Annotated in this window: 106 protein-coding genes (2 of these 106 running past the window's edge); 52 read left to right on the plus strand and 54 right to left on the minus strand. The window is 60.3% G+C overall.

Annotation, left to right across the window (positions count from 1 at the left end; translation table 11 throughout):
• Window positions 1-282, plus strand: the end of a protein-coding gene (bluB, locus tag ASG68_RS20805) for a 5,6-dimethylbenzimidazole synthase (protein WP_062580602.1). 411 nt of this gene lie to the left of the window's left edge; 282 of the gene's 693 nt are visible here — the last part of the coding sequence; its start codon lies off the left edge, out of view; it ends in the stop codon at window positions 280-282.
• Here bluB and ASG68_RS20810 read toward each other — a convergent pair whose 3' ends face one another.
• The 4 genes from ASG68_RS20810 to ASG68_RS20825 all read right to left on the minus strand — a co-directional run bounded on the left by ASG68_RS20810 (window position 283) and on the right by ASG68_RS20825 (window position 5,582).
• On the minus strand, window positions 283-1,305 hold the full coding sequence (locus tag ASG68_RS20810; protein WP_082478216.1) for a DUF2865 domain-containing protein: 1,023 nt from the start codon (window positions 1,303-1,305) through the stop codon (window positions 283-285).
• 251 nt (window positions 1,306-1,556) lie between these two features.
• The gene (locus ASG68_RS20815; protein WP_062580607.1) at window positions 1,557-2,201 is read right to left on the minus strand and encodes an acyl-homoserine-lactone synthase; all 645 of its coding nucleotides are present in this window, start codon (window positions 2,199-2,201) and stop codon (window positions 1,557-1,559) included.
• Between the two features lie 164 nt (window positions 2,202-2,365).
• Complete coding sequence (locus ASG68_RS20820) at window positions 2,366-3,103, minus strand: helix-turn-helix transcriptional regulator (protein WP_062580609.1); 738 nt, start codon at window positions 3,101-3,103, stop codon at window positions 2,366-2,368.
• A gap of 166 nt (window positions 3,104-3,269) precedes the next feature.
• Window positions 3,270-5,582 (minus strand): NADP-dependent malic enzyme, encoded by a 2,313-nt coding sequence (locus tag ASG68_RS20825; RefSeq protein WP_062580612.1) that lies wholly within the window; start codon window positions 5,580-5,582, stop codon window positions 3,270-3,272.
• A 204-nt stretch (window positions 5,583-5,786) separates the two neighbouring features.
• Here ASG68_RS20825 and ASG68_RS20830 point away from each other — a divergent pair, with 204 nt between their 5' ends.
• Both ASG68_RS20830 and ASG68_RS20835 read left to right on the plus strand, forming a co-directional pair.
• Window positions 5,787-6,626 carry a UDP-2,3-diacylglucosamine diphosphatase gene (locus ASG68_RS20830; protein WP_062580615.1) on the plus strand — a complete coding sequence of 280 codons (840 nt, stop codon included), beginning with the start codon at window positions 5,787-5,789 and terminating at the stop codon, window positions 6,624-6,626.
• Window positions 6,627-6,719: 93 nt separating this feature from the next.
• Window positions 6,720-7,940, plus strand: coding sequence for an MFS transporter (locus tag ASG68_RS20835; protein WP_062580618.1), 1,221 nt, complete (start codon window positions 6,720-6,722; stop codon window positions 7,938-7,940).
• On the opposite strand, the gene dgcA is transcribed toward ASG68_RS20835, so the two are convergent.
• The gene (gene dgcA / locus ASG68_RS20840; protein ID WP_062602570.1) at window positions 7,892-8,875 is read right to left on the minus strand and encodes an N-acetyl-D-Glu racemase DgcA; all 984 of its coding nucleotides are present in this window, start codon (window positions 8,873-8,875) and stop codon (window positions 7,892-7,894) included. The two genes, ASG68_RS20835 and dgcA, sit on opposite strands and share 49 nt — an antisense overlap.
• Before the next feature lie 140 nt (window positions 8,876-9,015).
• Between dgcA and ASG68_RS20845 the strand changes: the two genes are divergently transcribed.
• The 4 genes from ASG68_RS20845 (at window position 9,016) to ASG68_RS20860 (ending at window position 13,286) form a co-directional block, all read left to right on the plus strand.
• The gene (locus ASG68_RS20845; RefSeq protein WP_062580623.1) at window positions 9,016-10,158 is read left to right on the plus strand and encodes an ABC transporter permease; all 1,143 of its coding nucleotides are present in this window, start codon (window positions 9,016-9,018) and stop codon (window positions 10,156-10,158) included.
• Between the two features lie 17 nt (window positions 10,159-10,175).
• Window positions 10,176-11,009 (plus strand): ABC transporter ATP-binding protein, encoded by an 834-nt coding sequence (locus tag ASG68_RS20850; RefSeq protein WP_062580626.1) that lies wholly within the window; start codon window positions 10,176-10,178, stop codon window positions 11,007-11,009.
• A 92-nt stretch (window positions 11,010-11,101) separates the two neighbouring features.
• Entirely contained in the window at window positions 11,102-12,472 is a 1,371-nt protein-coding gene (locus ASG68_RS20855; protein ID WP_062580628.1) for an MlaD family protein, read from the plus strand.
• 199 nt (window positions 12,473-12,671) lie between these two features.
• Window positions 12,672-13,286, plus strand: coding sequence for an ABC-type transport auxiliary lipoprotein family protein (locus tag ASG68_RS20860; protein WP_062580630.1), 615 nt, complete (start codon window positions 12,672-12,674; stop codon window positions 13,284-13,286).
• Window positions 13,287-13,288: 2 nt separating this feature from the next.
• Here the strand turns inward: ASG68_RS20860 and ASG68_RS33085 are convergent, their stop codons facing one another.
• Window positions 13,289-13,723, minus strand: coding sequence for a BON domain-containing protein (locus ASG68_RS33085; protein ID WP_413814033.1), 435 nt, complete (start codon window positions 13,721-13,723; stop codon window positions 13,289-13,291).
• Between ASG68_RS33085 and ASG68_RS20870 the strand changes: the two genes are divergently transcribed.
• Window positions 13,710-13,979 (plus strand): hypothetical protein, encoded by a 270-nt coding sequence (locus tag ASG68_RS20870; protein WP_062602572.1) that lies wholly within the window; start codon window positions 13,710-13,712, stop codon window positions 13,977-13,979. The two genes, ASG68_RS33085 and ASG68_RS20870, sit on opposite strands and share 14 nt — an antisense overlap.
• 70 nt (window positions 13,980-14,049) lie before the next feature.
• On the opposite strand, the gene hemF is transcribed toward ASG68_RS20870, so the two are convergent.
• Window positions 14,050-14,961: an oxygen-dependent coproporphyrinogen oxidase gene (gene hemF / locus ASG68_RS20875; RefSeq protein ID WP_062580636.1), complete on the minus strand. Its 912-nt coding sequence runs from the start codon at window positions 14,959-14,961 to the stop codon at window positions 14,050-14,052.
• A gap of 209 nt (window positions 14,962-15,170) precedes the next feature.
• Here hemF and ASG68_RS20880 point away from each other — a divergent pair, with 209 nt between their 5' ends.
• Together ASG68_RS20880 and ASG68_RS20885 are read left to right on the plus strand one after the other, a co-directional pair.
• Window positions 15,171-15,431 (plus strand): hypothetical protein, encoded by a 261-nt coding sequence (locus ASG68_RS20880; protein WP_062580639.1) that lies wholly within the window; start codon window positions 15,171-15,173, stop codon window positions 15,429-15,431.
• A gap of 90 nt (window positions 15,432-15,521) precedes the next feature.
• On the plus strand, window positions 15,522-16,727 hold the full coding sequence (locus ASG68_RS20885; RefSeq protein ID WP_082478191.1) for an MFS transporter: 1,206 nt from the start codon (window positions 15,522-15,524) through the stop codon (window positions 16,725-16,727).
• Window positions 16,728-16,739: 12 nt separating this feature from the next.
• Here ASG68_RS20885 and soxR read toward each other — a convergent pair whose 3' ends face one another.
• Entirely contained in the window at window positions 16,740-17,210 is a 471-nt protein-coding gene (soxR, locus tag ASG68_RS20890; RefSeq protein WP_062580642.1) for a redox-sensitive transcriptional activator SoxR, read from the minus strand.
• Window positions 17,211-17,284: 74 nt separating this feature from the next.
• On the opposite strand from soxR, the gene ASG68_RS20895 reads away from it, so the two are divergent.
• Window positions 17,285-17,854, plus strand: a complete 570-nt coding sequence (locus ASG68_RS20895) for an NADPH-dependent FMN reductase (protein WP_062580645.1) — start codon at window positions 17,285-17,287, stop codon at window positions 17,852-17,854.
• Between the two features lie 15 nt (window positions 17,855-17,869).
• Here ASG68_RS20895 and ASG68_RS20900 read toward each other — a convergent pair whose 3' ends face one another.
• Window positions 17,870-18,328, minus strand: coding sequence for a tRNA (cytidine(34)-2'-O)-methyltransferase (locus ASG68_RS20900; RefSeq protein ID WP_112406626.1), 459 nt, complete (start codon window positions 18,326-18,328; stop codon window positions 17,870-17,872).
• 397 nt (window positions 18,329-18,725) lie between these two features.
• On the opposite strand from ASG68_RS20900, the gene ASG68_RS20905 reads away from it, so the two are divergent.
• The 6 genes from ASG68_RS20905 (at window position 18,726) to ASG68_RS20930 (ending at window position 26,681) form a co-directional block, all read left to right on the plus strand.
• On the plus strand, window positions 18,726-20,579 hold the full coding sequence (locus ASG68_RS20905; protein ID WP_062580650.1) for an ABC transporter ATP-binding protein: 1,854 nt from the start codon (window positions 18,726-18,728) through the stop codon (window positions 20,577-20,579).
• A 136-nt stretch (window positions 20,580-20,715) separates the two neighbouring features.
• A complete protein-coding gene (locus ASG68_RS20910; protein WP_062580653.1) occupies window positions 20,716-22,581 on the plus strand; it encodes an ABC transporter ATP-binding protein in 1,866 nt (621 codons plus the stop codon).
• A gap of 370 nt (window positions 22,582-22,951) precedes the next feature.
• The gene (gene petA, locus ASG68_RS20915; RefSeq protein WP_062580656.1) at window positions 22,952-23,530 is read left to right on the plus strand and encodes a ubiquinol-cytochrome c reductase iron-sulfur subunit; all 579 of its coding nucleotides are present in this window, start codon (window positions 22,952-22,954) and stop codon (window positions 23,528-23,530) included.
• A 14-nt stretch (window positions 23,531-23,544) separates the two neighbouring features.
• A complete protein-coding gene (locus ASG68_RS20920) occupies window positions 23,545-24,801 on the plus strand; it encodes a cytochrome b (protein WP_062580658.1) in 1,257 nt (418 codons plus the stop codon).
• A gap of 24 nt (window positions 24,802-24,825) precedes the next feature.
• The gene (locus ASG68_RS20925; protein WP_062580661.1) at window positions 24,826-25,707 is read left to right on the plus strand and encodes a cytochrome c1; all 882 of its coding nucleotides are present in this window, start codon (window positions 24,826-24,828) and stop codon (window positions 25,705-25,707) included.
• A 137-nt stretch (window positions 25,708-25,844) separates the two neighbouring features.
• Window positions 25,845-26,681, plus strand: a complete 837-nt coding sequence (locus tag ASG68_RS20930) for a carbon-nitrogen hydrolase family protein (protein WP_062580663.1) — start codon at window positions 25,845-25,847, stop codon at window positions 26,679-26,681.
• Between the two features lie 128 nt (window positions 26,682-26,809).
• On the opposite strand, the gene ASG68_RS20935 is transcribed toward ASG68_RS20930, so the two are convergent.
• Complete coding sequence (locus ASG68_RS20935; protein ID WP_062580665.1) at window positions 26,810-33,535, minus strand: kinesin; 6,726 nt, start codon at window positions 33,533-33,535, stop codon at window positions 26,810-26,812.
• Window positions 33,536-34,191: 656 nt separating this feature from the next.
• On the opposite strand from ASG68_RS20935, the gene ASG68_RS20940 reads away from it, so the two are divergent.
• Both ASG68_RS20940 and ASG68_RS20945 read left to right on the plus strand, forming a co-directional pair.
• On the plus strand, window positions 34,192-34,560 hold the full coding sequence (locus ASG68_RS20940; RefSeq protein WP_062580668.1) for an Hpt domain-containing protein: 369 nt from the start codon (window positions 34,192-34,194) through the stop codon (window positions 34,558-34,560).
• 203 nt (window positions 34,561-34,763) lie between these two features.
• Window positions 34,764-35,084, plus strand: coding sequence for a 2Fe-2S iron-sulfur cluster-binding protein (locus tag ASG68_RS20945; protein WP_062580938.1), 321 nt, complete (start codon window positions 34,764-34,766; stop codon window positions 35,082-35,084).
• Window positions 35,085-35,503: 419 nt separating this feature from the next.
• Here ASG68_RS20945 and ASG68_RS20950 read toward each other — a convergent pair whose 3' ends face one another.
• On the minus strand, window positions 35,504-36,121 hold the full coding sequence (locus ASG68_RS20950; protein ID WP_062580939.1) for a DUF922 domain-containing Zn-dependent protease: 618 nt from the start codon (window positions 36,119-36,121) through the stop codon (window positions 35,504-35,506).
• Between the two features lie 190 nt (window positions 36,122-36,311).
• Between ASG68_RS20950 and folP the strand changes: the two genes are divergently transcribed.
• Genes folP through folK form a run of 3 tightly spaced genes read left to right on the plus strand, consistent with a single transcriptional unit; the run spans window position 36,312 to window position 38,072 of the window.
• A complete protein-coding gene (gene folP / locus ASG68_RS20955) occupies window positions 36,312-37,160 on the plus strand; it encodes a dihydropteroate synthase (protein ID WP_062580670.1) in 849 nt (282 codons plus the stop codon).
• Between the two features lie 29 nt (window positions 37,161-37,189).
• Window positions 37,190-37,558, plus strand: coding sequence for a dihydroneopterin aldolase (gene folB / locus ASG68_RS20960; RefSeq protein WP_062580672.1), 369 nt, complete (start codon window positions 37,190-37,192; stop codon window positions 37,556-37,558).
• Between the two features lies 1 nt (window position 37,559).
• Window positions 37,560-38,072, plus strand: a complete 513-nt coding sequence (folK, locus tag ASG68_RS20965; protein ID WP_062580675.1) for a 2-amino-4-hydroxy-6-hydroxymethyldihydropteridine diphosphokinase — start codon at window positions 37,560-37,562, stop codon at window positions 38,070-38,072.
• A 64-nt stretch (window positions 38,073-38,136) separates the two neighbouring features.
• Here folK and ASG68_RS20970 read toward each other — a convergent pair whose 3' ends face one another.
• Window positions 38,137-38,691: a hypothetical protein gene (locus ASG68_RS20970; RefSeq protein ID WP_062580677.1), complete on the minus strand. Its 555-nt coding sequence runs from the start codon at window positions 38,689-38,691 to the stop codon at window positions 38,137-38,139.
• A gap of 259 nt (window positions 38,692-38,950) precedes the next feature.
• On the opposite strand from ASG68_RS20970, the gene ASG68_RS20975 reads away from it, so the two are divergent.
• Entirely contained in the window at window positions 38,951-39,814 is an 864-nt protein-coding gene (locus ASG68_RS20975) for a cytochrome b/b6 domain-containing protein (RefSeq protein WP_062580679.1), read from the plus strand.
• Complete coding sequence (locus ASG68_RS20980; protein ID WP_062580682.1) at window positions 39,811-40,602, plus strand: molybdopterin-binding protein; 792 nt, start codon at window positions 39,811-39,813, stop codon at window positions 40,600-40,602. The genes ASG68_RS20975 and ASG68_RS20980 overlap by 4 nt, the downstream gene beginning before the upstream one ends.
• Before the next feature lie 65 nt (window positions 40,603-40,667).
• Here ASG68_RS20980 and ASG68_RS20985 read toward each other — a convergent pair whose 3' ends face one another.
• The 5 genes from ASG68_RS20985 to ASG68_RS21005 all read right to left on the minus strand — a co-directional run bounded on the left by ASG68_RS20985 (window position 40,668) and on the right by ASG68_RS21005 (window position 46,392).
• Window positions 40,668-41,075 carry a GFA family protein gene (locus ASG68_RS20985; RefSeq protein ID WP_062580684.1) on the minus strand — a complete coding sequence of 136 codons (408 nt, stop codon included), beginning with the start codon at window positions 41,073-41,075 and terminating at the stop codon, window positions 40,668-40,670.
• A gap of 89 nt (window positions 41,076-41,164) precedes the next feature.
• The gene (locus ASG68_RS20990; protein WP_062580686.1) at window positions 41,165-42,247 is read right to left on the minus strand and encodes a YcjF family protein; all 1,083 of its coding nucleotides are present in this window, start codon (window positions 42,245-42,247) and stop codon (window positions 41,165-41,167) included.
• Complete coding sequence (locus tag ASG68_RS20995; RefSeq protein WP_062610073.1) at window positions 42,244-43,719, minus strand: YcjX family protein; 1,476 nt, start codon at window positions 43,717-43,719, stop codon at window positions 42,244-42,246. Before ASG68_RS20995 ends, ASG68_RS20990 begins: the two co-directional genes overlap by 4 nt.
• 111 nt (window positions 43,720-43,830) lie before the next feature.
• A complete protein-coding gene (locus ASG68_RS21000) occupies window positions 43,831-44,361 on the minus strand; it encodes a SixA phosphatase family protein (protein WP_062580690.1) in 531 nt (176 codons plus the stop codon).
• A 78-nt stretch (window positions 44,362-44,439) separates the two neighbouring features.
• Complete coding sequence (locus ASG68_RS21005) at window positions 44,440-46,392, minus strand: putative bifunctional diguanylate cyclase/phosphodiesterase (RefSeq protein WP_210173833.1); 1,953 nt, start codon at window positions 46,390-46,392, stop codon at window positions 44,440-44,442.
• Between the two features lie 452 nt (window positions 46,393-46,844).
• On the opposite strand from ASG68_RS21005, the gene dksA reads away from it, so the two are divergent.
• On the plus strand, window positions 46,845-47,264 hold the full coding sequence (gene dksA / locus ASG68_RS21010) for an RNA polymerase-binding protein DksA (RefSeq protein ID WP_018324683.1): 420 nt from the start codon (window positions 46,845-46,847) through the stop codon (window positions 47,262-47,264).
• A gap of 116 nt (window positions 47,265-47,380) precedes the next feature.
• On the opposite strand, the gene ASG68_RS21015 is transcribed toward dksA, so the two are convergent.
• Window positions 47,381-48,460: a flagellar biosynthetic protein FliO gene (locus ASG68_RS21015; RefSeq protein ID WP_062580692.1), complete on the minus strand. Its 1,080-nt coding sequence runs from the start codon at window positions 48,458-48,460 to the stop codon at window positions 47,381-47,383.
• A 345-nt stretch (window positions 48,461-48,805) separates the two neighbouring features.
• On the opposite strand from ASG68_RS21015, the gene cckA reads away from it, so the two are divergent.
• A complete protein-coding gene (cckA, locus tag ASG68_RS21020; protein WP_062580695.1) occupies window positions 48,806-51,406 on the plus strand; it encodes a cell cycle histidine kinase CckA in 2,601 nt (866 codons plus the stop codon).
• An 82-nt stretch (window positions 51,407-51,488) separates the two neighbouring features.
• Here the strand turns inward: cckA and ASG68_RS21025 are convergent, their stop codons facing one another.
• Together ASG68_RS21025 and ASG68_RS21030 are read right to left on the minus strand one after the other, a co-directional pair.
• Entirely contained in the window at window positions 51,489-52,418 is a 930-nt protein-coding gene (locus ASG68_RS21025) for a pseudouridine-5'-phosphate glycosidase (RefSeq protein WP_062580697.1), read from the minus strand.
• A gap of 28 nt (window positions 52,419-52,446) precedes the next feature.
• Window positions 52,447-53,394 carry a carbohydrate kinase family protein gene (locus ASG68_RS21030; protein WP_062580699.1) on the minus strand — a complete coding sequence of 316 codons (948 nt, stop codon included), beginning with the start codon at window positions 53,392-53,394 and terminating at the stop codon, window positions 52,447-52,449.
• Window positions 53,395-53,630: 236 nt separating this feature from the next.
• Here ASG68_RS21030 and recA point away from each other — a divergent pair, with 236 nt between their 5' ends.
• From recA to ASG68_RS21045, 3 genes are all read left to right on the plus strand, one after another.
• Window positions 53,631-54,722 (plus strand): recombinase RecA, encoded by a 1,092-nt coding sequence (gene recA, locus ASG68_RS21035; protein ID WP_062580701.1) that lies wholly within the window; start codon window positions 53,631-53,633, stop codon window positions 54,720-54,722.
• A gap of 225 nt (window positions 54,723-54,947) precedes the next feature.
• A complete protein-coding gene (gene alaS, locus ASG68_RS21040; protein ID WP_062580704.1) occupies window positions 54,948-57,611 on the plus strand; it encodes an alanine--tRNA ligase in 2,664 nt (887 codons plus the stop codon).
• Between the two features lie 161 nt (window positions 57,612-57,772).
• Window positions 57,773-58,624, plus strand: a complete 852-nt coding sequence (locus tag ASG68_RS21045) for an AraC family transcriptional regulator (RefSeq protein WP_062610075.1) — start codon at window positions 57,773-57,775, stop codon at window positions 58,622-58,624.
• Between the two features lie 95 nt (window positions 58,625-58,719).
• Here ASG68_RS21045 and ASG68_RS21050 read toward each other — a convergent pair whose 3' ends face one another.
• Complete coding sequence (locus ASG68_RS21050) at window positions 58,720-59,490, minus strand: HAD-IIB family hydrolase (RefSeq protein WP_082554036.1); 771 nt, start codon at window positions 59,488-59,490, stop codon at window positions 58,720-58,722.
• Window positions 59,460-60,797, minus strand: coding sequence for a glycosyltransferase family 4 protein (locus ASG68_RS21055; RefSeq protein WP_062580941.1), 1,338 nt, complete (start codon window positions 60,795-60,797; stop codon window positions 59,460-59,462). The genes ASG68_RS21050 and ASG68_RS21055 overlap by 31 nt, the downstream gene beginning before the upstream one ends.
• Before the next feature lie 226 nt (window positions 60,798-61,023).
• Between ASG68_RS21055 and ASG68_RS21060 the strand changes: the two genes are divergently transcribed.
• Entirely contained in the window at window positions 61,024-61,563 is a 540-nt protein-coding gene (locus ASG68_RS21060; RefSeq protein ID WP_062580710.1) for an STM3941 family protein, read from the plus strand.
• 78 nt (window positions 61,564-61,641) lie between these two features.
• Here the strand turns inward: ASG68_RS21060 and ASG68_RS21065 are convergent, their stop codons facing one another.
• From ASG68_RS21065 to ASG68_RS21075, 3 genes are all read right to left on the minus strand, one after another.
• On the minus strand, window positions 61,642-62,856 hold the full coding sequence (locus ASG68_RS21065) for an NADP-dependent isocitrate dehydrogenase (protein ID WP_062580712.1): 1,215 nt from the start codon (window positions 62,854-62,856) through the stop codon (window positions 61,642-61,644).
• A gap of 146 nt (window positions 62,857-63,002) precedes the next feature.
• Entirely contained in the window at window positions 63,003-63,395 is a 393-nt protein-coding gene (locus ASG68_RS21070) for a ribbon-helix-helix domain-containing protein (RefSeq protein ID WP_062580714.1), read from the minus strand.
• A 76-nt stretch (window positions 63,396-63,471) separates the two neighbouring features.
• Entirely contained in the window at window positions 63,472-64,077 is a 606-nt protein-coding gene (locus tag ASG68_RS21075; protein WP_062580716.1) for a DJ-1/PfpI family protein, read from the minus strand.
• A gap of 161 nt (window positions 64,078-64,238) precedes the next feature.
• Here ASG68_RS21075 and ASG68_RS21080 point away from each other — a divergent pair, with 161 nt between their 5' ends.
• From ASG68_RS21080 to ASG68_RS21120, 9 genes are all read left to right on the plus strand, one after another.
• The gene (locus tag ASG68_RS21080; RefSeq protein WP_062580718.1) at window positions 64,239-64,763 is read left to right on the plus strand and encodes a hypothetical protein; all 525 of its coding nucleotides are present in this window, start codon (window positions 64,239-64,241) and stop codon (window positions 64,761-64,763) included.
• Between the two features lie 103 nt (window positions 64,764-64,866).
• Window positions 64,867-65,385, plus strand: coding sequence for a hypothetical protein (locus ASG68_RS21085; RefSeq protein WP_156373751.1), 519 nt, complete (start codon window positions 64,867-64,869; stop codon window positions 65,383-65,385).
• A gap of 80 nt (window positions 65,386-65,465) precedes the next feature.
• Entirely contained in the window at window positions 65,466-66,311 is an 846-nt protein-coding gene (locus ASG68_RS21090; RefSeq protein WP_062580722.1) for an RNA methyltransferase, read from the plus strand.
• The gene (gene murI / locus ASG68_RS21095) at window positions 66,298-67,095 is read left to right on the plus strand and encodes a glutamate racemase (protein ID WP_062580724.1); all 798 of its coding nucleotides are present in this window, start codon (window positions 66,298-66,300) and stop codon (window positions 67,093-67,095) included. Before ASG68_RS21090 ends, murI begins: the two co-directional genes overlap by 14 nt.
• 126 nt (window positions 67,096-67,221) lie before the next feature.
• Window positions 67,222-68,736 carry an ATP-binding protein gene (locus ASG68_RS21100; RefSeq protein WP_062580943.1) on the plus strand — a complete coding sequence of 505 codons (1,515 nt, stop codon included), beginning with the start codon at window positions 67,222-67,224 and terminating at the stop codon, window positions 68,734-68,736.
• Between the two features lie 235 nt (window positions 68,737-68,971).
• Window positions 68,972-69,589 carry a 30S ribosomal protein S4 gene (gene rpsD, locus ASG68_RS21105; protein ID WP_062580726.1) on the plus strand — a complete coding sequence of 206 codons (618 nt, stop codon included), beginning with the start codon at window positions 68,972-68,974 and terminating at the stop codon, window positions 69,587-69,589.
• Between the two features lie 100 nt (window positions 69,590-69,689).
• A complete protein-coding gene (locus tag ASG68_RS21110; RefSeq protein ID WP_062580733.1) occupies window positions 69,690-70,628 on the plus strand; it encodes a glutaminase in 939 nt (312 codons plus the stop codon).
• A 134-nt stretch (window positions 70,629-70,762) separates the two neighbouring features.
• On the plus strand, window positions 70,763-71,653 hold the full coding sequence (ttcA, locus tag ASG68_RS21115; RefSeq protein ID WP_062580736.1) for a tRNA 2-thiocytidine(32) synthetase TtcA: 891 nt from the start codon (window positions 70,763-70,765) through the stop codon (window positions 71,651-71,653).
• Complete coding sequence (locus tag ASG68_RS21120) at window positions 71,650-72,474, plus strand: inositol monophosphatase family protein (protein WP_062580738.1); 825 nt, start codon at window positions 71,650-71,652, stop codon at window positions 72,472-72,474. Before ttcA ends, ASG68_RS21120 begins: the two co-directional genes overlap by 4 nt.
• An 80-nt stretch (window positions 72,475-72,554) precedes the next feature.
• Here the strand turns inward: ASG68_RS21120 and ASG68_RS21125 are convergent, their stop codons facing one another.
• The 7 genes from ASG68_RS21125 to ASG68_RS21155 all read right to left on the minus strand — a co-directional run bounded on the left by ASG68_RS21125 (window position 72,555) and on the right by ASG68_RS21155 (window position 80,283).
• Window positions 72,555-73,829 carry a multidrug effflux MFS transporter gene (locus ASG68_RS21125; RefSeq protein WP_062580740.1) on the minus strand — a complete coding sequence of 425 codons (1,275 nt, stop codon included), beginning with the start codon at window positions 73,827-73,829 and terminating at the stop codon, window positions 72,555-72,557.
• A 33-nt stretch (window positions 73,830-73,862) separates the two neighbouring features.
• Window positions 73,863-75,098: a multidrug effflux MFS transporter gene (locus ASG68_RS21130; protein ID WP_062580742.1), complete on the minus strand. Its 1,236-nt coding sequence runs from the start codon at window positions 75,096-75,098 to the stop codon at window positions 73,863-73,865.
• Window positions 75,099-75,490: 392 nt separating this feature from the next.
• Window positions 75,491-75,826, minus strand: a complete 336-nt coding sequence (grxD, locus tag ASG68_RS21135; protein ID WP_062580946.1) for a Grx4 family monothiol glutaredoxin — start codon at window positions 75,824-75,826, stop codon at window positions 75,491-75,493.
• Between the two features lie 140 nt (window positions 75,827-75,966).
• Complete coding sequence (locus ASG68_RS21140; protein ID WP_062580744.1) at window positions 75,967-76,191, minus strand: hypothetical protein; 225 nt, start codon at window positions 76,189-76,191, stop codon at window positions 75,967-75,969.
• Window positions 76,192-76,197: 6 nt separating this feature from the next.
• The gene (locus tag ASG68_RS21145; protein WP_062580747.1) at window positions 76,198-76,431 is read right to left on the minus strand and encodes a BolA/IbaG family iron-sulfur metabolism protein; all 234 of its coding nucleotides are present in this window, start codon (window positions 76,429-76,431) and stop codon (window positions 76,198-76,200) included.
• Window positions 76,432-76,448: 17 nt separating this feature from the next.
• Window positions 76,449-78,683: a phosphoribosylformylglycinamidine synthase subunit PurL gene (gene purL / locus ASG68_RS21150; protein WP_062580748.1), complete on the minus strand. Its 2,235-nt coding sequence runs from the start codon at window positions 78,681-78,683 to the stop codon at window positions 76,449-76,451.
• Window positions 78,684-78,864: 181 nt separating this feature from the next.
• Window positions 78,865-80,283 (minus strand): PLP-dependent aminotransferase family protein, encoded by a 1,419-nt coding sequence (locus ASG68_RS21155; protein WP_062580751.1) that lies wholly within the window; start codon window positions 80,281-80,283, stop codon window positions 78,865-78,867.
• 91 nt (window positions 80,284-80,374) lie between these two features.
• On the opposite strand from ASG68_RS21155, the gene ASG68_RS21160 reads away from it, so the two are divergent.
• The gene (locus ASG68_RS21160) at window positions 80,375-80,620 is read left to right on the plus strand and encodes a DUF1127 domain-containing protein (protein WP_062580753.1); all 246 of its coding nucleotides are present in this window, start codon (window positions 80,375-80,377) and stop codon (window positions 80,618-80,620) included.
• A gap of 35 nt (window positions 80,621-80,655) precedes the next feature.
• Here the strand turns inward: ASG68_RS21160 and arsC are convergent, their stop codons facing one another.
• From arsC to purC, 6 genes are all read right to left on the minus strand, one after another.
• Window positions 80,656-81,003 (minus strand): arsenate reductase (glutaredoxin), encoded by a 348-nt coding sequence (gene arsC, locus ASG68_RS21165; protein WP_062580755.1) that lies wholly within the window; start codon window positions 81,001-81,003, stop codon window positions 80,656-80,658.
• A gap of 259 nt (window positions 81,004-81,262) precedes the next feature.
• Entirely contained in the window at window positions 81,263-81,670 is a 408-nt protein-coding gene (locus ASG68_RS21170) for a hypothetical protein (RefSeq protein WP_062580756.1), read from the minus strand.
• Window positions 81,671-81,722: 52 nt separating this feature from the next.
• The gene (gene purQ, locus ASG68_RS21175) at window positions 81,723-82,394 is read right to left on the minus strand and encodes a phosphoribosylformylglycinamidine synthase subunit PurQ (RefSeq protein ID WP_062580757.1); all 672 of its coding nucleotides are present in this window, start codon (window positions 82,392-82,394) and stop codon (window positions 81,723-81,725) included.
• Entirely contained in the window at window positions 82,391-82,648 is a 258-nt protein-coding gene (locus ASG68_RS21180) for a hypothetical protein (RefSeq protein WP_062580758.1), read from the minus strand. The genes purQ and ASG68_RS21180 overlap by 4 nt, the downstream gene beginning before the upstream one ends.
• Before the next feature lie 19 nt (window positions 82,649-82,667).
• Window positions 82,668-82,910, minus strand: a complete 243-nt coding sequence (purS, locus tag ASG68_RS21185; RefSeq protein ID WP_062580759.1) for a phosphoribosylformylglycinamidine synthase subunit PurS — start codon at window positions 82,908-82,910, stop codon at window positions 82,668-82,670.
• Between the two features lie 14 nt (window positions 82,911-82,924).
• A complete protein-coding gene (gene purC / locus ASG68_RS21190) occupies window positions 82,925-83,689 on the minus strand; it encodes a phosphoribosylaminoimidazolesuccinocarboxamide synthase (RefSeq protein ID WP_062580760.1) in 765 nt (254 codons plus the stop codon).
• Window positions 83,690-83,925: 236 nt separating this feature from the next.
• On the opposite strand from purC, the gene ASG68_RS21195 reads away from it, so the two are divergent.
• Window positions 83,926-84,240: a DUF1476 domain-containing protein gene (locus tag ASG68_RS21195; protein ID WP_062580948.1), complete on the plus strand. Its 315-nt coding sequence runs from the start codon at window positions 83,926-83,928 to the stop codon at window positions 84,238-84,240.
• A gap of 88 nt (window positions 84,241-84,328) precedes the next feature.
• On the opposite strand, the gene ASG68_RS21200 is transcribed toward ASG68_RS21195, so the two are convergent.
• Together ASG68_RS21200 and ASG68_RS21205 are read right to left on the minus strand one after the other, a co-directional pair.
• Window positions 84,329-86,812, minus strand: coding sequence for a bifunctional diguanylate cyclase/phosphodiesterase (locus tag ASG68_RS21200; protein WP_062580761.1), 2,484 nt, complete (start codon window positions 86,810-86,812; stop codon window positions 84,329-84,331).
• A gap of 133 nt (window positions 86,813-86,945) precedes the next feature.
• Window positions 86,946-87,500: an RBBP9/YdeN family alpha/beta hydrolase gene (locus ASG68_RS21205; protein WP_062580762.1), complete on the minus strand. Its 555-nt coding sequence runs from the start codon at window positions 87,498-87,500 to the stop codon at window positions 86,946-86,948.
• A 228-nt stretch (window positions 87,501-87,728) separates the two neighbouring features.
• Between ASG68_RS21205 and ASG68_RS21210 the strand changes: the two genes are divergently transcribed.
• Complete coding sequence (locus ASG68_RS21210; RefSeq protein ID WP_062580764.1) at window positions 87,729-88,535, plus strand: DUF2189 domain-containing protein; 807 nt, start codon at window positions 87,729-87,731, stop codon at window positions 88,533-88,535.
• Between the two features lie 62 nt (window positions 88,536-88,597).
• Here the strand turns inward: ASG68_RS21210 and ASG68_RS21215 are convergent, their stop codons facing one another.
• The 7 genes from ASG68_RS21215 to ASG68_RS21245 form a co-directional block, all read right to left on the minus strand.
• Window positions 88,598-88,903, minus strand: coding sequence for a PilZ domain-containing protein (locus tag ASG68_RS21215; protein ID WP_062610079.1), 306 nt, complete (start codon window positions 88,901-88,903; stop codon window positions 88,598-88,600).
• A 158-nt stretch (window positions 88,904-89,061) separates the two neighbouring features.
• Entirely contained in the window at window positions 89,062-90,363 is a 1,302-nt protein-coding gene (purB, locus tag ASG68_RS21220) for an adenylosuccinate lyase (protein ID WP_062580768.1), read from the minus strand.
• Window positions 90,364-90,438: 75 nt separating this feature from the next.
• Window positions 90,439-90,993, minus strand: coding sequence for a hypothetical protein (locus ASG68_RS21225; RefSeq protein WP_062580771.1), 555 nt, complete (start codon window positions 90,991-90,993; stop codon window positions 90,439-90,441).
• Window positions 90,990-91,727, minus strand: coding sequence for a DUF2259 domain-containing protein (locus tag ASG68_RS21230; RefSeq protein WP_062610081.1), 738 nt, complete (start codon window positions 91,725-91,727; stop codon window positions 90,990-90,992). The genes ASG68_RS21225 and ASG68_RS21230 overlap by 4 nt, the downstream gene beginning before the upstream one ends.
• Window positions 91,724-92,401 (minus strand): ribulose-phosphate 3-epimerase, encoded by a 678-nt coding sequence (rpe, locus tag ASG68_RS21235; protein WP_062580950.1) that lies wholly within the window; start codon window positions 92,399-92,401, stop codon window positions 91,724-91,726. The genes ASG68_RS21230 and rpe overlap by 4 nt, the downstream gene beginning before the upstream one ends.
• Before the next feature lie 79 nt (window positions 92,402-92,480).
• The gene (locus tag ASG68_RS21240; protein ID WP_062580775.1) at window positions 92,481-93,497 is read right to left on the minus strand and encodes a P1 family peptidase; all 1,017 of its coding nucleotides are present in this window, start codon (window positions 93,495-93,497) and stop codon (window positions 92,481-92,483) included.
• On the minus strand, window positions 93,494-94,582 hold the full coding sequence (locus ASG68_RS21245; protein ID WP_062580777.1) for a branched-chain amino acid ABC transporter substrate-binding protein: 1,089 nt from the start codon (window positions 94,580-94,582) through the stop codon (window positions 93,494-93,496). Before ASG68_RS21245 ends, ASG68_RS21240 begins: the two co-directional genes overlap by 4 nt.
• Before the next feature lie 228 nt (window positions 94,583-94,810).
• On the opposite strand from ASG68_RS21245, the gene ASG68_RS21250 reads away from it, so the two are divergent.
• From ASG68_RS21250 to ASG68_RS21280, 7 genes are read left to right on the plus strand one after another with little or no spacing between them, the layout of a single operon-like run.
• The gene (locus tag ASG68_RS21250) at window positions 94,811-95,260 is read left to right on the plus strand and encodes a flavin reductase family protein (protein ID WP_244484303.1); all 450 of its coding nucleotides are present in this window, start codon (window positions 94,811-94,813) and stop codon (window positions 95,258-95,260) included.
• A gap of 25 nt (window positions 95,261-95,285) precedes the next feature.
• Window positions 95,286-96,215 (plus strand): AAA family ATPase, encoded by a 930-nt coding sequence (locus ASG68_RS21255; RefSeq protein ID WP_062580779.1) that lies wholly within the window; start codon window positions 95,286-95,288, stop codon window positions 96,213-96,215.
• A 2-nt stretch (window positions 96,216-96,217) separates the two neighbouring features.
• Window positions 96,218-97,486 (plus strand): vWA domain-containing protein, encoded by a 1,269-nt coding sequence (locus ASG68_RS21260; protein ID WP_062580781.1) that lies wholly within the window; start codon window positions 96,218-96,220, stop codon window positions 97,484-97,486.
• Window positions 97,483-97,815 carry an XdhC family protein gene (locus tag ASG68_RS21265; RefSeq protein WP_062580783.1) on the plus strand — a complete coding sequence of 111 codons (333 nt, stop codon included), beginning with the start codon at window positions 97,483-97,485 and terminating at the stop codon, window positions 97,813-97,815. Before ASG68_RS21260 ends, ASG68_RS21265 begins: the two co-directional genes overlap by 4 nt.
• A 5-nt stretch (window positions 97,816-97,820) precedes the next feature.
• Window positions 97,821-98,522, plus strand: a complete 702-nt coding sequence (locus ASG68_RS21270) for an XdhC family protein (RefSeq protein WP_062610083.1) — start codon at window positions 97,821-97,823, stop codon at window positions 98,520-98,522.
• Window positions 98,519-100,138, plus strand: a complete 1,620-nt coding sequence (locus ASG68_RS21275) for an NTP transferase domain-containing protein (RefSeq protein WP_062580787.1) — start codon at window positions 98,519-98,521, stop codon at window positions 100,136-100,138. Before ASG68_RS21270 ends, ASG68_RS21275 begins: the two co-directional genes overlap by 4 nt.
• Window positions 100,139-100,142: 4 nt before the next feature.
• Window positions 100,143-100,460 (plus strand): TfoX/Sxy family protein, encoded by a 318-nt coding sequence (locus tag ASG68_RS21280; RefSeq protein ID WP_062580789.1) that lies wholly within the window; start codon window positions 100,143-100,145, stop codon window positions 100,458-100,460.
• 2 nt (window positions 100,461-100,462) lie between these two features.
• On the opposite strand, the gene ASG68_RS21285 is transcribed toward ASG68_RS21280, so the two are convergent.
• The 5 genes from ASG68_RS21285 to ASG68_RS21305 form a co-directional block, all read right to left on the minus strand.
• Window positions 100,463-100,885 carry an NUDIX domain-containing protein gene (locus ASG68_RS21285; RefSeq protein WP_062580791.1) on the minus strand — a complete coding sequence of 141 codons (423 nt, stop codon included), beginning with the start codon at window positions 100,883-100,885 and terminating at the stop codon, window positions 100,463-100,465.
• 16 nt (window positions 100,886-100,901) lie between these two features.
• Complete coding sequence (locus tag ASG68_RS21290; RefSeq protein WP_062580793.1) at window positions 100,902-102,440, minus strand: DEAD/DEAH box helicase; 1,539 nt, start codon at window positions 102,438-102,440, stop codon at window positions 100,902-100,904.
• 214 nt (window positions 102,441-102,654) lie between these two features.
• A complete protein-coding gene (locus tag ASG68_RS21295) occupies window positions 102,655-103,953 on the minus strand; it encodes a peptidoglycan DD-metalloendopeptidase family protein (protein WP_062580796.1) in 1,299 nt (432 codons plus the stop codon).
• 80 nt (window positions 103,954-104,033) lie between these two features.
• Window positions 104,034-104,861, minus strand: a complete 828-nt coding sequence (locus tag ASG68_RS21300; protein ID WP_062580798.1) for a ferritin-like domain-containing protein — start codon at window positions 104,859-104,861, stop codon at window positions 104,034-104,036.
• The gene (locus tag ASG68_RS21305; protein WP_062580799.1) at window positions 104,858-105,346 is read right to left on the minus strand and encodes a peroxiredoxin; all 489 of its coding nucleotides are present in this window, start codon (window positions 105,344-105,346) and stop codon (window positions 104,858-104,860) included. Before ASG68_RS21305 ends, ASG68_RS21300 begins: the two co-directional genes overlap by 4 nt.
• 365 nt (window positions 105,347-105,711) lie before the next feature.
• Between ASG68_RS21305 and ASG68_RS21310 the strand changes: the two genes are divergently transcribed.
• Window positions 105,712-109,104, plus strand: a complete 3,393-nt coding sequence (locus ASG68_RS21310; protein ID WP_062580801.1) for a DUF3971 domain-containing protein — start codon at window positions 105,712-105,714, stop codon at window positions 109,102-109,104.
• 53 nt (window positions 109,105-109,157) lie between these two features.
• On the opposite strand, the gene tyrS is transcribed toward ASG68_RS21310, so the two are convergent.
• Window positions 109,158-110,411 carry a tyrosine--tRNA ligase gene (gene tyrS, locus ASG68_RS21315; RefSeq protein ID WP_062580803.1) on the minus strand — a complete coding sequence of 418 codons (1,254 nt, stop codon included), beginning with the start codon at window positions 110,409-110,411 and terminating at the stop codon, window positions 109,158-109,160.
• 114 nt (window positions 110,412-110,525) lie between these two features.
• On the opposite strand from tyrS, the gene ASG68_RS21320 reads away from it, so the two are divergent.
• Window positions 110,526-111,653 (plus strand): anhydro-N-acetylmuramic acid kinase, encoded by a 1,128-nt coding sequence (locus ASG68_RS21320; RefSeq protein ID WP_062580805.1) that lies wholly within the window; start codon window positions 110,526-110,528, stop codon window positions 111,651-111,653.
• Between the two features lie 153 nt (window positions 111,654-111,806).
• Window positions 111,807-113,000 carry a sensor domain-containing diguanylate cyclase gene (locus ASG68_RS21325; RefSeq protein ID WP_062580807.1) on the plus strand — a complete coding sequence of 398 codons (1,194 nt, stop codon included), beginning with the start codon at window positions 111,807-111,809 and terminating at the stop codon, window positions 112,998-113,000.
• 70 nt (window positions 113,001-113,070) lie between these two features.
• Here the strand turns inward: ASG68_RS21325 and ASG68_RS21330 are convergent, their stop codons facing one another.
• Window positions 113,071-113,458 carry the 3' portion of an alpha/beta hydrolase gene (locus ASG68_RS21330; RefSeq protein ID WP_062580955.1) on the minus strand. 290 nt of this gene lie beyond the right edge of the window, so only the last 388 of its 678 coding nucleotides appear in the window; its start codon lies off the right edge, out of view; it ends in the stop codon at window positions 113,071-113,073.

The following is a 113,458-nucleotide window of genomic DNA, read 5'->3' on the forward strand; positions in this document are numbered from 1 at the left end:
CCGCGCATGGACGCGTTCTCGACAGTATGCGCCGTGCAGAACCTCTGGCTGGCGGCGCGTGCCGAAGGGGTCGGTGTCGGTTGGGTCAGCATCTTCCATGAGCGGGATATCAAGGCGGTGCTGGGTATTCCCGATCATATCGAGATCATCGCCTGGCTGTGCCTCGGTTATGTCGATACGCTCTATTCGGAGCCGGAACTGGCCGTCAAGGGCTGGCGTCAGCGTTTGCCGCTGGACGAGCTCGTGTTCAACGACGCCTGGGGTGTTCGGCCTGATGAATGATCAGTTGGTCTGCTGCGGCTGGTAGCCGGGACCGGTCGGATGGCGCAGGTCGATTGCGCTTTCCTGCGAGGGCAGGAAGCTCGGCCCGACCACCCGAACCTTGCTGTTGGCCGGATCATAGGGTCGATCCACCACGATACTCTTCGGGATCTGCTTTTCGGGCGGTTTGCGTGTGGTGATGATGACGATACCGCTGCCATCATCCATCGTGCTCTGGTTCGTCGCCGTCTGACCGATCGGAGAACAGCCGCACTGGCCGGGCTGGCTCAAGTCTCGGGTCTTGTAGGCAAAGGCTGTCGGCATGTCCGCATACGGTTCGCCGGTCGCGGCAGAGACCATCTGGTCCGTCTCTTCGGTGGCAAGCGCGTGGTAATAAAGCGCGGTTTCCGCTCCCGGGCAGCGTCGCTGACAGGTTTCAGCATCCCGCTGGAAATCCGCAGGGCTTGCATTGGACGAAATCGGAAAAAAGGCTCCATCGCAGGTGCGCACACAAAGCGTGCGCAGGTTGCCCTCGTAGTCGCCGGAAAGTCCGGTGATGTCCGTCAAGCCGGAACTGCCGCGTAACGCCGGATAGTCTTCTCCCATCGGGGGCAGGTCGCTCAGGATGTTGCGGTGTGTCTCCGGCTCCTCGGCTGCTGCCTTCAGAACGTCCTCCTGCTCCTCGAAGCAGCCGTTGACATCGAGCGCGGCCATGATGCGGCGGCGGTTGATCTCGCTGTCACCGCCCGAAACCAGATATTCGCGCCGCGCCTTCAGCGTCTGGAGGTTCATCTCCATCTGCGAAATATCGGTGCTGAGGTTCTCGCAGGCCTCTTCATTCGGGTCGCCGACGATGATCACGCTGCCTGTGCTGCATCCCAGGCGCCGGCGCTCGCCGCGTGCCTTGCGCAGATCGAGGTTCTGGCGGGAGATCGCGCCGGTATAATCACGAAGATTGGCGTTTGACGCGATGATCTTGGGCAGGCTCGACAGGCGCGCATTCAGTCGTTCGCACACGGCCGAGGCATCGGCGGTGGTCGTCATGACCAGCAGAAGCGGCGCAAGAAAAGCCGCGAAGCGGACCGAACGGAAGATCACTGTTCTCTCTCGCCTGAATCAACGTCTTTTATTTTTGCCATGCGCGCCGCCGTTCATGGCGGCAACAAGGCGCTCAGTGACATCATAACCTCATTCGAAAACGGTGCAATGACGACCGTCGGCCAGCGTTAACAGGCGCGCGGAAAACTTTGAAAATGTGGCGGAAGAGCCGCGATTGCGGCTCTTCGTGTCCGGTTTCACGCTGCCCGGGCCATTTCAAGCGACATCGGCCGCTCCAGCACCGTTCCGCCGATCTCCGCAACGGCCTTCATCGTGTCGAGAAGGTCCGGGGTGACCTCCCAGGCGACGGCGACGGCATAGACGGAGCCGATGCGGTGCGGCTCGCCGATCCGCTCGCCGGGGCATCCCATCCGCCGGAACATGCGCTCCAGGAAAACGTCGGTGACGGTGACGATATGGCTCAGGCCCGAGGCCAGGCCAAGCTCGCCGACACCGCACATCAGTTCGGCCGCTGCCAGCGTCACCTGGTTCGATGCGCGATCCTGCGAGATCGTCGGATCGATGCAGAAGCGGCTGGATTCCCAGACCGAGGCGCTGCGCACTTCGGGATTGTCGCCCAGCAGGATGGGAAACGTGTCGTCGAGCATGTTCGGGCCGAGCGTCGGCAGAAGCCGCAGTGCTCCGCGCAGTTTCCCGGTCTCATCGGAATGGGAAAGCACATAGATCGGGTTGGCAGCGTCATAATGGTCGATTTCCCAATCTCCGTGCACAGAGACGTCCCACTTCAGCAAATCGTGGAAAACCCGCTTGCGCAGTTTGAACATGGCGTCGAGTTCTGTCGGGTGACGCTTGGCGGCGTGGGTATTCAAAATCCTGATCATTGTTCGCTCCTGTGATCGAAAGGCAGGAGCGAATGCTGTCAGGGAAAGGCGGCCCGCAAAACTGTCGGTAGTGACAGGTTCGAAATGCACGTCAGTATGATACGGAAACCAGTGCGTCCTGAAAGGACGCACTGGTGGACGGGCAAGGGACGGATCCAGAGATCCTAAAGGGTGGAGATGAGGTCGCGCCGGACGGCTTGGGCGACAGCTTGGCTGTTCGAAACGACGTTGAGCTTTCGGCGGGCATTGGTCATGAAGAAGCGAACGGTGCGCTCGGAAATGCCAAGAATCGTCCCGATCTCCCAATAACTCTTGCCGGCCGCTGCCCAACTGAGAACCTCGGTCTCGCGGTGGGTCAACGACTTGCCGCAGTGGTCGGATAGCTGGATGCGGTTGTCGTTTTCGAGCAGGGAGGCATGAAAGAGATTGGCCAGAATCTGGAAATCGCGCAGGTGGCAGCGCTTGTAGGCCGGCCATTCTTCCGTCGGCATATCGGCCTGGATGGCGAGAAAGGCCAGCCGCCGCGTCGGCGTCGGGAGCGGAAGGGTGACGCCGTCGAGTTTGTGGCCGAGATCGGCGGCGGTTGCAAAAAGTGGCTCGCTTTCAGGATGGAGTTTGCGGGCCGTTGCCCAGTCAACCGGTCGCACCCCGCCGATTGCCATTTTCAGGACGGGATCGATCCGCTGGAAACCGGCGTCCATATAAGCGCGCAGGCTGTTCGCCCCCAACGTATGGTGCAGGCGATGAATGGCCAAGCCCGCCGGGAACACGTCTGCGTCGAGGTAAAGCAAATTCGCAATGCTGAAAGTGCCGCGCATCAGGTCGAAAAACCGTGTTGGTTCAACAAGTTTCTCGTTTTCCATAATGTCCAGCAGGTCAAAGAACGCCTGTTGGTCCGTCATGCCGCATACCCTGTTATTTTACGGGTTTTAGCATGGTAACGGTTTCAGATTTTGTCCAGCGCAATCTTCGGTTCAATGAAATTTTATACGTTGATAAACCTAAAATTGTATTTTTGATCATTTATCGCGCATGTGAGCCGGTCGTTGACCGGCTCACATGCTGTCTTTAGGCCGGGTGCGATGCTTCCACCACGGCCAAGGCGGCCATGTTGACCACGCCACGTGACGTCACCGATGGCGACAGGATATGGGCGGGCAGGGCCGCTCCGAGCAGGATCGGACCGACATGCAAGCTGTCAGTCATTGTCTTGACCACGCCCAGCGTGATGTTGGCCGCGTCGAGATTCGGGAAAACCAGAAGGTTTGCCTCTCCCGACAGCGTGCTGTTCGGCATGACGCGTTTGCGCAGAAATTCCGAAATGGCGGAATCCCCGTGCATCTCACCATCAGCCTCCAGGTCGGGCGCAAGTTCGCGGACGATCGCGATCGCCCGGCGCATCTTGAAGGCGCTCTCGGAGTCACGCGAGCCGAAGTTCGAATGAGACACAAGCGCGGCACGTGGCGTGATGCCGAAACGGCGAATTTCCTGAGCGGCCAGGATTGCCTTTTCCGCAACTTCTTCGGCCGTCGGATTGAAGGTGACGTAGGTATCGGTCATGAAGGTCGCGCCGCGCTGGGAGATCAACAGGCTGAGCGCGGAGAAGTCGAGAACGCCCTCGCGCTTGCCGATAATCTGTGAGACATCGCGCAGATGGCGGCTGTAGCGGCCTTCCACGCCGCAGATCAGTGCGTCGGCTTCACCGCGCCTGACGGCGAGTGCGCCGATGACGGTCTGGTTGGTCCGGACGATCGTACGGGCCGCTTCCGGAATGACACCGAGACGCCCGACCAGCGAGAAATACTCGTCGACATAATCGCGAAAGCGCGGATCGCCTTCCGGATTGACCACCTCGAAATCCGTATCCGGCCGGATGCGCAGGCCGTAACGTTTCAGGCGGGTCTCGATGATGTGCGGACGTCCGATCAGGATCGGGCGTGCCGTTCCGTCTTCGAGCAGGACCTGTGCGGCACGCAGCACGCGCTCGTCTTCGCCTTCCGCGAAGATGACGCGGTTCTTCTGGGCGTTCTTGGCGGCGGCGAAGATGGGCTTCATGATGAAGCCGGAGCGGAAGACAAAGCGGTTCAACTGGTCGAGATAAGCGTCGAAATCGGCGATCGGCCGGTTGGCGACACCGCTTTCGGCGGCGGCCTTGGCAACGGCCGGCGCGATACGCAGGATCAGCCGCTGGTCGAACGGCGAGGGGATGAGATAATCGGGGCCGAAGATCGGCGTTTCACCGGAATAGGCACGGGCGGCAACATCCGACGGCTCCTCGCGGGCAAGCGCCGCGATGGCGCGCACGGCGGCCATCTTCATTTCCTCGTTGATCGTGCGGGCGCCGCAATCCAGCGCGCCGCGGAAGATGTAGGGGAAGCAAAGGACGTTGTTGACCTGATTGGGGAAGTCGGAGCGGCCGGTGCAGATCATCGCGTCCGGGCGGGCGGCGCGTGCCACTTCCGGCATGATTTCCGGATTGGGGTTGGCGAGCGCCATGATCAGCGGCTTTTCTGCCATCTGTGCGAGGAGTTCGGGCTTGAGGACGCCAGCCGCCGAGAGGCCGAGGAAAACGTCGGCTCCAGCAATGCTGTCGGCGAGAACGCGATTGCTGCTGTCTTGCGCGTAGATCGACTTCCATTGGTCCATCAGCACTTCGCGGCCGACATAGACTAGGCCTTCAAGGTCGTGGACCCAGATGTTTTCCGGCTTTGCACCAAGCGTCACCAGCAGGTTGAGGCAGGCAAGTGCTGCGGCACCCGCACCGGACGTGACAATCTTTGCTTTCGCGATATCCTTGCCGGCGAGTTCGAGGCCGTTGAGGATGGCGGCGGCGACTATGATGGCGGTTCCGTGCTGATCGTCGTGGAAGACTGGGATATCCATCTTCTCACGCAAACGGCGCTCGACCTCAAAACATTCCGGAGCCTTGATGTCCTCGAGGTTGATGCCGCCGAAGGTGGGTTCCAGCGCCGAGACGACGCTGACCATCTGGTCGATTTCAGGCGCGTCGATTTCGATGTCGAAGACGTCGATGCCGGCAAATTTCTTGAACAGGACGGCCTTGCCTTCCATCACCGGCTTGGAGGCGAGCGGTCCGATATTGCCGAGGCCAAGCACGGCCGTGCCGTTCGAGACGACGGCGACGAGGTTCGAGCGGGCCGTGTAGTCGGCGGCCGTCGCCGGATCGTCGCGGATCGCAAGACACGGAGCTGCGACGCCCGGAGAATAGGCGAGCGCGAGGTCGCGCTGGTTGCCGAGCGGCTTGGTTGGCTGGATCTCGAGCTTGCCGGGGCGGGGATAGCGATGGAAGAACAGTGCCTGTTCATCAAGGTCGCCGCTTGCTGGAGCCGTGGGGGTCTTGGCCTTGTCGCCGGTGCTCATCGTGTATGATCCTCGCATTTTGTCGCGGCTCTTTTTGCATGAAACGAACCGTCCGTACAGTTTCGGACTGCCGGTTTATGGCGGGTTTTCCGGAACAGGTGTTTTGCCGGATATAGCCACGGGTCGTCGTGCTGTCATTCTCCTGAAACAAGAGTCTGTTTTTGAGAGGTAAAGAGAGGCCCGAGAGATCTTTTGCGAGGCAGCATGACCAAGAAAGAGCAAGAGCCAGCCATCCGGCACTTCAGGACCCTGTTCATTTCCGACGTCCATCTGGGATCGAAGGCGGCAAAGACCGACTATCTCCTCGATTTCCTGCGCGTGAGCGAAGCCGAGACCATCATTCTCGTCGGCGACATCGTCGATGGATGGCGGCTGAAGCGGAGCTGGTACTGGCCGCAACCCTGCAACGACGTCATCCAGAAGCTGCTACGCAAGGCGCGCAAGGGCACCCGCATCATCTATATCCCCGGAAATCACGACGAGTTCATGCGCGACTTCCCAGGCGTGCATTTCGGCGGTATCGAGGTCGCCCAGCGCCACATGCATGAAGGCGCCGACGGCAGGAAGTATCTGGTCCTGCACGGCGACGAGTTCGATGTCGTGGTTCGCAATGCGCGCCTGCTCGCCTATCTCGGCGACTGGGCCTATGACATGGCGATTGCCATCAATATCGGGCTGTCGGCAATCCGCCGGCGCCTCGGGATGCCCTATTGGTCGTTTTCCGCCTGGGCCAAGCTGCAGGTAAAACACGCGGTGAATTTCATCGGCGAATTCCAGAAGGTCGTCGCCGAGGAAGCACGCCGGGAAAAAGCGGATGGTGTCATCTGCGGCCATATCCATCACGCCGTGATGGAGGATATCGATGGCATCCGCTACATCAACACCGGCGACTGGGTCGAAAGCTGCACGGCGATCGCCGAGCATCATGACGGCACGATGGAGCTTATCACCTGGCGGCAGCTGAGTGGCGTGCCGGTCGTTCAGGAAGACACGTCCGAAGTCGAAATGATCATGACGCGGACTCTTTCGCAACAGGCGGCCTGAAAAGCACACGCGCTGAGGATGTAGGGAAATCTAGCTTCTAGCGCCCTTCCGAGCCGCTGTGATAGATCATGGGAATATTGTTCAGGTCTTTCCATGATTCCCTCCTCTCCGCCTCCGTTTCATGAGGAAGCGCCGGCCTATTTCGTGCCGCGCATTGCCTTGTTGTTCTGCGCGCCGCTGATCATCAATGGCTTTGCCATGCCGTATTTTCCGGTCTGGCTGACCACGCTGTCGCTCAACGATTTCGAGATCGGTATCATCCTCGCCGTTCCTATGTTCGTGCGCGTTGTTACCGCGCCATTGGTCGGCCTGCTTGCTGACAGGATCGGCGAGCGGGCGAAGGTCCTGATCTGGTCGGCGGTTCTGTCTCTGCTGACGGCGCTCGCTTTGTTCGTGTCGCACAGCTTCTGGTTTGTCCTGATCATCTACGCGCTACAGGGAGGTGTCTATTCGCCCTATGTGCCGATCGTCGAGGCGATCGCGCTGACCGGCGTACGGCGCTGGGGTTTCGACTATGCGACCATGCGCGTCTGGGGCTCAGTCGCCTTTATCGGCGCGACCATGCTTGGCGGGGTGATGATCGGCTGGTTCGGCGGCGCTATGGTGCTGCCGGCAATGGCAGGCGGTTTCCTGCTGATGATCCTGATGACCTTCATCGCACCGCGCGTCGGCAAGCCACGTCGTCCGTCGACACTGACGACGCTTACCGAACCGCCGCCGAAGGCTCTGCGTAAACTCGATCTTCAACTGCTCCTCATCGGCGTCACGCTGGTCAATGGCAGTCACGCGATGCTGTTCGCCTTTTCCGCAATCTACTGGCAGCACATCGGCTTTACCGGCACCGAGATCGGGCTGCTCTGGAGCGCCGGTGTCGCGGCGGAGGTGGCGATGTTCTTCGCGGCCCGTTGGGTCATCCGCCGATTCAGTCTGTGGACGATGATCTTCTCCGGCTGCATCCTTGCTGTCGTCCGTTGGATCATCTTTCCGATGGACATGGGATTTTGGGGCTATTTCGTCCTGCAGTGCTTCCACGCCTTCACCTATGCCATCATGCACACCGGTATGCAGAACATTCTGGTGCAGCGGGTGCCCGAAGAGCAGGAATCCTCGGCCCAAGGCCTGTATTTCTTCTATACCGGGATATTCTCCGCGATCTTCACCTTCACCTCAGGCTATTTTTACACTTGGCTCGGCGTCGACGGCTTCTACACGATGTCCGTGGTCGCTTTCGTCGGCTGCTGTTCCGCCTTCGCTGCCTGGGTTCTTCAGCCCCAGAGAGCGGGTAGTGGCGGGAAGACCAGCGAGGCTTCGTAGCGCAGGCCGGGCTGTCGATCGTGTGCGAGAAGCAGCGGACCGTCGAGATCGACGAATTCCGCGCCCTGCGCCAGAAGCATGGCCGGCGCCATGCCGAGCGAGGTGCCGACCATGCAGCCGACCATGATTTTCAGGTTCAGGGCGCGCGCGGCATCACGCATGCGCAATGCTTCGGTGAGGCCACCTGTCTTGTCCAGCTTGATATTGACGGCGTCGTAGAGCCCGGCGAGTGTCGGGAGATCCTCCGTCTTGTGCACGCTCTCGTCGGCGCAGACCGGGACGGGGCGTGAGATCGTTCCGAGAAAACGGTCTTTGCCAGCCGGCAAGGGCTGTTCGATCAGCGCGATATTTGCCTCGAGGCAGGCGGCGAAATGATGGGCCAGATTGTCCTCCGTCCAGCCTTCGTTGGCGTCAAGGATGATGGCGCTATCTGGTGCGGCGGCGCGCACCGCGCGAATTCGGGAAGCATCGTCCGCGGTTCCGACCTTGATCTTGAGCAAGGCGCGGTGCGCGTATTTCGCAGCCTGAGCGGCCATCGCCTCCGGTTCACCGAGGGAAAGCGTATAGGCAGTCGTCAGAGATAACGGTTCGCTCATGCCGGCGATCGAGGAGGCGCGTCTGCCGTCGATCTTGGATTCGAGATCCCAGAGCGCACAATCGAGGGCATTGCGGGTCGCGCCGGCCGGCATGGATTCGCGCAGCGTTTCGCGGCCGATGCCCGATTCGATGAATGGCCGGGCGGCTTCGATTTGCGCGAGCACGCTCTCGATGGTTTCGCCATAGCGACCGTAGGGCACGCATTCGCCCCTGCCGGAGAAGCCGTCCTGTTCAAGCGTGCATGTGACCACGGAGGCCGTCGTCTTGCTGCCACGGGAAATCGTGAAACTTCCTGCAATCGGGAAATGTTCAACGGCGGTGGTCATTACGCGTTTCATGGTTTCTCCTGTGGCATCCATATCTCAGCAACCGGCCGTTTGGTTCGGAAACGTTTCAATCGGTGACAGATGGTGCCCGAGCGGCTATGAGTCGATACCGTTTTATCAAATGCAGCCATCTCCGGAAGACAAGAACAGACGTGACGCGTTCCCAAGTCAAAACCGACACTGACATACAGCTGGAAGACGCTGGCAGCGATGGCAGCGGGGTTTATCGCTTGACCGGCGATTGGCGAAGCGTCTCCATTCACACCGTCATGCCGCGACTCGACCAACTGGCAACAAAGGGCGGTGGGGCGAGTGAAGTGGATCTGAGTGCCGTTACCGCCATGGATACGGCAGGCGCCTGGGTGATCCGCCGCTTCCTGACGAAGATCGGCGATCCGAAGCTCACCAGCGACACGCCCCGTTATATCGAATTGCTGGGTGCGCTACCGGCGCAGTTGCCTGAGCCGGCGGTTGATACGGGCAAGGGCGGCTTCAATTTCTCGCGATTCTTTGCGCCGATCGGCAAGGCCGTGATTTCGGCCTGGGAAGATTCTGTCGCCGCCATGTTCATTCTCGGCTCGGCAGTCCGTGGCGCACAGCTGAAGCTTGGCCGCCACAGCGGTCTTTCCCCGGCGGCAATCGTTAATCAGATCGACCGCATGGGCGTCCAGGCAGTGCCGATCATCCTCTTGATGTCCTTCCTGATCGGGGCAATCATTGCACAGCAGGGCGCGTTTCAGCTTCGCTATTTCGGAGCGGAGCTGTTTGTCGTCGACCTCGTCGGCATTCTGCAATTGCGTGAAATCGGCGTGCTTCTGACTGCGATCATGATTGCAGGACGATCGGGCAGTGCGATCACCGCCGAAATCGGCTCGATGAAGATGCGCGAGGAGATCGATGCGCTGAAGGTTATGGGGCTGAGCCCGATCGGCGTTCTGGTCTTTCCGCGGCTTGTCGCGCTGACCGTTGCCTTGCCGCTGTTGACGATCATTGCCAATTTTGCCGCGCTGACCGGCGCGGCTGTCGTTACCTGGAGCTATTCCGGCATCACATTTGCCACGTTCCTGGCGCGCCTGCAGGAGGCCGTGGACTTTTCCTCCGTGCTCGCGGGCATGATCAAGGCGCCGTTCATGGCGCTGATCATCGGCGTCGTTGCTGCGGTCGAGGGCCTGAAGGTCGGTGGCAGCGCCGAATCGCTCGGCAAGCACGTGACGCAGTCGGTGGTGAAATCGATTTTCGTCGTCATTCTGGTCGACGGCCTGTTTGCAATGTTCTACGCGGCGATCGATTTCTGATGGAAGAGATTCGGACGATGGACGCCACGGAAGACGGAACAGCGGCTGAGACCGCGGAAAACGCGCGAAACGATGCGGAAGTCATCCTCTCCGTCCAGGATCTGACGGTTGGCTTCGGCTCCAACATCGTGCTCGACAAGCTTAATCTCGACATCTATCGCGGGGAGATCCTGGGTTTTGTCGGGGCCTCCGGCACCGGCAAGTCCGTGCTGATGCGGACTGTTCTGAGGCTGCTGCCGCGCCGTTCCGGTTCGATCAAGATTCTCGGCGTCGAGTATGACGCGGTGAGCGAGGAAGAGCGCATGGCGCTCGACATGCGCCTCGGCGTGCTGTTTCAGCACGGCGCCCTGTTTTCCTCGCTGACGGTCAGGGAGAACATCCAGGTTCCCATGCGGGAATATCTCAATCTGCCGCAGGACCTGATGGACGAACTTGCGCGGCTGAAGATCGAGATGGTTGGTCTTGCGCCGGAGGCGGCAGACAAGTTTCCGTCCGAACTCTCTGGTGGCATGATCAAGCGAGCGGCGCTGGCGCGTGCTTTGGCACTCGATCCGGATCTGGTCTTCCTCGACGAACCGACCTCGGGACTCGATCCGATCGGTGCGGCCGAGTTCGACAACCTGATCGCCAAACTGCGCGACACCCTGGGATTGACCGTGTATATGGTGACTCACGACCTCGACAGCCTGTTTTCCGTCTGCGACCGGATCGCAGTGCTGGGACAAAAGCGTGTTCTGGTCGAGGGAACGATCGAGGACATGCTCGCCTGTGATGATGAATGGGTGACGTCCTATTTCCAGGGCAAGCGCGCGCGCTCGATCGTCCGTGACGACCACAAGAAGGCCTCGTGACGGCTTGCGGGCATGAAGTCCGCCTCCGTTTTCGAAAGAGTGATTGAAGCAGGGAGCCGCATGCGCGGCGTCTCCGAAGGGTACCGGTAGCAATGGAAACAAAAGCCAACTACGCCATCGTCGGTTTTTTCACCGTCGTGGTCATCTTCGCGGCCTTCGGCTTCGTCTACTGGATGTCCCAATATGGCCGCAGTGGCGAAATGGTGGAACTGGTTGTCAGCATTCCCGGCTCAGCCAACGGTCTGAGCGTCGGTTCGCCGGTGCGTTTCAATGGTATTCCGGTCGGCTCCGTCCGCAATCTCGCCATCAACTCCAACGATCCGCGCTATTCCGTTGCCGTGACCGAAGTTTCCGTGGATGCGCCGGTGCTGAAATCGACCACGGCGACGTTGGAAATCCAGGGCCTGACAGGCGCCGCCTATATCGAACTCAGCGGCGGCAACAAGGGTGATGAAAACATCCTGCAGAAGGCGCTGGAAAGCGGAAAATCCGCACAGATTACTGCCGACCAGTCGAGCGTGACCAGTCTGCTGGCGACCGCCGACAAGATTCTCGATCGGGCCAACAGCGCGATCGGCGATATCCAGGGTTTCGTCAAGGATGTCCGTGGTCCACTGACCAATACGATCTCCAACGCCGACCGCTTTACCAAATCGCTCGCTGATAATTCCGAGGGCATCGACAAGTTCCTGAAGAGCGTCAGCGCCCTGTCGACCTCGATCACGGCAGCGGCCGGCAAGCTCGATTCGACCCTTTCTGCCGCTGATACGCTGGTAAAGTCGGTCGATCCAAACAAGATTGACCATATCGTTAGCAATGTTGAAAAGATCAGCAATGATCTGAGCGTTGCCTCGAGCGGTGTTGCCGATACCATTGCAAGCTTCAAGAAGACCGCCGAAACTTATCAGCGCTTCGGCGAGAAGGCGACGGCGAGCCTTGACCGGGTGGATACGCTGATCGCGGCAATCGACAGCAACAAGGTGGCCGGCACCGTCGATGACATCTCCGCGGCCAGCGCCGACGCGCGCAAGACGGTCGCTTCGATTGCAGAGTTTGCCGAGCGCATCAAGGGGCGCCAGAAAGACATCGACCAGACGATCACCGACGTCACGCAGATGGCGAATAAGCTCAATGCTGCTTCTAGCCGCGTCGACGGTATATTGGTCAAGCTCGACGGCTTCCTTGGTGATGCCGATGCGCCGTCACTCTCGGCCGATGCGCGTGCCACGCTCGCGTCGTTCCGCAAGGTTGCCGACAACCTGAATGCGCAGATCGGTCCGATCGCCGACAATCTCAAGCGATTCTCCGGTTCGGGTTTGAGGGATATCGAGGCGCTGGTCAGCGATACAAGGCGAACAGTGAAGACGCTCGATACGACGATCTCGACCTTCGACAAGGATCCGCAGAGGCTTCTCTTCGGTGGCGAAACCGTCAAACAGTATGACGGGCGAACCCGTCGCTGATGGGACGGCCAGATTTGTTTCGAGACAGTTGATGTCTTTACCGGAATCAGGCTTTGCCACACGGGTGGTTCCATGCGTGGCAAGGCTGCAATCCCGGTCCGGATTCTGCCTCACCTTAGGACAGAGATGCCGCTTTAGGGCTTGTTTTGGCGGGATCAGTGTCTAAGTTGCTGCTGATTGACGAAGGATTGTGTTTGAAATGAATTTTCCGGACGTGCTGTTTGGTTCGAAGGCGGGATTGATCCGGGCCTGCACAGTTTTGTTGATGGCCGCGTCTCTTTCAGCCTGCGCCGGCAAGGCAAACAACGATACCTATGGCCTCTCGGCTTCTCCGGTTGTTGAAGGTCCGGCATCGACAGCCAAGCAGATCCTCGTTCCCGAACCGACGGCGCTGAAGGCGCTCGACAGCGATCAGGTCGTGATTCGTCTTTCCGGTTCTGAAATCCAGTATCTCGCCGATTCGCAGTGGAGCGACCGTCTGCCGAAAATGGTGCAGTCGAAACTCGTCCAAGCCTTCGAGAATACCGGCAAGATCGGCGGCGTCGGCAAGCCGGGCGAGGGGCTGGCGATTGATTTTCAGGTCATCACCGATATCCGCTCGTTCGAAATCTCCACTGAAGGTGCCGACACGGCGATCGTCGAGATTTTCGCCAAGATCGTCAACGACCGCAACGGAACGGTGCGCGCCCAGAAGGCATTCCGCGCGACAGTTCCCGTCAGCGGCAGCGGCAATCCGGCCTTCGTCAAGGCGCTTGACGCTGCCTTCGCCGATGTGTCGGCCGATATCGTTCACTGGACGTTGAAGGCGATCTAATCCTAAACAGCCGTCACACGGTTGACGATCTCAGCAACGCCCTGGACCGAGATTGCAGCCTCGTAGGCTCTTTCGATCTCTTCTGTTGTCGGAACTGTGCCGTCGAGCATGATCGTATTTCCCTTGGAAACAACCGTGATATCGGACGCATCCAGACCGTCGACAAGGCTTAGCCGGTCTGCAACCCTCGTTTCGAGGTCAGCGTAGCCTTGCGGAAAAATCTCCTCCGGCGCCTTGCCGTGAAATGTCCGTTCCTTGAAAACCATGACAGCGTTCTCCCGCGTTGAATTCCACGTCACAACGCGTCTGAAACCGTTTTGTTCGGGCTTGTTCCATTCGAAACAACGCAGATAAGCGGGCCATGAGATTGTTGGGTCACTGGATGAGACGAACTCATCAGCAACCAACAGAGGAGAAACCATCATGCGCAAGGTCATCATTTCCGCCACTGTCGCCGTTATCGCAGCAGTTTCGTTTGCCGCTCCCTCACAGGCCGGCGGCTTCTCCATCGGCTTCGGCCACGGCCATCATGGCCACCATGGCCATCATCACGGCGGCAGCGTCTCGATCGGCTTCTATGATGGCGGTTACTACGGCGGCGGCTACTACGAGCCGTCCTGCTACATCAAGAAGGTGAAGCGCTGGGACAAGTGGGGTAACCTGCGCATCAAGAAGATCCGTATCTGCGATTGATCTTCCCATTTCCCTGAAACAAAAAACCGGCCGTTCGCGCAGCCGGTTTTTTCGTTTGAGCAGAGGGCAGTCAGGGCCAGCGAACGACCGGCGGCATTGACGACAGGATGGAATTGACGTTGCCACCGGTCTTCAGGCCGAAGATCGTGCCCCGGTCATAGAGCAGGTTGAACTCGACATAACGGCCACGGCGCACCAGCTGCTCGTCGCGGTCCTCTTCCGTCCAAGGATTGTTGAAGTTGGCGCGCACGATCTTCGGATAGACCATGCTGAAGGCCTTGCCCACATCTTGGGTGAAGGCGAAGTCGGCATCCCAACCGCCTTTTTCCTCGCCCGAATGCTGCCAGTCGAAGAAGATGCCACCCGTGCCGCGCGGTTCGTTGCGGTGCTTCAAAAAGAAATACTCATCGCACCAGTCCTTGAAGCGCGGATAGTCGGCGACCGGATGGCGGCGGCAGGCGATTTCCATGCCTTTGTGGAAGAGAAGCGTATCGGGATCGACCTGGGTGCGGCGACGGTCGAGCACCGGCGTCAGGTCGGCACCGCCGCCGAACCAATGGCTTGTGGTGACGACCATGCGGGTGTTCATGTGAACGGCAGGGACGTTTGGATTGACGGGGTGGGCGATCAGCGAGATGCCGGAAGCCCAGAAGCGCGGGTCTTCATTCGCGCCGGGTATCTGGCCGCGGAATTCCGGCGAGAATTCGCCATACACAGTCGACGTGTGCACGCCGACCTTTTCGAAGACGCGGCCTTCCATCATCGACATGCGTCCGCCGCCACCGGCACCTTCGTCCCGGCTCCAGTCCGTGCCGACGAAACGACCGGGTTCGCGATCGGACAGCGGGCCGGTCAGTTCGTCCTCTAGCGTCTCGAATGCGGAGCAGATGCCGGTACGCAACGTCTCAAACCAGGCTTTCGCCTTCGATTTCTTTTCCTCTATGTCCGCGGGCAATCCCTGCGGCAGGTCTGGTCGTTCCATAGGCGTATTCCTGTTATTCAGTGCTGGAAGCGGCCGTAACAGCGCGCTTCGCGTTCGGGTTGACCTCTCACATTTCTGCCTTCGTTGGCAACGGCCGACTGGTAGTTCGGTCGTTGTGTCACAGGAACCGGAGCCGAATTTCCGACTCGCAAATGCAGGAATATCTCCCTATCTTGGCGCAAGAGGCTCCACTGATGAAAGGTGAGCTCATGGCGAGAATACCCGCAGGACCACCGCTGGACGGGCTGAAGCGGCAGATCGACCGGCACCGCAACGGCACCGCGCGGGGTGGCGATAGCCTGTTTGTGCGCGAGACCTTTCGGCTCGACCGCGGCGATGCGCGTCAGAAGGCGAAAGAGTGGTTCGATGCCTGGCCGAAAGCGGCCTACTGGACCGAGGTGGAAAGCTGGCGGCAGCTCGATGGCGACCAGATCGAGTTTACCATGCGGCGCCTGCCAACCGCCGATTGAGCTTTCCCGCCTTGCCTTCGCATGGGGCCGCGCCATAGTGATGGCGTCCATTCCCTGCTCGATTCGAGCCTCTCTTCCCAAAGTCACCGCATGACCGTTTCGCGCCCGGTAATCCTGCGTTCCGTCGTCGTCCTGTCGATCACGCAGATCATCGCTTGGGGCGCGATGTTCATGGCGATTTCCGTGACCGGCGAGGCGATGGCTGCAGACCTGCGGCTCAGTCGAGGCACCATTTTCCTCGGGCCAACGGTGATGCTGGTGGTGATGGGCCTTTGCTCTCCGTTGACAGGACGGCTTTACCGGCGATACGGCGCTCGGCTCGTCCTTGCCGGTGGTTCAGTGCTGGCGGCGCCCGGTCTGTTGCTATTGGCTGCTTCCAATGGTGCCGAACTGTATTTCGCGGCCTGGGCTATCCTCGGCATCGCCGGTGCAGCGTGCCTCACCACATCGGCGCATGTGTTTCTGGCTGAACTGGCGGGCGAGGGTGCCCGGCGGGCAATCGGCGCGCAGATGTTGTTCATGGCGCTGGCGCCCAGCTTGTCTTGGCCGGTCACCGGATTTCTGCAGTCGGAGTTTGGCTGGCGTGGCGTGTCGATCATCTATGGTTTCCTGATGCTGCTCGTGTGCTTGCCTCTGCATTTTTTCGCCTTGCCGAAACCAGGCCGTCCGTCCTGTGAGAACCCAGTGGAAAAAACCGCGCCGGTGCATGGCGGACAGGGACGTCGGATCATTTTCCTCATCACGGCGGCAATCGCGCTCAACGGCTTCGTTACCTGGGGTTTTCAGCTGGTGATCATCGACCTGTTCCGCGGTTTCGGTGTTGCCGAGTATCTGGCTGTCGGCTTCGGGTCGGCCATCGGTATAGTCCAGATGTCGGCCCGGCTGTTCGATTTTCTCGGCGGCAATCGTTGGAACGGGCTGACCACCAGTTTGGCAGCGGCGGCCGTCATGCCGCTGTGTCTGCTGGTTCTGGCGTTCGGTGGCGGCGCCGAATGGTCGATCCTTCTGTTCCTGTTGCTCTACGGTCTGTCGAGCGGTGCCATGTCCGTCGGCCGGGCGACGATGCCTCTGGTGTTTTTCGCGCCAGCGGACTACGCCGTTGTCGCTGCGCGCTTGGCCCTGCCGCTCAATCTCGCCTTTGCTGCGGCTCCACCCTTCTTCACGATGGTGCTCAGCGCCTATGGTAATCGTGCCGCTCTGGCGTTTGCGTTGCTCTGCGCGCTCGGCACGCTTGTCAGCATGCTGGCTTTGAGCCGGCTGGCGCGTGCGGATAAGGGAACGGTATCGTCGCGTTGACGACTCCGAAATCTATTCTTCCGGATGTTCGATCAGGTAGGCGCCGTTCCCTTTTTCCGACAGGGTGTCATAGGGATTGCGCAGCGGACAGTCGCTCATCGACAGACAGCCGCAGCCGATGCAGGACGTCAGCTGGTCGCGCAGGGCCGTCAGCTTGGCGATTCGTTCGTTGAGATCCGCCTTCCAATTCCGCGACAGACGCTCCCAATCGCGCGCCATCAAGGGGCGGTCGCTGGGCAGGGAGGAGAGCGTCTTCTGGATATCGGCGAGCGGGATGCCGGTGCGCTGGGCGATCTTGATCACGGCGATGCGGCGCAGCACGCTGCGCGGATAGCGGCGCTGGTTTCCCTGGCTGCGCATGCTTTTGATCAGCCCCTTGGTTTCATAAAAATGCAGCGTCGAAACCGCGACCCCGCTGCGGGTGGCGACTTCTCCAACGCTCAATTCACGGCGCAGATTTTCAGAATGATTTTTTTCCGTCACTCGGCTTGACCTCAACTTTAGTTGAGGTTTTATAACATGGGCTCCATCGGATCAGCAACGGAGCTCGCATACGCATGAACGAGAAATTGACCATCGCCGTCGTCTACGGCAGCGCCCGCCAGGGTCGCTTCTGCGAAACCGTCGTCAACTGGGCGCTGACGGAACTCTGGGCCGAAAGCGGCTTCCGGGTGACGCTGATCGATCCGCTGCAGCTCAAGAACGCCAGCGAGAACCCCGCGGAAAACGAGGCTTCGCTGGAAGACAGGATCGCCGAGGCCGATGCGTTCATCGTCGTGACACCGGAATACAATCACGGCTATCCGGCAGCGCTCAAGGAACTGATCGACAGCACATATGAGCCTTGGCATGCCAAGCCCGTTGGCTTCATTTCCTATGGTGGTATCTCCGGCGGCCTGCGCGCCGTCGAACAGTTGCGACAGGTCTTTGCCGAACTGCACGCCGTCACCATCCGCGACAGTGTCAGCTTCTCCAACGTCTGGGCGCAGTTCGATAGCGCCGGCAATCCTTTCAAGGCGGCGGAAGCCAAGGCCGGTCTGCAGGTCATGCTGCGGCGGCTGAAATGGTGGGCGAGGGCGCTCAAAACCGCCCGGGGCGAAAACGCCTATGGAAACGTTGCCGCGTGACGGACGCTTTCGGCTTCAGAGCGTGATCTTGCGGATCGCCTCACCGGATATCATCGCCACGGACATCGCGACATTCAGCGAGCGCTGGCCCTCGACCATCGGCACGATGATGCGTGCGTCAGCCCGTTCGTGCACGTGGTCGGGTACGCCGGCGCTTTCGCGTCCGAACAGAAGCGTATCTCCAGGCTGGAAGACAAAGCGCGTGTAGGGCTCGGCGGCCTTGGTCGAGGCCAGCACCAGCCGCCGTCCTGCCGCGCGTCTTGTTTCCTCGAATCGCTCCCAGTTCACGTGCCGTGTCAGCGTGGCGGCGGCGATGTAATCCATGCCAGCCCGTTTCAGGTTCTTGTCGGAAAGATCGAAACCCGCCGGTTCGATAATGTCGACGGCGAGGCCGAGGCAGGCGGCAAGGCGCAGGATCGTGCCGGTATTGCCGGGAATGTCGGGCTGGTAAAGCGCGATGCGAAGCGGATGCAAGGACATATCAACGGCTCGAATGGAGAGGATCAATGCCCGTAATCAATCTGTGCCGTTCTGGCAACAGAAAGCGTCCGCCACCTGAAATGATGAAAAAAGTGGCTGCGACAATCTGGCATATCGGCGCAAAAGATTCTAAGTCTTTCACATCTTCAACGCGAACCGACGGAGGCATGCATGGATACCATTATGATCATCAGCCTCCAGGCTGTGTCCCCAGTCCGTATGGACTGACCGGTTCGCGCTTTTCCTTTATTGGCTTGTCCGCGCACGACCGACCGCTTTCCGGCCGAATACGTCTTGTGCGCAAGAATGGCGTTTTCCCGGCTAAAACTTCGATACGATGAATGCGGGGCTGCCCGCCTTCCTTCTTAAGGTTTCCTGAAGGAGCTAGACTATGTTCGGCTGGTTTGAATCCCGCCTTAATCCCTATCCCACCGAGGAACCGAAGGTTCCGCCGCAGGGACTGTTCGCCTTCTGCTGGCACTATACCAAGCCGGCGGCACCCTGGCTCTTGACCATGTCGATCTGCACCATGCTGATCGCCGTCGGCGAAGTGGCGCTGTTCCAGTTTCTCGGCAACGTCGTCGACTGGCTGTCCTCGGCCCAGAAGGAAACCTTCCTTGAGAGCGAGGGGACGCGCCTGTTCTGGATGGGGGCACTCATCCTGATCGGCCTGCCGGCGCTGGTGACGTTCGATTCGATCATCATGCACCAGGTATTGCTTGGCAATTATCCGATGATCGCGCGCTGGCAGATGCACCGTTACCTGCTGCGCCAAGGCATGACCTTCTTCGCCAACGAGTTTGCCGGCCGCGTTGCCACCAAGGTGATGCAGACGTCGCTCGCCGTGCGCGAAACGGTGATGAAGATCCTCGACGTCTTCGTCTATGTCGTCAGCTACTTCATCTCGATGCTGGTGGTCGTGGCTGCCGCTGACTGGCGGCTGCTGGCTCCGCTGGTCATCTGGATCGCCATCTATGTCTCGATCGTCAGCTATTTCGTGCCGCGCCTGCGCAAGATTTCCAAGGATCAGGCCGATGCGCGCTCGATGATGACGGGCCGGGTCGTCGACAGCTACACCAATATCTCGACCGTCAAGCTGTTCTCGCATGCCGGCCGCGAGGAGGTCTATGCCAAGGAAAGCATGGATGTCTTCCTGCAGACCGTGCACCGGCAGATGCGCAAGGTGACGATGTTCCATGCGCTCGTCTATGCCAACAACTGCATCGCGCTCTTTGCGATCTCGGCGCTCGGCATCTATTTCTGGATGACCAGCGGCATGTCGGTCGGCTCGATCGCCATTGCGGTATCGCTTGCCATGCGCATCAACGGCATGTCGCAATGGGTGATGTGGGAAGTCTCGGCCTTGTTCGAAAACATCGGCACCGTCTATGACGGCATGAGCATGATGACCAAGGCGCACGACATTGTCGACAACGATGATGCAAAGGCGCTGAAGGCGTCTGAGGGTGCGATCGCGTTTGAAAACATCCGCTTCCACTACGGCAAGAACAAGGGCGTGATCGACAATCTCTCGCTTTCCATCAAGCCGGGCGAGAAGATCGGCCTTGTCGGACGTTCCGGTGCCGGCAAGACAACGCTGATGAACGTGTTGTTGCGCTTCTACGATCTCGAAGGCGGGGCGATCCGGATCGACGGGCAGGATATTTCTGCGGTGACGCAGGACAGCCTGCGCGGGCAGATCGGTGTGGTGACGCAGGATACGTCGCTGCTCCACCGCTCGATCCGCGACAACATCGCCTACGGCCATCCAGAAGCGACCGATGCTGAGATCACGGCGGCCGCCAAACGGGCCAATGCCTGGGACTTCATCGAGCAACTCGAGGATAACCAGGGCCGCAGGGGGCTGGACGCACAGGTCGGCGAACGGGGCGTCAAGCTCTCCGGCGGCCAGCGCCAGCGGATCGCGATCGCCCGTGTCTTCCTGAAGGACGCGCCGATCCTGATCCTCGACGAGGCGACCTCGGCGCTCGATTCGGAAGTGGAAGCCGCGATCCAGGAAAACCTGTTCGCGCTGATGGCAGGCAAGACGGTGATCGCCATTGCCCACCGCCTGTCGACGCTGACCGAAATGGACCGGCTGGTCATCCTCGAATCCGGCAAGATCGTCGAGACCGGCAGCCATGCCGAACTGATCGCGCGCCGAGGCCTTTATGCCGATCTCTGGTCACGCCAGTCCGGGGGATTCCTGGCCGATGATCAGGAAAAGGAAGAGGCTGCGGAGTAAAACTTACGCCCTCCCTGCCAGATGCGGGGAGGGCGTTTTTCTGACACGGATCACCGTCGATCCGCATTGCCAATTTGTAATCTCGCGCGCCAACATTTTGCATTGCCGCATTTCCCCCAAGGCCTATATCTGAGCCATGTTGCGCGCCGTCTTTGCCCTGTTTGAAAACTGGATTCAGCCCTTCGCTGAGCGGGATGGCCTGCAGCCGCCGGAAAGGCTTATTCCCTATATCTGGTTCTACATTCGGCAGGCCAAGGCGCCGTTCATCGCCATGCTCGTGCTGGGCGGCATGACGGCGGCGATCGAGGCGACGCTGTTCTGGTTCGTCGGCCGGCTCGTCGATATCCTGGCGACCGTCAAGCCGGGCGACGGCTGGAACGGGCTGCTGGCGGCCCATGGCGGCGAACTGTTCGGCATGCTGGTGCTGATCGGTATCGTGCGCTTCCTCGTTTCGCTCATGATGTCGCTGGTCGATCAGCAGGTCATCACGCCCGGATTCTACAATCTGGTACGCTGGCAGTCCTATCTGCATGTGGCGCGGCAATCCCTGACCTTCTTCCAGAACGATTTTTCCGGGCGGATCGTCACCAAGGTCTGGTCGGGCGGGCAGGCGGTCGGCGATGTCGTTACGTCGCTGATGGAAAGTGTCTGGTTTGTCGGCATCTACTCCGTCTCGACGCTGGTGCTGGTCGGGCAGCTCGACCTGTCGCTGGCCGTCGTGGTGCTGTTCTGGTTGATCGGCTTCGGGTTTCTCGCCCGTTATTTCGTGCCGCGCATCCGCCAGCATTCGAAGGAGACGGCCGAAGCGTCCTCCATGCTCAGCGGCCGCATGGTCGATGCCTACAGCAACATCCAGACCCTGAAGCTCTTTGCCCGCGACGAGGAAAATGACCGCTACATGCGGCAGGGCTTCGACATCTTCCAGGACAGCATCATCCGCTTCACCCGGTTCATCACCGGCGTTCGCGCGTCCATGGCATTCCTGTCCGGTGTCATGATCGTCACCATGGCGGGCCTCAGTGTCCATCTATGGCTGCAGGGCCTCATCAGTTCCGGAGCCGTTGCCTTCACGCTGGCGCTTGTTTTGCGGCTGAATTTTCTGCTCAGCCGGATGATGGTGCAGTTCAACGGCATCATGCGCAACATCGGCACGATTCAGAACGCAGCAGAGATGATCTCGCAGCCGGTTCAATTGGTGGACACGGCTGCAGCTCCCAACCTCGTCGTCGAAAGCCCCTCGGTCCGGTTCGAGAACATCTGCTTCCACTATGGCAAGGGCAAAGGCGTCATCGACAATCTGTCGCTCACCATCCGGCCGGGCGAGAAGGTCGGCATCGTCGGTCGCTCGGGCGCAGGCAAGACCACGCTCGTCAACCTGCTTCTCCGGTTCTACGATCTCGAAGCCGGGCGTATCCTCATCGACGGGCAGGACATCGCCAAGGTGCGGCAGGAATCGCTGCGCACGCAGATTGGCGTCGTCAGCCAGGATACGTCGCTGCTGCATCGCTCGATCCGCGACAATATCCTCTTCGGCCGGCCGGATGCGGACGAGGAGGGGCTGCGGCAAGCCGCGAGGAAGGCTGAGGCCTTGGGGTTTATTGAGCGTCTGCAGGATCAGCGCGGCCGCACCGGTTTCGACGCCCATGTCGGCGAGCGCGGCGTCAAGCTGTCCGGCGGTCAGCGCCAGCGGATCGCGATTGCCCGCGTCATGCTCAAGGATGCGCCGATTCTGGTGCTGGACGAGGCGACGTCGGCGCTTGATTCGGAAGTCGAAGCGGCGATCCAGTCCAATCTCGACCGTCTTATGCATGGGAAAACCGTGCTTGCCATCGCCCATCGGCTTTCGACCATCGCGGCACTCGATCGCCTGATCGTTGTCGAGGAAGGGCGGATCGTCGAGGACGGAACCCACGACCAGTTGGTCGCCGCTGGTGGTCTGTATGCCGACCTCTGGCTGCGTCAATCGGGTGGTTTTCTGGCGCGGGATGCCGCCGCCGAATAGCGGTGACAAAAAGCCGCGCTTGCACCCTGCGAAGAGCCTTCTTCCTGCGAGCGCAACCCTGAAAAGCGGTTTGCGAACATTGGCTTCGGTTTTCCCGCGACATTGTGGCTCACCTCTTGTCCTCAAGGCTGGACATCCCATGCGATCAAGCATAGAACCCGCCGGATTGCCGGGGAATCTGCCGTTATTTTGACGCGCGAGGTTTACCCGGTTTTGATGCATGAGCCGAAAAAACGAAAGTTTTCGTCGAATCGTGTATCGGCTTATTGATTTGGCGGTGTTCTTTCGCTCAAGTGGCAGCACGGGGCGCAGATGGACGCCGGGGGATTGTGCGGTTTCCGCAAACATTGCGTGAGAGGATGGTTTAGCCGTGAGCGAACACGAGATATCAAGCGAAACCCTGAGCGAGCCTACTCGCCGTGACTTCCTGTATCTGACGACCGGCATGGCCGGTGTGGTTGGTGCCGGTGCGGTGGCCTGGCCGTTCATCGACCAGATGCGTCCGGACGCCTCGACGCTGGCGCTCGCCTCGATCGAAGTCGATGTCTCGAGCCTGCAGCCTGGCATGTCGCTGACCGTCAAGTGGCGCGGCAAGCCGGTCTTTATCCGCAACCGGACCGACGAGGAGGTCAAGGAAGCTGACGCAGTTGCGCTGACCGATCTGAAGGATCCGGTCGCGCGTAACGCCAACCTTCCTGCCGACGCACAGGCGACCGGTTTCGACCGCTCGGCCGGCAAGGGCAAGGAAAACTGGATCGTCATGATTGGTTCCTGCACCCATCTCGGATGCGTGCCGCTTGGCCAGGCCGGCGAATATAACGGATGGTTCTGTCCCTGCCATGGCTCGGCCTACGACACGGCCGGCCGTATTCGAAAAGGCCCGGCGCCCGAAAACCTGCCGGTTCCGACCTTTTCTTTTACCACTGACACAGTCATCAAGATCGGCTGAGGGGAATACTGACTATGAGTGGGGATCATTCAACCTACACACCGACGACCGGTATTGAGAAGTGGATCGATTCGCGCCTGCCGCTGCCGCGGATGGTGCATGACAGCTTCGTTTCTTACCCTGTCCCGCGTAACCTGAACTACGCCTATACATTCGGCGCCATGCTGTCGGTGATGCTGATCATTCAGATCCTGACCGGCGTCGTGCTTGCCATGCATTATGCGGCGGAAGTGACCGTTGCCTTCGTGTCGGTCGAAAAGATCGTCCGTGACGTCAACCACGGCTGGTTGCTGCGCTATATGCATGCCAACGGCGCGTCGTTCTTCTTCATCGCCGTCTATCTGCACATCGCTCGCGGCCTCTACTACGGCTCGTACAAGGCACCGCGCGAAATCCTCTGGATCCTCGGCGTCGTCATCTACCTTCTGATGATGGCGACCGGCTTCATGGGCTACGTTCTGCCCTGGGGTCAGATGTCCTTCTGGGGCGCGACCGTTATCACCGGTTTCTTCTCGGCCTTCCCGCTGGTCGGTGAGTGGCTGCAGCAGTTCCTGCTCGGTGGCTTCGCCGTCGACCAGCCGACGCTGAACCGCTTCTTCTCGTTGCATTACCTGCTGCCCTTCATGATCGCCGGCGTCGTCGTCCTGCACATCTGGGCTCTGCACGTGACCGGCCAGACGAACCCGACCGGGGTCGAAGTCAAGACCAAGACCGACACCGTTCCGTTCACGCCCTATGCGACGCTCAAGGATGCGCTCGGCGTATCGGTGTTCCTGATCGCCTATGCATGGTTCGTCTTCTACATGCCGAACTACCTTGGCCATCCCGACAACTACATCATGGCCAACCCGCTGAAGACGCCGGCCCATATCGTTCCGGAATGGTATTACCTGCCGTTCTACGCGATGCTGCGCGCCATCACGTTCAACATCGGTCCGATCGACTCGAAGCTCGGCGGCGTTCTGGTGATGTTCGGCTCGATCATCATCCTGTTCTTCCTGCCCTGGCTCGATACGTCGAAGGTTCGTTCGGCAGTCTACCGCCCCTGGTACAAGCTGTTCTTCTGGCTCTTCGTCGCCAACGCCATCCTTCTCGGCTGGCTCGGCTCGCGTGCTCCGACCGATCTCTACACCCTGATGGCCCAGATTGGCACGTTCTACTACTTCGCCTTCTTCATCATCATCATGCCGGTTCTCGGCCTGATCGAGACCCCGAAGCGCATTCCGAATTCGATCACGGAAGCGGTTCTGGAAAAGCAGAACAAGAAGTAAGTGCGGCTGAGAGGAACTGAACCGATGAAAAAGCTTGTCACAAGCATCCTGTCGCTCGCACTCGCAGCCGGCCTTCTGGGCGGCGCGGCCTATGCCGCCGAGGAAGGGCACGATCTGAAGGAAGCGACTGAGCACGCCGTTGCCAACGCGCACTTTCCGATCCTGAAGCCGAAGAACATCGACTGGAGCTTTGCCGGTCCCTTCGGTCACTACGACAAGGGCCAGCTGCAGCGTGGCCTGAAGGTGTACACGGAAGTCTGTTCCGCCTGCCATTCGATGAAGCTCGTGTCCTTCCGCACGCTGGAAGACCTCGGCTACTCCGAAGCGCAGGTGAAGACCTTCGCCGCGAACTATGAAGTGCAGGACGGCCCGAACGGCGAGGGTGAGATGTTCACCCGCAAGGCCGTTCCGTCCGACCACTTCCCGTCGCCGTTCCCGAACGACGAGGCGGCTGCCGCCGCCAACAATGGTGCGGCACCGCCGGACTTTTCGCTGCTCGCCAAGGCGCGCGGCGTCGAGCGCGGCTTCCCGCTGTTCATCGTGGATATCTTCACCCAGTATCAGGAAGGCGGCCCGGACTATATCCACTCGCTGCTGACGGGGTACCACGAAGCGCCGGAAGGCGTGACAGTTCCGGAAGGCACGCACTTCAATCCGTACTTCAACGCCGCCATGTCGCTGGCAATGGCGAAGCCGATCTCCGACGACCAGGTCACCTATGACGACGGAACTCCGCAGACGGTCGACCAGTACGCACAGGACGTTTCGGCGTTCCTTATGTGGACGGCAGAGCCGCATCTGGAAGAGCGCAAGCGGACTGGCTTCATGGTTCTCGTGTTCCTGGTGATCTTTACCGGACTGCTGTATCTGACGAAGAAGTCGGTTTACGCCAACAAGGAACACTGAGGCTTTCAGCCTTGGAGAATGAAGAAGGCGGCCCGGGTGGCCGCCTTTTTTCTTGCGCGATATGCGGGTTTCAATGGGGTTCGTTTCTCTGCACTCTCATTGGGTGGAATGCGTGAGTCGAACCTTCGGGACGCCTGATGAAACTGGCTATGGCACAGACGGTCGTTTCTTCGGATATCGCCGCCAATGGCGCTGCTATCCGTGCCATGATTCGCCATGCAGCGGTCGATGGCGCAAGACTGATCGGCTTTTGTGAAGGCGCTCTGTCGGGCTATTCGAAATTACAGATATTGTCGCCGTCGGACTGCGCGACGTTCGACTGGACCGGACAGGAAGCCGAACTTCGCTCCATCGCTGCTTTGTGCGGAGAGCTTCATATCCACGCCGTCATAGGTGCGGCGCATCGGTTGGCGGACGACTGCCTGCCGCACAACAGCCTTTATGTATTTTCCGATCTCGGGACTTTGACGACGCGCTATGACAAGAGGTTTCTATCCAACAGCGAGGTCGGTGACTGGTATGCGCCCGGCCGCGCGCCTGTGATCCTCGAAGTCGATGGCTACAGCTTTGGCTGTGCGCTCTGCATCGAATGCCAGTTTCCCGAAATATTCAGCGAATATGAGCGGATGGGTGTCGATGGTGTGATCTTCGCTTCCTACGGCCTCCCGGAGCATTTCCAGATCGCACTGCGCGCGCATGCAGGGCTTAACTGCCTGTGGATCGGTACGGCCACGCCAGCCCAGAAAGCACCGAAAGGACCGGCCGGGATCATCGGACCGGATGGGCGGTGGATCGGTCAATGCTCCAGCATGTCCGCACCCGGAATGGTCATCGCGACGCTTGATCGCTGCGATCCCCTTTACGATGTCGCGCTTCAAAAGGCGCGGCCCTGGCGCGCCAAGGCGAGGCAGGGGGACATCTATCTCGAGAGGATGGTCGATCATCCCCGCAGTCGCATCAGACAGGAATACTGAAGGCGCCCGGCGTAGGTGACCTACACTCGTGTTGCTGACGCCGGTCATGGGAGGACTTGTCGCTGATGCGACATGAAAAAGGCCCCGCAGTTGGCTGCGAGGCCTTTTAAAATCCTGATGTCGGGATTTTAGCTGAAACGTCCGGCGGCGTGCGCCAGCATCGTATAGACCTTGCCGGTATCCGAGGTGAGATAGGTCTGAGTCATGACCTTGTCCCGGTCGTTGCGGGCGACGTCACCGAGCAGCTTTTCGAAGTCGGCGATATAGCGATCGACGGCGGTGCGGAATTCCGGCTCGCGGTCATACTTGCGCTTGATCTCGTCGAAGGTCTGCTGGCCCTTCAGCGTGTAGAGACGGCGCGTGAAGACGTCGCGTTCGCCACGCTGGTAGCGGCGCCACAGATCCACCGAGGCATCGTGGTCGATGGCACGGGCGATATCGACGGAGAGCGAATTCAGCGATTCCATGACATGGCGCGGATTGCGGTTGTCACCGGCACGCGCAGCCGGCTGAGGCTCTGCGGCGCGCTGGACCGGTGGTGTGACGACAGGCTCTTCTTCGCGCGATGCACCGCGCAGCAGGTCCCGCATCCAGCCGCTGCCTTCCTCACCGCGCGGGCGCGTGTCGGCCGCAGCCTCAGGCTGGCGGACGGCCGGCTGCTGGGCGAGGGGGCGCGGCTGCTCGATGCCAAGGCTGCCGCGAAGCAGAGGCTCGGCATCCAGACGGCGCGGTTGTTCCGTCACCTGCTGCTGGGCAACGGGCTGCGCGACGACCGGCTGTTGCACAACGGGCTGTTGAGCGACCGGCTGCTGAACGGCCGCCCGGACAGGAGCGGCAGCGACCGCTTGCTGGACAACCTGCTGACGCGGCACCGGCTGGGAGATTTCCAGCTGACTGGAGGACTTGCCGATGATATCCGACAGTTCCTGCAGCGCCTTGATCTGCTCGGCGACCGCGCGGCGCATGACCGACGCATTTTCCTTGGCTTCTTCCGGAAGGTCGAAGGCGCCACGCTTCAGCTCGTCGCGGGTCATGTCGAGTTCCTTGCGGATCTCGCTCGCCGAGCGGCGGATTTCGTCGGTTGCGCCGCTGAAGCGGGCGACCGCTTCTTCGACAGCCTGGCGGATCGCTTCACCCATCTGCAGGGCAGCGCCGTCAGACTTCTTGCTGGCGTCGTTCATCAGGCGGTCGATATCCGACAGTGAGGCACCGACGCTGCCGCGCAGACGCTGGGCAACTTCCTTCGAGCGCTCCTCGGCGCGGGCAAAGGCTCCTTCCACCTGCAGGCCGGCATCTTCACCAGCCTTGGTGACAGCCGCCCGCATGGCTTCGCTGGCCGAGGCGGCGCGCTCTTCTGCTTCCGACAGCGTCTTGCTGACATTGGCAAAGGATGCCTGGACACCGGCGCGCAGGTTCGAAGCGATCTCGTTGGAGCGCTCCTCGGCGCGGACGAAGACCGATTCCACCGACATGGAGGCATCGTCGCCAGCCTTGACCACGGCATTGCGCATGGCGTCGGCTGCGGCTGCAGCACGCTGCTCGGCATCGGTCAGAATGCGGCCGACGTCGGCGAAGGATGATTGGATGCCGGACCGCAGGTTGCCCGCGACCATTGCGGAGCGATCCTCTGCCCGCTGGAAGGCGCCATCGACGAAGCCTTCGAGGGCATGCATGGTCTTCTCGATTTCCTCGGACCGGCTGACAAGGCCGATGGAGAGGGTGCGCAATGCATCCTGACGTTCTTCAAGCGTGCTGACCAGATTGGACTGGGCGGCGGCAAGAAGATCGGATGCCTGGCTGAGAACCTTCGAATGATCCTCGAAGCGGCCGACGATGCCGCCGATCTGCGAGAGTGTCGTGCCGGAAATATCCGCAAGCTTGTCGACCTTGCCTTCGAGCAGGCGGGTGGAGGTGGACAGCATGTCGGATGCGCGGGTTGCCGAGTCCGAGAACCGGGCAGTGGTGGACTCCAACTGCTGATCCATGGCGCCGAGATTGGCGCTGGCCTGTTCGATGACGCCGGCGATGGAAGCATTGCTGGCCGACAGTTGTTCGATGAGGCCCGTCGCGGTCGATTGCAGACGGTTCTCGACCATCTTCATGGCCTTGGCGGTTTCTTCCGCGCGAGTCGAGATCGCATTCAGCGTCTCGCCGGTGCGGGCCGTCAGGCTGTCGAGCAGGCTGGCGTTTTCAGCGCGCAGGCGTTCGGCGCTTTCGCGGGCCGCATCGCTGATCCGGTCAGCGGCTTCCTTGCCGGTTGCCGCGTACTGATCGATGATCGGGCGGGCCTGTTCGTCGATCAGACGGGTGAGTTCCGCGGAGCGGCCAGCCAGCATCGAATTGAGTTCACGCGTGCTGTCGTCCAGTGTCGTCCGGATCGTGTTGCCGCGAGCCTCGAGTGCCTTTTCAACATCGGACAGGCTCTGCTGCAGCGACGTTGCCTGTTCGGCCACACGGCTCTGTGTCTGGGCGATGCGGGCGGCCGCGCCATCAGTGGCCTCTCCGACGGAGCGGGCGAGTTCGGCGCTGCGCATGGCGGCGGTGGCGGCGGTCTGTTCGACGGCGGACTGGAAGTCGGCCTGGCGGGCAGCCATGGCCTCCGTGAAGTCCTGGCCGGCCTTTGCCAGCAGGTCGGCCGAACGCTGGGCTTCGGCGTCGATCCCCTGCGAGGCGTCGCTGACCGCGCCGCGCAGATTGGTGACGAGGCCGGCAGCCTTGCCTTCGATTGTGCGGCTGACATTGTCGAGACCGATGGAGAGCGCGCGGTCCATGGTGCCGAGGCGTTCCTCGATGCGGCCTGTGCCCCCTTCGATGCTTGCCTCGATCCGGGTTGCCGCGGCGGAGGTGACGCGGTCGAGTTCGGCCGTATGGCTGCCCAGCGTTTCGGCGATCCGCGTCGCTGCGGCACCGCTGATGCGGTCGATTTCTTCGGTGCGGCCGCTCAGGCTTTCGTAAATGCGCGCGGCTGCGGCGGTGCTGACCTGATCAAGTTCAGCCGTGTGACCGGAGAGGGCTTCCGCGATGCGGGTCGCCGCGATGTTGCCGATGCGATCGATTTCGTCGGTACGTCCTGCAAGGCTGCTTGCGATGCGGGAAGCGGCCTGACCGCTGATCTCATCCAGTTCCGAGACCTTCGACGAAAGCGTGTCGGCGATACGGGCCGCAGCCTGATCGCTGATCTGGTCAAGTTCCGACGCCTTCAATGACAGCGCATCTGTGATGCGGGCGGCAGCACGATCGCTGACCTGATCCAGTTCGGAGACCTTCACCGAGAGGGTATCGGCGATACGCTGGCCGGCATTGTCGACGAATTCGCTGACGCCGCCGACGCTTTCGCGGATGCGGCCTTCCAGCGCGCCGAGGCTGCCTTCGATGCGCGCACCGGTATCATCAACGCTGTTGTTGATGTTGGACAGCGAGGCGTCCATTCGCTGCGTCAGCGTGTCGGCGGCCCGGCTGATCTGTTCCGCGGTTTCGCCAAGCTGTGTCGCCACATGGCTGGTGCTTGCGACCATCCGCTGTTCCAGCGCTTCGGTACTCTTATCGATGACGCCGCTCAGCGCAGCCTGGCGTTCCTCCAGCGACATTTCCAGCATGCTTGAGCTGGTGGCAATCGTCGTCACGATGGAGAGAGACTGTTCGTCGAGCAAGTTGGACAACTGCGACGTGCCCTGGGTAACCGCGACGTTGATGGCGTTGATACGATCGTCGAGCGTCGCCCGGATCTGGTCGTGGGTCGAGGCAAGCGAGGTGCTCAATTGGTCGGCGTGGACGGCCAGAGTTTGCTCGATATCCGACGCTTTTCCGATCATGGCGGCCGCCATGTCCGAGGCATGACCAGACAATACGGTGGCGATCTCGGCCGAGGTATGGGTCATGGTGCCGGCAATGTCGGTAACGCGGCTGGAAAGATTATCGGCGATCTCCGCGATGCGGCCAGAGAGTTGTTGCTCAATGTCGCCTGTGCGATCTGCCATGGCCTCGGCAACGGCGGTGACGCGGAAGGACAGGCTGTCGGCGATCTCTTCGGTGCGGGCGCTCAGGGTGTCTGCCATTTCCGTCGCGCGAGCGGACATCGTACCGGTCATTTCGGCCGAGCGGTCGCTCAGCATGGTATCGAGCGCTGCCGTCTGCGTGGCGAGCGTATCGCCCAAAATACGGCTGCGTTCGGTAAGGACTGCGTCCAGGCGTTCCGTCGTGCCGCCGATCGCGTTTTCGATGGCGCCCGTCGAGGATGACAAGACATTGGAAAGCGTACCTGTCCGCTCCGTCAGGATGCTGTCGATCCGCTCGGCAGTGCCCTCGAAGGCATTGTCTATGGCGGTCGTGGACGAGGTCAGCACGCTCGCGAGCGCACCGGTGCGCTGCGCCAGGATGGTGTCGATGCGTTCGGCGCTCCCGTCGAGAGCGATGTCAATGGCTGCAGTGGAGGACGCCAGCGCGCCGCTGAGTGCATCCGTGCGCTCCGCCAGAATAGCATCGATCCTCCCGGCAGACCCTTCTAGAGCGCTGTCGATAGCTGCAGTCGAGGACGCCAGTGTGCCGGTCAGCACATCCGTCCGTTGGGACAGGATGGCATCGATCCGCTCGGCGGTTCCGTCGAAAGCGCTGTTGATGGCTGCCGTCGAGGATGACAGCACACCCGTCAACGCACCGGTACGCTCCGACAGGATGGTTTCGATCCGCTCGGCAGTTCCTTCGAAGGCGCTGTCGATCAGTTCCGAACTTGTCGCCATCAGGGTCGAGAGTTCCATCGTCCGTTCCGACAGGGTGTTGTCGAGACGATGCTGGCTCGTGGCAATCGCACTGGTAATCTCGTCGGCCCGGTTGGACAGGGTATCCTCGATCCGGCCGTGGATCGCCTGGAGGCCGTCGATAAAGCCGCTGGTTCGCGCGTTCATGCTGTCGGCAAGCTGCTGATTGCCAGCGGCGATGGCGCTCGTGCGCGCTTCGAGCGTCTCGGCGAGGCGCTGCTGGCTCTCGGTGAGAGCGGTTTCCAGCGTACCGGCGCGCTGTGCAAAGCCGGATTCGATCCGGTCCTGGGCCGCTGTCAGCGCTCTCATGAGCGTGCCCGACCGTTCGGCAAGAACGCCGTCGATCCGCGTATGCGCATTACCGATCGCATCGCCGAGTTCCGCTGTCTTGCTGCTGATGGTGTTTTCGATAAAGTCCTGGGTCGTGCCCAGCGTCGTCGCCAGCGTCAGGGACTGTTCCGAGAGCGCCGATTCAAATCGTTCGATGCTGTTGTCCAGCATGCCGCCAATCGCGTCCGAACCGCCGGTGACCGACTGGTTGATGCGGGCGAGGCTTTCCATCAGCTTGGAGTCGAGCATGCCGGCACGCTTGTCGAAGGCGGTGGCAAATTCGTGGAAGCGCGAATCGAAAGCTGTCGCCAGCTGTCCAACGGTGGTCGTCAGCTTTTCCTCGAAGAAGCCCGAGCGCAGGTCGAGATCCATGATCGTGTCGTCTGCGGTGGTCTTCAGGCTCTGTCGGAAGCTTGCGCCCTTTTCATCAAGTGTGGCGTTCAGCGTGTTGAGGATGTCGTCAAGGCCGCCGACGATGGCCTGCTGACCAACATTGAGGCTCTCGTTGAGGTCACGCGTGCGGGCAATCAGCGTTTCATTAAGCTGGCGGGCGCGTTCGTTCAGCGCCGCATTCAGCTTTTCGGTATTCGCATCAAGCGTCGAGGCGCGGGTTTCGAACTGGCCGAGCAGTTGATGACCGCGCTTGGCAAGTGTCTGGCTCAACGTTTCCAGTCGCGTGTCGAACTCGTTACCCAGTGCTACGCCGGCCGATGTCAGGCCGGAGAGCAGTGCATCCGTGCGGGTAGACAGCATGGCGCCGATCGTCTGGGTGGCGCTGTTGGAGCGTTCCATCAGAGCTGCCGCGCGCGTCTCGATCATCGAGGCAAAGGCTTCCCCCGAAGTGGCGATCCGGCTGGAAATATCATCGCCGGCAATGGCGAGTTCGTCCTTCAACTGGGTGTGGGCACCGGAAATGGACGAGCGGATGCGCTCGGCATGGCCAACAATCGCTTCACGCTCGAGGCCAAGCTCTTGGACGAGCGTGCGCACGCGCAGTTCGTTGTCGCTATAGCTGCGCTCGAGTGCGTTGACTTCCGAGTGAACAAGTGTCTCCAGCTCCGTTGCGCGGGCAATGGTGCGTTCGATGCCCTCGTTCATCGCCGAGACCTCTCGGCGGACAGCCTGGCCAACTGTCATAATGCGCTCGGAGGCGGCCGTTTCCGGCTCGGCAAGGCGCAATGCGACCTCGGCCATGGACCGCGCTGCATTGCGCAGTTCCTGGGCGCGCGAAATCATGATGGCGAAAGAGAAGAACAGCATCACCGGCAGGATGATGAAGATCGCGACGCCAATGGCGCCCGGCATGGCCGAGAGGTCGGCAAGCGAGCGAATCTGCCAGATTTCCGGTCCATACAGGAGGTTCGCGACGCCGAGGCCGCCGATGATCCAGAGAAGGGATACGGTGGCTGCAATGCGCGTGGCCGTGCGGCTGGAGCGCACATCCAGTGAGCGAAGGACCGCAGCAGGTGTCTTGCGGCCATCGTCATTGGCCGGAGAGAAAGTAGGAGCCTTGGGAGCCGGTTCGGGCGACAGGCTCTTCGGCGTATCGGTGGCGCGATCCTGCTTGGCTGCAGCAGCTTCCGGTTGAGGTTTCACACTCCTCGCCTGGCTGGCCGTCGCGGCAGGTCTCGCGGTTTGGGGCGACGGACTGTCCGAGGACGCCTTGTCGTTCAGGGCGGACTTAAGCTCGTCAAAGTCGATCTTCAGGGCATCTTCCAACGCCTGAAACGCTTTGTCGTCGATCGACTCGTTGCTTTTATTTGTCGCCATGCGGATACGCCTCGTTACAAAACTGTCCTTTCGGACGGAAACTCCGCAACACCGCCTGCATTGGGAAGCACCTCCGAAACCCGGACGGTGAACAGCAGGATACGCGCAATACATCCACGCAGAACCCTGACATGCACCCATTTCTACACGCATCGACGGACAACGCATTGAGACCCGTAGGTACTTCATTCAATGCAGTTTTCCGCCAGGACTGACCCCGCCTTCCGGCATGGAGAAATCCCTCAACGTACCGTAGTGACACATTCACCGGTTTCTTACAATTAAGGGTGTCCCGCATTCGTTAAAATCCTAACAAGTTCTTAATGAAAAATGCGCCCAACTTTGCTGCAAACCCTTGTATTCCGGCGGTTTAACGCGCGTTAACCATGCTGAGCGAAAGCTGCCCTGATTGTGCCTCGTTTTAATCAGATAGCAGCGCCGCTCACGCCTAATAGGGCCAGCAAGAGAGCGGAATGAAGGCAGGACAGGGTACGGCGAACGCAATGCCCGCTCAATTTCCACAGCCTATCATACCCGACGGGACCAACGTTTCGAGACTGTTTCCGGCAGGGCCGGCACATTCGAGGGGCAAAAAAACACGCAAGCGGTCGCAAGCCGTCTGCGTCAGAAAAAAACAATAACAAGGATATTGGCACATGGCGGCCCTCAAAATCGCATTCGAAGCACCGGACAATTTCGGGGGCGCTTGCCCTTCCAAATCGCGGCCGATCGACCTCGTTCATCTGGCGACGCAGACCATGGGTGACAAGCTGCTCGAAATCGAAGTGCTGCAGATGTTCGCGCGCCAGACCCGGCAGCTGATGAAGGAGCTTTCATCCGAGAATGCCGATGTCCGGACTGCAACCGCCCATCGGCTGAAGGGCGCGGCACTTGCTGTTGGTGCCTTCGGGGTTGCCCAGAGCGCCGAGGCAGTCGAGGCTTATCCACAGGATGCGGCCAACCTGGCGACGCTCAGCGCCGCCGTCATTGAGGCCGAACTCTTCATCCTGAAGCTCTGCCGCTAATTTTCTTGGCGGCCTCAGCGACAAACGGTCACGGCTCCCGTGAGCCGGTCGATTGCTCGCCAAAGACCCCTCGTGTTGACTGGCGAGGGGAATTGTTGGAAGAAATCGGATGAATTTGCCGCGTTCCGCCGCCGCCCCCGTTACGGGCGGCGCACTTGTTCCTGCGGCATGCCGAAACCAACGCCAATCATCCGGAAACCATCATGCCCAAACTGACCATCATCGCCTTCGACGGCACGCGCCATGATCTCGACGTCCAGAACGGCTCGACCGTCATGGAAAACGCCGTGCGCAATTCCATTCCCGGAATCGAGGCCGAATGCGGCGGGGCCTGCGCGTGCGCGACCTGTCATGTCTATGTCGATGACGCCTGGTCGGCGACCGTCGGCGCTCCGGAAGCGATGGAAGAAGACATGCTCGATTTTGCCTATGATGTTAAGCCGACATCGCGATTGAGCTGTCAGATCAAGATGAAGGACGGTCTGGACGGACTGGTCGTACACGTTCCCGAGCGGCAGGCCTGATACCTCAACGTCTGAGCATTGCGCAAAAAAAAGCCCCGCCCGTCAGGATCGACGGCGGGGCCAGGAGGGCGCATCGCATACAGATGAGGGAGGGAACACCTGCTGCAAAAGGATACGCCAGGAGAACACAACAAGCGCGATGGTTTCGGGCGGTCGAACATCAATCCGGACCGATACAGTCAAGCGCGAAACAATACTTCCGGTCCACAGCATCCATCATGGATGCAAGGCGTTGGTGCCGGTGAGGAGCGAGTAAGGATTTCTTTCCTGTTCTTCACTCTATGATTTAAATCTACCTGAAATTGCGCGACTGTTCTATCGCTAGAAATCACCAATAAAATACTGTTGACGCGCAAGGTTCGCACCAGTGTGGTGATTCATTTCTTCATGCTTTTGTGATTTGAACCGAAGCGAAAACGTCAGCGCTTCGTCATCGAGTCCAGCCGGTACTGCAGCAGGCGGACCATGCGGCGGTCGAAGTTGGCCGCCTCCATCCGGTCGAAGCGAGCCTGGTCCCGGTCGTGGTCCTGGATTGCCGTTTCGCTCAACCGCGCCACCCGTGCCTGCATGCGCTCGCAATCGGCTTCCGGCTTCAGCGCCATGAAATCCTTTTCCAGCTTGCGGGCATGGTTTCGGGCGATCTCCGCGTGACGCTCCTCATGGCGCTTGATGTCGCTTGCCAGCGTATCCCAGACGAGCGCCAGGTCGCGATTGGCTTTATGGCGGTTCTTCCAGCGTGGCAGGATCAGCTTCGTGCTCAGCGTCACCTTGGCACTGCCGACGGCGCAACGCTCGCCATGTTTCACATAGGTGACCGTGCCGCCGAACTTGATCTTGGTAGCGCCAGGATGGCGCGTGCCCGTCGAGTTCATCATCGGCCCGTGTTCGGACAGGGCCTTGTCTAGTTCCTCGGCCGTGCGGCCGCCAACGGAGAAATAGGTGATAGACTTGTTGATGACTGTATCGGCAAGCGCCGGTGTCGTGTTTGTCGCCACGATACTCAAAAACAGGAGCGTGGCGATGGAAAGGCGGCCGATCGGCATAATGTGACGGGTCTCGGGTGTTGAACTTCGATAGAGCTTGGGGCATAGCCAGCGCAAGCGCAACAGCAAATCGCCGAACGCCCGTCGCAAACCGGAAAACACAATTCATTCCGCGCCTTTGAAGCAACAGGCCGCGTTTTGATCTCGGTCGGTTTGTAGGGCAGGCGGTGGAGGCGAAGACAGCATGAACGATCCCTTTCAGTCCACCGAATGGAAGCTGGCGCATGGCCGAACGCTGGCGCTTGGCCCGGTCGGCCTGTTGATGGCAATCATCAACGTGACGCCGGATTCATTCTCGGACGGCGGGGCTTACACGGAAACGGATGCCGCAGTCGCGCAGGCTCTGCGATGCCTGAAAGAGGGCGCGACGATCCTGGATATCGGCGGTGAATCGACACGGCCGGGAGCCGCGACCGTTTCGGCGGCCGAGGAGCAGGACCGTGTGCTTCCCGTCATCGCAGCACTCGCCGACCAGACGGATGCGATCCTTTCAGTCGACACTTATCGCGCGGAAACAGCAAGACTTGCGATCGAAGCCGGCGCGCATATCGTCAACGACGTTCATGGCCTGCAACGCGAACCGGACATTGCCGCTGTTGCGGCCGCATCAGGTGCGGGGCTTTGCATCATGCATACGGGGCGGGACCGCGAGAAACTGCCGGATGTGATCAACGATCAGTATCACTTCCTCGACCGATCACTGGAGATTGCAGCTTCCGCCGGCGTGGAGCGAGACCGGATCGTGCTGGACCCTGGCTTCGGCTTTGCCAAGGAGACGGACGAGAATGTCGCCTTGATGACCCGTTTTGAGGAGCTGCACGGCTTGGGGTTGCCTTTGTTGGCGGGAACGTCACGCAAGCGGTTCATCGGTGCGCTGACCGGGCGAGAAGCGCAAGATAGGGACGCAGGCACCGCCGCGACGACCGCCTTGCTCAGAATGGCGGGGGCTGCAGTTTTCCGGGTACACGATGTCGCAATCAACAGGGACGCGCTTTGCGTCGCGGATGCTATGATTGCAGCAAAAAGACAATGACGGCAGGGCTTGGGAAGGAAGATCGACCAATGACAGCCACCTACACAATCACGCTCAAGAACTGTGCCTTCTTCGCTCGCCACGGCGTTCACGATGAGGAAGAGTTCCTTGGACAGCGCTTCTTCGTTGATGCCGAACTGGATGTGGAGCAGGGAACCGCGCTCGTCGATGATTCCATCGACGATACGGTTCACTATGGCATCGCCTTTACCGAGATCGAGAAGATCATCACCGGTCGCCGGCGGTACCTGATCGAGGCGCTGGCATTGGAAGTGGCGACGACCCTCTGTTCACGCTTCCCGCAGATCCGCCGGGCGAAAATCTCCATCCGCAAGCCGAATGCGCCTGTTCCCGGTGTTCTCGATTATGTCGAGGTCACGGTCGAGCACTTTGCCTGACATGATCCCACATGATGCTACGCTCGGTCTCGGTGGCAATATCGGCAACCCCGCCGTTTCGATGGCGCGCGCGCTGACGCTGCTCGACGCGCGGGAGGATTGCGCAGTAACGGCCGTTTCCCGGCTTTATCGCACGCCGCCCTGGGGCAAGACGGACCAGGCCTGGTTCTTTAATGCCTGCGCGCAGGTGCGAACGTCGCTGTCGCCCGACGATCTGCTGGACGCTTGTCTTTCCATTGAAAAGCAGATGAAGCGGGAGCGGCTGGAACGCTGGGGGCCGCGCACTATCGATATCGATATCCTGACGTTCGGCGATCTTGCCCAGCACACAGAGACGCTGCAGATTCCGCATCCACGCATGACGGAGCGCGGCTTCGTGCTGATGCCTCTCGCCGATTTCGCGCCGGATTTGGTGGTGTCGGGACGTGCAGTGAGGGATTGGCTGAAGAGTGCCGATGTGGCGTACATCGAGATCGCTGACGCCGATCGCGACTGGTGGCGGAAACCTGCCTGAATTGTGTCTTCAAGGCAAAAGAGCCGGACTGGCCGGCTCTTTCAAGAGTGTGAAGGTCTTGGTGTTACGGCTTGATCGAGCCGACGGCGATATCGTCAACCTGGCGATTGAGGCTGACGCCGATCACCGGCACCATCGTGTCCTCGACCTTTACCGAAATCGTGATGTTCAGCGTCGAGTCGCCCTGCATGCGGGCGATCATCGCGCCATTGAGCTTCTTCCGGTTGATACCGACGACGATCTTGTCCTTGGCGACATTGCCGGAGACGATATCCAGACCCTTGCCATTGGCGCCATCGAGGAATTTGCCGGTATAGCTTTTGCCGGCCTGGCTGATCAGCGCTGACATGGGTTGCTTGAAGACGCCGACGCGGCAGAAGCCATCGAGCTTGATGCCGGCTGCCGAGCCCTCCGACGGTTCGCCTGTCAGATCACAGGTAAACTTGGTGCCCTTGTACTTGCCGGCGACGATCTCGCCCGGGCCTTTCCACTGGCCGGCAACCTGTTCGAAGAACGCCTTGTCATTGCTGCCCGCAAGAGCGGGCGAGGCAGCGCAGGTGAGGGCTGCAAGCGAGGCTGCGGCAATGCCGCGAGCGATCAAAGACGGGCGCGAAAACATGAACAATCCTTGATGGTCAACGTCCAGAATGTGAGGCTACATTTGCACTTAAATGGTTAATGGAGCGTTGCTTTCGCGGTTGCGGGCATTGGCAATCATGCTCACGAAATGTTTCATCTGGCGAGCTGTCGGCGCGGTAATGACTGAGAAATATGGGCTTTCACGAAAGTCTCACCACGATGTGTGAGACGGTGAGAGGACGTGCGTTTGAAACCCGATCGCGGTTTGTTACGTAATTGCGCATATAAGGGAGGCCGATATGACCACGATTGACGACATCGAGTCGCGTACCGATTCTCCGCCGGGCAAGGGCAGGGTGATCTACCGTCACCGTGTGGCGACTCGTCTCACGCACTGGACCTGGGCGATTGCGCTGTTTTTCCTGCTTCTGAGCGGTCTGCAGATATTCAATGCGCATCCGGAGCTCTACATCGGCAAGCAATCTGGCTTCGAGTTCGATAACAGCGTCTTTGCCATGCATGCGGCCCGGGCTGATGACGGTACGGTGGATGGATACACAACGGTGTTCGGCCGCAGCTTCAAGACCACCGGCGTCTTCGGCATGAGTGGTCCGGCAGACAATCCGTCCTATCGCGGCTTTCCGGCATGGGCGACGCTGCCATCCTATCAGGATCTTGCAACGGGCCGTGTCGTCCATTTCTTCTTCGCCTGGTTTTTCGTCGCCGCGTTCCTTGTCTGGTTCGCCAGCAGCCTGATCAGCGGTCATTTGAAACGCGATATCGTTCCGTCGCTGGCGGATATTCGCGCCGTGCCGCGGAGCATTTCGGATCACTTGCGTTTCCGGTTCCATCACAACGGCCGGTATAACGTCCTGCAAAAGCTCGCCTATGCCGGCGTCCTGCTGCTGATTTTTCCGCTGATCATCCTGACGGGGCTGACGATGTCGCCAGGCATGAACGCCAGCTGGCCTTGGCTTCTGGATATCTTTGGTGGCCGGCAGACGGCGCGCACGATCCATTTCCTGTGCATGGTGGCGCTGGTGGCCTTCTTCGTCATTCACATCGTCATGGTTCTGGCGGCGGGACCGCTCAACGAACTGCGTTCGATCATCACCGGCTGGTACCGAACCGATCCAGAAAAGAACGAGGAGCACTCGGCATGAGCCGATTCATCATCAGTCGTCGTAAGTTCCTTACCATCGCCGGTGTCGCTGCGTCCGCCATCCCGCTTTCAGGCTGCGATGCGCTCGACGGCGTCCTGTCCGGCCAGAGCCCGGTGCGCGATTTCCTCGCCTCCGCCAACAGCCTGAGTTACCGCGCCCATCGCATGCTGATCGGCGCCGACACGTTGGCGCCGGAATTTGCAGCGAGCGAAATCCGGCAGGGCCAACGCCCGAATGGCTCCACCGATCCGACCGATAAGGCCTATCTTGCGCTGAAGGAAAAGGCGTTTACCGATTACCGTCTGACGGTCGGTGGGCTGGTGGAAAAGCCGCTGAGTTTCAGCTTGGACGAATTGCACAACATGCCGGCCCGCACCCAGATCACCCGGCACGACTGCGTCGAAGGCTGGAGCTGCATCGCCAAATGGACCGGCGTGCCGCTGGCCACGATTCTTGACCAAGTGAAGGTGAAACCGGAAGCCCGGTTCGTCGTTTTCCACTGTTACGATACGATGAATCTGGGTCTATCAGGCGCAGTCGCCTACTATGAATCCATCGATCTCATCGATGCACGCCATCCGCAGACCATTCTCGCCTATGGTAACAATGACAAGGTGCTGTCCATTGCCAACGGCGCACCGCTCAGGGTGCGTGTCGAGCGCCAACTCGGTTACAAGATGGCGAAGTACATCAAGGGCATCGAACTGACCTCGACACTCGCCCCGTTCGGCCGCGGCAAGGGCGGATTCTGGGAAGATCTGGGTTACGATTGGTACGGCGGCATTTGAGAGGGAAACCGATAGGTCATGCGGAGACAGTGAATCTCCTGCAATCATGTCCGACGGTATTGGTCTTAACCGGGAAGGCTATCAATCCGAGGGATGTTTTCCAGACCTTCGTCCCATTCCGCCCTGCTTGCGACGCAGATATGCGCGGTCGGCTTGATGTCGATCGCGCTATCGACGCTTCCGGCCGGAACAACCAGCAAAACGTCGTTCAATTGAACGCTCGGAAGAGCGGACCCGCATTCGATACAGAAGCTTTTCTCGTGCCGGGTATTCGGTACTTTGTAGGTCCTGATGCTGCCCTCACCGGAAATCCAATTCAGCGTAGCTTTCGACGAAAACAGATTGGCCGCATGCGCCGACCCCGTGTCCTTTCGACAACGTGAGCAGTGACACAGGAAGAAGCTCTCGAACCCACCTGATATTTCGAATGTGACGGTACCGCACAAACAGGATCCGCTGGTGGTTGCGGCCATGATGATACCCCCTGTTCGTTCCAAGCGGAATCGCTGCAGCCGTTCTCTCTCGCCGTATTAAAGAGGGCCGGCACCCGAGGTGCAACGACCTATTTGCCATCGTCCTCGGACATTCTCGGCCGGGAACTGCCCGGCGTCAGGTCGCCGATGAAATCGCCGATGCCGGGGCGCTTCAAGGCCTTGAAGGGCATGGGCCGGCATAGGTCCATGGCTGCGATGCCGATACGGGCGGTCATCAGGCCGTTGATCACGCCTTCGCCGAGCCGGGCCGAGAGTTTCGAGGCAAGTCCATGGCCCAGCACCTGCTGTATCAGGCTGTCACCGACCGCGATCGAGCCGGTCACCGCAAGATGAGCGATGACATCGCGCATCAAGCGCAACAGCCCGAACGTGCCCGGCCTGCCGCCATACAAGTCCGCCATGGCGCGGATCAGGCGGGCGGATTCGTAGATGACATAGCCGAGATCGACCAGCGCGCGTGGGCTGACGGCGGTAACGATCGAGACGCGCTTGGAGGCATTCAGGATCAGGCTGCGGGCCTGCCGGTCGAGCGGCGTCAGCAATTCGCGCTCCGTCAGATCGAGCAGATGGGGGCCGTCGATGATCTCCGTGTCCGTTTCCTTGAGGCGCGACCGTCCGCGTGCCGTCTCGGGTTTTGTTGCGAGCAGATGAACGAGATGCGCCATGACCTGCCGGGCCGGTTTTGCCGTTGGCGCCTTGCTGGCGTCGATCGCCTCCTGCTTCAGTGCCTGGACTGCGTTCAACCGCATGATGCCGGCCATCTCCCGGCCGATGACGACAAGGAAAGCGACAAGGCCGATGGCGGCGGTGGCGATGGCGAGATAACCCAGCCAGTCGGCGCGGGTTAAGAGATCGCGGATCAGGCTATCGACCCAAAGGCCAACGGCCAGCGATACGAGCACGCCGAGCGCGCCGAAGGCAAGCTTACCGAAGGAGAAACGGCGCTTGCGCGGCACGGCTTCCGGCGCATCAGGCAGTCCGGTCGTGGTCGCGGCAAAGGGGTCATTGACATCCGCTGTCATGACGATGTTCTCGCCGAAGCTCGCTGGCGTGCGTTTTGCCGGTTCTGGTTTTTTGGCTGTGCCCGGCTGATCGCTTTCGAGCGTGAAGACGGCTGGTTTTCGTTGCGGAATCTTGGGCGTATCGCTCATTCCAGCCGGTCTCCGAACAGGAATTGCATCACCCGGTCGAGCCTTATGTGCGGCACCGACAATTTCAGTCCGGCACCGGTTTCCTCGATATGGGGCGGCCTAAACCGCACGAAGCTTAGGTCCGGAACGAGGCTCTCCTCCGGTTTTGATTCAAGGTCTTCAAAAAGTGAATCCGGATTCTGTGGTAAGTCTCCGGTAAATATAGCTGTTTTCCGTTCGCCGTCGAAGATTTCGCCGTTGATTTTTTCACCCGCGATCGGCGTACCGACGATGACGGGCAAGGCATGTCCGTCATGGGTGACGGTGGCCTCGCGGGTGGCGCGGACGGAAGCGATTGCCATCACTTCCAGCCCCGCACCGCTGACGCCGATCCGCTCGATGGCGCGGTGGACGAGCCGCTCGGTAATCCGTTCCAGCCGGTCGTGGCTTTCATGATGCAGGTGGTCGGCCTTCGTTGCCGCGATCAGCACCTTGTCGATCCGCTTGGTGAGGAAAGACGACAGGAAGGAATTGGTGCCCGGCTGGAAGCTCGCCAGAACGTCGGCCAGCGCTCCCTCCAGATCCAGCAGCGATTCCGGGCCGCGATTGATCGCCTGCAGCGCGTCGATCAGCACGATCTGGCGGTCGAGCCTTGCGAAGTGTTCGCGGAAGAAGGGCTTGACCACATGCGTCTTGTAGGCCTCGTAACGCCGTTCCATCATCGCCCAAAGCGAGCCCTTCTGCGCCCGGCCCTCCGGCAGGCCGACGAGCGGTGCGAAGGTGAGTGCCGGCGACCCTTCCAGGTCACCCGGCATCAGGAAACGGCCGGGCGGCAGGGTGGAGAGTGACCGCTCATCCGACTTGCAGGCCTGAAGATAACGCGTGAAGACCTCGGCCAACCGACGCGCATCTGCCTCTTCCACCGGTTGGGTGATGTCGAGCGAGGATGCCAGCGACAGCCACTCGGCCGACAGTTCGGCCCGCACGCCGGTTTGTGCGCGCTCGACGGTGCGGTCGCTGAACGTACGGAAATCCTGTGTCAGCAACGGAAGATCGAGCAGCCATTCGCCGGGATAATCGACGATGTCGATCGACAGCCTGCCGGGCGAAAACAGCCGGTTCCAACCGGATGCGCTTTCGTAATCGAGGGTGATACGCAGTTGCGAGATCGCCCGCGTCGAATCGGGCCAGACCCGGTCCCGCACCAGCGCCATGATATGGTCCTCGTACTGGAAGCGCGGGACGGCATCGTCCGGCTGCGGCTCCAATCGGATTTTCGAGACACGGCCGGAGCGGACGGCCTCGAAAACGGGCAGGCGGCCGCCGTTCAGGAGATTGTGGACCAGCGACGAGATGAACACGGTCTTGCCCGCCCGCGACAGGCCGGTCACGCCAAGCCGCAGCGTCGGATTGACGAGGCCGGAAGCGCGATCTGTCAGGTTATCGATCGCAAGCCTTGCGTCATCGGTGAAGCGGGTCAGGAATGGCGGCAAAATGTCTGGCCTCGGATATGCGTTGGATCGGGTGCCGGGCAGGCTCGGTCGTCTGCGATATAGGGTGCGTACCGGGCCGAAAAAAGGTTTTTGGCTGCGCATTTAGGGCGCTCATCGCAGATGTCCGTCCGGCGTGACGAAGGCTGTCAGCTTGCCGGGAGGCAGGACGTCGGCATTTGGCCGTGTTTCAAGATCGATGGTTGAGAGGGCGCCGGGCGGGTAGCCTGCGGGAATGACTTCGGATGCCGACTCCACGCCGATACATTCGCGCAGGATTTCCTCAATGACAGGATTGTGGCCGACGATCATGACGGATCCGATCGCTGTATCCTGCCCGGCAATCAAGTCGCGGTAAACATCGATAGTCCCTGTATAGAGCGCGTCGACATACCGGATATCCACGTCCTCTTCCGTCGCCCGACGGAAAGCATCGACCGTCTGACGGCATCTTACCGCTGTCGAGCACAAGACAAGCTCCGGCTTCAGGTCGCGGTCGGAAGCAATGTCGGCAACGAGTTCTGCGGCTGCAAATCCCGTATCGTCGAGCGTCCTGTCGAAATCGGTCTGGCCGGGCAGGGGCCATCCGGCATTGGCGTGCCGAAGGAGAAACAGTCGGAAAGCCGGGGCGATAGCGGCGGACATAAAGTGGAATCCCGGATTGTAACATGACCGACCGGTGTGTCCGGCCGTTCAGCTTTGTCCGCCGGGGCCTCAGAAAGATCAAGCCACCGCGGATCGATTTTCCGTAAAGTCCTTTTCCGCATGCGATTGGGCAGAGAGTTTTTCCAGTGTTTCGGCAAACGGCATCGGGCGGCCGAAATAATATCCCTGCATGATGCCGCAGCCGAGCGCGCGCAGAACGACGACCTGTTCGGCCGTTTCCATGCCCTCGATGACGCAGGCGCAACCGATGTTGCGGCAGAGGTCGACGATCGTTCGGACGATGTTGCGGCTGAGCACATTGGTGTCGATGTCGGCGATGAAGCTGCGATCGATCTTGATTTTGCGCAGCGGCAGGCGATGAACATAACCGAGGCTGGAATGACCGGTTCCGAAATCATCGAGCGCAATGCCGATGCCGGGCGCCATCAAAAGGTTGATGTTGCTGACGGCAAGATCGAAATTCGTCATGACTGCCGTTTCGGTGACTTCGAGATCGAGGCAGGACGGAGCGAAGCCGCTCTCCGCGATCGTCTTGAGTAGCATTTCGATCGTTTCGCGCGAAACGATGTCTCGCGCAGAAAGATTGAAGGACAGGCGGGTGCCGGCGGGCCATTGGCACGCCTGTGCCAAGGCCTTGCGCAGAAGGATGTTTGTGACGGTGCCCATCATTTCCCCGCGTTCGGCAGCAGGGATGAAGACATCCGGATTGACGCGGCCAAGTGACGGGCTTTCCCACCGCGCCAAAGCTTCGAATCCGAGAATGGCGTGTGAGCCGCTATCGACGAAAGGCTGGAACAGCACATAGAACTCGGCTTCCAGATTGGCGTTCTTCAGTTCCTGGTCGACGCGGCTGCGATTGACGATCTGGCGCTCATGGTCCTCGGAGAAGACGACGGCATGCCCCCGTCTGTGCTGTTTGGCGTGATAAAGTGCGTAGTCGGCGCGCTCGAACAGTTGGACCGCATTGCCGCCGTCGGTGTGCCTGGCAATGCCGCAGGAACCGGATACGTTCGCCGTGATTCCCCGGATATGGTAGGGCTGCTGCAGGGACTGGCAAATCCGCTCGGTCAGGTCCAGGAGATTCGGGTCATCGAGTGCCGCATCGATTAACAGGCCGAATTCGTCCCCGCTGAGGCGTGCGCAAAAGATGCCGTCGGCTGAAAATTCCCTCAGGCGACGGGCAGCCTCGATCAGAAGGTGATCGCCGGCGGCGTGGCCGAAAGTGTCATTGACGGCCTTGAAGCCGTCGAGATCGATGATCCCTACCGCAAGCTTGCGCTGTTCGGCCGTTGCCCGGGCAAGCCGTTGAACGAACTCGGCCCGGAAGCTGCGGCGGTTGGGCAATTCCGTCAAACTGTCCGTATCCGCCAGCCGCCGGTTTTCTTCGCTCAGCTTCTGTGTCTCAGCCTGTTTGGCGACCAGCGCCTTTTGGGATTCGATCAGTTCCACGAAGCCGGCATAATGCTTGAAGAGGATATAGACCATCGCCAAGGACACCAGCGCCATGTTGATGGCGATGGCCGTGAACACCGCATTGCCGGTGGATGCGAAGAACAGCGTGAACGGGATGAGCACGACGCCGGCGATTAGCAAGGCCGCGGTGCGAAGATGCATCAGGCAGAAGATGCAGCCGATGACGGTAATTGCCATGAAGAATGCAACATGCACCTGCGTATAGGCGTTTCCGTAAGGGAACAACGACAGCGACCAACTGGTGAAGCCGACACCGAGAAGGACGCCGACATAGACAGTGCTCTGCAACTGGCGAACCGCGCCTTCATGGCTGACGATGTTATGTCGCGATCGCCACCAGCCAAGGATGCGAATGCAGCATCCAAGACACAGGGCGCCGGGGATGTACAGTGTCAGCATAGGCGGCGCGGCTGACAGATGGGTCAGCGACAATGCGACGACATTGGTCATCAGCATCAGGTAAAGGAGCGGAACCTGTTTGATGAACGCGGCCTGCTGCGCCTTGATCAATTGTGGATTTTCGGCGTCGACGGCCAAAAAAATCCTTATGCGCCGAAACATTCAAAAGCCTCCGGGTTCCCCGGGGCGCATCTTCCATCGAAAAGATGAAGTTTTGCTAAAATGAGCGCCCAGAGTTGCAAGTGCATGCGGTTTTGGACCGTCAATACTGTTTTGTAGGCTGGATGATCTCTCCGTTCATCATGGAGCAAAAAAGAGAATGTCTGTTTTTTGTGCGCTGCACAAAGGGGCGACTGTTCAAATTCCCGTTCTCCGCGTGGCGAGCGACAGATTTGAGACATTTACCCCGCATCCTCGGCAAGACAATTTCGTGCAAGAACCTAAACCTGTAATTTTGATGAAATATTAGTCTGTTAGCCTGTAACCTGAGCAAGGCTTAAAAAACGGTGTGCTGTTTTTCAGAGGCTTGAAACGGCCGATGCATAGGGCTATACACCGCCGCATATGAGATGTTCTTCAGGAGAATCGCGTTGAGTGAGAAGATCGATCTTAGTTCCTTCGTCCTTTCGGAGACCGAGGAATTCATGAATACCAACCAGCGTGCATATTTTAGAGCAAAACTGAACGCCTGGAAAAACGACATCCTCCGCGAAGCCCGCGAAACGCTGGGTCACCTGGCCGAGGAAAGTGCAAACCACCCCGACCTTGCCGACAGGGCATCTTCCGAAACTGACAGGGCCATCGAACTTCGCGCCCGCGACCGTCAGCGCAAGCTGATTTCCAAGATCGATGCCGCCTTGCAGCGTCTCGACGAGGGCACATACGGTTACTGCGAGGAAACTGGTGAACCGATTGGCCTGAAGCGTCTTGACGCACGGCCGATAGCGACATTGTCGATCGAGGCACAGGAGCGCCACGAGCGCCGGGAAAAGGTCTATCGGGACGAATAAGCAACGTCGTACTCGACGACCGGTTCATAGACAGAAAAACGGCGCGAGATGATCGCGCCGTTTTTCGTTTGAAGGTGTGGCAGGAGCGTTATCAGCGCGCCCGTTGTTTGTGGCGATCAGCTTTTCCTGTTCACCGCGATTTCGCTCAGCATGCGGTTCATCTCATCTTCCAGCGAAGGCTCGTTGCGCCCGCCGGGGGCGGTGCCAAGCCGGGGCTCCTGCCGGATGGTGGTATTGGCCGGATTGGTACGCTGTTCAGCCTCCAGCCGGATGTCATCCACGGTCAGCTTTCCAAGATCACCCGTGATTTCAGCGTCGAGGATCCGCTCGAATTCAGCCGCCGATGTTTCCCGTTGGCTTGCGACGGCAGGTTGGTTTTGTCCGATCGGCGGCGTCTGAGCGGGGGTAGACACGGCTGAATGTGCCGCGGCTACGACCGGTGTAGGATCGGACTGCGGACGCTGTGCGCCTGAAACAGGTTGATTGGCAGCAAGCACGCGATTGCGAGCGGCATCCAGAATATCTTCCGGCGAGCGGGCCACGGTTGCCACGGGTTGCGGCAGGGCAGTGGAGGTGACCGGCTGCGGGGGCGGCTGCTGGCTTTGGACGGGAACAATCCGCTCCGGTTGCGGCTGACGTACAGCCGTTTCCGGCTGCGATCGCGTTGAGATCGGCTGAGCGGCGCGAACGGGTTGAGGAGCAATGTCTGCACCTTCGCCGTAGAGCACCTGTCCCATGGCGGAGACCGACGTCGGACGTGTTTCCGGCTGCGGCGCCACCCGGCGCTCCGGAACGGCGCGCTCGACCGGGCGTTCCGGCAGCGCTCGATCCGGTACCGGTCGCTCGGCTTGCACGCGAGCAACGACAGTATCCTGCGTCACGGTCGCTGGTATTGTTGCCGGTTGGGCCGCGGCAGCGATCCGGCTTTCGATGACGACATCGGTCGGGCCACCGATCATGATGAGGTGTTCGACATCATCGCGTCGTACCAGAACCAGGCGCCGGCGCGTATCGATGGCCGCCGCATCGAGAACTGCAAGCCGCGGCTGCCGATTCTTGCCGCCGCGAATGAAGGGAGAGGATGGCCGGTTCCGCAGAAACCGAAGCACGACGACAAGGCACAACAGACCCAGAGCCACAGCGCCCGCGGCAATGATGAAACGGGTACCGTTGTTGCCAACGATATCTTCAATCATGTGCTGTACTCCTTTGAAACCGGGTTCAGCCTTTATTTGACGGCTTTTTTCAAACCGAGGCAAGCAGCATCGCGCATTGTCCCGGCTTCATTCTCAAACCTGCAATCTAGCGTCCATATCCTGTTCGGCGAGGGGATTGGGGACATTCCCTGTGAATTGACATCAATGCCTTCCATGCAAGTGCTTTCTGCTCTTCCCTATGGCTGGTAAAGATGATTCCTGCTTGGTGTCTCGCGGTCCGCCGGCCGGATTGCTTATCCGACCCGGCTGCCGCCGAGCGGAGCATACCGACCGAACACACGATCCATTCCGGGTGCGTGCAGCGCGGTGCCAAACGAGGGCCTTATGACGAAATTGCGGCAGGCGGGTGACTACCACATGCCTATAGTAGACCGTGGAACCCGGCCCGGAACGGTGTTGCGGATCATCCTGCTTGCCATCGTACTGACCGCCTCGGCGGTGTCGTTTGTCATCTTCAAGAGCCAGCTCGAAAACGAGATTGTCCTCGGCATTCTTGGCGTTCTGGCCATGGTCGGCATTTTCTTTCTTGTGTCCTCGGTCATCGGTTTCATCGAGGTCATGCCGCAGTCTCGTCCCGACGAATTGGCGCGGGCATTTCTCGACGGCCATCAGGATGGTACGCTGGTCACGGACCGCAAGGGGCGCATCATCTATGCAAATGCTGCCTACGGTGCGCTGACCGGCGCCACGAAGGCGACAGACATCCAGTCGCTTGAAACCATCCTGTCGCGCAATCGCGAAGCAACCGAGGCGATTTATCGCCTGACCAATGGTCTGCACGAGGGCAAGGCGGGCCATGAGGAATTTCGGCTGCTCAAGCCGCTGAGCCCGAGCGGCGGCACGGCCGGGGCGGGCGCGCACTGGTTTCGTCTGAAGGCACGTGTTCTTCCACTGGAGGACGGTGCGCGCAATCCGCTCTACATCTGGCAGATTTCCGACATCACCTCTGAGCGAGATGATCAGGAACGTTTTTTCAAGGAACTGCAGAACGCCATCGATTATCTCGATCATGCGCCGGCCGGCTTCTTCTCAGCCGGAAAAAAGGGAGAGATTTTCTACATCAATGCAACGCTCGCCGACTGGCTGGGTCTGGACCTCACGAAGTTTCAGCCGGGATCGATGACGATAGCGGATTTGGTGGCGGGCGAGGGGCTGGCGCTGGTGCAGTCGGTGCAAGCCGAACCTGGCTTGAAAAAAACCAAGACGCTGGATCTCGACCTGCGAAAGTCCAACGGCCAAAGCTTTGCCGTTCGCATGGTGCATCGCGTCTCCTCGGCGCGCGACGGCGCTCCAGGAGAAAGCCGGACAATCGTGCTTGCCCGCTCGAACGACGATGAAAGCGACCAGTCGGCCTCGATTGCCGCGATGCGCTTTACCCGCTTCTTCAACAATACGCCGATGGCGATCGCCTCGGTTGATGGCGATGGCCGCATCCTGAGGACCAACGCGCCGTTCCTCAAACTGTTTTCCGCCGTTGTTTCCCAGGACGACATGGAACACGGGGCGCTGCTTGAGGCGGTGGTGCATGATGGCGAACGCGCCCGGTTGCGCGAAGCTCTTGAAGCCGCAAAGGACCGGCAGGGCGACATCCCGCCGATCGATTCACTGCATCCGACCGATGAAACCCGCCATTTCCGCTTCTATGTGAATGCCGTCATCGACCAGAGCGACCAGGCGCCGGAAGAGGCCGCGATCGTTTATGCCGTCGAGATCACTGAGCAGAAGGCGCTCGAAACCCAGATGGCGCAGACACAGAAGATGAATGCCGTCGGTACGCTGGCCGGCGGCATTGCGCACGACTTCAACAACGTGCTGACGGCCATCCTGCTTTCCTCCGACCACCTTCTGCTTTCCGCCCGTCCATCGGATGCGAGCTTCGCGGACCTGATGGAAATCAAGCGCAATGCCAATCGTGCCGCAGTGCTGGTGCGCCAATTGCTGGCCTTCTCGCGCAAGCAGACCATGCGCCCGACGGTGCTGTCGATGACCGACGTCGTCGGTGATCTGCGTATGCTTGTGGATCGCATGACGGGAACCAACGTCAAGCTTGAAGTCGATTACGGTCGCGACCTCTGGCCCGTGCGCACGGATCTAGGCCAGTTCGAGCAGGTCGTGCTCAACCTTGCGGTCAATGCCCGGGATGCCATGCCCAACGGCGGTATCATCACCTTGCGGACGCGAAACCTGCCGGCCGGCGAGGTCGCGGCCTTGAACCGTCGGGAAATTCCCGAGGAGGATTTTGTCCTGGTCGAGGTATCCGATCAGGGCACGGGCATTCCGCCCGAGATCCTCGACAAGATTTTTGAACCCTTCTTCACGACGAAAGAGGTGGGCAAGGGTACCGGTCTCGGCCTGTCGATGGTCTACGGCATCATCAAGCAGTCCGGCGGCTACATCTATCCGGAATCCGAGGTCGGCAAGGGGACCACGTTCCGCATCCTGCTCCCGCGCTATGTCGAGGAAGCATCGTTGCCTGCCGATTCGGGCGAGGTGCAGGCCGTGCCCGTGCTAGCAACCAAGGTTCCCGTCCAGGAAGAACCGGCCGATCTGACAGGCAATTCCGCCGTCGTGCTTCTGGTCGAGGATGAGGAAGCCGTGCGCCGCGGCGGCAAGCGCATGCTGGAAACCCGCGGCTACACCGTGCATGAAGCCGGCTCCGGGGTCGAGGCGCTGGATATCATGGATGAACTCAACGGCGCCGTTGATATCGTCGTGTCCGATGTCGTCATGCCGGAAATGGATGGTCCGACGTTGCTGCGCGAAATCCGCAAGAATTATCCGGATTTGAAGTTCATTTTCGTCTCGGGTTACGCGGAAGACGCGTTTGCGAAGAACCTGCCGGCCGACGCGAAGTTTGGTTTCCTGCCGAAGCCATTCTCGCTGAAGCAGCTGGCTGTCGCTGTACGCGAGATGTTGGACAGCTAAGAATTTGTCACCATGACGCGCAATCGCGCGTCATGGTGAATGATGGGAAACGCCCGTTATTGCGGCAGTCTCCTGAAATCCTCTATTCCACCGTCATGGCAACGGCGATCTCGGCGGCCAGGCGCGCATTGTTTTCAACAAGTGCGATATTGGTCTCAAGGCTGCGGCCATCCGTCAGGCCGAAGATATTGTCGAGCAGGTAGGGCGTGACGGCCTTGCCGGTGATTTCGTCACGATCGGCATTGTCCAGCGCGCGGGTAATGTAGATTTCCATTTCCTCGCGCGGGATTTCGCTTTCCTCGGGGACCGGATTGGCGATCAGCATGCCGCCATCGACACCGAGCAGGTCGCGCATCTTCTGGAAATTGGCGATCGCCGCCGGGCTGTTGAGCATCAGCGGGCTCTTCAGGCCGCTGTCGCGCGACCAGAAAGCCGGGAAGATTTCGCTGTCATAGGTGACGACGGGAACACCGCGCGTTTCCAGGACTTCCAGTGTCTTCGGGATATCCAGAATTGCCTTGGCACCGGCACAGACGACGATGACGCCGGTGCGGGAGAGTTCATCAAGGTCTGCCGAGATGTCGAAGCTTTCTTCCGCCTTGCGATGCACGCCGCCGATCCCGCCGGTCGCAAAAACGCGGATACCGGCGCGAGCGGCGGCGATCATCGTGGCGGCAACGGTCGTGGCGCCCGTGCGGCGCTCGGCAATCGCAAAGGCGAGGTCGGCGCGCGACAGCTTCATGGCGCCTTCAGTCTGCGCCAGGGTTTCAAGTTGAGCCGCTTCGAGACCGATATGCAGCACGCCATCGATCACCGCGATCGTTGCCGGAACGGCGCCTTCCTCGCGGATGATAGCCTCGACGCTGCGGGCCATATTCAGGTTGCCAGGAAATGGCATGCCATGGGTGATGATCGTCGATTCGAGCGCGACGATGGGTGCATTGCGCGCCTTGGCGGCCGCGACTTCACTGGAATATTCCATTGGCAGGAACGGGGAGGCTGGTCTGGTCATCGCATGTCCTTTTCTTTTTAAGGCGCGTTCATGACAGGATTTCGGCTTGCGGCACAAGATCAATCACTTCGGTGATCGCTTCGCGCGACATTTTTTCCGATACGGCGAGCGGCGAACCCACGGTGATGACTGCGGCCGCGACGCCTGTGCGCAGACATGTTTCGAGCGGTTGTCCGTCGAGAAAGGCACACAGGAAACCGGCGGCAAGCGCATCGCCGGCGCCGGTGACATCGCCGAGCTGTTCGAGTGCCGGCGGGGAAACAGTGACGATCCGGTCGTCTTTGAAGGCGATGGCCGGCTTGCCGCCGCGAGTAACGACACCGCCATCGAGGCCGGCGGTTCGCAGGATCGCGGGCCACTGCACCGCGTCCACCGTATCCTTGCCGGTCAATGCCCGCGCCTCAGCCTCGTTCATGAACAGGAAGCCGATATCGGCGAGACACGCATCGAACCGCACCACCTTCGCTGGCGAGATCGCGATACCGGCGGTGATCTTTGATTCCGACTTCGCCCTACGGATCAGCGCCGTGATAGTTTCCGCCGGCAGGTTGGCATCGGTAGCGACAAGGTCGCTTTCCGACAGGATTTCGCGCGTGGCGCGCTGCTGCAGCCGGCGTGGCGAAAACAGCCGGTAGAGCTCCATGTCGGCGAGTGCAATCACCAGATTGCCGTCGTTCTCCAGAATGGCGGTGTAGCTCGGTGTCTTGCGATCGAGGAAGATGAAGGGCCTGTCTATGACGCCGGCCTGTTCGGCCGCAAGCGCCACTGTTTCGCCGGCCGCATCGCCGCCGCGCGGACTGATCATCCGGACATCTAATCCGAGCCGGGCAAGATTTCGCGCCGCATTGAAACCGCCGCCGCCTGCCTCCTCGAACCATGTGCCGGGATTACTGGCACCGGGCGCCGTCGTGCCGGCGATGCGCGCGCGACGGTCGATATGTGCGCCGCCGAAGATGGAAACAAGTCTGCCCGTCATGCGATTTCCCGTGTGCCGTTTGCTGGCGATTCGTTCTTCATGGGTGTGGATAGGCTGTTCACTGGATGGTTTTCCCGCTGTGCCGCGATGTTTGGAACAAGAAAAGAACACTCAATCGTTTATTATTATGATTCAGATGGATAGATAACTCTTGCGAAATGAGAACAAAAAGTGTACATAGCTTTCATCGGCGGCTTCATTGCCTCATCAGCCTCCATAACCTAAAGGTGGATCAAATGGCACAAAACTCTTTGCGGCTTGTAGAGGATAAATCGGTGGACAAAAGCAAGGCACTTGAAGCGGCACTGTCCCAGATCGAACGTTCGTTCGGCAAGGGATCGATCATGAAGCTCGGTGGAAAAGACAGCATCGTCGAGATCGAGACCGTTTCCACGGGCTCTCTCAGCCTGGACATCGCATTGGGCATTGGCGGCCTGCCGAAGGGCCGTATCATCGAAATCTATGGCCCGGAAAGCTCGGGCAAAACGACGCTCGCCCTGCAGACGGTTGCCGAAGCCCAGAAGAAGGGCGGCATCTGCGCCTTCGTCGACGCTGAACACGCGCTCGATCCGGTCTATGCCCGAAAGCTCGGTGTCGACCTGGAAAACCTTTTGATCTCGCAGCCGGACACAGGCGAACAGGCGCTCGAAATCACCGATACGCTGGTTCGCTCCGGCGCGATCGACGTTCTCGTCATCGACTCCGTCGCCGCCTTGACTCCGCGCGCTGAAATCGAAGGCGAAATGGGCGACAGTCTTCCCGGCCTTCAGGCCCGCCTGATGAGCCAGGCGCTGCGCAAGCTGACGGCGTCGATCTCCAAGTCGAACTGCATGGTGATCTTCATCAACCAGATTCGCATGAAGATCGGCGTCATGTTCGGCTCGCCGGAAACCACGACGGGCGGCAACGCGCTGAAGTTCTATGCCTCTGTCCGCCTCGACATTCGTCGCATCGGCGCTGTCAAGGACCGCGAAGAGGTCGTCGGCAACCAGACCAAGGTCAAGGTCGTCAAGAACAAGATGGCGCCTCCCTTCAAGCAGGTCGAATTCGACATCATGTATGGTGAAGGCGTTTCCAAGACCGGAGAACTCGTCGATCTCGGCGTCAAGGCCGGCATCGTCGAAAAGTCGGGTGCATGGTTCTCCTATAACAGCCAACGCCTCGGCCAGGGCCGTGAAAACGCCAAGCTGTTCCTGCGCGACAATCCGGATACGGCGCGCGAGATCGAACTGGCGCTTCGCCAGAATGCCGGCCTGATTGCCGAGAAGTTCCTCGAGAACGGTGGCCCTGAGGCCGGCGAAGACGATGACGATGCCGCTCTGGCATAAGAATCGCTGATTTTCGAAAGGTCTTTGCCGGTCGCTCTCTTCCAGGGCGGCCGGTTTTCTTTTGTCCGCTGGACAGGGGTTTGCCCGAACGATAAAAGCCTGTGTTCCAAATGGATGGCAGGGGATCGGCGGACGGCTGGTGACCTGCGGTCTTCAAAAGTTTTCCGGTTCGCGGCTCAGCCTGGCAGGCTGCGGACGGTCCGATGCAAGAGGTAAGGGCGCAATATGAGCGGCGTGAATGAAATCCGGTCGACGTTCCTCGACTACTTCAAAAAGAATGGTCACGAGGTCGTATCGTCAAGCCCGCTGGTGCCGCGCAACGACCCGACCCTGATGTTCACCAATGCCGGCATGGTGCAGTTCAAGAACGTCTTCACCGGCCTAGAACAGCGCCCCTATTCGACGGCCGCGACAGCGCAGAAATGCGTGCGTGCCGGCGGCAAGCACAACGACCTCGACAATGTCGGCTATACTGCGCGCCATCACACTTTCTTCGAAATGCTCGGCAACTTCTCCTTTGGCGATTATTTCAAGGAACGCGCCATCGAGCTTGCCTGGAACCTGATCACCAAGGACTTCGCCATCGATGCGAAGCGCCTTCTGGTCACTGTCTATCACACCGATGACGAGGCTTTCGGCCTGTGGAAGAAGATCGCCGGCCTGTCCGACGACCGTATCATTCGCATCCCGACCAGCGACAATTTCTGGGCGATGGGCGATACCGGTCCTTGCGGCCCGTGCTCGGAAATCTTCTATGACCATGGCGACCATATCTGGGGCGGCCCGCCCGGCTCGAAGGAAGAGGACGGTGACCGGTTTATCGAAATCTGGAACCTCGTCTTCATGCAGTACGAGCAGGTGACGAAGGAAGAGCGCATCAATCTGCCGCGTCCGTCGATCGATACCGGCATGGGCCTGGAGCGTGTTGCCGCCCTGTTGCAGGGCAAGCACGACAATTATGACATCGACCTGTTCCGTGCGCTGATTGCTGCCTCGGAAGAGGCAACCGGCGTCAAGGCCGAAGGCGACCGCCGCGCCAGCCACCGCGTCATCGCCGACCATCTTCGCTCGTCTGCCTTCCTGATCGCCGATGGCGTCCTGCCGTCGAACGAAGGTCGTGGCTACGTGCTTCGCCGCATCATGCGCCGAGCCATGCGCCATGCGCAATTGCTCGGCGCACGTGATCCGCTGATGTGGAAGCTGCTCCCGGCGCTGGTTGGCCAGATGGGCCGTGCCTATCCGGAGCTTGTCCGCGCCGAAGCGCTGATTTCCGAAACGCTGAAGCTGGAAGAAACCCGCTTCCGCAAGACGCTGGAACGTGGTCTTGGCCTGCTGTCCGATGCGACCGCCGATCTTTCCGAAGGTGGCCAGCTGAATGGCGAAACCGCTTTCAAGCTGTATGACACCTATGGCTTCCCGCTCGACCTGACGCAGGACGCCCTGCGCGCCCGCGGCATCGGCGTCGATACCGATGCGTTTTCTGCCGCGATGCAGCGCCAGAAGGCGGAAGCCCGCGCATCCTGGTCCGGCTCCGGCGACAAGGCGACCGAGACGATCTGGTATGAACTGAAGGAAAAGCTCGGCGCGACGGAGTTCCTGGGTTACGACACGGAAACGGCTGAGGGCGTCGTTCAGGCGATCGTGCGCGACGGCAAGGCCGTCGAGAGCGCCGCAAAGGGCGACACCGTCCAGCTCGTTCTGAACCAGACGCCGTTCTACGGCGAATCCGGAGGCCAGATGGGCGATACCGGCGTGATCTCCACCGATGGCGCGAAGCTGTCCGTTACCGACGTGCAGAAGCGCGGCGAAGGCCTGTTCGTCCACGCCTGCATCGTCGATGAAGGCACGGTCAAGGTCGGCGATGCCGCGGCTCTTACCGTCGATCACGCCCGCCGTTCACGCCTGCGCGCCAACCATTCGGCCACCCATCTGCTGCACGAAGCCCTGCGCGAAGTCCTCGGCACGCATGTGGCCCAGAAGGGCTCGCTGGTGGCACCCGAGCGCCTGCGTTTCGACGTCTCGCATCCGAAGCCGATGTCGGCCGACGAGTTGAAGGTCGTCGAGGACATGGCCAATGAGATCATCGTGCAGAACACGGCGGTGTCCACGCGCCTGATGAGCGTCGATGATGCGATCGCGGAAGGCGCCATGGCGTTGTTCGGTGAAAAGTATGGCGACGAGGTTCGCGTCGTGTCGATGGGGCAGAGCATTCACGGCTCCAAGGCCAATCGTCCCTATTCTGTCGAACTCTGCGGCGGCACCCATGTCGGCGCGACCGGTGAGATCGGTCTTGTGCGCATCGTCGGCGAAAGCGCCGTCGGCGCCGGCGTTCGCCGTCTCGAAGCGCTGACCGGTGCTGCGGCGCTGGTCTATCTCAACGAGCAGGACGATCGGGTGAAGACGCTGGCCTCGACGCTCAAGGTCCAGCCGGCGGATGTTCTGAGCCGCGTCGAAGCGTTGATGGACGAGCGCCGCAAGCTGGAACGCGAACTGAACGAGGCCAAGAAGAAGCTGGCATTGGGCGGCGGCGATGCCGGTGGCTCCGCCGATCAGGTTCAGGAGATCGGCGGCGTCAAGTTCCTCGGCAAGGTGGTGACCGGCGTCGAGCCGAAGGACCTGAAGAGCTTGGCCGATGATGGCAAGACCAGCCTCGGCTCAGGCGTCGTCACCTTCGTTGGCGTTTCGGAAGACGGCAAGGCAAGCGCCGTTGTCGCCGTGACCGACGATCTTGTCGCGCGCTTCAGCGCCGTCGATCTTGTCCGCATCGCCTCTGCCGCCTTGGGCGGCAAGGGCGGCGGCGGCCGGGCCGATATGGCTCAGGCCGGTGGCCCGGATGGTGCCAAGGCCAAGGAAGCGATCGACGCGGTCGGCGCGGCACTGGCCGGTTAATTCGGCCTGCGCCTCTTGAAACACATCGGGAAACCGGGCTGAAAGGTCCGGTTTTTCTTTTGCCCGGTAGTGCTGATATTCATGGCTCGCAGCCAAGTCCGCAGGATTTATCAAATCCGGATGTGGTTCTGTCAGGCCGTTCGACTTGTGTGAGGATCGGCATGAAGGAAGGCAGCATCTGGGCGGTTTACGAGCAGCGTTTGCGGCGCGTATCTGCCTATATCCATGATCATCTGGACGAGGAGCTTGATCTCGATCGGCTCTCCGCTATCGCCTGCCTTTCGCCGCATCACTGGCACCGGATTTACCGGGCCGTGCACGGCGAGACGCTGGCCGCGACCGTCAAGCGGCTTCGGCTGCATCGAGCGGCGGGTGATCTGGTCAGCACAACTCTTTCCGTCGAGGAGATCGCAAGACGAACAGGCTATCCCAACCTGCAATCCTTCAACCGGATTTTCAAATCGGTGTTCGGCATGCCGCCGGCCCTTTATCGCAGGGACGGCAGCCATACGGTCTTTCAATCGACAAACGGAAAGGGACTTGGTGGAATGTACGACGTCACGATGAAAACGATTGCCCCGCGCGAATTGATCGGGGTGAGCCATACCGGCTCCTACATGGGGGTCGGCCGCGCCTTCGAAACCCCGGGCGGCACACTGCAGGCGCGGCAGCTTTTCCGGCCGGACATGAAGATGATCGGTGTCTATCTCGACGATCCCGATCTGGTGCCCGAAGACAAGCTGCGGTCCTTCGCCTGCGTCACCGGCGGCGTGGATGTGCCGGCCAAGGCCCCGCTCGTCCACCGTCAACTCGACGGCGGCGACTATGCGGTGCTGCGCCACAAGGGACCATATGCCGATATGCACAAGGCCTATCAATGGCTCTACGGCGAATGGCTGCCGATCTCCGGCCGGGCTGTGCGCGACACCGTGGTGTTCGAGGAATATATCAACAATCCGCGCGATGCAGCGCCGACGGAGCTGCTGACCGATATCTACTTGCCGTTGAAATAAAAAGAGAATCCCCGATCGAGCCTGTTCGTTCGGGGATCCTTTAATCGCTGATGAGCCGGCTAAGTAAATCTCCGATTCTCATCCGGTATGGCTTTTCAGGAGAAGAGACCCCAGTGTTTCAGGCCGTCGAGAACACCGTCGGCCATCATTTCGTCCGAGCAGTAGACGTTCGATCGGTTGTCGCTGACGGATTTCAGCTCGGGCAGGGCATTGCCGACGATGATGCCGCGCACGCCCGGCGGTTTGAACATGCTCTGGTCATTGCCGGTATCGCCGGCGACGACTACGTCATCATGGGTGAGGCCAAGCTGTCGGCAGAGCCACGACAGAGCCGCGCCCTTGTCGATTCCAGCCGGCAGGATATCGAGATCCCGGTTGCTGGAATAAACGAGACGAGCAGCAAGACCGACATCGGCAAGCTGTTGCTCGATACCAGTCAGGAGCGCAGTGTCGGCATCGTGCAGATACCAGCTGGATTTCTGCGCATGCTGGTATTCGTCAGACTGGATGCGGAGATCGGAAACATCCCGAAGTGTCTCCGCGATCAGATCGCGATCGAAACCTGAACCGATAGACCGAGCGTAGAGATCGCCGTGAGACGGTTCCGCCTCATTGTGCAGCATCGTGCCGACGCCTCCGATATAGATATCCGGAGTCGGCAGCGCCGTGGTGGCGATGAACGCACGCTGGTCCTCGATCAACCGGCCGCTGTTCAGCACCAGCAATGGCCGACGATCAGGCGGCAAGCTTTCCCAGGCCTCGCGAAACCGCACTTCAGCCGGCCGGTTTCCAGCCAGCGTCCCGTCTATATCGCTGCAAACGATCCGGACGGGCCTCAATCTCCGTCCGTCCACGGCTCGGCCCATTCGTTGTCATCCATCGCCTGCGGCATCGGCCGCCCTTCCACGACCCCGATCAACTGCTGGGCAATGCCAGTCCAGGTGAAGAGGCTGCGCGCCTTGTGGGCGCCCATGCGTGACAGCCGGCCATAGAGCCGCTCGTGTTTCAGTGGTTTCATCATGGTGATGCCGAGATCGTATTTGTCGAACGGATCGGCAAACAGCGCATGGCGGCCATAGCTGATGGCGCGGAATAGGCCGCCATGAATGGTGATCACCGTCGGCGTGCCGCTGGCCATCGCTTCGATCGCCGTCATGCCGAAAGGCTCATAACGGCTGGAGAGCACAAAGATGTCGGCGGCGCGGTAGAAGTCCGGCAGGTCTTCCTCTGTCACAAAGCCGGAAAAGACCACCTTGTCCTCCAAGCCGAGTGTTGCAACGCGCTCCTTCAGTTGTGTGAATATCGCTGTATCCTGGGCGTCCATGTTTTCACCGCCGACGGCAAGGTGAAGCCGCGCTTCGGGTTCGCGTTCGGCCAGAACGGAAAAGCCATCGATCAACAGATCATAACCCTTGTTGGTGGCCAGACGGCCCATGGCCATCACCACCTTGCCCTCGAAGCCGAAACGCTGCCGCGCCATTTCGCGCGTCGCCCGTGAAACCGGGAAGAAGCGATTGTCGTCATAGCCGGGCGGGATCATGTGTACCCGGTCGCGCGGAAGATTGTAGTCGTTGACCAGAACCTCGACCTGGATCGGCGTCGTTGCGATGACCATGCTGCAGGAACGGTAGATGATCAACTCGTGCTTGATCCGTTCGGAAAAGTTGAACTCCTTTTCGAACGTATCCGCCTTGTCCGGATAGTCAGTTTCCATCTGCCTCTTTTTCCAGAGGCCGAGCGAATGCGGCGTGTGGATATGGGTGACACCCAGGGCTTCGGAAACACGCTGTCCGGCAATGCCGGCATCCCAGTAATGGCTGTTGATCAGCGTGTAGGTAAAGTTGTTGCGACGGATGAAACGGACGGCATTTTCACACCATTCCATCAGGTGCTTGTAGAGATATTCCTTGGGGATGAAATCCGGTCCGCCGCAGGGAATGCGGATGACGCGCACGCGCTCGTCGACCTCGTCGAATTCCGGCTGGTCCTCGAAGCGGCGGGTGTAGATGTCGACTTCATGGCCGAGCAACGCCAGCTTGCGCGCCAGTTCGATGACGTAAACCACCTGTCCGCCGGTATCGGCGGCTCCCAGCGGCGGTTCAGCGGCGACATATCCGTGGGTGGAAATCAGGGCGATGCGTGGCAGGTTCGATGTTTTCTCGGAGGAGGTCATATATCCATTTCGCGATTGTTCGGAAATTTGCATGCAGTGCAGCATGCGACAGGTGCATTTCGCCAACGAACTGAGACGCGAAAGGTTCCGAAAAAATCCCGCATTCTTCTATTGATCGTTTAATGTATTGATTTCTTTTGATAAAAATTCGACATACAGCCTCTGGAATTCATGGGCGAGGGGCATAGTTTGCCCTGTGTCGTATTCACTGAAGCTAGGAGGGGAAATGACCGACCACCCGATTACGATCCAGCGCTCGAAAATGAAGACCGCCATGCTGCTGCTCGGCGCCATCCTGTTTGTCGCCGGTAGTATATGGATTGCGCAGATTGGTTATGCCGAACAGGGTGCCGGATCGTTCGAACTGTTCATGGGCGTCATCGGTGCGCTGTTCTTCGGCGCTTGCGGCATCCTGCTGGTGCCGAGGCTGTTCGAGACCAAGCCGGTCATCGAGTTCACCGAGAATGGCCTGATCGCTCGCGACGTGTCGCCGAACCCGATCCATTGGCGTGACATTCTTGCCGTGCGCCTTGTCGATTACCGCAAGCAACCGATCATCGAACTGCTCCTCTCGCCCGAAGCAGAGAAGACGCAGCAGTTTACGCGTACGGTTCGGATGACGCGTTCAGCCAATAGAGGCCTCGGCTTTGAAGGCGTGTGCATGAGTGGCGCAGGCTTGTCGCGTCCGCCAGCCGAGGTGGTCGGGCTCATTGGAAGCTGGGCCGAGGCGTTTCATGCGCGGGGAACGGCACCGCAAGCCGGATAACCTTTGAGCAAATATTCCAGCTCAAAGAAAAACCCGGCACAGCCGGGTTTTTCATGTTCAGCTTTGGCGGGATTATCTTCAGGCAGCCATGGCCTTGCGCAGGTTCTCGTCGATCTTGTCGAGGAAACCGGTGGTCGAGAGCCACGGCTGGTCCGGGCCGATGAGGAGCGCCAGGTCCTTGGTCATGAAGCCGGCTTCGACGGTATCGACGCAGACCTTTTCCAGGGTTTCGGAGAACTTGGCCAGTTCGGCGTTGTCGTCAAGCTTGGCGCGGTGCGAGAGACCCCGGGTCCAGGCGAAGATCGAGGCGATCGAGTTGGTTGAGGTTTCCTCGCCCTTCTGGTGCTGGCGGTAGTGACGCGTCACTGTGCCGTGGGCGGCTTCGGCTTCGACCGTCTTGCCATCCGGCGTCATCAGAACCGAGGTCATCAGGCCGAGCGAGCCAAAACCCTGCGCGACAATGTCGGACTGGACGTCGCCGTCATAGTTCTTGCAGGCCCAGACATAGCCGCCGGACCACTTGAGCGCGGAGGCAACCATGTCGTCGATCAGGCGGTGTTCGTACCAGATCTTCAGTTCCTTGAACTTGTCGGCGAATTCCTCGTCGAACACCTTCTGGAAAATATCCTTGAAGCGGCCGTCATAGACCTTGAGGATGGTGTTCTTGGTCGAAAGGTAGACCGGCACCTTGCGCTGGATACCGTAGTTCAGCGAGGCGCGGGCGAATTCGGTGATCGAATCGTCGAGGTTGTACATGCCCATGGCGACACCGGCGGACGGTGCATCGAACACGTCGTATTCGATTTCCTTGCCGTCTTCACCGACGAACTTCATCGTCAGCTTGCCCTTGCCCGGGAACTTGAAGTCTGTGGCGCGGTACTGGTCGCCGAAGGCGTGACGGCCAACGATGATCGGCTTGGTCCAGCCGGGAACGAGGCGCGGCACGTTCTTGCAAATGATCGGCTCGCGGAAGATGACGCCGCCGAGGATGTTGCGGATCGTGCCGTTCGGCGACTTCCACATCTTCTTCAGCTTGAACTCTTCAACGCGGGCTTCATCCGGGGTGATGGTCGCGCACTTGACGCCGACGCCATGCTTCTTGATGGCGTTCGCCGCATCGATCGTCACCTGGTCGTCGGTGGCGTCGCGGTTTTCCATGCCGAGGTCGTAATATTCCAGATCGATATCCAGATAAGGATGGATCAGCTTATCCTTGATGAACTGCCAGATGATGCGGGTCATTTCATCGCCGTCGAGTTCGACGACCGGATTGGCGACCTTGATCTTTGCCATATGCAAAACCTCTTGATGGGAGTGAACGAACCGGGGTTGCGCCCCTATAGCATCCAGTTGACGCAAGGCAAAGGCAGACAGCGCTTAAAGCGGCAATCGCACCGCTAAACTTTCGGCGGATGGAAGATTTTGACGGTGGCGAGCGTTCAGTGACCGGAAGCAATCCTTGGAAAGGTGCCTTGCGCCCGCTTCTCACGCTTGAGATCTTCGCGGATCAGAATGCTTTCGGCGTCCAGCGACGCGATGGTGGTGTCGCGGTCGGTCGGCACCAGTCCATCAAGTTGCAGGGCTAGGTAGCGGCTGCAGCAAACGCGCAGGAAGGATGTGAAATTCTCGAGCGCGTGGCCTTCCTCCACTGATTCCCCGTAGAGCTTTCCGATCAGGCGGCCAACCGACATGTGATCGCGATCGGCGATATCCTCGAGGACGGACCAGAAGAAGCTTTCAAGCCGGATGCTGGTTGCGACCCCGTGGATCCGCACCGAACGGGTGACGCCTTGCCAGAGCGCCGGATCGGCGCCGATAAACAGCCTGCACATCAATTCCTCCCAGAATGTGTCATGCCTGATGCATTTGGCAAAGTGTCCGCCCTCCGGTGCGGTTTGGCAAGACGGATCAGGCTGCAGAGCGCAGTGGCTCGCCGTGGCTGATGCGAGTGCCGAGCACAGTCAGGAACTGGCTGATCCAGGCAGGATGGGCGGGCCATGCCGGTCCGGTCACCAGATTGCCATCAGTCACAGCCTGATCGATGCCGATCTCCGCATAGGTGCCGCCGCCAAGCTCGACATCATAACGGCAGGCCGGATAGGCCGAACATGTGCGGCCCTTGAGGACGCCGGCGGCGGCCAGAAGCTGCGCGCCGTGGCAGATCGCAGCGACCGGCTTGCCCGCATCGAAGAAGTGGCGAACGGCGGCGATGACATCGCCGTTCAGCCGAAGATATTCCGGCGCGCGGCCGCCGGGGATCACCAGCGCGTCGTAATCTGCTGCCCGCACATCGGCGAAGGTTGCATTCAATGTGAAGTTATGGCCGCGCTTCTCCGAATAGGTCTGGTCACCTTCGAAGTCATGGATTGCCGTGGCAATGTGCTCGCCCGCCGCCTTGCCAGGGCAGACGGCGTGAACGGTATGGCCAACAGCCAGAAGCGCCTGGAAGGGCACCATGGTTTCATAGTCTTCGGCGAAATCGCCGCAGATCATCAGGATTTTCTTGCCGCTCATCGTTTCCTCCATCGCGTTGCGTGCGAAGGCAGAATGTCACGCAGGGCCGGGGAGCGGGTATTATCGGGATACTACATCTGTCACCTTGCCTATGGCGTCTCGCGCTTTCCTGCCGAAAGGTCTAAGAGGGTCGCAACACAGCCTCGCCCCTGGAGATTTCCATGAAACGCCGCCTGATTCTGCCCCTGTTCTTCTCGCTCGCCTTCTCTGCCCAGGCCGCCGATCCCGTCGCGCCGGTGAAGGAAATCATGGACGAGGCGGTCAGTGGCTGGTCGGAAAATCCGGGTGAGGGAGAGGACTATTTTTCGGCTGCCCGACTTGGCCGGATCTACAGCGCGGATTTCGACAAGGTCTATCAGGCTGCAGCAAAATTCCCCGCCTATGACGAGGGCGATTCGCCGTTCGATTACGATGTCATTGTCAGCGGCCAGGACAGCTGCTCGATCAACGAACTCTCCATTGCACCGGGACCTGAAACGGCCGGCAAGACCGATGTGAAGGTGACCTTCGACAACACCCATTGCTTCGGTGAGCGCGCACCCGACTGGAAGCCAAGCGAACTACATTTCATGGTCATAGAGGAAGGTGGTCGCGACGTGATCGACGACATTGTCCGCGCCGGTGATGCCGGCTCGCTCAAGGCCGAACTGCAGGCGATCGCCAGCCAGGGTGCGCAACAGCAGTAGCCGGTTCCGTCCGGGCGTTGGCGGCTTGGCCTGTGCCCAGCGTTACTGACTTTGTATCCGCGTTCGTTGAAGGTGTCCGGATAAAACAAGCACGGGAACGCCGATGAGAATGAAGACGGCATTGATGGCATTGCTTCTGTTGGCCACACCGGCGCTGGCCGATGGCCGGGAGGAGTTGGTTCGCAGTTACGTCGACAGGATCATCGTCAATTCGCTGGACGAGCCCGATCGCCGGGAACCCTATTTCACCGAAATCCAGCTGCTGAACGATTTCAGCGCCGATTTCGTCAATGCCTATGCGGATGCGCTGAAGACGTCGCGCAAGCGGGGCGACGTGGTCCTGTTCGAGGCCGATCCGATGACGGGCGATGTCAACAGATGCCCGATCGGCAAGACCGGGATCTTTGACCGCACCCGCAGCGACACACCCGATATGCTCGAGGTGACGATGGATTTTCCCACTTGCGACAGTGCCGCCGCGCGATCCATTCGCCTGATGTTCTTTCTCAAGAGGGACAAGCCTTCTTCCGGGCCGGACCGGATCGATGACGTGCTGCGTTTCGTCAAAGAGGGAGAGTGGTTTTCGCTGAAGGCCTGGCTGGAGCGGCAGGCGAAACCGTGATTGAGCCAGCCGATTATCTTTTTTGATTTTCTCGCCACTTTGTGCCAGTGAGGCGCCCTGATATCCGAGAAGGCAATGGAATGGCAGGCACAAACAGCGAACGCGTTCTTCTGAAGGAAGGGCCGGCAATCATTCTGGTTCATCCGCAGCTTGGCGAGAATATCGGTATGGTTGCGCGTGCCATGGCTAATTTCGGCCTGTCCGAACTGCGACTGGTCAGTCCCCGCGACGGTTGGCCGAGCGAGAAGGCCCGTTCCGCCGCCAGCCGTGCCGACCACGTCATCGATGCCGCCAAGGTTTACGAGACGCTGCCGGAAGCGATCGCCGATCTCAATTTCGTCTATGCGACGACCGCCCGCGATCGCTATGGCTACAAGCCTGTGCGTTCGCCGGTCATCGCGGCGGAAACGCTGCGCGAGCGCTTCAAGCTTGGAGAGGCGACCGGCATCCTGTTTGGCCGCGAGCGTACCGGCTTGACCAACGATGAGGTCGCGCTCGCCGACGAGATCGTCACCTTCCCGGTCAACCCCGCCTTCGCGTCGCTCAATCTGGCGCAGGCCGTGCTGCTGATGTCTTACGAATGGTTGAAGACATCGATGGAATCGACCGACGAGACGGCATTCCAGGCGCTGCCGCAGCAGCCGGCGACGAAGGACGACCTGCAAGGACTTTTCGATCACGTCGAGGAGGCGCTGGAATCGCGGGGTTACTTCCGGCCAATCGCCAAAAAGCCAAAATTGGTCGACAACCTGCGCGCCGTGCTGACACGCCCGGCGTTTACCGCGTCGGAAATCCGGCTGGTCCGCGGCGTCATATCCTGCCTCGACAGGTTTACCCGCGAACAGCCGCGCGGTGCCGGTGCGCCCGCCGATTCCCGCCATCGCTCCGACGAGCACAAGATCGAAGACCCCGGTGACGATATCTGAGCTGAAGCCCATCCTCGTTTTCGACAGCGGTATCGGCGGCCTGACCGTGCTGCGCGAGGCGCGCGTGCTGATGCCGGAGCGGCACTTCATCTATGTCGCCGACGATGCCGGCTTTCCCTACGGCGGCTGGGAAGAAGAGGCGCTGCGCGAGCATATCATCGCCCTCTTCGGCCGCCTGCTGGCGCAACACGATCCGGAAATCTGCATCATCGCCTGCAACACCGCGTTCACGCTGGTCGGCACTGATCTGCGCGCGGCGTTTCCGCAGATGCGTTTTGTCGGCACGGTGCCGGCGATCAAGCCAGCGGCGGAGCGCACGCGCTCAGGCCTCGTCTCGGTTCTCGCAACGCCCGGAACGGTCAGGCGCGCCTATACCCGCGATCTCATCCAGTCCTTCGCCTCGCAATGCCATGTCCGGCTCGTCGGCTCGGAAAACCTTGCCCGCATGGCGGAAGCCTATATTCGCGGTGAGCCGACGGATGATGCGGCGGTGCTCGCCGAGATCGAACAGTGTTTCGTCGAGAAGGACGGCCGGAAGACCGATATCGTCGTGCTCGCCTGCACGCACTATCCCTTCATGGCCAATGTCTTCCGCCGCCTGGCACCCTGGCCCGTCGATTGGCTGGATCCGGCCGAGGCGATCGCCCGGCGGGCACGCAGTCTTGTGCCGTTGTCGGACGGTTTCGAGCCACTGATCGGTATCGACCCCGCCATTTTCACCTCCGGAAATCCCGATTTCACCACCCGCCGCCTGATGCAGGGTTTCGGGCTGACGATACGGTAAACGAAATCCTTCTTAGTTGTGGGTTCTTTTCCGATCTGGGGCGCAAGCCACGGGAAACGATGGTAAGGCTATTTGCTTGCGGGTTCGTGGCGGCGCATCCGGCATGGCATTTTTGACGAGGTGGATATGAAAGTCGGCATCGATATGGGGACGGCGTCCGATGGCGCATCCGTTCCGCTCGATATCGAGGAACTTCTGGCGACGCGACTTCTGGTACAGGGCAATTCTGGCTCCGGCAAGTCGCATCTGCTGCGCCGCCTCCTGGAACAGTCCGCCCCCTGGGTGCAGCAATGCATCATCGATCCAGAAGGCGATTTCGTCACGCTGGCCGACAAGTTTGGCCATGTGGTGATCGAGGGCGAACGCACGGAGGCCGAACTGATCGGCATCGCCACGCGCATCCGCCAGCATCGCGTTTCCTGTGTCCTGTCGCTCGAAGGGCTGGATATCGAGCAGCAGATGCGCTGTGCCGGCATCTTCCTCAACGCCATGTTCGATGCGGACCGTGATTATTGGTATCCGGTGCTGGTCGTCGTCGATGAAGCGCAGATGTTCGCGCCGTCGGTGGCCGGCGATGTTTCCGAAGAAGCGCGAAAGATCTCGCTGGGTGCCATGACAAACCTGATGTGCCGTGGCCGAAAGCGCGGGCTGGCGGGCGTCATCGCCACGCAACGCTTGGCCAAGCTTGCGAAGAACGTCGCCGCCGAAGCCTCCAATTTTCTGATGGGCCGCACCTTTCTCGATATCGACATGGCGCGCGCCGCCGACCTGCTGGGCATGGACCGCCGTACGGCCGAGATGTTCCGTGACCTGAAGCGCGGCTCCTTCGTCGCGCTCGGCCCGGCTTTGTCGCGCCGTCCACTGCCGGTCACCATCGGTAATGTCGAGACATCCGCCCGCTCCACCAGCCCGAAGCTGACGCCGCTGCCGGAAGCTGTCGCCGATGTTGAGGACCTGATCTTCACGCCGGACCCGGAGGAACTGACCCGGCCGATTATCCGACGTCCGAGCGCCCAGCCGCGTCCGGCGACCGACATTTTGGCTGAGCTCTCCCGTCCGCGTCCCGAACCGGTTGCGCTGGCTGAACCTCGGGCGCCGGTGCCGGAAATGCCGGCGATGGAACGGGAAGCGCTGCTTGACGGCCTGCTTGCCGAAATCCTCGAAAACCCGGAAGCAGCGTTCCGTGCCGATGCCGAACTGTTCCAGGATTTCCTCGTGCGCTGCCGCATCCGCCGCGTGCCCGGTGCGCCGTTGTCGCTGGGCGCATTCCGCCGCAAGATGGCCGTCGCGCGTTCAGGCGTCGACGCGGAGACTGCCGCGAGCGAAATCTGGGCGTCCGCGCTGGAACTGTCCCGCAACGTCACCGACGATTTGCAGGGCGTTTTCCTGCTCGTAGCACAATCCGCCGTCCGCAATCTTCCATGCCCGTCCGATGCCATGATCGCGCGCGCCTATGGTACCCATTCCGCCCGCCGCGCCCGTCGCCTGCTCGGCTATTTCGAGGAACAGGGCCTGATCGTCGTTCACAGCGATCTCTCCGGCAAGCGCATCGTCGCTTTCCCGGATCTGCAGGTGGAAACGGCGCCGGGGGCCGCCGATGCCGTCCACGATGAGGCTGTCACGCGTAGCGCTGCGGAATAACGGCTGGAAAACGCCGAATGCCGTTCAAAGTCGTTGACATTTCCATGACATCCCCCTAAAGACCGCCCCAACGCCGGGCCGAAATGCCCGGTGTTTTATTTGACATGTCCCGTGGATTCTCCGTCAGCGTGATCGTGAGAAACCTGTCAGAGCTTTCAAAAGAAGTTCAGAGGAGGGCGTGTTTCCTTGATCCGGTTTGGAAACAAACCGGTGTAACCGTTTGAAGGGAAATGCGATGAGCAAGCGCGAATCGTCCAAGTACAAAATTGACCGCCGTATGGGCGAAAACATCTGGGGCCGTCCGAAGTCCCCGGTCAACCGCCGCGAATACGGCCCGGGCCAGCACGGCCAGCGCCGCAAGTCCAAGCTTTCCGACTTCGGCGTGCAGTTGCGCGCCAAGCAGAAGCTGAAGGGCTACTACGGCGACATCCGCGAAAAGCAGTTCCGTGCGATCTTCGCCGAAGCTGACCGTCGCAAGGGTGACACCTCGGAAAACCTGATCGGCCTGCTCGAATCGCGCCTCGACGCGATCGTGTACCGCGCCAAGTTCGTTCCGACGGTCTTCGCTGCCCGTCAGTTCGTCAACCATGGCCACGTCAAGGTCAACGGCGTTCGCGTCAACATCGGCTCGTACCGCTGCAAGGCCGGCGACGTTATCGAAGTTCGCGAAAAGTCCAAGCAGCTCGTATCGGTTCTCGAAGCCGTTCAGCTCGCTGAGCGTGACGTTCCGGACTACATCGAAGTCGATCACAACAAGATGGTTGCGACCTTCGCCCGCGTTCCGGGCCTGACCGACGTTCCGTACCCGGTCATCATGGAACCGAACCTCGTCGTCGAATTCTATTCGCGTTAATTCTTCAGGCTTCGGCCTTGCGGATTTTGGAAAAGCCACTCAGAGATGGGTGGCTTTTTTGTTGCCCAATTCCCACCAAGTCTCATCCGGAGAATGATGGATGCCCGGCCCGTTGGACCTGCAGTCGATTGTCGATGATATCTACCGCGAACTCACCCCGCGGCTGGGAGAGGGCAAGGTTGCCGACTACATTCCGCAGCTTGCCCGCGTAAACCCTGAGCAGTTCGGCATGGCCATCGTCACGGTGGATGGCGATGTGTATATGGCGGGTGATGCCCAGCTGCCGTTTTCGATCCAGAGCATTTCCAAGGTCTTCACGCTAACGTTGGCACTCGGCAAGCATGGCGAAAACATCTGGAAGCGCGTCGGCCGCGAGCCGTCCGGTTCTGCCTTCAATTCCATCGTCCAGCTCGAGCACGAGCATGGCATTCCGCGCAATCCGTTCATCAATGCCGGCGCCATCGCGATCACCGATCTGGTTCTGGCCGGCCATACGCCGCGCGAGGCGATCGGCGAGATCGTCCGGTTCGTCCGTTATCTCGCCGACGAAGAGGACATCCTGATCGACCAGGATGTTGCCAAATCGGAAGCGGCGACGGGATATCGCAACTTCGCGCTTGCCAATTTCATGCGCTCCTTCGGCAAGCTGGATCATCCTGTCGAGCATGTGCTCGGTGTCTATTTCCATCAATGCGCGCTGGCGATGAGCTGCGTCCAGCTGGCCCATGCCGGGCTGTTCCTTGCTGCCTCGGGCTCCAATCCGCTGACGAAGCACTCTGTCGTCTCGAAACAGCGGGCGCGTCGTATCAACGCCCTGATGCTCACCTGCGGCCACTATGACGGCTCGGGCGACTTTGCCTATCGTGTCGGTCTGCCGGGCAAGAGCGGCGTCGGCGGCGGTATCCTGTGCGTGGCGCCCGGCAAGGCGTCCGTCGCTGTCTGGTCACCGGGGCTCAATCACAACGGCAATTCGCTCTTGGGCTCGCTGGCGCTGGAGATGCTGGCCAGCCGCACCGGCTGGTCCGTGTTCGGGGCCTGATAGAGCACCATCACGGAAGTTTCACCGCGCGATCGGCGCATTTTCCTTGATCTTGCAGCCCGGGACGGGCAAGTGCAGGACATCATTTTTGCGCATTGCCCTCGTGCCTTGCGCCATCCATCCGGGACTTTGTCATGGATATTGCCATCCCATCGCCGACGGCCGACATTGAAGACCTTGCAACCGCGCCGGATTCGGTGAGCGATGATGCGTTGCATCCGATCTTTGCGAAGATGCCGTCGTCCGTGTCGTTCAATAAGTTGCGCAAGCGGCTGCTGCGCCAGGTCCGCCAGGCGATTGACGATTTCGGCATGCTGAAGGGGCAGACGCGCTGGCTCATCGGCATTTCCGGTGGCAAGGACAGTTACAGTCTGCTGGCTTTGCTGATGGATCTGCAATGGCGCGGTCTGCTGCCGGTCGAACTCGTTGCCTGCAATCTCGATCAGGGCCAGCCGAATTTCCCCAAACATGTCCTGCCGGAATACCTGTCGTCAATCGGCGTGAAGCACCGGATCGAGTACCGGGATACCTATTCGATCGTGAAGGAAAAGGTTCCGGCCGGCGGCACCTATTGCGCGCTCTGTTCGCGCCTGCGCCGCGGCAATCTCTACCGGATCGCCCGCGAGGAGGGCTGTGATGCGCTGGTGCTCGGCCATCACCGCGAGGATATCCTCGAGACCTTTTTCATGAATTTCTTCCACGGCGGCCGGCTGGCCACGATGCCGGCGAAGCTCCTCAATGACGAAGGCGATCTCATGGTGCTGCGGCCGCTCGCCTATGCGGCCGAGGATGATCTCGCCAAATTCGCGTCTGCCATGGAGTTTCCGATCATCCCTTGCGATCTCTGCGGCTCGCAGGACGGGCTTGAGCGCAATGCCATGAAGGCGATGCTGTCGGATATCGAGCGCCGCATGCCCGGCCGCAAGGATACGATGCTGCGGGCGCTCGGCCATGTGAATCCGTCGCATCTGCTCGATCCGAAACTGTTTGATTTCCAATCCCTCTTCGCGGAGCCCAAAGCATGACATCTGCCATCGATATCGCCGCCATCGCAAATATCCTGCAGGAGGCGGCGGCCAGTGAAATCCTGCCGCGCTTCCGCAACCTCGGCGCCGGTGACGTTCGGATGAAGTCGGAAGCCATAGATCTCGTGACCGAAGCGGATGAGGCGGCAGAGCGGTTGATCAAGGCGCGCATGGCGGAGGTTGCTCCGGAGGCTCTGTTCATCGGCGAGGAGTCGGTTGCGGCCGATCCGGATCTTCTGTCAGCTTTGGCAGGGGCTGACCTGGTGGTCGTCGTCGATCCCATCGACGGCACGTTCAACTATGCGGCCGGCATGCCGCTGTTCGGCGTCATGGCAGCTGTCGTCTCCAAGGGAGAAACGGTTGCCGGCCTGATCTACGACCCGATGGGCAATGACTGGGTGATTGCGGAAAAGGGCTCCGGCTCCTGGCTGTGCAAGGCCGATGGCTCACAGGAGAAGCTGGATGTAACGCCGGCGCCATCGCTGGAGGGGCTGGTCGGATGTGCCTCGACAGGGTTCTATTCGCCGGAAAACCGCCGGATCGTCATGGGCAACATGGCCAAGGTCCGCATCGCCACCAGCTATCGCTGCGCGGCACATGAATATCGTGCGTTTGCCGCCGGTCATTTTCACTTCCTGATGTACCAGAAGCTGATGCCCTGGGATCATCTGGCCGGCACATTGATCGCCCAGGAAGCCGGCGCCTATGCCGCTCGCTTCGACGGCTCGCCCTATCTGCCTGAACATGTCGATGGCGGCCTGCTGCTGGCGTCGGACAAGGAGTGCTGGGAAACCCTCCGCCGAGAAGTGTTTACAGTCTGAACGGCGACGATTATCGAAAAGCAGAAGGCCCGCCGGGATGACCGAGCGGGCCTTCTTCGTTTTTCATGGCTTTCGACGGATCACATGTGTCCGCCGGCGCCTTCCAGTGAGGCATGGTCGTCGCCCGGATGGGTGAAGAGCTTGCCCTTCTCGGCCCAGAGGACGGCAAGGATCGTCACAACGCCAAAGACTGTGAAGCCGGCGAACAGCGGCTGAACCGTGCCGTTGAACATCTGGCCGACGGTTCCACCGATCAGCGCGCCACCGGTTGTCGACATGAACCCGGTGATGGCCGTGGCTGTTCCCGCAAGGCTGCCCATCGGCTCAAGGCTGATGGCCGTGAAGTTAGTGGCGATCACGGCAAAAAACATCAGGAGAACGGAAAACAGCAGATAGGCGACGAGGAAGCTCGGCTTGCCGCCGATCGCGATCAGCAGGCCGACGCCCGAAAGCAGCGTGAACAGGATCATCGCCACATGCGAGATGCGGCGCATGCCGAAGCTGCGCACGAAATAACCATTGGCAAAATTCGCAACCGCAATGCCGCCGGCCGTTCCGGCAAAGGCAATCGGCAACCAGTCACCGAGGCCATAAACCTCGCCAAAGATCTGCTGGACGGTCACGATGTAAGCGCAGATCACAGCCGTGAACAGCGTCAATCCGATCATGTAGCCGCAGGTGATTCGGTTCGTCAGAACAGTGCGGAACCCGGAGGCGACGGCCGCGACCGACAAAGGCAGCCGCTCTTCCACCGGCAGCGATTCTTTCAGCTGCAATCCGGCCCAGACGAACAGGATAGCGCCGACGCAGCCGAGGAGAATGAAGATCCAGTGCCAGTTTGCATAGTAGATGACGGCCTGGCCGAGCGACGGAGCGACGATCGGAACGATCATGAAGACGATCATCACATAGGACATGACACGTGCCATCTCGCGGCCGCCGAAGCAGTCGCGAACGACGGCCATGGTCGTGATGCGGACGGCTGCGGCGCCGATTCCCTGCACGAAGCGCAGGACAAGCAGCATCTCGAAGCTTTGTGTCGCGGCCGCACCGAACATGGTCAGTGTGAAGAAGGCGAGGCCGGCAAGCAGGACGCCGCGGCGCCCGAACGTATCGGACAGGCTGCCGAAAATGATCTGCGAGCAACCGAAGCCGAGGAAGAACACGCCGATCACCAATTGCGTGTCATTGGTGTTGGCGACGCTGAGCGACTGGCCGATGGCGGGCAGGGCGGGCAACATGATGTCGATCGCGATGGCGACGCTGGCCGTCATCAAGGCAATGGTGATGACAAATTCGAAGAAGCCGAGACCGATGCGGGCGGAGCCCTGATTTTCGATATGGTGGGCGGACATGAAAAGACCTGTCTTGAAAAAGCGGCGGATTGTTTAAACGGCTGGATTGTGCGGGCTGAAAAGCTTGCCCCGCTCGGCAAAGAGCACGAAGCCGAGGCCAATGATGGACACCGTCAGGAAGCCGACGGCCAACGGCGTTACGGTTCCGTCGAATGCCTGGCCGATCAGTGCTCCGATGCTGGCGCCGCCGATCGTCTGGGTGAAGCCCAGCACGGAGGAGGCCGTGCCGGCGACATGGCCGAGCGGTTCCATCGCCATGGCGTTAAAGTTCGGGCCGATCAGGCCGAACTGGAACATGGTCGCGGCATAGAGCACCACGAACAGCCAGAAAGGCAACGTACCGAAGATCGACGCCATCGCCCAGATAAAGCTGCCGATGGTGAAACCGATCAGGGCGCCATGCGACAGGCGTCGCATGCCGTAGCGCTTGACCAGCCGTGAATTGGTGAAGGACGCAACAGCCATCATGCTGGCAAAGCCTGCGAAAACGAGTGGGAACCAGTGCCCGAGCCCGTAGATGCCGACCAGGATTTGCTGAGCCGAATTGATGAAGCCAAACAGCGAGCCGAACAGGAACGACGCGGCCAGCGAATAGCAGAGCGACACGCGGTTGGTGAGCACGATACGAAAGGCCGAGCCGATCGAGGAAATCGTAAACGGGCGGCGATTTTCGACCGCCAGCGTTTCCGGCAAACGAAACATCACCAGCGTCGCCACCAGCACGGCGAAAAGGCAGATGACGACGAAGATCATGTGCCACTCGGCAAAGATCATGATCAACTGGCCGATGCTGGGGGCGATCACCGGCACGATCATGAACACCATCATCACCAGCGACATGACTTCGGCCATCATGCGTCCGCCGTAGATATCGCGAACGATGGAAATGGTGATGACCCGGGTTGCGGCCGCGCCGATGCCCTGCATGAAGCGCAGCGCGAGAAGGCCGGCAAAGGACGGCACGAAGACGATGGCAAGCGCACAGAGCGCATAGATACCGAGCCCGCCGAGCAGCGGCAGCTTGCGGCCGAAGCGGTCGGCCAGCGGTCCGAAGAACAGCTGCGCGCAGCCCATGCCGATCAGATAGGCGGTGATGACATATTGGCGGGTATTCTCGTCGGCGACGCCGAGACTCGCGCCGATCTCCTGCAGACCGGGCAGCATGATATCGATCGAGATCGCATTGATCGCCATCAGCATGGCCATCAGCGCAATGAATTGTGGTTTGGAGAGAGCCGGAATGCCCGGCGCCTGGGTCGTCATGGTCATAGGGATATTCCTGCCGGCGTGCCGGGCATCTGAAGCGGGAAACCGGATCGGTTCCGAAAAGGATCAGACGCGGATGAAATGGATGGAACCAGAATTGAGGGCGCTGTGAAAGCACGGTTCCGAAGCGCTTTCAAAAACGGAAGCCGGCATGCCGGCTCAAGTGGCTGACAACCGGTAGGAGGCCGGCTGCAAAAGAAGATTCATCTGGATCAAATGGTGCAAACGCATGTTCCAGCGTCTGCATATCCATGAAACCGCACCGTCTTGTGACATCGCCGCATATTGGATTCGGCTGTTACAGGGCGGAAAATATTAGAATGTTCGTACGTGTTCCTTGAATCAAAAAAGGCGGTGACCCGCCTTTTCAGGTGTCACGATGACAGAGGGTCGATTCAGGCTGCGCCCTTGACGGCGATGCCCTGTTCCTCGAAATGCGACTGGAGTTCGCCAGCCTGGAACATTTCGCGGACGATATCGCAGCCGCCGATGAACTCACCCTTGATGTAGAGCTGCGGGATCGTCGGCCAGTTCGAATAGTCCTTGATACCCTGGCGCAGGTCAGCATCCGCAAGCACGTTGATGCCCTTGTAATCGACGCCGATATAGTCGAGCATCTGGACGACCTGTCCGGAGAACCCACACTGGGGGAACTGGGGCGTGCCCTTCATGAAGAGAACGACATCGTTGCTCTTCACTTCATTGTCGATGAAATCGTTGATACCGCTCATGTCGTAATCCTTCCTCATCCCGCTTCAAGGGCCGGGTGTGTCGATTTCCTGTAAATAGCATGCAGACCGGTGATTTTCACCACCCGCGCGCAACAAAAATTGATGGCTTGCACGACGGCAACAGGTCAGATTTCGCGGGTCTATCGCGTCTTGCTGCGGGCGGCAGCCGTGCGCCGGCGGCTCACCTGCTTCTTTGCCGGTTTCGCTGCCTTCGGCTTTGTGGCCTTCTTGAATCGTCCGGTCGTTGCCGAGCGGGTCTGCCGCTGGCGTTTCGAAGTTGTCGTCTTGACGCCAGACTTCTTCAGCACTTCCTTGAGCACGCTTTCGACGACGCCGGTGACCAGTTCGTTGATCAGATTGGCCATCGGCGCTTACTCGGGGATCGAGGTCTGGAGCGCAAGCGCGTGGAGAACGCCACCCATGTTGCCGCTCAGCGCGTCATAGACCATCTTGTGCTGCTGCACGCGGGTCTTGCCACGGAAGGCTTCCGCCACCACTTCGGCCGCGTAATGGTCGCCGTCACCGGCCAGATCCCGGATGACGACCTTCGCCCCCGGAATTCCAGCCTTGATCATGTCCTCAATATCGCCAGGTGCCATCGGCATCGTCTGTACTCCCTGAATTACTCGGCGGCGATCTGTGTCTCGCCATCCATAAAGTCAGGGAACCACGATTCATGCACTGAGCGCAATTGCAGAATTGCAAGCGGCTTAGCCGAGCCGAGAACGACCTCGGTACCGCCTGTCTCGCCGATCGACGGCGCTGCGACGCCCGCGGCCTTTGCCCTATCTGCGACCAGAGCCGCATGTTCCGGGCGAACGGTGACGACGTAACGGCCCTGATCCTCGCCAAAGAAGACCGGGATCGGATCGCGGCCGGCAACGGCGGAGACTTTGGCGCCGATGCCCGATGCCATGGCCATTTCGGCAATCGCCAGCGCCAGACCACCCGAGGAGCAGTCATGCACCGCCGTCGTCAGGCCATCGGTGATCAGTTCGCGCACGAAATCGCCGACCTTGCGTTCATGGACGAGATCGACATGCGGTGCCGGACCGTCGGTGCGACCGTGGATGTCGCGCAGATAGACGGATTGGCCCAGATGCGTGCCAAGTCCTTCCGGCGCGCCAACGAGCAGAATCTGTTCGCCTTCGGCGGCAAAGCGGATGCGCGCCATCTGCGACCAGTCGCCGAGCAGACCCACACCGCCAATGGTCGGGGTCGGCAGAATGCCTTGGCCGTTGGTTTCGTTGTAGAGTGAGACATTGCCCGAAACGATCGGGAAATCCAGCGCGCGGCAGGCCTCACCGATGCCCTTGATGGCATGGACGAACTGGCTCATGATTTCTGGGCGTTCAGGATTGCCGAAGTTCAGGTTGTCGGTCGCAGCCAGCGGCAGGGCGCCGGTCGCGGTGATGTTGCGCCAGCATTCGGCGACAGCCTGCTTGCCGCCCTCGAACGGATCGGCTTCGACATAACGCGGCGTTACGTCCGACGAAAAGGCGAGCGCCTTGGTCGGATGTCCTTCGACGCGCACGACGCCGGCGTCGCCGCCCGGAAGCTGCAGCGAGTTGCCCTGGATCAGGGTATCGTACTGTTCGTAAACCCAGCGGCGCGACGAGTTGTTGGCGGATCCGACCAGAGCCAGCACGGCGTCTGCAACGTCCGACTGCGGAATGTCGTCAGCGGCGAGCAGCGCAACGGCCTTGGCCGGGGTCCAGGGGCGGTCATATTCCGGCGCCTGGTCGCCCAGGTCCTTGATCGGGAGGTTGGCGACTTCCTCGCCCTGATGGATCACGCGGAAGCGCAGGTCGTCCGTGGTTTTGCCGACGATGGCGAAGTCGAGACCCCACTTGACGAAGATCGCCTTGGCAACCTCTTCCTTGGCCGGTTCCAGAACCATGAGCATACGCTCCTGGCTTTCCGACAGCATCATTTCGTAAGCGGTCATGCGCTCTTCGCGCACCGGAACCTGATCGAGCTGCAACTCGATGCCGAGGTCGCCCTTGGCGCCCATTTCGACCGCCGAGCAGGTGAGGCCGGCCGCACCCATGTCCTGGATGGCGATAACGGCGCCGGTCTTCATCAGTTCGAGGCAGGCTTCCAGCAGGCACTTTTCGGTAAAGGGGTCGCCAACCTGGACGGTCGGGCGCTTTTCCTCGATCGACTCGTCGAACTCGGCAGATGCCATTGTGGCGCCGCCGACGCCGTCGCGGCCGGTCTTGGCGCCGAGATAGACGACCGGGAGGCCGACGCCCTTGGCTTCGGACAGAAAGATGCCGTCGGCCTTGGCAAGGCCGGCTGCAAAGGCGTTGACGAGGATATTGCCGTTATAGCGGGCATCAAATTCGACTTCGCCGCCGACCGTGGGAACACCGAAGGAATTTCCATAGCCGCCGACGCCGGCAACGACGCCCGAAACGAGATGACGGGTCTTCGGATGATCCGGTGCGCCGAAGCGCAGTGCGTTCATGGCAGCGATCGGGCGGGCGCCCATAGTGAAGACGTCGCGCAGGATGCCGCCGACGCCGGTCGCAGCGCCCTGATAGGGCTCGATATAGGACGGATGGTTGTGGCTCTCCATCTTGAAGACGACGACATCGCCATCATCGATATCGACGACACCGGCGTTCTCACCCGGGCCCTGGATGACGCGCGGACCCTTGGTCGGCAGCGTGCGCAGCCACTTCTTCGAGGACTTGTAGGAGCAATGCTCGTTCCACATGGCCGAAAAGATGCCAAGCTCGGTAAAGGTCGGCTCGCGGCCGATGAGTTCCAGGATCCGCTGGTACTCGTCTGGCTTCAGACCATGCGAGGCAATCAGTTCCGGCGTGATAGGGCGGGTATTGGAAATGGTCATCGTGGTCCGTTCGGTCCGTTGGAGCATCCCGACGGCGAAAGGCCGCCATGCATTGAGGGCTGCATCAAAACAAAGAGATCGTATTCGCGCTTCTTTAGCTGATGCATTCCGGCGATGCGACAGGAAAATGCCGGAAAAGCACAGGAGATCGTGTGCTTTTGCCGAGAAATCGCGCTTGTGGTCAGGCGAAGCTGTCGTAGCCGGTGCGGCCGCTGTCGAGCAGGCGGCGAAGCGTCAGGAATCCGCGTCGGACCTCGGCTCTGTCTGCAGGCGAAGAGAAGCCGATGCGCACGCGGTGGAAGACGCTGTCGGTCCGCCCCGCCTTGAATTCGTCCTCATCATCGACAAGCACGCCTTCCTCGAAAGCCGCGTGTTTGAACGTGCCGGAGAACCAGGGTTCGGACAGTTTCAGCCAGAGGAACGGCACATGCGGATGGGAATTGAAGTCGATGCCGGCAAAGATTTCGCGTGCCATCTGTTCGCGGGCGCGGATTTCGTCGATCGCCTTCGAGCGCAAGATCGCGCCTTCGCCACTGAGCACAAGCCGGGCGCAGAGTTCGGCGAGCAGGAAGGGCATGCCGCCGCTGACCATCTTGTGGGCGATGCGAATGCGCTGGCTGAAATGGGGAGGGCAGGCGACCCAGCCGCCGCGCACGCCGGCTGCGACCGATTTCGACAGGCCACCGACCAGGAAGGTACGCTCGGGAGCCAGTTCAGCGAGCAACGGGGTCATGTCGCCGGTCATCGCACCGTAGAGATCGTCTTCGAGCAGCCAGACGCCGTAGCGGCGGGCAATGTCGGCGATTGCCTGTCGGCGCTCCAGCGACAGGGTGACCACCGTCGGGTTCTGCGCCGTCGGCATCAGGAAGGCGAGTTTCGGGTGCTGCTGGGCGCACACCCGCTCGAAATCCTCGGGATCGAGGCCATAATCGTCGGTGCGGAGCAGAATGGTGCGGCGCCCGATCAGGCCGGCACTGCGGCTGATCTGCGAATAGGTGACATTCTCGAAAGCGATCTTGTCGCCCGGTGCGGTGACGGCCGCAATGACGGCGACTGCGCCGGCATGGGCGCCCAGCGTCGGTACGATGCGATCGGGCAGGGGGCGGAACGATCCCTTAGCGAGCCATTGACTGCCAGCCTCGAACCAGTGCGGCGGGAAGTCCAGCGCATAGCTGGCAATGTCGGCATGGTGTTCGCGGCTGATCTCTACGAGCAGCTTTTCCAGTGAAGCACCTTGGCCAATATCGGGGGCGGCCGTGCTGTCGAACCGAAGCTTCCCCGGCGGCGCCTTCAAGGGTCGCGTGCCGGAAAGGGCGACGGTCATCGGGTCAGCCTGCTCGGCCGGCTTCACTTCGGTGTTGTCGAGAACATAGGTGCCGCGGCCGACTTCACCGCTGACGAGACCGCGTTCGCGAACGAGATGATAGGCGCGACCAATTGTGCCGATTGTGACTCCGATGTCGAAGGCAAGGTTGCGCTGGGGCGGCAATTTCGTGCCCGCAGTGAGCACGCCGCCCGCAATCGCCTCCTCAATCTGATCGGCAATACGGGCATAGATCGGGCCTTGGCCCTGGCCAGGATCGGGCATCCAAGTTGTCATGGTGACAATTTCTACATTGTATCTCTTTGGGTGTCAATTATGACAATGCAATATCAAGGGTGACAATCTAACCGCAGAAGGGCGATGTACAATGAGTACAATATGCGCAACTGACGATGCAATATGTTCGGCGGAACTGGAGGCAATCCGTGTATCTCGTGTCACGATCGACAACAGCCCGTCGTTGGTTCGGCGGGCATTTGCATGGTTGATCGCGCGGGAAAAGAAAAGGTTAAGCCGGATCGCGCTGGCAGAGTTGACGGAAGACCAACTTGCCGACATCGGAGTCACGGTTGCCGAGGCGCGCCGGGAAGCGGCCCGCCCATACTGGGACTGATTTCGCGCGGCAACGTCAGAGGATTTCGGACTGCGCTACAGCAGTTCGAGCACTTTCGTCTTTGGACGACAGACCTTCACGCCCATTTCCGTGACGACAATAGGCCTTTCGATCAATTCGGGATGAGCGAGCATCGCGTCGATGATCTGGCGGTCGGTTTTGCCTTCGTCGTCCAGTTGAAGTGAAAGATAGGCCCGTTCACGGGTTCTGAGCAGCGCGCGTGGCGTCATGTCCATCGCAAGCAAAAGGGCCAGCATTGCCTCGTGCGATGGCGGCGTTTTCATATATTCGATGATGACGGGTTCGATGCCTGCGGCGCGGACAATTTCGACGACCGCGAGCGAGGTGGTGCTGCGGTCATTATGGTAGATCGTAACGCTCATGAAAATGCCTTTGGTAATGCTGCTAGCGCGGGAGCATGCCGGCGGGATGGTCTGGCGGTAAATGTCTTGTCGGGGAGGTAGCGTGCTTTCATGACAGGTTTGAGACCGAATATCCGGCCAAAATTGCTGGAGAATGCAGCCTGGACCCCACCGGACTCAATCAAGGGTTTGCGAAAATTGATTGTTCAGTAAATCTCTTGAAAAGAAAAGCGGCAAGAAAGGGAGCGTTTCTCGCCGCATGCTTTTTTGTGGCGGCAGGTTAGCTGCAGCCAGTTCCGCCAGCCGCAAAGCGCTTGACATCGGTGGCCATGCGCACGCCCACCGGCTCGTTGAACAACGGTCCGAAGGCTTGCAGTTGTGCGGGGTGACCTTCAGCCTGGACGACGGCAAGCGGACGGGACTCTGGCGAGTTTCGCTTGACGATCAGGATGCGCGGGCGGCCAGAGAACGAGTTGAGTTCAGGCGCCAGGCGATAGGGCTTGAATGCCGTGTCACCCGATTTGAACCAACATGCATTTGCGCCGAGCGCAACCCTCTCCATCGTCGCGAGCGCCGTGGTGCTTTGCCCCGGAGACGGTGGTTTCGCCGACTGGCAGCCGGCAACGAACGCAAGCACCGTCACCGGGAAGAAAGCGGACAGGAAGCGGAGGAAAGCAGCGGCGCGCATGGGAAAAGCCTTCTGATTCGGTCTTTGACGCTGCCTTCTATCAGGCCGAATGTTAAGCGGCGATTACATCGAGAGCCGACGCGAACAGTCCGCGACCATCGGCGCCGCCATGGGCCGCCTCGATCAGGTTTTCCGGATGCGGCATCATGCCCAGCACATTGCCCTTGGCATTAATAATACCGGCGATGTCGTTGACTGACCCGTTTGGATTGGTGCCTGCGGCATAACGGAACACGACCTGACCGTTATCCTCGATCGTCTTCAGCGTTTCTTCGTCGGCGAAATAGTTGCCATCGTGGTGAGCAACCGGGCAGCGGATGATCTGGCCCTGCTCGTAGGCCCGGCTAAACGCGGTATCCACGTTGACGACTTCAAGCTTGATTTCCTTGCAGACGAACTTGAGCGAAGCGTTGCGCATCAGGGCACCCGGCAGCAGGCCTGCCTCCACCAGGATCTGGAAGCCGTTGCAAACGCCGAGAACCTTGACGCCGGCATCGGCCTTCGCCTTGATCGCCTGCATCACCGGCATGCGCGCAGCAATAGCACCGCAGCGAAGATAGTCGCCGTAGGAGAAGCCGCCGGGAATGACGATCAGATCGACATCCGGAATTTCGGTCTCTGTCTGCCAGATGGTGATCGGCGCGTTGCCCGAAATCTTGGTCAGGGCGGCGATCATGTCGCGGTCACGGTTGAGGCCTGGAAGCTGGACGACGGCGGATTTCATTGGTGCGGTTCAAACCTGGATTGGGCCTCGGCAAGTTCACGCAATTCGAGGCGGTTTTCTATGCGGTCGAGGCGTGTCTCGTGCCGAGCGAGGATTCCATATATATTGTGAATGTCCTGCTGCATCGAAATCATCGTTCCGCGCATTGCATTCAATTCTGACCGAATTTCTTTTTGACCTTCTTTTAGGCCAGCGATATCTGCGTGAACACGCTTGAGCAGTTCATACATCAATTCGTTCGTGATTTCGGTCATGACCTATCTCATTCAACCCTTAGGCGAGTGAGATAGTGTAATTCTCGATCACCGTGTTGGCCAGAAGTTTCTCGCACATGGCCTTAACCTCTGCTTCCGCCTTGGCCTTATCGGCGGTTTCGATCTGGAGATCGAAGACCTTGCCCTGGCGGACATGACCGATACCGTCGAAGCCGAGCGCGCCGAGAGCGCCCTCGATTGCCTTGCCCTGCGGGTCAAGAACGCCATTCTTCAGCGTCACTGTTACGCGTGCGTTGATCACTGTTGTCTTCCTGCTTATTTCACCAGCACGGGGCCGGTGCCGCGCGGCGGTTCGTTCTCGTTCATGATGCCAAGGCGGCGGGCGACTTCCTGGTAAGCCTCGACGAGGCCGCCCAGATCGCGGCGAAACCGATCCTTGTCCATCTTTTCCTTGGTTTCGACATCCCACAGACGGCAGCTGTCCGGCGAAATCTCGTCCGCCAGGATGATCCGCATCATGTCGCCTTCGTAGAGGCGGCCGCATTCGATCTTGAAGTCGACGAGCTGGATGCCGACGCCGAGGAAAAGACCGGTGAGGAAGTCGTTGATACGGATGGCGAGCGCCATGATGTCATCGAGTTCCTGCGGGCTCGCCCAGCCGAACGCGGTGATGTGCTCTTCGGAGACCATCGGGTCTTCGAGTGCATTGGCCTTATAGTAGAATTCGATGATCGAGCGTGGGAGAATGACACCTTCCTCGATGCCGAGGCGCTTGGCCAGGGAGCCCGCCGCGACGTTGCGCACGACGATCTCAAGCGGAATGATTTCCACTTCCTTGATCAGTTGCTCGCGCATGTTCAAGCGGCGGATGAAATGCGTGGGGATTCCGATCCGGTTCAGGTGCGTGAAGATGTATTCGGAGATACGGTTGTTGAGCACGCCCTTGCCGTCGATGACTTCGTGCTTCTTCGCGTTGAAGGCAGTGGCGTCATCTTTGAAGAACTGGATCAGAGTGCCAGGCTCGGGACCCTCATAAAGGATCTTTGCCTTGCCCTCGTAGATACGGCGGCGACGATTCATAAAGGCTATCTCTGTTGCTTCCGGCGCTCTTGGGACGCGCGCATGGTATTTTCTAAGGCGGTCCATAGCCGAAATGAAACCATTTCACAATCGGCGTCTGATCCGATCCCCTGAATTAGCGAGAGCGTAACACGGAAAGTCACTGAAGCCGAAAACTTCGCATTGCACTTTGGGCGAGCTTTTGGTTTATGGGCAAAAAGCTGTTCGCAGCACAGGTTTTTCTGGGAGAATGAATGATGACCGACATGAGAGATCGCGAGAAGGCGTTCGAGGCCAAGTTTGCTCTGGATGAAGAACTGCGGTTCAAGGCTGAGGCGCGCCGCAACAAGCTTCTGGGCTTCTGGGCTGCCGGACTGCTCGGCAAGAGCGATGCTGCTGCCTATGCGCAGGAAGTCGTCGCCGCCGATTTCGAAGAGGCAGGCCACGAGGATGTCGTGCGCAAGATCCGCGCCGATTTCGATGCCGCTGGCATCGTTCAAAGCGACGAGCAGATTCGCATCAAGATGGTTGAACTTCTGGGCGAGGCCATCACGCAGGTACAGAACGGCTGATCCTCAAAGCCGATGGCTGAACCGCCCGTTCGCGCGGGCGGTTTTTCTATGTCTTTTCGATGCTTATGGAATTTGCGCTCAAGCCAGCCTAGCGCCAACTTGCCGAACGGATGAACGTCTCGAGATCGGCTTCCAACATCGGCCGCGCAAAAGCGTAGCCCTGCAGCGTGTCGCAGCCGAGATCGCGCAGGATAGCGGCGTGCTCACGGGTCTCTACGCCTTCCGCCACCACCTCGATGTTCAGCGAATGACCGATGTCGATGATCGATCCGACCAGTCTGCGCTGTTCGGCCGTGTCGGTGATTGGCTTCACTAATGCCCGATCGATCTTCAGACGGCTGGGGCTCAGCTTCATCAGACCAATGATCGACGCATGGCCGGTTCCGAAATCGTCGATTTCGATGTCGATGCCGAGCGCTTTCAGGTCGCTCAAGGTTTTCGACGAACATTCGTCGAGGTCATCAAGGAAGATCGATTCAAGCAGTTCGAAAGACAGTTTTCCACGCGGGATGCCGAGCGTCCTCAGGCTCTCGATCAGGCCTGGCTCGCGCAGACGCGGCGAGGAGACGTTGACGGAAATACGGGGAATGGAAAAGCCCTGCCTTTCCCAACAATCGAAATCGCGCAGCGCCTGTTCGGCGATGGTTCGGTCGATGACCGTCAGAGCGTTGATGTCTTCGGCAATTTTCAGGAAATAGTCGGGAGCAAGCAGTCCATGCTGAGGATGCTTCCAGCGTACCAGGGTTTCGACCCCGGCAATGTCGAGCGTGCGCGCGTCGAACTGCGGCTGGTAGACCGGCACGAATTCGCCGTCCTCAAGGCCCCTGATGATCTCGTCGGCAGTGCGCTTGACGTGGTGGATCTGGGTCTGGAGCTGCTTGGTGAAGAACTCGTAGCGGTTTCGTCCCTGACCCTTGGCGCGATAGAGCGCGATGTCGGCGTTCATCAGGGATTGCTTGGCGTCCACCGTGCCGTCCAGTGTCCAGGCGATGCCGACGCTGGCGCCGAACCGGCAGAGATGCCCTTCGTAGGGAACCGGTTGCCGCAGGGCGTCGATGATCCGGTCCGTCATCGAAATGACCTGTTCCTGTCCGTGCCCGCTGTCACAAAGGATCAGGAATTCATCACCGCCTATTCGTGCCACGAAGTCCCGTTCGCTGATGATTGTGGACAGGACGCGTGCCGTATGCACAAGCATCGTGTCGCCAGCCTGATGACCGAGCGTGTCGTTGATCTGCTTGAAGCGATCGAGATCGATATGCAGGATGGCACAATAGGCGACCTTCTCGCTGATCCACTCCTCAAGCTGCTGATCGAGGTAACGCCGGTTCGGCAATCCCGTCAGGTGATCGTGAAGGGCGTTGTACTCGATGCGGGTGCGGGCTGCCTCGAGTTCCAAATTGCGGGCTTCGGCCAGCTTCCGTTGACGATCAAGTTCGTCGCGCAAGACGACATCATCGGTAATATCCCAGTTCGCACCAATGAGCTTCCGCTCTCCTTCGGCGTCCACAAACGTAACGGAACTGGACCGGATGTGACGGATATCGCCGTCGGGCCGAACGATGCGAAAGGCATTGGTAAAGGGCACGTTCGATGCAATGCCGGCAGCGATTGTCGCAAGAGCAGCCTCGCTATCATCGGGATGCAATATCCGGTCGAGCAACGCAGGTTGATCGGCAGGCGGTACGAATTCCAATCCGTAGATCTTCATCAACTGCGCGTCGCGTACGACTTCGCCAGTGTCGAGATTGGCCTCGAACACGCCGATCTCGGAAACATCCATGGCCAGGCGGAGGCGCCGCGTGACTTCCTCCAACTGTGCTTCGGCCTTTTTCCGTTCGGAAACATCGGTATCCGTGCCGATGATGCGGGTCGGTTTTCCGTCCGCCCCCCATTCTATTGAGGCGCCGCGGCTTTCGATCCACACCCAGTGGCCATCTGCGTGGCGTTCGCGATACTGAAACGTGTTGAACTCGACTTCGCCTTCGTCCTGTCGGCGGATATATTCGAGCACGTGCTCCCGATCGGCCGGGTGCACGCTTTCGATCCACTCGTCGAGCGATCCATCGACGCTCGCATCCGGCGCCATGCCACGGATCAGCTTCCAATGCTTGGAATAGAACAGATCACCTGATTTGAAATCGTGGTCCCAGACGCCCTGATGCGCGCTTTCAAGTGCGTATTTCCACCGCATCTCGCTCTTTTGCAGGGTTTCGATGGCCTGCTTCATGTCGTCGATCACTTGGACCTGCAGGATGATACCGCTGTCGATGGCCGACAGGGACGTCGAGACCCAGTATGGTTTGCCGTCGGTGCCGATCAGTCGGATCTCGTGACGACCCGGCTTGTCCCCTCCGAGGCCGATATCTGCGAGCGATTCTGCGAACGCCGCTGCGTCTTCATCATACAGAAACCCGAGGATCGGCCTACCGCGGATCGTGTCGGGGGAAAGGCCGAAAAGGCTTGAAAATGCGGAGTTCGCGCGCTGAATAAGACCGCGCTGATCGACCAGACAAAAGCCGACCGGCATCGAATCCAGAATGGCGGCGGCGTCCTGTGAAGGATCATTCACTGCCGGTGTTCGCCACTGGTCTCGGTTCGTTCGGGCGGTTGTCACGTGTCCGTCGTTCTCGCAGGATTTTCCGCACGATACACAACGACAATGAAGGCCCCCTTAATGTTGCAATGCAGTCTATTGCAGATAATCAGCCTTGTAGCCGATTGAGGAATTGGGCAAAAACCATCGTGCCTTCCGGCCAGGGACCATGCCCGGATTCCGCATTGATATGGCCGGATTGTCCGGCATCGACGAGCATCGATCCCCAGGCATTCGCGAGGTCCCCGGCATGTTCATAAGAGCCGAACGGATCATTCTGGCTGGCAACCATCAGGCTCGGAAAGGGCAGTGGGTCGCGCGGGTAGGGGCCGAACGTCATCAGGTGTTTTGGACGGATCTTCGGATTGGTGACCTCCGGTGGAGCAACCAGAAACGCACCTGCGATCTTCTTGTCGACATGCTCCAGCGCGTGAACAGCGGTCGCGACACCGAGCGAGTGCGCAACGATGACGACAGGCTTGGTCGCGGCATTGATTTCCTCGACCATGCGCTTGACCCAGTCTTCGCGCACCGGCTTTGCCCATTCAGCCTGTTCGACGCGGCGAGCGGAAGCCAATTTGCTCTGCCAGCGGCTTTGCCAGTGAGTGGGGCCGGAATTGGTATAACCGGGTACGATCAGGATATCTGCTTCGGATGCTTTCATAGTAACGGCGATTTGAGGTCGAAGGGTGCGGAAGTCAAGTGTCACGGAAGCAGATCAGGTATATGCTGGCGTCACGGGTCGCCTGGTCACGACGTTCCGGGACGGCTGTTGCCGCCGATGAACGACAGCGCGGAAATTGCGTTAAACTCCAATTATTCTCTCGTTAGCCAGACCGCTGATTGTTCTTGATTTCAAGTGACGATGCTTGTCGAAGGAGGAGAATTGGTCATGACAGCCTTTCATGTAATGGCGGGGTCCGGGGCTGAACTCGCGCATCCGGGCATTCGCACGATATCGGTTTCGGACGTGTTCGATGCGTTGCGCCTAGGATGGGAAGATTTTCGAGCGAAGCCATCGCATTACGTCTTCCTCTGCCTGATTTATCCGATCGCGGGCGTCGTGCTGGCCGCCTGGAGTTCCGGCGCCAACATGCTGCCGCTCCTTTACCCACTGGCGTCCGGATTTGCGCTGCTGGGGCCGGTCGCCGCGATCGGGCTTTATGAAATCAGCCGGCGGCGCGAACTCGGCATGAACACCAACTGGCGGCATGCCTTCGATGTGCGTCGTTCGCCGGCGCTCCCATCAATCATCGGTCTTGCGGCCATGCTGCTGGCCGTATTCGTCGCCTGGTTGCTCGTCGCCCAGTCGCTTTACACGCAGATGTTCGGTGAGGTTCCGCCGGCTTCCATGTCGGCGTTTTTCAGTCAGGTTTTCGTGACGGAGCAAGGCTGGAACCTCATTCTCGTCGGTAATGCCGTCGGTTTTGTCTTCGCGGTCATCGTGCTGTCAACGGTCGTTGTCGCGTTCCCGCTCCTCTTGGACCGGGATGTCGGCGCCGTGGCTGCAATCGAAACCTCCATCCGCGCCACGCTCGCCAATCCCTTGCCGGTCGCCGTCTGGGGGATGATCGTCGCCGGCGGCCTCGTTCTGGGCTCGATCCCGGTTTTTGTCGGTCTCGCCGTGATCATGCCGATCCTCGGGCACGCGACATGGCACCTGTATCGCAAGCTGATTGTTCCTCCGCCTGCAAAATAGGCGCCCATGCAAAACGCCGCCCTGCGAGGGGCGGCGTCCGGCTGAAAGCGTGCCTCAGCCGTTTAGCGGAAATACTTGTAGTAGGACGAAATCTGCGCCGCCGTCTTGGAGGATGGATCAAGACGGATGCCGATCCTGTCGCCGCGATACCATTTGACGACGCCGGTCAGATGACCGAACTCGGTGCTCTGGATCGAGACTTCCTCGCCGGTCTTGGCATTGATGTCGAAATTGAGCTGGAAGCAGATGCCGGCCGACGAGAGATCTTTGACAATCCCGCGGCTCATGCCGCCCTTGCACGTGACCTCGCCGGTGAATTTCGTCGTCGTGCGCGCCGGCTTGCGTTCGATGACCTGCTGGTAAGGCATTTCCCACCACTCCCGCTTTTTTCGTTCTTTGACGGAGCGTCGCACGAAGACATGACGAAAGCCTTGGAAAAACCGTTCAGAATCGAGCCATCTGGGCCAAAATCGAACAGACCGTCGTCGCGGCGGTGAGGGGGAGCCGGGCAGGCTCCCCGAAGGAATCAGCCGAATACGCGATTGAAGATCGTGTCGACATGCTTGGTGTGATAACCGAGGTCGAACTTTTCGCGGATGTCCGCTTCCGAGAGAGCGGCGCGCACTTCAGCGTCAGCAAGCAATTCCTCAAGGAAATCAGCGTCCTTTTCCCAGACCTTCATCGCATTGCGCTGCACGAGGCGGTAGCTGTCCTCACGCGATACACCGGCCTGCGTCAGCGCCAGAAGAACGCGCTGGCTCATGACGAGGCCACGGAACTTGTTCATGTTCCTCAACATGTTTTCCGGATAGATCACCAGCTTTTCGATAACGCCGGCAAGACGGTTCAGGGCGAAGTCTAGAGTGATCGTCGTATCGGGGCCGATGGCGCGCTCGACACTGGAATGGCTGATGTCGCGTTCGTGCCAAAGGGCAACGTTCTCCATCGCCGGCACGACGGACATGCGCACCAGCCGGGCAAGGCCGGTCAGGTTTTCGGTCAGGACCGGATTGCGCTTGTGCGGCATGGCCGACGAACCCTTCTGGCCGGGCGAGAAGAATTCTTCCGCTTCCAGAACCTCGGTGCGCTGCATGTGGCGGATTTCGATGGCGACGTTTTCGATCGACGACGCGATGACGCCGAGCGTTGCGAAGAACATGGCATGTCGGTCACGCGGAATGACCTGGGTGGAGATCGGCTCGGCGATCAGGCCCAGCTGTTCGCAGACATGTTCCTCGACGCGCGGATCGATATTCGCGAAAGTCCCGACTGCGCCGGAAATAGCGCCGGTTGCGATTTCTGCCCGGGCGGCGACGAGACGGGCGCGGTTGCGGCTCATTTCGGCATAGAAGCGGGCAAAGGTCAGGCCCATCGTGGTCGGCTCGGCATGAATACCGTGGCTGCGGCCGATGCGAACCGTGTCCTTGTGTTCTAAAGCACGGGCCTTCAGCGCGTTCAGAACGCGATCCATATCCGCGAGCAGAAGGTCGGCGGCGCGAACGAGCTGGATGTTCAGCGTCGTGTCGAGCACATCGGACGAGGTCATGCCCTGATGCACGAAGCGGCTGTCGGGGCCGATGAACTCGGCGAGGTGGGTGAGAAACGCAATGACGTCATGCTTGGTGACGGCTTCGATCTCGTCAATGCGCGCCACGTCGAATGTTGCAGCGCCACCCTTTTCCCAGATCGTTTTTGCCGCCTCTTTCGGGATTACGCCCAGTTCCGCCAGCGCGTCGCAGGCATAGGCCTCGATCTCGAACCAGATGCGGAATTTCGTCTCAGGCGACCAGATGGCCACCATTTCCGGGCGGGAGTAACGCGGGATCATGGGCTTTCAGCTTTCGTCACGGAGGGAGTTGAGGAGCCTCTAGCAAAGATGGCCGGCAATCTCAACGTTGCAATGTCAATGCTGCCTGCCGGGCGTCCGGCGGGCAAGCCACAGGCTGGCAAGTGCAAGGGCGGCAAAACCGAAAGGCACGAAAAGCGGAACGCCCATGACTACGAATTGATAGACCGCCGCCGCCGAGGTGAAGACAAACTGGTACATCCAAATCCTGGTGCCGAACGGCTCGTGCCATTGGGAGTAGAACATCCGGTAGTCCATGGCGAAGAGGAAGGCGGTGGCGGCAATGGTGCAGACCGTCAGGCAGAGGAAGAAGGCGGCGAAGCGGGTTTCGCCGCGCCGGCCGATGGCACCGAAGCGTCCGAGAAACAGAGCGCAGGGCCAGGCGATGATGCCGCCGCAGAAGAACAGAAGCAGGATGCTGCAGATGTGATAGGTCTGGGCGCCATTGCGCAGGTAGAGCGCCAAGAAGGACGACATGGCCATCATCAGGCCCCAGACCGGCCCGCCAATGAGGATCTCACGCGCGCTTGGCAGGCAGGAGCAAAGCCGCCTGATCGTCCGCCGCAAAAGACCTGCGCGCTCGTCTGCTTCAGCCCTGCTTGATGACGTCATGGCGCGACGTGAACCGGAACGGCGATCCAGCGACCGTCATGGCCCTCGAAACCTACGCTCAGGACATGGACGAGAACGACATGGGTGGCCGGCTTGCCGTCCTGCTGGTCCACGACGACACCGCCAAGCCTGTAGCCGGTCGGGCAGGTGCGGCTGTCGGGAATCTTCCTATCGGCACAGATTTCACGGTCCGAGGGCTTGCCATTCTCCGACACAAAGACCAGTCGAAACCCGGGCGATTCCGGCGTCATTTCCTTACAGTTTTCGGCCGCCGGAAAATTCTTCTCCTGCAGTGTCAGGACGAACTCACGGCCGAATGCAGGTTCGGAGGCATATTCCCGATAGGCGAGTCGGTGGGCTGGGCTTTCCGTCTCGGTGATCGGGTTGAACGCGGCGAGCAGTCCGGGGCGGCTGTTGAGGTCGAACTTGTCAACGAGCGGTGTCGCCCTTGTGGCCGCTTCCGCCCTTGCCTTGGAGAGGCCGGCATCTTCGTCTTCCAGGCGCACCCGGATCGGCGTTCCCGGCAGGAAGGTGTCATTCTGCGTATTGATGAAGAAGATGTTGGAAAACGGGAAACCGGATCCGTCCTGAACACCGTATTCCTCGAAAGCGTAGACGCTGCCATCGTCGGAAAATCCGATCGATCGGAAGGAGGCGATATCGGCAGCGAGGGCCGTATCCGCGATCAAGGCCGCCGATACCAGCGCAACCGCCAGTCCGCCCGATAATCTCACCCGCACCCCTCCATCGCATTGCTGCGCAGAATGTCGATTGTTTTGCGGTAGGCGTCAACATGGCCGCCGCTGAAGATGGCCGAACCCGCAACGAAGACATTGGCGCCGGCGGAGGCGGGAAGGGCAATCGTATCAACCGCGATACCGCCGTCGACTTGGATATCGATCGGCCGGTCGCCGACCATGGCCTTGATGCGGCGGATCTTTTCTTCCATCGCGGGTATGAATTTCTGGCCACCGAAGCCCGGATTGACCGTCATCACGAGGATCAGATCGAGCTTGTCGAGGAGATAATCGAGCACGCTTTCCGGCGTCGCCGGATTGATCGAGACGCCGGCTTTTTTGCCCAGCGCCTTGATCGCCTGCACCGACCGGTCGAGATGCGGACCTGCCTCGGCATGGACCGTGATGCTGTCGCAACCGGCCTTGGCGAAGGCTTCGAGATAGGGATCGGCCGGCGCGATCATCAGGTGGCAGTCGAAATACGCGTCTGTATGCGGTCGCAGCGACTTGATGACATCAGGACCGAACGAAATGTTCGGAACGAAATGGCCGTCCATGATGTCGAGATGGATCCAGTCGGCTCCGGCTGCAACGACATCGCGCACTTCCTGGCCCAGCTTGGCGTAGTCGGCGGCGAGAATGGACGGGGCGATGCGGATCGGCAGCGGCATGATCAGGGGCTCCAACTGTTTTGGGGCCAATAGCATTGCTTGTCGCGGCAAACAACATTGGCGGGCGGTGGTTTGGCCTTTATCCGCGTCCGTTTGACGACGCCCAGGAGGGCAGGACGTCTTTTTCCGCAGCCACGGCATCGTGGACACCCCGCGCGATCGCCCGGGCCATGGTCGATGCGGCTGCCGCGCCGAGATCGATGAAGTCCGGCAGGGCGACCGTCTTGCCACTCGCTCCCGTCGCCAGCGCAAAGACGAGGTCACCGTCGAGCGGCGTATGCGACGGCCAGATGGCGCGTGAAAACCCGTCATGGGCTGCGATCGCCAGGCGCTTGGCTTCCGCCTTGGTCAGGACTGCATCGGTTGCGATGACGGCAATGGTCGTATTCTGGGTTTCGCGCTGGCCTTCTCGGAATTTGATCCGCAGATCGCGGGCGTCCTTGGGAAAGGGGTGCGGCATGCCGAGGCCTCCAAACTCCGTACCTTCCTCGAATGGAGCCGCCCAGAAATGTCCGGTATCGCCGATCGTCACCGAACCCAATGCGTTGACAGCAACCAGTGCGCCGATCGTGATGCCGTTGTCGAGAACGGTCGAGGCGGTGCCGAGCCCGCCCTTGAAGCCTGCCGTCAGCGCGCCGGTACCGGCACCGGCCGTTCCCGTCGCGAAATCGAGGGTAGCAGTTCGGACAGCCTGATAGCCGAGTTCCCGGTAGGGCGGGTAAGTGCCCCAGTCCTTGTCGCCGCCATTGATCAGGTCGAACAGGATGGCGGCCGGGACGATCGGAATATTGAGATTGCCGACCGGAAAGCCCCGCCCCATTTCCCGCAAAGCCGCCTGCGCGCCCGAAGCCGCGTCGAGGCCAAACGCGGAACCGCCGGATAGGATGACAGCATCGACGGTTTGGACCGTGTTGTGCGGCTCCAACAGGTCGGTTTCGCGTGTCCCCGGCGCTCCGCCCAGAACCTGAACGGCAGCGACCGCCGGCTGATCGCAGACCACGGCGGAAACACCGGATTTGATCCGGTGATCCTGCGCGTTGCCGACCTTGAGGCCGTCAACGTCGGTGATCGCATTGCGCAGCCCGGTCCGCATCACTCCGTTCCACTGACCGGAGGTGTCGGCACGAAGCGATTATTTTGCCATTGCAGCAATTGATAGGGATTGTCGGCCAGCTCATGATTGGCGTTGTAGCCGATCGGGCCAATTGCGGTCTGGTATGGTCCCTTGAGCAAGGCATCTGCCAGCTTGGTTTCATCCTTGAGGGCCTGATCCTTGGCCTGCTCGAGAAGTGTCACGGCTGAAAAGGCGGGTAGAACATAGCCTTCCGGAAGAAGATTCGCCGCCGTCATTAGGTCGACCGTGGCCTTCGCTTGTGGCTCGACGGCATGATCGGGCAGGGCGACCGCCAAAACACTGTTTGCCAGCGGCACTGGCTGGTTGGCCGCGTCGAGAGTTTCGCCACCCAGTAGCGTCAATGGGACCTGTTCGGAGGCGGCATCGCGCGCAATAATAGCCGTATCCGCGCGGTCGCCCCCGGTGAAGACGTGGGTTGCGCCACTCTTGGCAAGGCGTCGCACGAGGCTGACCTGCTGTTCCTGCGCTGGCCGGTAGGTGTCGGAAAAGACCGGGGTGAGACCGATATCGGCCAGCGCTGTGCGCACGGTCTCCACCAGTTCACGCCCATGGATGGTGCCGTCCTCGATCAGAGCGAGGGGCTCGTTTTTCCAGCGCGACAGGATGACTTCAGTGACCTTGGCAGCCTCCGCCTTGGCGCTCGGCACCATCCGGAAGAAGGGCCATTTCTTCTTCAGCGCATCTTCCATCAGGATATCCGAGCGAACGCTCAGCGTAATTGCCGGCATGTCGGCCTCGGCGAGCGCAGGAAGCGTTGCTTCGAGGCTTTCCGTGCACAGAAAGCCGATGACTGCCTCGGCACCGGTCGCGAGCACCGCCTTCGTCAGTTCGCTTCCATCCTTGGGCTCGCAGGTTTCCGGCACCACGACGATTTCCGAGTCCCGCTGCTCGGCCTGGAAGCGAGCGCCATCGATCATCTGCTGCCCCAGAAGCGCGAACGGCCCTTCCGTCGGGGCGACGACAGCGATTTTCAGGCCGGCTGCCAGCGCAGGCTCCGCCTGCACCGATGCGGCAATGAGAAGGCTGGCGGCGATCGAACGGAGCATGCTGATTTCCAGATGAAGGATGGGCATGTTTTAAAGATGTGGCGGCATGGGTCAAAGGAAAAGATGGCGGCATCGGTAGAGCGACCGCGATTGCCGCGATTGACCAAGAAAAATGACGCGACGGGTTTCATATTTTATCGCAGCGTCTATGTGTTAGACAGAAATACCGATCTGGAGACTGCCGTGTTGGACAAGACCCAACTGGACCCGCTGACATACCGACACGCCATGAGCCGACTGGCCGGCCACGTCCATATCGTCACTGCCGAACATCGGGGTGAGCGCCGCGGCGTCACCATCACCGCGGCCTGCTCGGTATCGGACAATCCGGCCACGCTTCTCGTTTGCCTCAACGCTACAAATCCGAAGAACGGCATATTCACGGACAGTGGCAGCTTCGCTTTGAACTTGCTCGGCGCCGACCAGATGGACCTCGCTCACGTCTTTTCCGGCAAGAACCATGTCGATCCCACGGCGCGTTTCGAGCATGGTACCTGGGGCACACTCGAAACCGGAGCGCCGGTCTTACAACAGGCTGTTGCGGCGTTCGATTGCCGGCTGATCGATATCAAAACGGTGGCGACGCATATCGTGCTCTTCGGCGAGGTCGTCGCTGTGACGCTCGGCGAGCAAAAACCGGCCTTGGTCTATCTGGACCGGGACTACCGCACGCTATAGATTTTCTCCGAGGGACGGAGGAACCATGACGACTTACGCGAACGGCGCCTTGCCTGCATCCATCCAGGAAACCATGGAGATGCTGGAATCCGGCAACTACCTTGCTGGTACAGCCCTATCGACCGTACTTTTCCTTTCCTTGAAGATGAACCGTCCGCTGTTTCTGGAAGGCGAAGCCGGCGTCGGCAAGACCGAGATTGCCAAGGTTCTGGCGAAGGCCCTCGACAGGCCGCTGATCCGGCTGCAGTGCTATGAAGGCCTGGACGTCTCCTCGGCAGTCTATGAATGGAATTACCCCGCGCAGATGCTGGAAATCCGCCTTTCGGAGGCTTCTGGAGCAGCTGACCGGCGTGCCATCGAAAGCAATATTTTTTCGGAAAAATATCTGATCCGCCGCCCCGTTCTTCAGGCGATCTCAGCCGAAGCCGGGAAGGCGCCTGTCTTCCTGATCGACGAACTCGACCGGACCGACGAAGCCTTCGAGGCTTTTCTGCTGGAAGTGTTGTCCGATTTCCAGGTGACCATTCCCGAACTTGGAACGATCAAGGCCAAGGAGCCGCCGATCGTCATCATCACCACCAACCGGACGCGCGAGGTGCATGATGCGCTGAAGCGCCGCTGTCTTTATCACTGGGTCGATTATCCGAAAGCGGCGCAGGAACTGGAGATAATCCGACGCAAGGTGCCGGGCTGCAACGAAAGCCTGTCGCGCGAGATCGTCGCCTATGTGCAGAAACTTCGGGCAATCGATCTCTTCAAAAATCCCGGCGTCGCCGAAACCATCGACTGGGCGACCGCCTTGACCGAGCTTGACCGGTTGGCGCTCGATCCGGAAACCATTTCCGATACGCTTGGCACGCTCCTCAAGTATCAGGATGATATCGCGCGCATCGAAGGCGGCGACGGCCGCAGGCTACTCGATGAGGTCAAGTCTGAACTTCTGGCGACGGGCTAACCATGGCAACGGCAGCGCAATCCAGCGATGGCGCCATTCTTCCGCTCCTCCCGCCGGGGGACGGGCGGTTCGCCGATAACATCGTCTTCTTTGCCCGGGCGCTGCGCAAGGCGGGTCTGAAGATCGGCCCGGGCGCCGTCGCCGACGCCATCAACGCCGTTCGCCTGATCGGTATCGGATCGCGTGAGGAATTCCATGCCACGCTGCAATCCATCTTCGTCAAGCGGCATGAGGACCAAGCGCTGTTCGATGAGGCGTTCCGCTTGTTCTGGCGATCGCGCGATCTGATAGGCAAGATGATCGCGATGATGTCGCCAGTGGCGCCCGACCATCGCGAGAAGGAAAAGCGGAGAGCAGGCGAGGCGCGGATCAGCGATGCACTGTTTGCCGATCGTGACGCACAGCGGCCGGTGCGGGACGAACCCGATATCGAGGTGGATGCCCGCTTCACGACGTCAGGCCGGGAATTGTTTCGGCAGACGGATTTCGCCCAGATGTCGACGGCGGAGATTGCCCAAGCGAAGAAGGCCATGTCGTCCATGGTTCTGCCGATGGATGAAGTCCGGACGCGTCGATTTCGGCCCTCGCATCGCCAGCAACGCATCGACCCGCGGGCGACCATGCGCGATGCGCTGAAAACGGGGGGCGATCTCATCGTGCCCCGGTTTCGCGCGCCCAAGACCATTCATCCGCCGCTTGTCGTGCTCGCCGATATCTCCGGCTCGATGAGCCAGTACACGCGGATATTCCTGCATTTCCTGCATGTGCTGACCGAAAAACGCCGGCGGGTGCACACGTTCCTGTTCGGCACACGGCTAAGCAATGTCACCCGGCAGATGCGCAACCGCGATCCGGACGAGGCGATGGACGAATGCGTGGCCGCCGTTCGCGACTGGTCGGGCGGCACACGGATCGGCGAGACCTTGCACGAGTTCAATCGCCTCTGGTCGCGGCGCGTCCTGGGTCAGGGGGCGATCGTTCTTCTGATCACCGACGGGCTTGAGCGTGACGATGTCGGTGAACTGGAGGCGGAGATGGATCGGCTGCACCGCTCCTGCCGCCGGTTGATCTGGCTCAATCCGCTCCTGCGCTTCGACGGTTTCGAGGCGCGGGCACGCGGGGTGCGGGCCATGCTACCGCATGTTGACGAATTTCGAGCGGTGCATAACCTTGCGGCGGTGTCGGATCTGGTTGGTGCTCTGACCGGACAGTCGTCGCGGGACGCGGATCCGCGCCGCTTCATGGCGCGGCATTTGGGGAGGAACCAATGATACTGGGGCAGGCATTTGTGCCGGATCCACTGACCGTTGCCGAGCAATGGCGCCTATCCGGTCGAGGCGTGGCCATAGCCACGGTCATCGAGACCTGGGGTTCGGCGCCGCGGCCTGTTGGCAGTCACCTTGTTGTCGATACCGACGGCAATTTCCATGGGTCCGTTTCAGGCGGGTGTGTCGAGGGGGCCGTTGTCGGCGAGGCGATCGAGGTCATCACGTCCGGTACGAGTCGGATTCTCGAATTCGGCGTTGCCGACGAGACGGCCTGGAAGGTCGGGCTGTCCTGCGGCGGCCGTATCCGCGTTCACGTCGAACGTCTGGGATAGCGCCAATGCGACTGGAGCACCTGCAAAGCATCAACAAGGCGCGCGAAAACCGCATTGCCGCTGTCACCGTGACGGCGCTGGATGGCGGTGCCTCCAGTCTCTATCTCGATGGCGAAGCCGTAGATGAAGTTATGGTCCCCGCTGTCCAAACCGCTTTGCGGACAGGGAAATCCGCCATTGTCGAGATCGATGACCGCCCTCTCTTCATCAACGTTTACCTACCGCCTCCGCGTATCGTCGTCATCGGGGCCGTTCATATATCCCAGGCGCTTGCGGGCATGGCGACGCTTGCGGGTTTCGATCTCAGCATCATCGATCCGCGCAGCGCCTTTGCGACGCCGGAGCGATTCGGCCAGACGGCGCTTTTCGCGGACTGGCCGGAGGATGTGTTGAAAGATGCGCCGCTCGATGCTTATACAGCGCTCGTCGCCGTCACCCATGATCCGAAAATCGACGATTTTCCGCTGATATCAGCGCTTGCCGCCGACTGTTTTTATGTCGGTACACTCGGCAGCCGCAAGACCCATGCACGCCGGGTAGAGCGACTGTCGAAGGCCGGGCTGGACGAGGCAGCCATCGCCCGTATCCGCGCGCCGATCGGGCTCGATATTCGTGCCTCCAGCCCCGCCGAAATCGCAGTCTCTATCCTCGCCGAGATCATACAGACGCTGCGTACTCGCGATGTCATGGGCGGGCGGAGCGTATGAAGTTCGGACCGGTCGCAGTGGCTGAGGCCGAGGGTACGGTCCTCGCGCATTCCGCAAAGCTGCTCGACGGCCGCCTGGCGAAAGGTCACCTCCTGTCCGCCGCCGACCTGTGCGCGCTGGAAGCGGCCGGTTTGACCGAAGTCGTGGTCGCACAACTGGAAGCCGGAGATCTTCTGGAGGATGAGGCTGCCCAGCGGATCGCCGATGCGATTAACCGCGATCACTTCACCTTCTCGGCGGCCGCCACCGGCCGCATCAATATTCATGCGGCCGCGGATGGCCTGTTCGTCGCCAGCCGTACAGTCGTCGATCGCCTTAACCGCGTCGATCCGGCGATTACGCTTGCCTGTCTGGGAGATCACGTACCAGTTCGAGCCGGCGACATGGTAGCGACGATCAAGATCATTCCGCTGGCAGTTGCGGGTGAGTTTGTCCAGCAGGCGGCCGCCGTTCTGCGAGACGAAGAAGCCTTTCGGGTGAAGCCGTTTGCCGCGCACCGAGTCGCGCTGATCGCCACGATGCTGCCATCGCTGAAGCCGTCGGTGATGGACAAAACCCGCCGCATTCTCGAGGATCGCCTGCTCCTGTCGGCTAGCACGCTCATCAACGAAATTCGTGTCGCCCATACATCTGAGGCTGTCGCGTCAGCGATTTCCGGGGCGGAGCGGGAAGCGGACATGATCATCGTCTTCGGCGCCTCGGCGGTCGCGGATGCCGACGACGTCATCCCGGCGTCGATCCGGCTTGCCGGCGGCCAGGTCGATCATGTCGGCATGCCCGTCGATCCCGGCAATCTCCTGGTTCTCGGCAAGGTCGGAGAGATTCCGGTCATTGGCGCACCGGGCTGTGCGCGTAGTCCAAAGGAAAACGGCTTCGACTGGATCCTGGATCGTATTCTGGCCGGAGAATGGCCCAGTCCGGAAGACATTACCGGTCTCGGCGTCGGTGGCCTGCTGATGGAAATCCCGACACGTCCGTTGCCACGCGCCTTGACCGGTTTTCAGGAAAAGTCGATTTCGGTTTCCATCGTGCTGTTGGCCGCCGGCAAGGCAAGCCGCATGGGGCAGGCAGGGCAGCACAAGCTTCTCGCCGAGTTCGATGGTATCCCGCTTATTCGCAGAAGTGCCGAGGCCGCGTTGGGCGCTAAAGCCACACGGACCATCGTCGTAACCGGTCACCGCCAGGACGAGATCCGCGCGGCACTTTCCGGGCTCGATGTGGTCACAGTTGAAAATGCCGATTATGCGACGGGCATGGCATCGTCTCTGGTCCACGGCCTGACTTCCATTGCTGCGGATGTGGACGGCGTGTTGGTCATGCTCGCCGACATGCCTTTGGTGACGGCGGAGGATTTGCGGATGCTGATCGAGGTTTTCAAAGCGGAGCACGGCCAGGCAATCATCCGGGCCGTCTCCGGCGGGAAGCGCGGCAATCCGGTCATTCTGCCGCGCTCGACCTTCGAGGCGGTCCGGCAATTGCAGGGCGACATCGGCGCCCGCCATATCATCGAAAGCTCAGGCCTCCCGGTGATCGATGTCGAGATCGGACCGGCCGCGCATCTCGATCTCGACACGCCGGAGGCAATCCTTGCGGCGGGCGGCATTCTGAAAGGTTGATTTGATGGACAATATCGCGATCGAGGAGATGTTTGCCGCTCTCGGCCCCGTCACCGTCAAGCGCATGTTCGGCGGCAAGGGTATCTATTTCGAGGGACTGATTCTCGCGCTGGAGGTAAGCGGCGACATCCTGCTGAAAGCAGATGGTAAGAGCGCGCCGGAATTCGAGGCGGCCGGCAGCGTGCAATGGACCTATGACGGCAAGGGAAAGCCGGTGAAAATGCCCTATTGGTCGATACCGGAAGAGGCATTCGACGATCCGGATGAAATGGCGCGCTGGGTCGGGCTCGCCTACGCGGCAGCCTTGCGGGCCAGGAAATAGGTTCAGGACGTCGTTTGGGCCTTCAACGCCTTGACGGCGTCCTGGGCAAAGACCGAAAGCGGTTGCGGGAGATCGTCGAGCGCATACCAACCGATTTCCGAAAGCTTGTCGGGCTCCATCAACTGGACTTCGCCTGAAAAGTCGTCTGTCACGTAGATAAGCGACACCCAATGCTGGCGGTCGGCCTCGACGCGCTGTTCGCTGAGGCAGAGAAAGCGGGCGGAATGGATCGTCAGGCCGCTTTCCTCTTCCGCTTCGCGGCGTGCGGCGTCGGCGGCCGGTTCCATGTGGTCGACCTTGCCGCCGACAATACTCCAGTGGCCCGCTTCCGGAGCCTTGAGGCGCTTGCAAAGCAAAAGCTTGCCGTCATTCAAGACGGCAAGCCCAGAGCCCACACCGGGGAAATCTATGCCTGGATGCGCCATGCGACTGCCTGGATTATCAGGCCTTGCCGGCGATCAGCATGAAGGCCGGAATGTCGTCGCCAAAGCCGATCGGCGTCGGGCCGTCGTCCTGGTCGCGGCGGTAGCGATTGCGGCGATCGCGGTTGTCGTCGTTGGCAGGATACGGCTGAGGAGCAGGGCGATTGCTGTTACGGCCGGCATTCTGCGGTTTCGTGTCTGCCTTGCGTTCTGGTCTCACAGGTTCTGCCTTTGCTACGACTGGTTCGGGGGCTGCAGGAATATCGTCTGATTTGGTGTCCGATTTGTGACCGGCCACGGCCTGATCCGTTGACGGGCGGGGAGCGCGATCACGATCCTTGTCATTGCGGCGTCCGCCGCGCTTGCCGTCACGGCCGCCGCGCTCGGACTTGCCGCTGTCGTGGCTTTCCATCGGGGCGGGCAGGGCGGAGAGGTCGCCGTTCAGCCATTCGATCTTCTTGTCGATCAGTTTTTCGATTGCATCGTAAAACTTCGTATCGCGCTTGGACACCAGCGTGAAGGCGGCACCCGAGCGTCCCGCGCGGCCGGTACGACCAATGCGGTGGACATAGTCTTCGGCATGAATCGGCACGTCGAAATTGAAAACGTGGCTGACATCGGGAATATCAAGGCCGCGGGCCGCGACGTCGGACGCGACAAGCAGCTTGATCTGGCCATCCTTGAAACTCGCCAGCATCTTCGTGCGCGAGCTCTGGTCCATGTCGCCATGCAGCGCGCCGACCGAGAAGCCGTGCCGGCTCAGTGAGCGGAACAGATCGGCGACATCGAGCTTGCGATTGCAGAAGATGATGGCGTTCTTCAGATCTTCCTGCGCGTTGATCAGATCGCGCAGGATGGCGCGCTTCTCGTAGTCTTTCGAATGGGTGGCTACGAGGCGCTGCGTCACGGTCGTTGCCGTCGAAGAACGGGCAGACACTTCCACGCGCTCCGGGTTCTGCAGGAAGCGATCGGCCAGCTTCTGGATTTCGGGCGGCATGGTGGCCGAGAAGAACAGCGTCTGGCGCGTGAACGGGATCAGCTTGGCAATGCGCTCGATATCGGGGATGAAGCCCATGTCGAGCATGCGGTCGGCTTCGTCGATGACCAGGATTTCAACGCCGGTCATCAGCAGCTTGCCGCGCTCGCAGTGGTCGAGCAGACGGCCCGGCGTGCAGATCAGCACATCCGCACCGCGTTCAAGCTTGCGGTCCTGTTCATCGAAGGACACGCCACCGATCAGCAGCGCAACGTTCAGCTTGTGATTCTTGCCGTACTTTTCGAAGTTCTCTGCAACCTGGGCGGCCAGTTCGCGCGTCGGCTCGAGAATGAGCGTGCGCGGCATGCGGGCGCGGGCGCGGCCCTTTTCCAGAAGCGTCAGCATCGGCAGCACGAAGGACGCGGTCTTGCCGGTTCCCGTCTGGGCGATGCCAAGGATATCACGCCGCTGCAGAGCTGGCGGAATGGCGCCTGCCTGGATCGGTGTCGGGATGCTGTAGCCCGCATCTGTCACTGCGGTAAGAACTTTTTGGCTCAGGCCAAGGTCTGAAAAAGTGGTCAATTGGAAATCTGTTTCCGTTCCGGTTCTGTCGAACTCTGGTCAATCGGCGCATGCATAAATTGCCGTTGCTGGGGCTCTTAGTCCCATAGTATGACAAAGTCAAGAAAACCGGTGGTTTGACGGTGGAGAGAGTCAATAAACCTTCGCCCGACAACAACATAGCACGAAATCGAACTGCGGATCGTTGCCATGCAATAGCTGAACTGCCGTAACGTCAGTTGATGTAGTGGCTGAGCTTGATGCCGGCAGTGAGAAACCGCATGGGATCGACGGCTTCGCCGTTGAGGCGGACTTCGTAGTGAAGATGCGGGCCGGTCGAGCGGCCGGTGCTGCCGGAGCGGCCGATCGCTTCGCCCGAAGAGATCTTGTCGCCGACATTGACCAGGATCGTGGACAGGTGCGCGTAACGGGTGGTGATACCGTTGCCATGGTCGATTTCGACCATGTTGCCATAACCGCCGTTCTTGCCGGCGGCGATCACAGTTCCCGGTGCGGTCGCGACGACCCGTGTTCCGACGGAAGCGCGAAAATCGATACCAGCATGCAAGGCGAGACGACCGAGGAAAGGGTCCAGCCTGTTTCCGAACCGGCTGGTAATATCGCTTTGCGGGGAGGGGTTGTTGAACGGCAGTTTTTTCGCCTGGCTGCGCACCTGCTCCAGCCGCGCCAGTGCGGAATCGAGAGCTACCAATGAATTGTCGAATGCCCCTGCAGTTTCGGGTTCAACGAATGGGCCGCCGACGGCCGCGACGTCCGTCGTCTCGCCAATTTGTGGCGCAAGCGCTTCAGCTGGAAGATCGACACCCGTTCGCGCGAGAATGCCAACGATGGCGTCGGTCGCTTCCGCCGCGCCAGCGGTCAGTCCCTCGATGCGACTTTTCTGCTGCTGCTCGATATCCTTCAGCGACAGGGTGACCTTGGAAAACATCCGGTCAGCCCTGTCAGACAGGGTCTCCCGGCCGCCTGTCGGTGCGTAGGCCAACGCAACGTCCGGTGCCTTTTTGTCGCCCATGCCCATCAGGCGTTCGATTGCCTTAATGCCTCCACTGGCGTCGGCGCGCTTTTCGAGCGCCTGAGGGGTAATGACCGATGGCGTTTCCTTTGCGGAAACACCTGATTCCTCGGCTCTGTCGAGCAGTGTGTCGAGCTTGCCATGTCGCGAGGTCAGAGCCATCTGCTGCTGCAGGAGTTTTTCGACCTTATCTTCTACGACCTGCTGGTCGAGCAACTGGCGGCTGGTGACGCGGTCAACTTGGGCGCGCAACGCGGCGATCCGGTCTTCATATTCGTGTTGCATGCGCGCCTGGCGCGCCATGGTGCCGCCGATCAGGTCATCGCGCAGAACGAGGTAGGAGGTCGCAGCCAGGTAACCAATGGAGAAAACGGAAACGAAGCAAACCGACAATGCGGCCATCCAGGGCCGTAAGGTCATATGCCGGACCTTGTCGCCGCTGGCGAGAATGATGATGTGCTTTTGTGCGCGCTTGCCGAAGACCCGGTTTTCCGTAGACATCAACCCACCCCACAGCGTGCGGAAAAACACGTTTTTTGATGGAGTGATTAGACACTGTTAAGGTTAACAAAGCCTTGAGATCAAATATTTGCCGAGGCGGTCATCGACCGGTAGAAAGAGGGCGTGAGGCCAGCTTCGGCTCTGGCGATATCGTTGAAAGGCGCTTTGAGCGGCCCTCGAAAATTGGCCCGAACGAGCGCTTGAAAGGCTGCCGTGGGGTCCTTTTTCTGGCGCGCGCAGAGGAACCGGAACCATTTCGCGCCAACCGCGACATGGCCCTTTTCGTCTTCGTAGATGACGTCGAGAACGGCCGCGCTCTCGTGGTCGCCGGTCTCGCGCATCTTCGTCTGCAGCGCCGGCGTGACGTCGAGGCCCCGCGCTTCGAGAATCAGGGGAACCACAGCCAACCGGGCGGTGAGGTCGTTGCGTGTATCGTGCGCTGCCTGCCATAGACCATCATGCGCAGGCAGGTCGCCGTAATCAGCGCCCAATGCCCGCAGGCGGTCACGCACCATTCGAAAATGCTTTGCCTCCTCGAAGGCAACCCGCATCCAGCCGTCGAAGAAGGAGTTCGGAACGGGCTCGGAAGCAAAGCGTGCAACGATATCAAGCGCGAGATCGACCGCGTTCAGTTCGATATGGGCGATGGCATGGAGCAGGGCGATTCGCCCCCTGAGACTGGTAAGCGCCCGCCGCGGTACCTTTTGCGGTGCGATCAGTTCCGGCTTTTCAGGGCGCCCCGGCCGATCCGGAGGCATCGTGTCGAGCGGTGTGCGCAAGGACAGCCGGCGCTCGTTCCATCGCCGGGCCGTTTCCTGTGCGAGCAACGTCTTCAGGTCGAGGTCGGCAGCATTGATGGCTTGGGCGGCGCCGTCGCGCAGGCTGCGGATGGATGGCAGTTCCGTCATTGTTCCATATCTGCCGTGGCAAGGTCTTTGGCAGCTGCCAGCACCTCTTCGGCATGGCCGGAGACCTTCACCTTTTCCCAAATCCTGCGAATGACGCCATCGCGATCGATCAACAACGTGGTACGCTCGACACCCATATATTTGCGACCATACAGGCTCTTTTCCACCCAGACGCCGTAGGCGTTGACGACGCTCTTTTCCTCGTCGGCGGCGAGAATGACGGAAAGATCGTATTTCCTGGCGAACTTGTCGTGCTTTTTCACCGAATCGGGCGAGAGCCCGATAATGACGGTTCCAACGGATGCGAATTCATCCTTTAGCCCGGTAAAGGCGATCGATTCGGTTGTACAACTGCTTGTGTCATCCTTCGGATAAAAAAACAGAACCACTGCCTTTCCCCGCAACTCCGACAGGGAGACAGTGCCGCCGCCGTCGCGCGGAAGGGTAAAATCCGGTGCAATCGCACCTTCTGTCATTCTTGCCATGGATAATCCTTTTTTCTGCGGCAAACGCTGCGGCCGTGCCGCCGGAGCCTTATGCGCCGGAACGGCCCGCGTCCAGCGCCGCGTAACCTCAAAACGGTACAACGGCCCTGTCGAGTGGGCTACAGGACAGACATCGTTTGCCCTGCCGTTGGTCTTTAACTACTGTGGACGAACGAAAAAGCTAGGCGGCGACGTGTCGCAACAATGGCATACAGGGAACGGAAACTCGAACGAAGTGAGCCATGCATGCCGCATGCAGCGTGCATGCGTTGGGTTGAAGTCTCGGAAACGGGAGCTTCGATAGCGCGCAGATTGGATACGGATCGCATGATTGCCTTCAAGATTTCCGGAGAATACCTGAACTGATGAGTGAAATCCGCGGCGAAAAGGTTTCGTTTCGCAAGCAAGACATTGTCGCTCTGCATTCTCTGCCATCGGCGCAGGCGCACGATCCGTGTATCGTGCATGCGCCTGTGCAACGCGGCATGGTGCGCCTGATCTTCAGCGCGGCGATTATCATCAGCGCTCTGTTCTTTCTGGTCGGTGCCGTTGTTCTGACGATGATCGAGAGCGGTGTCCTCGACAGGCCGCTCAATGCGCGGGCCAAAACAGCGCTGAATTCGGCAATCGGTGCGGGCTATCACGCTGAGGTCGGCAGCACGGTCCTCCGGCTCACGGGCAATGGCGCGCTGGCTCTCAAGGCGCAGGATGTGACGCTCGTCGAAAATGCGTCCGACAAGCGTCTCGTGACGACCAATTCGGTTTTCATCGAACTCAATCCGCTGGCATTGTTGAGCGGCCGCATTTCGGTCTCGCGTATCGAGGCCGAGGGCGCGATGCTGGATGCGGCCCTGCTGCCGCAGGGAAAGCCCCTCGATCTGACGGCTATCCGCGTCAGCCATGTCGAGGACGGACTCGAGACGATCTTCAAGCAGATGGATGCGATATCGAAACTGATCGATCGCTCCAACACGGAGATTGTGCGCCTTGCCGATCTCAAGCTGTCCTTCGCCGGGCCCCGCAAGCGCGTCGTCCCGGTCGTCGTCGAATCGCTCGATTTCAAGCGGGGAACTGACGGTTCCATGCAGATCGATGGCCTGTTCAACATCGATGGGGAAAGCGCCGAACTGCATCTGCGCACGGACAGGGAGAACGGTCGCGTCAGCGAGATCGACGGCGCGGCAATGGGATTGCCATTGTCCGCCTTGCTCTACCGCCCACAGGCGGGGACGGAACTTGCCTTCGGGATCAGGAGCAATGCCGATCTGAGCATCAGGGCGACACGTGCCGGCGAAGGCATCGTGCCAACGTTGCGGCTTAATGGCCGATCGAGCGGCGGAACGTTCGATGCCGGCGGATTTACCTCTCAGTTGCTGCCCTCGGAACTCAACGTTACCTATGACTTTACCCGCGACCGAATCGAGATCATGCCGTCGATGGTGCGGGTCGGGCGTTCGACCTTCCCGTTTACAGGGGCGGTCGCGGATCTGGATGCCGCGGAGGCCGCAGGCGCCAAGGGGTTCTCGCTCGACCTCCTCGTCCAGTCGGCGAGTTCATCGCCCACGGATGTGACCGAGACGCCGTTGACCTTCGACGCGAAGGCCAGTGGCCGTTTCCTGTCAGAAAATCACCAATTGGTTTTCAACGAACTGACGGTCGCCAGTGCTCTCGGCAACGCGGCGGGTTCGCTGGCCATGACCTTTGGTGATACATCCCCACAGGTCAGCTTCGCACTGCTGGCGCCCAGGCTCCAGTCGGCGGCTGTCAAGCAATTGTGGCCCTGGTGGGTCGGCAAGACCGCGCGGCGGTGGGTGATCAACAATATCTATGGTGGCACAGTCACGGACGGTCGCATCGAAGTCTTCCTGCCGATGGGACGGGTCACCCGCACGGTTGGGCCGATCGACCTGAACGCCGAGGAATTGAATGTCCGGTTCCACATCGACGATGCGCGCGTCAACTTGGCAGGCGACATTCCGCCCCTGCGGGATGCCTCGGGAGATTTCACACTGAAGGGTGAGCGCCTGGATGTGGCGATCAGCCGAGGAACGGCCTATTTTCCATCCGGTCGTTCCGTCAGCCTGAACGGCGGCGATTTTGTCATCCCGAATACCTATCAGAAGCCCTTGATCGCCGAGATGAAGCTGGATGTCGCCGGCAAGGCCGACGCGATCGCGGAACTCGTCAGCTACCGGCCCCTTCTTGCCCTGCAGAAAACACCTTTCAAGGTCGAGGACTTTTCCGGCGACCTGACCGCCCAGGTGGGCGCGCGTTTCGGGCTCGTGACGGCCCAGAAGCCGCCGCCTCCACAATGGCAGGCTGAAATGCTGTTGAACGGTGTTTCGCTCAACAAGCCGATGAGCGGTCGCATGCTGTCCGATATCAGGGGAACGCTCAGGATAGATCCGCAACAGGCGGTCCTCGAGGCGAAGGCCCAGATCGATGGCACGCCAATGGATGTGGAATTGACCGAGCCTGTCGGTGCTAAGAGTCCTGCCAAGCGGCAACGCAGGATATCCGGGACGCTGCAGGAGGCCGCATTGACCAAATTGGCCCCGGGCCTATCCGGCATCATCGGCGGCCCGGTTTCGCTGGATATATCGGTCGATGATGAGAACAGGCAGGCGATCACGGCGGATCTTGAGGATGCAACGATTTCGCTGCCGTGGATCGGTTGGTCGAAGGGCGCCGGCATCGATGCCAAGGCGACGTTCTCCGTCCTTACCAACGAGGGCGTTACCGAGATCGACGATCTTGAACTCGATGGCGACAATTTCGGCGCCAGGGGCAAGCTGCTTGTCGATAAATCCGGCCTGAGTTCGGGGCAGTTCACATCGGTGCAACTGGCGAAAGGCGACAATTATGCGGTGCGGATCAATCGGCGGAAGACCGGTTTTGCCGTCAACGTTGTCGGCAGCACAGCAGATGTCCGACCGGTGCTGGATAGTCTGCGCAATTCCAGCAGTCAGGACGGTTCGGATGGAAAGCAGATCACGCTGGAAGCGAATCTCGACAAGGTTTCAGGATTTCACAGTGAAGCATTGTCGAATTTCAGCTTGAGTTATGCCGGTCGGGGTAGGGACATGGACATGCTCAACCTGTCGGCGGTTACCGACAGCGGCCAGGCGGTTGTCGCCAAGCTTGAGGCGAACGGTGCCGACAATACGTTGAACCTGACCAGCGGAGATGCCGGCTCTCTGGCGCGATTCGCCAATCTCTACAGCAACATGCGGGGCGGACTTCTCAATCTGAAACTGCGAGACCGCGGTGCCGGCTCCTGGCGCGGCAATGTCGATATCCGCAAGTTTTCCCTGATCGATGAGGAAAGACTGAAATCCATCGTGTCGACGCCGACGGGAGCCGACGGCCGCAGCCTCAACCAGGCGGTCAAGAAGGATATCAATGTCAGCTCGGCCCGCTTCGAGCGCGGTTTTGCCAACCTGCAACTCGACAACGGCATTGTCGCCGTCGACGGCGGCGTCGTACGGGGCGTCGATGTCGGTGCGACCTTCCAGGGGACCGTCCGCGACAAGAACGGCAACATGGACATGACCGGCACGTTCATGCCTGCCTATGGTCTCAATCGTCTATTTGGGGAATTGCCGATCATCGGCGTCCTACTCGGCAACGGCCGGGATCGCGGGCTGCTCGGCATTACCTTCAAGCTGGAAGGTCCGTTCTCCAAGCCGAACCTGACGATCAACCCGCTATCGATCATCGCACCGGGCGTCTTCCGTAGCATCTTCGAATTCCAATAAAAAACCGGCGGGGGCGCCGCCGGTTTCAAACGTCTCGGGAATAGGTCGCCAGTTCAGGCCGGGCGTACGAGAATATGCTTTTTCTTGCCGAGCGACAGCTTGATGACGCCGTCGGCGGTGATGTCGCCGGCGCCGATGATCTGGCGATCGTCGTTGCTCGCCATGTCGTTGACGCGAACCGCGCCGTCCTTCAGAAACTGCCGAACCTTGCCGTTGGACTCTGCGAGGCCCGCGCGCACGAAGAGAGACAGGATGCCGATCCCGGCCTCGAGCTCGCCCGCCGGAACCTCGATCGAAGGAAGGTTCGCCGAGGTCGCCCCTTCCTCGAAGGTCTTGCGGGCAGTTTCCGCTGCTTCTTCGGCGGCCGCACGGCCATGCAGGATAGCCGTGACTTCCGTCGCGAGGATCTTTTTGACGTCGTTCAGTTCCGCGCCACCAATGGCCGACAGGCGGTTGATTTCAGTCATGGGCAGGGTCGTGAACAGTTTCAGGAACCGGCCGACATCGGCATCCTCGGTGTTGCGCCAGTATTGCCAGAAGTCATAAACGGACAACACGTCGGCATTGAGCCAGACGGCGCCGGACGCGGATTTGCCCATCTTGGCGCCGGACGATGTGGTGAGCAGCGGCGAGGTCAGCGCATAAAGCTGCGGCGTTCCCATCCGGTGGCCGAGATCGATGCCGTTGATGATATTGCCCCACTGGTCGGAGCCGCCCATCTGCAGGCGGCAATCGTAACGCTTCGCCAGTTCGACGAAATCGTATGCCTGCAGGATCATGTAGTTGAATTCGAGGAAGGACAGTGAGTGCTCGCGGTCGAGCCTCGTCTTGACGCTGTCGAAGGCCAGCATCCGGTTGACCGAGAAATGACGGCCGACATCGCGCAGGAACTCGAGATAGTTGAGCGGACGCAGCCACTCGGCATTGTTGATCATCAGCGCGCTGGCTGCACCGTTGTCGTAGTTCAGATAATTGGCGAAGACATGTTTCAGTGACGCAATATTCTCCTCGATCATGTCGACCGTCATCAGCTTGCGCGCTTCGTCTTTGAAGGAGGGATCGCCGACCATGCCGGTGCCACCGCCCATCAGCGAAATCGGTCGGTGACCGGTTGCCTGCAGCCAGTGCAACAGCATGATCTGGGTGAGATGGCCAACATGCAGGCTCGAAGCCGTGGGATCATAGCCGATATAGGCCGTCACGGTCTCCTTGTTGAACAGGGCGTCCAGACCGGCATCGTCGGACGTTTGGTGGATGAAACCACGTTCCTGGAGAGTGTGAAGGAAATCGGACTTGAACTCGGACATGACCTGTCTCTTTCGGTGGGCTGTTTTCGAACGGAATGGACACTTGCTGGATAATTGCGCGGCGTTTAGCACTGTTTCTCGAAAAGTGCACTGGAATGTTTGTGGGATTCGGCCATGGCGGAGATGAAGACGGCGATCGGGCTGATGAGCGGCACGAGCATGGACGGCATCGACGTCGCACTGCTTCGCACGGATGGCTGTGAGCGGGTCGAGCGTGGCCCGTCGCTCGGTATTGGGTATGAAGCCGCGTTCCGTGGGCGTCTGAAACAGGCTTTGGAAGCGGCGAGATCCATCAAGGCGCGTGAGGAGCGCCCCGGTAATCTGGCAGCTGTCGAGCAGGAGCTGACCTTACGTCACGCAGACGCAATTCGGATTTTCCTCAGTAAAAACAATATTCAACCGCAATATGTTGACGTAATCGGCTTCCACGGGCAAACGGTTCTGCACCGTCCGGATGAGGCGCTGACCGTGCAGCTTGGGGACGGCGCCCTGCTGGCGCGCGAGACCGGAATTGCCGTGATCCATGACATGCGTGCAAACGACATGGTGTTCGGCGGGCAGGGCGCGCCGCTCATCCCGGCCTATCACGCGGCGCTCGCGGCCGGATTGCCGGCGGAAACTCGCGGCGCCCGACCGGTCGTCTTCGTCAACATCGGCGGCATTTCCAACTTGACTTTTGTCGGCACAGACGGCGCGATCGTCGCGTATGACAGCGGCCCGGGCAATACGCTGATCGATCAATGGGTGGAAGAACATGCGGGCATTCCCTACGATCAGGGCGGCACCATTGCCAGCGAGGGGCGGGTCCTGTCCGGGCTTGCCGAGCGCTACCTCGCCAATCCCTTCTTCAATGCCGCCAAGCGCCGCTCGCTCGACCGCAATGACTTTGCGCCCCCCCGGGGGGGGGAAGCGAGCCTCGAAGACGGTGCACGCACGCTCGCCTATGTCACGGCGGCTGCGATCTTCAAGTCATCCCATCATCTCCCCGCTCGACCCGGAACCTATATCGTCTGTGGCGGCGGGCGGCTCAACCGGATCATCATGGAGGACCTCGTCGGGCAGGTTCGTCCTGACGACGCTGTCGTGCTGACGGCCGAGCAGGCCGGCCTCGATGGTGACGCCATGGAGGCCGAAGCCTGGGCCTATCTGGCGGTGCGCGCATTGGCTGGCTTGCCGCTGACGTTCCCTGCGACCACGGGGGTCCGCCAGCCCGTCACCGGTGGCGTTTTCAACAGTCCGTAAAGCAACGCCAATCCCTCGCGGTTAACGTTTCTTTTGTCCCGGACCGATACTATTGGTGGCGAATCTGCGAGGCTCCGTACATCTGCGACGAGCTTGGTACCGGGACCGCAGGGATGAGGGCGCGCGAAGGGCACGTCCGAAACGGACGTATAGATGAACGGCGCGCTTTTTCTTCTGACAGTCAATTTTCTGATCGCGCAGCTTTTTTGCGTCTTTTTCCTGGTGATCGCCAGGCGCAGCCGCATTCCTGCGGCCGGGCGCTGGTTTGCCGGAGCCTTCGCCGTCGCGTCATTGTGTGCCATTTTTGAAGTGGCAATCCGTTATGCGGATTTTGACCGGCTCGCCAGCTTCGGCGCCTTTTCGTCCCTGCTCGGCGCGCTGTTGATGATCCGTGTGGGGATCGGACGCCTTTACTCGGTGCCATCGAGCGTCGTGACCATGACCGCGGTGCTCGGAGCGTCGCTGACCCTCAATCTACTGATCTACGATCTGCCGCGCGGCACGCTTTATCATTCGCTGGGTTACCAGTTTCCCTTTGTCGTCGCCGAACTGATGTCGGCCGTTGCAATCTATCAGTCCGGGCGCCGCGAAACGGCTGACATGACGCTCATGGCACTGTTTCTGCTCACTGCGGCGCATTTCGCCAGCAAGGTCTATTTTGCCATCATCTTCGTCGGGGGCAGAACGGCGGAAACCTATCTTTCCAGCACATATGCGCTGGTCTCGCAGAGCCTTGGCGCCGTGCTCGTTGTGTCCACAGGTTTGACACTGCTTGCCGTGATCGTCGTCGAGATCATGGATGACGCGAAGGCAAACTCTGAAATTGACCCGCTGTCCGGGCTGTTCAATCGGCGCGGCTTCAACGATCGCGTCAACCAGATATTGGCCCGCCCGATCGCTGCTTATCCGCATTGCGTGGTTCTGTGCGATCTCGATCACTTCAAGAACGTCAATGATACATACGGCCACGCTGCCGGCGACCAGGTGATCCTGGCGCTGGGTCGCATGCTGAAGGACCAGGCGCCGCCGGAGGCGATCTGTGCCCGGTTCGGGGGGGAAGAATTCGCTGTGTTCCTGCCGTCCACCGGGGAAACAACGGGCTATCTGTTTGCCCAGGGCTTGCGCACCACTTTCTCGTCGCTTGCCTTCCCAGGGCTGCCGGAGGATCGTCGCCTGACGGCAAGTTTCGGCGTCTGTGCGCTGGCCTCGACAACGGTTCCGATCTCCGACGCTATCAATCGCGCCGACGGGGCGCTTTACGACGCGAAGAAGGGCGGACGCAACCGTGTCAACCGTGCCCGACATTCGGCAGCTGTCAGTTTTGAAGAGTGGCAGGCTCGCGCCTGAGGTTGCATGATATCACGCACGAAAAAGGCCGGATCGCTCCGGCCTTTTTCGTGTCGTCTTGGTCGATACTTCAGCGGATACGCTTGGCTGCCGGTTCCGGCGTCAGTTCGCCGTTGAGGCGCCGATCAAGATAATCCTCGCATTCGGCCATCAGCGCATCGATCTGGCCGTTGAAGAAGTGATTGGCACCCGGCACGGTTTTGTGAGTTATCAGGATGCCCTTCTGGGCCTTCAGCTTGTCGACGAGATTGTTGACGTCCTTTTCCGGCGCTACCTTGTCGAGATCACCGTTGATGATCAGACCCGAGGAAGGGCAAGGCGCCAGGAACGAGAAGTCGTAGGTGTTCGGCTGCGGCGCGATCGACATGAAGCCCTCGATTTCCGGCCTGCGCATGAGAAGCTGCATGCCGATCCACGAGCCGAAGGAATAACCGGCAACCCAGCAGCTCTTCGAATCC

The sequence above is a fragment of the Rhizobium sp. Leaf453 genome, from assembly GCF_001425605.1.
Classification (GTDB): Bacteria; Pseudomonadota; Alphaproteobacteria; order Rhizobiales; family Rhizobiaceae; genus Pararhizobium.

Excerpts from the sequence above, each read along its gene's own strand:
- alaS (WP_062580704.1), top strand. The coding sequence starts at position 54,948 with ATGAGCGGCGTGAATGAAATCCGGTCGACGTTCCTCGACTACTTCAAA.
- grxD (WP_062580946.1), bottom strand. The coding sequence starts at position 75,826 with ATGAGCGGTATCAACGATTTCATCGACAATGAAGTGAAGAGCAACGAT.
- hemF (WP_062580636.1), bottom strand. The coding sequence starts at position 14,961 with ATGGAACGACCAGACCTGCCGCAGGGATTGCCCGCGGACATAGAGGAA.
- rpsD (WP_062580726.1), top strand. The coding sequence starts at position 68,972 with ATGAGCAAGCGCGAATCGTCCAAGTACAAAATTGACCGCCGTATGGGC.
- ASG68_RS20820 (WP_062580609.1), bottom strand. The coding sequence starts at position 3,103 with ATGACGGACCAACAGGCGTTCTTTGACCTGCTGGACATTATGGAAAAC.
- ASG68_RS21265 (WP_062580783.1), top strand. The coding sequence starts at position 97,483 with ATGATACTGGGGCAGGCATTTGTGCCGGATCCACTGACCGTTGCCGAG.
- purB (WP_062580768.1), bottom strand. The coding sequence starts at position 90,363 with ATGATCCCGCGTTACTCCCGCCCGGAAATGGTGGCCATCTGGTCGCCT.
- ASG68_RS21295 (WP_062580796.1), bottom strand. The coding sequence starts at position 103,953 with ATGTCTACGGAAAACCGGGTCTTCGGCAAGCGCGCACAAAAGCACATC.
- ASG68_RS21120 (WP_062580738.1), top strand. The coding sequence starts at position 71,650 with ATGACATCTGCCATCGATATCGCCGCCATCGCAAATATCCTGCAGGAG.
- ASG68_RS20895 (WP_062580645.1), top strand. The coding sequence starts at position 17,285 with ATGAACGAGAAATTGACCATCGCCGTCGTCTACGGCAGCGCCCGCCAG.
- ASG68_RS21130 (WP_062580742.1), bottom strand. The coding sequence starts at position 75,098 with ATGACCATGACGACCCAGGCGCCGGGCATTCCGGCTCTCTCCAAACCA.
- ASG68_RS21100 (WP_062580943.1), top strand. The coding sequence starts at position 67,222 with ATGAAAGTCGGCATCGATATGGGGACGGCGTCCGATGGCGCATCCGTT.
- ASG68_RS21180 (WP_062580758.1), bottom strand. The coding sequence starts at position 82,648 with ATGACCGAAATCACGAACGAATTGATGTATGAACTGCTCAAGCGTGTT.
- ASG68_RS21030 (WP_062580699.1), bottom strand. The coding sequence starts at position 53,394 with ATGACGGGCAGACTTGTTTCCATCTTCGGCGGCGCACATATCGACCGT.
- ASG68_RS21260 (WP_062580781.1), top strand. The coding sequence starts at position 96,218 with ATGGCAACGGCAGCGCAATCCAGCGATGGCGCCATTCTTCCGCTCCTC.
- ASG68_RS20980 (WP_062580682.1), top strand. The coding sequence starts at position 39,811 with ATGAGCCGATTCATCATCAGTCGTCGTAAGTTCCTTACCATCGCCGGT.
- ASG68_RS21080 (WP_062580718.1), top strand. The coding sequence starts at position 64,239 with ATGAAACGCCGCCTGATTCTGCCCCTGTTCTTCTCGCTCGCCTTCTCT.
- ASG68_RS21065 (WP_062580712.1), bottom strand. The coding sequence starts at position 62,856 with ATGGCAAAGATCAAGGTCGCCAATCCGGTCGTCGAACTCGACGGCGAT.
- ASG68_RS20815 (WP_062580607.1), bottom strand. The coding sequence starts at position 2,201 with ATGATCAGGATTTTGAATACCCACGCCGCCAAGCGTCACCCGACAGAA.
- ASG68_RS21145 (WP_062580747.1), bottom strand. The coding sequence starts at position 76,431 with ATGCCGATGGCACCTGGCGATATTGAGGACATGATCAAGGCTGGAATT.
- ASG68_RS21140 (WP_062580744.1), bottom strand. The coding sequence starts at position 76,191 with ATGGCCAATCTGATCAACGAACTGGTCACCGGCGTCGTCGAAAGCGTG.
- ASG68_RS21075 (WP_062580716.1), bottom strand. The coding sequence starts at position 64,077 with ATGAGCGGCAAGAAAATCCTGATGATCTGCGGCGATTTCGCCGAAGAC.
- ASG68_RS21025 (WP_062580697.1), bottom strand. The coding sequence starts at position 52,418 with ATGACCAGACCAGCCTCCCCGTTCCTGCCAATGGAATATTCCAGTGAA.
- ASG68_RS20880 (WP_062580639.1), top strand. The coding sequence starts at position 15,171 with ATGGCGAGAATACCCGCAGGACCACCGCTGGACGGGCTGAAGCGGCAG.
- ASG68_RS20970 (WP_062580677.1), bottom strand. The coding sequence starts at position 38,691 with ATGTTTTCGCGCCCGTCTTTGATCGCTCGCGGCATTGCCGCAGCCTCG.
- ASG68_RS21205 (WP_062580762.1), bottom strand. The coding sequence starts at position 87,500 with ATGAAAGCATCCGAAGCAGATATCCTGATCGTACCCGGTTATACCAAT.
- ASG68_RS21155 (WP_062580751.1), bottom strand. The coding sequence starts at position 80,283 with ATGACAACTTGGATGCCCGATCCTGGCCAGGGCCAAGGCCCGATCTAT.
- ASG68_RS21215 (WP_062610079.1), bottom strand. The coding sequence starts at position 88,903 with ATGCCTTACCAGCAGGTCATCGAACGCAAGCCGGCGCGCACGACGACG.
- ASG68_RS20910 (WP_062580653.1), top strand. The coding sequence starts at position 20,716 with ATGTTGCGCGCCGTCTTTGCCCTGTTTGAAAACTGGATTCAGCCCTTC.
- tyrS (WP_062580803.1), bottom strand. The coding sequence starts at position 110,411 with ATGTCCGAGTTCAAGTCCGATTTCCTTCACACTCTCCAGGAACGTGGT.
- arsC (WP_062580755.1), bottom strand. The coding sequence starts at position 81,003 with ATGAGCGTTACGATCTACCATAATGACCGCAGCACCACCTCGCTCGCG.
- ASG68_RS20885 (WP_082478191.1), top strand. The coding sequence starts at position 15,522 with ATGACCGTTTCGCGCCCGGTAATCCTGCGTTCCGTCGTCGTCCTGTCG.
- ASG68_RS21280 (WP_062580789.1), top strand. The coding sequence starts at position 100,143 with ATGGACAATATCGCGATCGAGGAGATGTTTGCCGCTCTCGGCCCCGTC.
- ASG68_RS20945 (WP_062580938.1), top strand. The coding sequence starts at position 34,764 with ATGCCCAAACTGACCATCATCGCCTTCGACGGCACGCGCCATGATCTC.
- ASG68_RS20990 (WP_062580686.1), bottom strand. The coding sequence starts at position 42,247 with ATGAGCGATACGCCCAAGATTCCGCAACGAAAACCAGCCGTCTTCACG.
- ASG68_RS21070 (WP_062580714.1), bottom strand. The coding sequence starts at position 63,395 with ATGTGCAGGCTGTTTATCGGCGCCGATCCGGCGCTCTGGCAAGGCGTC.
- ASG68_RS21090 (WP_062580722.1), top strand. The coding sequence starts at position 65,466 with ATGGCAGGCACAAACAGCGAACGCGTTCTTCTGAAGGAAGGGCCGGCA.
- ASG68_RS21325 (WP_062580807.1), top strand. The coding sequence starts at position 111,807 with ATGAACGGCGCGCTTTTTCTTCTGACAGTCAATTTTCTGATCGCGCAG.
- ASG68_RS20855 (WP_062580628.1), top strand. The coding sequence starts at position 11,102 with ATGGAAACAAAAGCCAACTACGCCATCGTCGGTTTTTTCACCGTCGTG.
- ASG68_RS21285 (WP_062580791.1), bottom strand. The coding sequence starts at position 100,885 with ATGGCGCATCCAGGCATAGATTTCCCCGGTGTGGGCTCTGGGCTTGCC.
- purC (WP_062580760.1), bottom strand. The coding sequence starts at position 83,689 with ATGAATCGTCGCCGCCGTATCTACGAGGGCAAGGCAAAGATCCTTTAT.
- ASG68_RS20920 (WP_062580658.1), top strand. The coding sequence starts at position 23,545 with ATGAGTGGGGATCATTCAACCTACACACCGACGACCGGTATTGAGAAG.
- ASG68_RS20850 (WP_062580626.1), top strand. The coding sequence starts at position 10,176 with ATGGACGCCACGGAAGACGGAACAGCGGCTGAGACCGCGGAAAACGCG.
- folB (WP_062580672.1), top strand. The coding sequence starts at position 37,190 with ATGACAGCCACCTACACAATCACGCTCAAGAACTGTGCCTTCTTCGCT.
- dgcA (WP_062602570.1), bottom strand. The coding sequence starts at position 8,875 with ATGAAACGCGTAATGACCACCGCCGTTGAACATTTCCCGATTGCAGGA.
- ASG68_RS20860 (WP_062580630.1), top strand. The coding sequence starts at position 12,672 with ATGAATTTTCCGGACGTGCTGTTTGGTTCGAAGGCGGGATTGATCCGG.
- ASG68_RS21210 (WP_062580764.1), top strand. The coding sequence starts at position 87,729 with ATGACAGCCTTTCATGTAATGGCGGGGTCCGGGGCTGAACTCGCGCAT.
- ASG68_RS21255 (WP_062580779.1), top strand. The coding sequence starts at position 95,286 with ATGACGACTTACGCGAACGGCGCCTTGCCTGCATCCATCCAGGAAACC.
- ASG68_RS21270 (WP_062610083.1), top strand. The coding sequence starts at position 97,821 with ATGCGACTGGAGCACCTGCAAAGCATCAACAAGGCGCGCGAAAACCGC.
- ASG68_RS20825 (WP_062580612.1), bottom strand. The coding sequence starts at position 5,582 with ATGAGCACCGGCGACAAGGCCAAGACCCCCACGGCTCCAGCAAGCGGC.
- ASG68_RS21305 (WP_062580799.1), bottom strand. The coding sequence starts at position 105,346 with ATGGCAAGAATGACAGAAGGTGCGATTGCACCGGATTTTACCCTTCCG.
- ASG68_RS20835 (WP_062580618.1), top strand. The coding sequence starts at position 6,720 with ATGATTCCCTCCTCTCCGCCTCCGTTTCATGAGGAAGCGCCGGCCTAT.
- folP (WP_062580670.1), top strand. The coding sequence starts at position 36,312 with ATGAACGATCCCTTTCAGTCCACCGAATGGAAGCTGGCGCATGGCCGA.
- ASG68_RS21250 (WP_244484303.1), top strand. The coding sequence starts at position 94,811 with ATGAGCCGACTGGCCGGCCACGTCCATATCGTCACTGCCGAACATCGG.
- ASG68_RS21225 (WP_062580771.1), bottom strand. The coding sequence starts at position 90,993 with ATGACGTCATCAAGCAGGGCTGAAGCAGACGAGCGCGCAGGTCTTTTG.
- ASG68_RS20905 (WP_062580650.1), top strand. The coding sequence starts at position 18,726 with ATGTTCGGCTGGTTTGAATCCCGCCTTAATCCCTATCCCACCGAGGAA.
- ASG68_RS21310 (WP_062580801.1), top strand. The coding sequence starts at position 105,712 with ATGAGTGAAATCCGCGGCGAAAAGGTTTCGTTTCGCAAGCAAGACATT.
- ASG68_RS21195 (WP_062580948.1), top strand. The coding sequence starts at position 83,926 with ATGACCGACATGAGAGATCGCGAGAAGGCGTTCGAGGCCAAGTTTGCT.
- ASG68_RS21170 (WP_062580756.1), bottom strand. The coding sequence starts at position 81,670 with ATGCGCGCCGCTGCTTTCCTCCGCTTCCTGTCCGCTTTCTTCCCGGTG.
- ASG68_RS20985 (WP_062580684.1), bottom strand. The coding sequence starts at position 41,075 with ATGGCCGCAACCACCAGCGGATCCTGTTTGTGCGGTACCGTCACATTC.
- ASG68_RS21300 (WP_062580798.1), bottom strand. The coding sequence starts at position 104,861 with ATGACGGAACTGCCATCCATCCGCAGCCTGCGCGACGGCGCCGCCCAA.
- purQ (WP_062580757.1), bottom strand. The coding sequence starts at position 82,394 with ATGAAATCCGCCGTCGTCCAGCTTCCAGGCCTCAACCGTGACCGCGAC.
- ASG68_RS21060 (WP_062580710.1), top strand. The coding sequence starts at position 61,024 with ATGACCGACCACCCGATTACGATCCAGCGCTCGAAAATGAAGACCGCC.
- ASG68_RS21125 (WP_062580740.1), bottom strand. The coding sequence starts at position 73,829 with ATGTCCGCCCACCATATCGAAAATCAGGGCTCCGCCCGCATCGGTCTC.
- ASG68_RS21160 (WP_062580753.1), top strand. The coding sequence starts at position 80,375 with ATGAGTACAATATGCGCAACTGACGATGCAATATGTTCGGCGGAACTG.
- ASG68_RS21110 (WP_062580733.1), top strand. The coding sequence starts at position 69,690 with ATGCCCGGCCCGTTGGACCTGCAGTCGATTGTCGATGATATCTACCGC.
- ASG68_RS21320 (WP_062580805.1), top strand. The coding sequence starts at position 110,526 with ATGGCGGAGATGAAGACGGCGATCGGGCTGATGAGCGGCACGAGCATG.
- ASG68_RS20975 (WP_062580679.1), top strand. The coding sequence starts at position 38,951 with ATGACCACGATTGACGACATCGAGTCGCGTACCGATTCTCCGCCGGGC.
- ASG68_RS21045 (WP_062610075.1), top strand. The coding sequence starts at position 57,773 with ATGAAGGAAGGCAGCATCTGGGCGGTTTACGAGCAGCGTTTGCGGCGC.
- ASG68_RS21085 (WP_156373751.1), top strand. The coding sequence starts at position 64,867 with ATGAGAATGAAGACGGCATTGATGGCATTGCTTCTGTTGGCCACACCG.
- ASG68_RS20830 (WP_062580615.1), top strand. The coding sequence starts at position 5,787 with ATGACCAAGAAAGAGCAAGAGCCAGCCATCCGGCACTTCAGGACCCTG.
- ASG68_RS21000 (WP_062580690.1), bottom strand. The coding sequence starts at position 44,361 with ATGTCCGCCGCTATCGCCCCGGCTTTCCGACTGTTTCTCCTTCGGCAC.
- recA (WP_062580701.1), top strand. The coding sequence starts at position 53,631 with ATGGCACAAAACTCTTTGCGGCTTGTAGAGGATAAATCGGTGGACAAA.
- ASG68_RS20925 (WP_062580661.1), top strand. The coding sequence starts at position 24,826 with ATGAAAAAGCTTGTCACAAGCATCCTGTCGCTCGCACTCGCAGCCGGC.
- ASG68_RS20940 (WP_062580668.1), top strand. The coding sequence starts at position 34,192 with ATGGCGGCCCTCAAAATCGCATTCGAAGCACCGGACAATTTCGGGGGC.
- ASG68_RS33085 (WP_413814033.1), bottom strand. The coding sequence starts at position 13,723 with ATGACCTTGCGCATGATGGTTTCTCCTCTGTTGGTTGCTGATGAGTTC.
- folK (WP_062580675.1), top strand. The coding sequence starts at position 37,560 with ATGATCCCACATGATGCTACGCTCGGTCTCGGTGGCAATATCGGCAAC.
- ASG68_RS20935 (WP_062580665.1), bottom strand. The coding sequence starts at position 33,535 with ATGGCGACAAATAAAAGCAACGAGTCGATCGACGACAAAGCGTTTCAG.
- rpe (WP_062580950.1), bottom strand. The coding sequence starts at position 92,401 with ATGCCGCTGCCGATCCGCATCGCCCCGTCCATTCTCGCCGCCGACTAC.
- ASG68_RS21050 (WP_082554036.1), bottom strand. The coding sequence starts at position 59,490 with ATGGGCCGAGCCGTGGACGGACGGAGATTGAGGCCCGTCCGGATCGTT.
- ASG68_RS20810 (WP_082478216.1), bottom strand. The coding sequence starts at position 1,305 with ATGACGACCACCGCCGATGCCTCGGCCGTGTGCGAACGACTGAATGCG.
- ASG68_RS20870 (WP_062602572.1), top strand. The coding sequence starts at position 13,710 with ATGCGCAAGGTCATCATTTCCGCCACTGTCGCCGTTATCGCAGCAGTT.
- ASG68_RS21275 (WP_062580787.1), top strand. The coding sequence starts at position 98,519 with ATGAAGTTCGGACCGGTCGCAGTGGCTGAGGCCGAGGGTACGGTCCTC.
- ASG68_RS21015 (WP_062580692.1), bottom strand. The coding sequence starts at position 48,460 with ATGATTGAAGATATCGTTGGCAACAACGGTACCCGTTTCATCATTGCC.
- ASG68_RS20930 (WP_062580663.1), top strand. The coding sequence starts at position 25,845 with ATGAAACTGGCTATGGCACAGACGGTCGTTTCTTCGGATATCGCCGCC.
- ASG68_RS21055 (WP_062580941.1), bottom strand. The coding sequence starts at position 60,797 with ATGACCTCCTCCGAGAAAACATCGAACCTGCCACGCATCGCCCTGATT.
- cckA (WP_062580695.1), top strand. The coding sequence starts at position 48,806 with ATGACGAAATTGCGGCAGGCGGGTGACTACCACATGCCTATAGTAGAC.
- ttcA (WP_062580736.1), top strand. The coding sequence starts at position 70,763 with ATGGATATTGCCATCCCATCGCCGACGGCCGACATTGAAGACCTTGCA.
- ASG68_RS21245 (WP_062580777.1), bottom strand. The coding sequence starts at position 94,582 with ATGCTCCGTTCGATCGCCGCCAGCCTTCTCATTGCCGCATCGGTGCAG.
- purL (WP_062580748.1), bottom strand. The coding sequence starts at position 78,683 with ATGACCATTTCCAATACCCGCCCTATCACGCCGGAACTGATTGCCTCG.